The sequence below is a fragment of the Streptomyces sp. 6N223 genome (assembly GCF_052246635.1).
Classification (GTDB): Bacteria; Actinomycetota; Actinomycetes; order Streptomycetales; family Streptomycetaceae; genus Streptomyces.
The window spans coordinates 54423-146111 of record NZ_JBQQCA010000007.1 but is presented as its reverse complement, the minus strand read 5'-3'; the positions used below and the strand labels follow the sequence as shown (position 1 = coordinate 146111).

The window sequence follows — 91689 nt, the reverse complement described above, 5'->3', positions numbered from 1 at the left end:
TGTTTTTTGCTTTTTTCTCCCCCCCCCCACGGCCGTGCCTCTCCCGCGTCGGGCGCAGCGTGCCGTGGTTGGCGACGCCGCCTCCGCCCAGAGCGGGCGGCGGGCTCAGCCGGAGCCGAGCCCCATGCGTTCGGACAGCCCGTCGGCCAGCGCCGCCAGGGTGCGGTGCCGCCACACGAAGTCGCCGGCCAGCCGCACGCCGAGGGCCGGCTCGATGCGTGCCCGTACCTCGGTCGCCAGCAGCGAGTCGAAGCCCAGGCTGCGCAGCGGGGTCTGCGGGTCGAGCGTCGTGGTACCGAGTCGCAGCACCGCGCGGATGTGCTCGGCCAGAAACGCCTCCAGCGCGCGGCGCCTCGCGGGCCCTCGCGGCAGGGACAGCAGCCGGTCCCGGGTCTCCCCGGGAACATCCCCGTCGCCGCTCGGCCGGGCCTCGCCATCGGGCTTGAAAAGGCTGAAGAAGTCCGCGTGCCGGCCCGCACGGGGAATCCAGGTCTCGGCGTCTCCGGGGATGACACCGGTCTGCACACGCCGGTGCGCGAGGAGTTCCTGCAGCGCCCGGAATCCCAGCTCCGTGGGAATGGTCTGGTATCCGCGCCGGGCGAAGTCGGTGGCGGCCCCGGTCTCGCCCCACGGGCCCCAGTTGACCGCCAGCGTGGGCAGCCCACGCGCCGTCCGCCAGGCCGCGAAGGCGTCCAGCCATGCGTTCGCCGCGGCGTACGCCGCCTGGCCGGGGTTCCCCAGCAGCGAGGCCATGGAGGAGTGGACGACGAACCAGTCGAGCTCGTGAGCGGCGGTCGCCCGGTGCAGGTGCCACGCGCCGGTGGCCTTCGGCTCCCATGCCCGCGCGAGCCGCTCCTCGTCGAGCGTGGTGACGGCGGCGTCGGCCAGCACCATCGCGCCGTGCACGACGCCGCGCAGGGGCCACGGGTGTTCCTCGGCTTCCGCCACCAGACGCTCGGCGGTTCCGGGCTCGGCGATGTCGCCCAGCGCGACCGTGATCCTGGTGCCGTCGGCGGCGAGCCCGCGCAGGGCGGCCGCGGCCTCGGCCGAGGGCGGCGTGCGGCCGTTGAGCACCAGATGAGCGGCGCCCTGCTTCGCCAGCCACCGCGCGGTGGCCAGCCCGACGCCGCGCAGCCCGCCGGTGATGATGTACGCCCCGTCGCGCCGCACGGTCACCGGCCCCGCGGGCAGCACGGCGGTGGTCTCGCCCTTCCGGGGCGTGGTCAGCACCAGCTTGCCCAGGTGGCGCGCCCCGGACATGAGCCGGAACGCCTCGGAGGCGGCGGTGAGCGGAAACGTCGTGCAGTACAGCGGCTTGAGGCGGCCCGCCGCGAACTCGCCGAGCACCTCCCGCAGCACCGTGTCGAACGTCTCGGGTCGCGACCGCTGGAGTTCGACCAGGTCCACGGTGCGGAAGGTGATGTTGTGCCGCAGCGGCGACAGCCCGAGCAGGGCGTCGGAGAGGATGTCGCGCACGCCCAGCTCCACGAAGCGCCCGAAGGGGCGCAGCGTCTCCAGACCCGCCCGGATCGCCGCGCCGGAGAGCGAGTTCAGCACCACGTCGACGCCCTCGCCGCCGGTCGCCTCGCGGGCCTGGTCCCGGAAGTCCAGGGAGCGGGAGTCCATCACCCGGGCGATCTTCATGGCCCCCAGGTGGCGGCGTTTCTCCTCGCTGCCCGCGGTGGCCAGCACCTCCGCCCCCAGCAGCCGGGCGACGGCGATGGCGGCGAGCCCCGTGCCGCCGGTGGCCGAGTGGATCAGCACGCGCTCGCCCGGGGACAGCCGTGCCACGTGGCGCAGCGCGTACCAGGCGGTGAGAAACGCGATCGGCAGCCCGGCGGCGGGGACCGCGCCGAGCCCGGGGGGAACCGGGGCGACGGCGTCGGCGGGCAGCGTGACGAACGAGGCGAAGGCACCGCCCCGCAGGTCGACGGCGAGCACCTCGTCGCCGACGCGGAAGCGCTCGACGCCCGGGCCGACGGCCGACACCACACCCGCGCACTCGAAGCCGATCCGGTCGCCGGCGTCCGCCTCCCCGACGGGGCCGGGCAGCATGCCGAGGGCGATCAGGACGTCGCGGAAGTTCATTCCGGTGGCGGCCACGCGCACCTCGACCTCGCCGGGCCCGGGCGCGGTCCGCGCCGACTCGGCCAGCCGCAGGCTCTTCAGGTCGCCGGGGCGGCACACCCGCAGCCGGAAGCCGTCCACGCCGCCGCGCGCGGTGCGCGTGGCGACGGCGGACCTCTCGCCCTTCGTCAGGGGCGCCCGCTCCAGCCGGGCGACGTGCCGTACCCGGCCGCGCAGCGCCACCTCGTCCTCGATGTCCTCGGCCCCCTCGGTCCCGTGTCCCCGGTCCGACAGCAGCTCCCGGGCCAGCTCCCCGAGCCCGGTACGGCCGTCGCCACTCCCCGGATCCGCGTCCGCGTCGACCAGGGTGGCCCGCAGCTCCGGGTGCTCCAGCGCCAGCACGCGCACCACGCCCCGCAGCGCGCCCTGAGCCGGATCGGCCACATCCCCGGGCCGCACCTGGCGCGCGCCCCGCGTCACGGCGTACAGGCGCACCGGCCCGGCCGCGGCGCCCGCGATCGCCTGCGCCGCGGCGAGCAGCAACCTGACCCCTTGCAGGCCCGCCGCCGGGTCCTGACCCGGCGTTCCGTCGCGGCTGCCCTGGCACAGCACCGCGACCGCCCGGGGCGGCTCCTGGCACGCCTCCAGCCGGGCGCCGAGCGAGGCCGTCAGCTCCTGCAGCGGTCGCTCAGCGGGCGGCTCCCACACCTCCGTCTTCCCGCCCGCCGACTCGACGGCGCGGGCCAGCGCGTGGGCACGACCGTCCGGCTCGCCGATGATCACGGTGGTGCCGGGCTGAGGGACCCGGCGCGACGGCGTGCGGCGCGGGGCCTCGTGCCAGCCGATGCCGCTGAACCAGCCGTCCACCGCCTGGGAGTCGGCGGCCGCGCGCCGCGTGAACCGCAGGCCGTCGATGGCCAGCACGGGCCTGCCCGACCGGTCCAGCAGGCGCACGTGCCCGGTGATGGCCTCGTCGGTCGCCTCGGCGACGTGGGAGTGGCAGTACGCCGCTGCGGCGGGATCGCCCAGGACGCGCACGTCCCGCATCCCCACCGGCAGGAGAGGGCCCCCGTCACCCTCCCCGATCAGCCGCGCCACGACGAGCTGAGCACACACGTCCACCAGCACGGGGTGAATCCGCAGCGGCGCGTGCCCGGGCCGCCGGGCCTCCCGGGGCACCTCGACCCTCGCCCAGTAGCTCTCGCCGCCCTCGGTGGCGCGCAGCTCGGTCACGCCCGTGAACGCCGGGCCGTGCGCCAGGCCCCGGGCCCGCAGGCTCTCGTACAGGGAGCCCGGATCGAGCCGCCGGGGATGCCGGGGGGCCAGGGAGCCGGACGGCGGAGGCGAGGGGCGCGGCGGGGTGGTGCGGCGGCGCAGCACGGCGGTGGCCTGCGGCACCCAGGCGCCCTGCTCGCCGCGTGCGAAGATCTCGCACCGGGCGTGGTCGGCGTCGGTCAGCGTGACGGTGGTGCTGATCGGGGTCCGCTCGGCGAGGCGGAGGAGCTCCAGGAACCGCAGGTCGGCGATCTCCACCTCCTGGGGCCCGGCGTCGAACGTCTCGCAGGCGCAGGTGAGCGCGATGGCGCAGTGGACCGCTCCCGGGAGGGCCGGCGAGCCGTACACCTGGTGGTCCGCCAGCCAGGGGAGGCCGGCGGTGCCGGCGTCCGCATGCCAGCACAGGCGTACCGGGGTTCCGGGGATCTCCGTGCGCCTGCCGGGGAGCGGGCAGCCGTCCCCGTCCCCGTCGCCGCCCGCGCCCGCCGGGCCGGTTCCCGAGCGCTGCTTGGGGATCTCGGGCCGCGTGAAGTGGCGCGTGCGGTCGAAGGCGATGGTGGGCACGTCCGCGAGCCGCGCGTCCGCGTAGAGCACGGACCAGTCCACGGTGCCGCCGGCGCAGTGCAACGCCGCCAATTGGGTTCGCAGTGTGGCCAGTTCGTCCTCGGCTCGGCGCAGCGTGGGCAGCACCACCGGTTCGGAGGTGAGGCCGGTCAGGCCGGCGAGGCTGAGGGCGAGGGCGCGGCCGACCACGGGATGCGGTGAGATCTCCACGAAGAGCGGGTGACGGTCGGCGGCCGCGGCGGCCACGGCTGCCGCGAACCGCACCGGGCGGCGCAGGTTGGCGCACCAGTACGCGGCGTCGAACGCCGGCTGCCGCTTCGGGTCGTCGAGCACCGTCGAGTAGAAGGGCAGGCGTGGCTGCCGCGGCGTCAGGCCGTCGAGGGCGGCGCGGAGATCGCCGAGCAGCGGGTCCACCTGAGGCGAGTGCGAGGCAACGTCCACGGCGATGGCGGACGCCGGGACGCCGCGCGCCTCCCAGGCTTCCACCAGCCGGTGCACGCGTGCCGTGTCACCGGCCACCACGGTGGACCCGGGGGCCGCGAGCACCGCCACGGAGACCCGCCCGCTGTGCGGGTCGCCCTCGGTGCCGGCCTCGGCGATCTCCGCCTCGACCGTCGCCGCGTCCAGTTCCACGCTGGCCATGGCGCCGTCTCCGGCGATCCGCTCCAGCAGCGCGGAGCGGCGGCAGATCACCCGCACCCCGTCGGGCAGCGAGAGCGCCCCGGCGACGACGGCGGCGGCCACCTCACCCATCGAGTGGCCGATGACGCCGGCCGGCTCCACGCCGTGGCCGCGCCAGGCGGCGGCGAGCGCGATCTGCAGGGCGAAGAGCACCGGCTGCACCCGCCCGCAGCCGCTCACCGGCCGGCCCTGGCGTACCACCTCCAGCACGGAGAATCCGGCCTCGGCCTTGACGAGCTCGTCCACCTCCGCCAGCGCCGAGGCGAAGTCCGGCACGGCGCCCAGCAGTCCGCTGCCCATCCCCGGCCACTGGGAGCCCTGCCCGGAGAAGACCCACACCGGCCGGCGGGAGATGCCCGAGCCGACCGAGCCCGTCACCACGTGCGGCTGAGCCTGCCCGGCGGCGTACGCCCGCAGCGACTCCGCGAGCCGGTCGTGCGAGTCGGCCACCACACCCAGCCGCCCCCGGCCGGGGCTGTGCCGCAGCGCCAGTGTGTGGGCGATGTCCCGCAGCGGCACGCCCGCGCCGCCTCCCTCCAGCCACTCGGCCAGGCGGAGCGCGGCGGCCGGCAGCACGCCCGTCGAACCGGCCGGGACGAGGAAGACCTCGGGCGCGGGCGGTGGCGCCGGCCGCGGTGCGGACACGGCCGGCGCCGGTCTGGGCCGCGCGGTGCGCGGCCTGGCGGTGGAGGGCTGCTCCAGCACCGCGTGGGCGTTGGTGCCGGCGAATCCGAAGGAGGAGACGGCGGCCAGCCGCGGCCCGGAGCGGACCGGCCAGTCGACGAGCCTGGTGGGCACGAAGAACCGTGTGTCCCGGGGCTCGATCGCCGGGTTCCAGTCGGTGAAGTGGAGGTTGGGGGGAACCAGGCCACGGCCGAGGCAGCCGACGGCCTTGATCAGCCCGGCGATCCCGGCGGCCGGCTCCAGGTGGCCCAGGTTGGTCTTCACCGAGGTCAGCGCGCACCGGTCACGGTCGGCCCGGCGCGCGCCGTACACCGCGGCCAGGCTGGCGAACTCGGCGGGGTCGCCGACCGGCGTTCCCGTGCCGTGCGTCTCGACCATGCCGACGTCGCGCGGGTCGACGCCGGCCGCATCGAGCGCCCTGCGGTACACGGCCCGCTGGGCCTCGGCCGAGGGCGCGGCCAGCCCGTCGGACGCGCCGTCCTGGTTGACCGCCGAGCCGCGCAGCACGGCCAGCACCCGGTCACCGTCGCGCACCGCGTCGGCGAGTCGCTTGAGCACGACCACGCCGCAGCCCTCCCCCCGCACGAAGCCGTCGGCGGCCGCGTCGAAGGCGTGGCAGTGCCCGGCGGCCGACAGCATGCCCATCCGCGCGAACGTCCGCGTGATCCTCGGCTGGAGGATGAGCGACACGCCCCCGGCCAGGGCCAGCTCGCACTCGCCCGCGCTGAGGGACTGGGCGGCGAGATGGAGCGCCACGAGGGAGGAGGAGCAGGCGGTGTCCACCGCCAGCGACGGCCCGTGCAGACCGAGGAGGTAGGAGACCCTGCCCGGAGCGACGCAGTGGCCGTTGGTCAGGACGGAGCCTTCGAGCTCACGTGGGTGGCCGGCGAGCCCGTCCATGTAGTCGTGGTAGCTCATGCCGGTGAAGACGCCCACGGGCGCGCCGTGAAGCGCCTCGGGGCGGAACCCGGCGTGTTCCAGGGCCTCCCAGGCCACCTCGAGGAGCAACCGGTGCTGCGGGTCGAGGACTTCGGCCTCGCGGCCGGAAACGCCGAAGAAGTCGGCGTCGAAGCCGGAGACGTCGCGCAGGAAGCCGCCCCAGGGGCGGAGCCGGGCGTCCTCCCAAGCACCCAGCTCCGCCCGGCCTGGTGGCGGCTCGCCGACGGCGTCGCGCCCGTCCGCCAGCAGCCGCCAGAGGGCGGCGGGGGAATCGGCGTCGCCGGGCAGCCGGCAGCCCGCGCCGAGGACGGCGATCGCCTCGCCGTGCGCGCCCCGCGAGTCGCCGTCGCCGTCGCCGTCGCTGAGCTCGGCCTCCTCGGCGTGTTCGGCGTGCGCGCGGACCGGCGCGTGTGTGTGGTCGTCCATGACTCGCCTTTCCTTCCCTACACCGCGTCCGCGCTGCCCAGGAGCATCGCGTGCTTCACGCCGCCGATCTGGTAGTTGAAGCTCAGCGCGTAGTCGAAGTCGAGCGGCCGGGTCGTCGCGCCCGGCACAGGGTCGAAGGGGAGACCGTCGGCGGGCTCCTCGCAGTTGGCCGTCGGGCACACCTCGCCGTGCTCCAGCATCAGCAGCGTCACGGCGGCGCCGAGACAGCCGGACGGGGAGCCGTTGTGGCCGAAGATGCCCTCCTGCGACGTCATCAGCAGGTCGCAGGATTCGCCGTACAGCTTCCTGATCGCCTCGGCCTCGAACGCGGTCACCACGGCGTTGCCGTCGCTGCCGCCGTGCACGTAGGGGATCTGCGACACCCGCCACTTCTCACCGAGGCAGCGGCGGACGGCGTTCACCAGCTCGGCGCCCGTCTCGTCGGCGGCCAGCGGGTTCGCGAGGCCGTCGCGGGCCATGGCGGTGGCGAGAATCTGGCCGTGGGGCTGCGCGCCGCGCCGGTCGGCGTGGGCGCGGCTCTCCACGATGAGCGTCGCCGAGCCCTCGCCGTGGTTGATGCTGCGGGCGCGGCGGTCGTAGGGGCGCATCAGGGACTCGAAGGAGGGGACGAGCTTCGGCATCCCGTCGGAGCGCAGGGCGTCGTAGGTCCGCTGCGCGCCCCGCAGCAACTGCTGGACGTTCTCGATCAGGCCGATGCTGAAGACGTCGACGCCGGTCACGGCGGCGACCTCCACCTCGCCAAGGGCGATCAGGCGCCTGGCCTGGCCGAGCTGCACGGCGGAGGAGGCGCAGCCGCAGGAGACGGTGAAGCACGGCCCCGTGGAGCAGGTGAGGGCGGCCTGGACGAGGGACACGTCGGAAGGCGTCATGGCCTGCTCGGCCGCGACGAAGAGCTCCATCGCCTCCAGGGGGGTGGTCCCCTCCGGATCGGCGCCCATGACCGACAGGTAGCTGTCGACGTTGGCGTCGATGCCACCGCGCCCCACGAGGATGGCCGCCTCGGCGAGCGCGGCGGAGCGGGGCTCCAGACCGGCGTCGAGGCACGCCTCGGCGAGGGAGACGAGGCCGAACCGGTGGGCCGCCGTGTAGTGCCGGGAGAAGATCTCGGGGATGTCGGGGAATCGTTCGGCGAACATCTCCGGGGTGAGATTCACGAAGCCGTAGTACATCGGCTTGGCTGTCAGGCAGGTGTCGCCGCGTGACGCGACCTGCCACAGGTCGTCGGCGCTGAAGGTGGGTCTGAGATGGCCGGGCAGGCAGAATCCCATTCCGGTGACGACGGCGTCCCTGGCGCTCCTGGCTCGACTCATCGGCGGTCCTTTTCATGGGTGAATGCTTGACTGTGCGACACTATTCCGCGATGAATGTGCGATGGCGCCATCGATAGATCGGGGTGAGAATGCCGCATACCTCGACGTACTCGCCGATGAACTCGAAATGCTCGTAACCGTTCCCCTGCAAGATCTTGACCTTGCTCTGGAAGTCCGTTCTCGCGACGGGCCACAGGCGCGGAACACTGAATGGGCAGTCGATGAGGATGACTAGTGATTGCGACACTGGGCTGCCCTTTCGGTGACATCCTGTCCCGAAAAACTCTACCCAAATTGCTGCCGCCATAGGCTGGATTCCGCGTTGTTCAGAGTGCCCTTAAGGTGGTACAGGATGCGTTTCTCTGATGCTGCTTTTCGGCTGCGCGAAGGGCGCTCCGCGCGAACGCAACAGTGCCCTCCGGAAGGGGGGCACCGCTTGGAAGTGGGGTAATCGGAGTCGGCCGTCAGATCTCCGGCCCGGCGAGCCGGGTGTACGTCAGCGGGGAGGTGGTGCCACCCGGCGTGCTGAGCACGACGCCCACCGGCCCGGGCGCTCCCGGCGGGGCCGTGGCCACGACGTGCGTGTCGGAGACGATCGTGAACGGGGCGGGGAGCGTGCCGAACAGCACCTCGGTGGCCCGGCCCAGGCCGGAGCCGGACAGCGTGACGGAGTTGCCTCCCGTGGCCGGCCCCGCGTCGGGCTGGAGGGCGCTGACCTGGGGGGCGTCGAGGTAGAGGTAGTGCAGCGCGTTGCTCGTCCCGCCCGGCGTGACCACGGTCAGCTCGGCGGCCCCGGGGACTCCCGGCGGGACCGTCGCCGTGATCCGCTCGTCGGAGAGGACCGTGAAGGAGGCGGCCGGCGCGTCGCCGAAGCGCACCTGGCTGGTCTCGATCAGCCCGCTGCCCGTGATGGTGACGGTGTTTCCGCCTCCGGCCGGGCCCGCGCCGGGCAGGACGGCGACCAGCACGGGAGCCGCAACGTAGTAGTAGAGGACCCCGGGGGCGCTGGCTCCGGCCGGGGTGGTGACGATGACGTCGACCGGCCCGGTGCCGTCGGGCGGCACGACGGCGGTGAGCCGCTGGTCCGAGGTCACCGTGAACGAGGACGAGGGGATTCCGCCGAAGGTGACGGCGGTGGCCCCCGACAGCGCGGTGCCGGTGATGGTGACCGTGTTGCCGCCGGAGGAGGGACCCTGGTCCGGGCTGACATGGGTCACCTTTGGAGGCGCCACGGTGACGTACCCGTACGGCAGGCCGTTGCTGGTGCCGGCCGGCGTCGTGACCGTGACCTGGACGGTGCCGCTCCCCTGCGGGGCGATCGCCGTGATCCTCGTCGCCGAGTTGACGGTGAACGCCGGGGACGCCCGCTCTCCGAACCGGACGGCCGTGGCTCCGGTGAAGTTGGTCCCGGTCACCGCCACGGCGTTGCCACCCGTGGTGGGGCCGGAGGCCGGGGAGACCGACTGGACGGTGGGCGGGTCCGGGTCCGGGTGATGCATCACCGCTTGCGGGATGACCGGCGGGTGGGACATGGGCGTCGCTCCTTCGGCGCTCTTCGTCGGGGAGCCCCGGCCGGCCGGGGGGCAGGGGCCGGCCGGGGCCGCTTGGAGGTCGCCCGTCAGATACCCGGGACTGTGAGGTAGGTGAAGGCGCCCGCCAGGGTCACGGTGCCGCCGGTGCCGGTCAGCACGACGTCCACCACGCCCGTCCCGGCGGAGTCACCGCGGCGGCGGTGTCGGAGAGGACGGTGAGCGGCGGTGGCGCCGCCGAAGGTGACCGACTCGGTGGTGCCGAGGCTGGTCCCGGTGATCGTCACGGGGGTGCCGCCGCTCTCCGGCCCCGTGGCGGGGGCGAGGGCGGTGACGGTGGGAGCGTCCACGTAGGTGTAGTAGACACCGTCGTTGACGCCGCCGGCCGTCGTGACGCTGACGGACACGACCCCGGCGGCGGCCGCCGCGGGCACCGTTACGGTGAGCTGGCCGTCGTTGACCACCGTGGGCGTCGCGGCGTTGGCACCGAAGTTCACGGCGGTCGCTGTGCTCAGGCCGCTGCCGAAGACGGTGACGGTGTTGCCGCCCGCCGTCGGGCCGTTCGTTGTGCTCAGGCCGGCCTTGAACGGCGCGGGCACGTAGTAGAACTGCAGCGGATTGCTGGTGCCGCCCGGCGTCGTGACGCGCACGTCCACGACACGTTGCCTGAGGGGGAGAGCACCGAGACCGAGGTCGCGGTGTTGGCGGTGATGGTCGCGGGTTTGGTTCCGAATGTCACGGCCGAGGCGTTGGCGAGGTTGGTCCCCGTGATGGTGACCGCCGTCCCGCCGCCGGTCGATCCCTGATTGGGTGAAATGGGCACGGTCGTCTCCTTGGCTCACGATACGAGTTCGCGTCTCCTGATTCCCTGATAGGGATGCGTGCGAGAGATACGCGCGGCGCCGCACTGGAGTCGAGATCGGCCGATGGGCCAAGAGCCGCACCAGCCGGTGCCTGACGCCGGCACCGGCTGGTGGTCCAATTCCTCTGCGGGGACACCCATATGGCAAGTGGCACTGCCATTCGCCATTTCCCCGGAGAGGATGCGCAGCCCACCGGTTGGACAATTCCAGTACTCCATACGAGGGAGCCAGGCCGCAATAGGCAGCGTGCGAACTCACCCGAAAAGCGGAGCGTGCGGCCCGGAAATGTACCACCGGGCGCGATGATGACGTCCGTGGGCTTCTTCTCGTCGCAGCGACCTCTCGCGCCGAGCCGCAACATGTGCTGCCGCGAACGCATCTTTGCCCCCACTCCGCGCCCTGTTACCGGCATTCAGGTGAGGCCAGTCTGATCGTACTGAACGCGGTACTGATTCCCGGCAGGAAATCGGTGTGGCGCATTCGGTACTCAACAGTGATCCCGCACGATCAGGAGTGAGTGGCAATGAACAAATTGCGAACGGCGCGGCGTTCCGCGCGGTGCCTGGCGGCCGGTGCCGTCGCCGCACTGGCGCTGACGGCCTCGGCCGCTGGCACGGCGGTCGCCGCCCAGCCGGCCCAGGAAGCTCAGCAGACGCCGACGTACGACTGCGATGACGCCTTCGAGACCTTCGGCCTCGTCTCGGCCTTCGACTGCGACTCGTCGCCTGGCGCCCCGCGGCTGGGCACGATCGACGGTCCCTTCGTCATCAACACGCCGACCGACAGCTGGACCTGTGGCACCGGGCTGGCGGTCGTGCCGGTGGTGGTGTTGGCGTTCGGCTGTGAGTGACCGAGCCCGGGTCCGCTGACCCGTGACGTTGGCGGGGACGGCCGCGCGCTGCGGCCGTCCCCGCGGTGAGTCGGGTCCAGCGGGCTGAGCACCCCGTCCGGGGTGCTCCATGCCAAGGCGACGCGGACTGGACCTCCTCAAGGAGATGGTCCAGCCCGCAGCCAGGGCAGCCGCTGGGAGCCCTTCTCGCTCCAATCTCAGCCTGGTGTGACGGCGTAGGTGAAGGTCTGTGTGGCGTCGCTGCCGCCGAGGCCGACGACCGTCACGGTGACCGTGCCGGTACCCTCGGGGGAGGAGGAGATGATCTCGGTGTCGTCGTTGATGAGGAAGACGCCGGGCTCGGTGCCGTAGAGGACGTCGATGACGTCGCTGAGGCCGGTTCCGGTGATGGTGGAGGCGGTGCCGCCGTAGTCGGGCCCGCTGGTGGGGCTCATGCTGGTGACCACCGGGGGCGCGACGTAGGTGTACGTCAGGCCGTTGGTGGTTCCGCCGATGGTGGTGACCCGCACCGGCACGCTGCCCGAGACCGTGGCGGTGGGCACGTTGACGTTGAGGGTGCTGTCGTTGACGACCGTCGGCACCGCGGAGTTGGCCCCGAACGACACCGATGTCGCCGTCGAGAAGTGGGTGCCGCTGATGACGGTGGTGCCGCCGCTGAGCGGGCCGGAAGCGGGGGTCACGGCCGTCTTGTACGGCGGCAGGATGTAGTAGTACCACACGGGCGCGCTGGTGCCGCCCGGGTGTGGTGACCCTGACCTGCTGGGCGCTGGCGTTCGACGGCGCGATCGCCGTGATCTGCGTGTCGCTGTCCACGGTGAAGCCGGCCGACTTGATGCCGAACGTCACGCTCGTCGCGCCCGTGAAACCGCTGCCGGTGATGGTGACCGCGTTGCCGCCCGAGGCCGGTCCCTGATTGGGGTTGAGGGTAACCATGGTGCTCTCATTTCCGAGACGTCTGTGTTCCGGTGCCCCCTCGTGGTGCCCCTTACCGGAAATTGCAGCAGACCCAGGCGCGTTCGTCGATGGAAAGAAAGCATCAGCTGATGCTTATGGGACCATCCGATGTACCCATGTGCGCACACCATTCCCTTCGAATGCGCCACTTGCGCGGCATGGGAACGGGCTGGAACGGTGATGGGAGAGAGCCTCGAGCCATGACAAGGGGGGCGAGAGGAGCGTCTCCCGATGTCCGTGCCCCCTCCTGCTCCCCTCATCGACCGCGCGGTTCCCCCTCACCATCGGCGTGGGACCGGCGCCGACCGGTGTCGCGGTGCGCCCCGACGGGCTGCGCGTCTACGTCTCCAACTCCGGTGACGGCACGCTCAGCGTGCTCGACACCAGCACGCCGACCGGTACGGTCGTCGCCACCGTCGTCGTCGGGTCGACGCCGTGGGGCGTGGCGGTGTCGCCTGCGGGCCAGCGGGTCTACGTCTCCAACGCCGGCTCCGGGACGGTGAGCGTCATCGACACCGCCACCGACACGGTGGCGGCCACGATCACCGGGTTTACCCAGCCGCGCGGGCTGGCCGTGAAGCCCAGCGGAACCGAGCTGTTCGTGGCCAACTCCGGCGCCGGGACGGTCGGCGTCGTCGACACCTCCGCCAACGCTCTCGTCGCCACCATCCCCGTGGGCACCGCCCCCGACACCGTGGCGATCAGACCCGACCTGCTGCGGGTGTATGTCTCCAACGCCGGCTCCGGCACGGTCAGCGTGATCAACACGGCGGCCCGGGCGGTCGCCGCGACGATCGGCGGCTTCAGCCAGCCGCGCGGCGTGGCGGTGAACCCCGCCGGGACCGAGCTGTACGTGGCCGACCCGGGCACCGCGCTGGTCAGCGTGGTCAACACCACGACCAACGCTGTCGACCAGCCCATCGACCTCGCCACCAGCCCGTGGTACCTCGCGGCCTCGCCGGACGGCACGCTCGTCTACGCCACGAAAACCGACGACGGCGCGCTCGCGGCGATCAACACGGCCAGCCGCATGCCGACGCACCACATCGTGGGCTTCGCCGGCCCCTTCCGCGTGGCCACCAGCGTGGCCCGGACGTCGGGCTGATGCTGGTGATGACCGGACCCCCGAGGTAGGTGTACTGGCCGGCGTTGGATACGCCGCCGATGCCATCAGGGTCCGCGTCATCACGCCACCCGGCGCGCCCGGCCCCGCGGCCGTCGTCGTGACCATCACCACCGGCCATACGGCCACCGCCCCCACGCCGTACACCTACACATGAACCGCCGCAGGTGACATCAGGCTGTACGACCGAGGGCGTGGTCGGCTCGTGGCGGGAGGCGCGCGAGGCGCGCCAGCAGAGGCAAGAGGGTACGGGCCGATCCGCACGGGCCAGGTAACAAGGCGCGCTGGAGCGTACGCTCCGCCATTCGGGCCGTCTTCGGGACAGGCTCTGGCGCGGCGGCCGACACGCGGTGCCTACTGGTGATACGAGCCGGCGGGTCACCCATCTCACTGGCGGAAGGCCCCGGCGCCATGCGGCGTCGGCAGTGCCTCCAGATGGGCCCCGCGCGGACGCAAGACTCCGCCCCCGCAGTGACGGTGTGAGGGACTGCGGCGGCCCATTCCGATTCGACATCGCGAGAGGGCCGCACACATCATGGCTGCTTCGACAACGACAATGTCCTCGACACCGAATTCCTCGATCTTCGGTCAGAGCGTCACGTACACCGCAACCGTCGCCTCGGTGCCGCCGGGCGCGTTCACGCCGACCGGCACCGTCACCTTCATCCTGGCGGGCGGTCCCACGCTGACCGCGAGCCTCGACGCCGCTGGGCAGGCCACCGTCACCGACAACTCCCTGGACGCCGGTAGCCACAACGTCAGCGCCACCTATAGCGGTGACGCGAATCTCGACCCCTCCTCGGCCACCATCGTCCAGCAGGTGACCCAGGCGGCCACGACGACATCGGTGACGACGTCTCCGCCGTCGTCGGTGTTCGGCGAGCCGGTGACGCTGACGGCGCCGGGGGCGGGTGTCCCGACGGGGACGGTGACCTTCGCCGTCAGCGGGGGACCGACTCTCACCGGAACGCTCGACGCCACCGGCACGGCGACGGTGTCGACCAGCGCGATTCCCGTCGGTGCGCAGACGGTGACGGCGGCGTACGGCGGTGACGCGGAGTTCACCGGCTCCTCCGGGACCGCGACTCACGTAGTGGCCCAGGCGTCGACCACGACGCCCGTGACGACCTCGCCCAACCCCTCGGCCGCCGGCCAGTCGGTCCTCCTGACCGCGTCGGTCACCGCCGTCGCCCCCGGGGGCCGGTGTGCCCACGGGCACGGTGACGTTCGCCATCAGCGGCGGTCCTACTCTCACCGGAACGCTCGACGCCTCGGGAACCGCGACGACGACCACGGACGCGATTCCCGTCGGCACGCAGACCGTGACGGCGACCTACAGCGGCGACACCAACTTCACCGGTTCGTCCGGCACGGCGAGCCAGACAGTGGCCCAGGCGTCGTCCGCGACGACCGTGACCGTGTCTCCGCCGTCCTCGGTCTTCGGCGAGCCGGTGACGCTGACGGCGTCCGTGGTGGCGGCGGCTCCGGGGGAGGGCGTGCCCACCGGCACGGTGACGTTCACCATCAGCGGCGGCCCGACCCTCACCGGAACGCTCGACGCCTCTGGAACGGCAACGGTGTCGACCGACGCGATCCTCGTCGGCACCCAGACCGTCACCGCGTCCTACAGCGGCGACGCGGAGTTCACGGGCTCCTCCGGCACTACGACCCTCGCCGTGGCCCAGGCGTCCACGGAGACGTCGGTGACCGTCTCTCCCGACCCCTCGGCCGCCGGGCAGCCGGTCCTCCTGACCGCGTCGGTCTCCGCCGTACCCCCGGGTGCGGGCGTGCCCACGGGCACGGTGACGTTCGCCGTCAGCGGCGGCCCGACCCTCACCGCACCGCTCAACGCCGCGGAGCAGGCGAGCGGCAGCACCAGCGCGCTCACCTCGGGCACGCACACGGTGACCGCGACCTACAGCGGTGACGGCTGCTTCAGCGGGTCGTCGGGCACCATCACGCAGGACGTCAGGGGCGCCAACACGTCGCTGACCGCCTCTTCCGCGACCATCCGTTTGCGGGCCAACGGCACCTTCTTCATCCCCACCCTCACCGCGACCCTCACCAACCGGACCACCCGGTCCCCCATCCCCGGCCAGACCATCACCTTCACGGTTGAGACGCTGCTGGGGCAGATCACGCTGGGGACGGCGGTGACCGACAGCAGCGGCAGGGCAACCCTGACCAATGCCACGGTGCCGCCCCTGGCGATCCTCGCCAACTCCTACAAGGCCATGTTCGCCGGTGCTCCCGGGCTGAGCGCGTCGACCGCCACCGGGCGGCTGAGCGCCCAGCTCTTCCCGCCGGTGTTCTGACCCGCGTCCGCCCTGCGGTCCTCGCACGGCCGCGATCCGGGCCCGCGGGCCCGGATCGCGGTGGACCGCCTCCCCGGAGGGGCAGCTGGAGGAAGGTCGCGTTCCCGCACAGGTACGCCTCGATGGGCTCGGCGCCCTGGGCCATCAGCTCCTTGTTGTACTCGGTGCGCGGCCCGGGGCAACTCACCACCGGCAAGCTGACATCGTCAGCCGTTAGTGTGGCGCGTGCGCCTGCACCCCCCACCCCCGGTAGCGACAGGAGCAGGACTGATGACCGGCTACGTGATGGCTGCCACCGATGCCGATGGCAATCGGCTCGGGGAACGTGTCGTCGCCTCGTCGCCCACCCTCGGTGAAGCCGCCACATACGGCAACAGACACCGTGCGAACTATGTGTCGGTCCGCCATGGCCACGACATCACCCTCTACGGGAGAGACGCCACCGGCACCTGGCGGGTCCTGGTCGCCAATGCTCCCGCCCCCGTCGTCGTGGAGATACGCCGCCAGCACGATGCCTCGTGCCGACCGGAGCCGACGGCCAGGGACGGTAGCCCTCAGGTCGGCTTCGAGTACCCGTCCACTCCTGGGGACGATCACGTGTTGACCGCCATCGACGTGGACGGGGAACCGTTCGGGAAGCACATCAGCTCCACGGCGCCCACGCTCACCGCGGCCGCCTCACTCGGCGATCTCCACGGGGCGAACTACGTCATAGCCGGCCGGGACGGCGGCGCCGTGGTCACGCTGTTCGGGCGGGATGCCGGCGGCTCCTGGTCGGTGATCGCGGCCGATGTCGATGTCGAGACCGCCGAGGAGGTGTGCCTCTGGTTCGACCTCACACGGCATTACGGGGGCCCGTTCTCGGCCGGCACCGACCCCGGCGGCCGGGTCGGCCACCCTCTCGACCATGTCTCGCCGCCCGAGGGCGGGCGGATGGCCGCGGCGCGGGCGATCTCACTGGTCGTGGAGTGGATCCGGGCACGCGGCCTGGACCACCCCACACAGGGGCTGGCGGCGGACCGCTTCGAAGCGGGGTGGAGCGTGTACGCGCCGGTGGACGTCGACGACAGCGACCCGATGGCGTTCCTGGAAACCCTGTCGGTGGGCGGGTCGGTGTTCCTGGTGAGCGACCTCGGGCGGGTCAAGGAGATTTCGAGCGCGGTCCCTCCGCAGGAGGCGGAGGAGCTGTTCACCGCCGAAGAGGCGTACGTGCGCCGCGCTCTCGCCGAGGAAGAGTTCATGGCCGACCTCAGGGACGAGGTCATGCGGCTGCAGGGCGAGTCGGAAGGCTCCGCGGGCATCAGCTCGTTCACCATCGACGCCCCCACCCAGGAGGTGGTCGCGGCCAGGGCGTCCCGGCTGCTCGACCCGCTCGCGCAGCAGGTGGCCCTGCTCGGCCCGCCGGGGTGGGACCGCTTCGCGGCGGTCTTCTCCCTCACCGTCTCCGCCGAGGTCGCCCAGCTGCGGTTCTGGTCCGGCAGGCGGAGTACCGATGTTCTGGTACCGGAACAGATAGCGGTGCTGGTCCGCCGGCAGCGACACCTCGCCGCGCGGATGCCGGCCGGGCCGTGGTGGCGCCTGCTGCTTGACGTCAGACGCGGCTCCGGAACGGACGCCCGGATCACCACGGACTACGACTACGGCGACCGGCCCTTCCCCGACGACCACCTGCTGGCCCCCGAGCACTACCGCGATGACCTGGCCGCCTACCCGCGCGCCGACACACCGGCCTGGCTGGCCGCACACGTCGCCAGCGCCGCACCCCGCACCGCACCGCGAGCCACCCGTGCGACGACACGGCCGCCCGACCCCCGGCAGGACTGGCCCGCGCCGCCGCCGACGCGACAGGCCTCGGCCCCGCACTCCGGTGCGGGGGCCCCCGCACCACAGAACCCGTACCACGCACCGAACCCTCCGCAGGGCCCGATGCCCCCCGCGAGACCGGCGCAACCCGGCCCGGTTCCGGTGCTCGATACGCGAGTCGGCCGGAAACGTCTCTACGCCGACCCGCAGGTGATCACCTTCGGCAAAAAATCACTCGCGCTCGACCAGGTGGAGTGGGTCAGCTACCCAGTGACCCGGACCGCCACAAATCACTTCCCGTTCCCGACGACCTACGTGAACGGCTGGGAGTTCCGTGTAGGCCAGTACCCGTACTACGTCGGGCCGGAAATCCTCGTGTACTTCGTCACGGGAGGCCGCGAGGCCGAACAGCCCGCGGAGTGGACGTTTCTGGTGAACCTGGCCAGGCAGTACCTGGAGCCCCGGTTGCTCACCGACCTGGTCGCCCGGGTGCGCCGTGGTGAGACCGTCACGGTCGGCGGCAGCCTGAAGGTGAACCAGGGCGGCATCGCGTGTAAGAGGCCGCGGCTCTCCCTGCCCTGGCAGTCGATCAGCGCTACCCAACTGCACGACGGCACGGCCTGCATCTATCAGGTGGGCGTCGGGACGCCGGTGTTGACCGTGCCGCTGAGCCACCCCAACGCCGTGTTGATCCCGGACCTCTTCGCCGCACTCACGTCGTGAGGCCGGGCTCCCGGTCGCTTCGCTGCTCCGGTAACACCATCGGCGGGGGATCGGACGACCAAAAGGCAAAGGCAAGGAGATCGCACTCCTTGCCACTCTCAACATATAGCGCACCGGGGGGCTTGCGGCAAGACCCGGGTTCTACCGCAGAATCGGCGGCCGAAAGCCGGAACCCGCAGAAATGGGAGTCGCGAAATGCGTGTGCTGTTGACGTCGTGGGGATCGCGCGGAGATGTCGAACCGCTGGCGGGACTGGCGGTGGGGTTGCGGGAACTCGGCGCGGAGGCGCGGGTGTGCGCGCCGCCGGACGAGGAGTTCGCGGCGCTGCTGGCGCGTGTCGGCGTGCCGCTGGTGCCGCTCGGCCCGTCGGTGCACTCGGTGGTCGCCGGCGCGAGGCCGCCGACGGCGGAAGACGCCTTCCGGCTCGCCCGCGAGCTGGTCGCCGCGCGGTTCGACACGCTCACCGCGGCGGCCGAGGGATGTGACGCGCTGCTGGCAACCGGCCTGATGCCGGCCGGCGCCCGGGACGTGGCCGAGAAACTGGGCATCCGCTACGTGCTCGCGTGCTTCCACACCCTCGGGCTGCCGTCACGGCACCTCCCTCCGGGGGCGCGACCGGGCAAGCCGTCCCCGCAGGACGAGACCGACAACCGGGTGCTGTGGGAGCAGGACGCCCAGCGGGTGAACGCGTTGTACGGCGAGGCGCTCAACAGCCATCGGGCGGCCATCGGCCTACCGCCGGTGGACAACGTCCGCGACTACGTCCTCACCGACCAGCCGTGGCTGGCGGCAGACGCGACGCTGTGTCCGTCGCAGGGCATGACGGAGCTCGACGTCGTGCAGACCGGAGCGTGGATCCTGCGCGACGACCGTCCGCTCCCGGAAGAGCTGGAGGCGTTCCTGGACGCCGGCGCACCGCCGGTGTACGTGGGCTTCGGCAGCATGGCCGCGTACGCCCCGAAGGACATCGCCCGGCTGGCCATCGAAGCGAGCCGCGCGCAGGGCCGCCGCGTACTCCTCGCCCGCGGCTGGGCCGGCCTGGCCCCGATCGACGACGCCGACGACTGCTTCGTCACTGGCGAGGTCAACCAGCAGGCACTGTTCCGCCGGGTGGCCGCCGTCATGCACCACGGCGGCGCGGGCACCACGACGACGGCCACCCGGGCCGGCGCGCCCCAGGTGGTGGTCCCCCAGATCGCGGACCAGCCGTACTGGGCCGCCCGAGTGGCCAAGCTGGGCATCGGCTCGGCTCACGACGGACCGACGCCGACCTTCGACTCCCTGTCCGACGCGCTCACCACAGCCCTGACACCCGAGACCCGCGCACGGGCGAGGGCCGTGGCCGGCACGATCCGCACCGACGGGGCGACGGTGGCCGCGAAGCTGCTACTCGGCGCAGCCAGCCAGGAAAGGCCGCCCGTGTCCGGGTGAACCACGCGGAATCGTCGAGGCAGGCACCGACGGGACGGCACCGGATTCCGGGATCACGCCCGCGGCCGCCGCTACCAGCGGTAGCCCGGGTAGGCGGACCCGGTCGGCACCACCTCGCGGCCCAGCGGCATCAGCGACACGGGCACCATCTTGAAATGCGCGAGCCCGAACGGGATACCGATGATGGTGACGCAGAATGCGATGCCCGCGGCGATGTGGCCCAGCGTGATCCAGACGCCCGCGAAGACCAGCCAGATCACGTTGCCGATGCCGGACGCGATGCCCGCGTCCTGGCGCCGGATGATGGTGTTCCCGAAGGGCCACAGCGCGTAGCGGGCGATACGGAAGCACGCGAAGGCCCATGGCAGGGTAACGACGAACACCACGCAGACCAGGCCCGCGACGGCGTAACCGAGAGCCATCCACAGGCCGGAGACGATGAGCCAGAGGATGTTCAGGAGCGTCTTCACCCCGCCAGCATCGCAGGAAAGCTGGACGGAAGAGGACCGTCGTGACCGACACGAGCGGGCTCATGGGAGTGGCGCAGCTTTGGGACTGTCTACGAGGAACCGACGCGGCTCCTCCGGCCGCGGCGCGAGCGTGAACGGCCACGGCCACGGCCACCGGGAGCGGAGCCAGGAGTGGAGGCAGGGGCGGCGGCAGAAGCGGCGGCGGGAGCCGTGATGGTCACCGGCACGCCGGGCGGGACGCGGGCACCGGTGATGCGACTGAGCTCGGTGTCGCCGCAGCGCACCCGGACGCTGCGCGCGGTGATGCCGGCGGCGGCCATCAGACGGGTCATCTCGCGCCGCTGGCCGGGCAGGACGAGGGTGACCACCCTGCCGGACTGCCCGGCCCGTGCGGTGCGGCCGCCGCGGTGCAGATAGTCCTTGTGGTCGGCGGGCGGGTCCACGTTGACCACCAGATCGAGGTTGTCGATGTGGATCCCGCGGGCCGCGACGTTGGTGGCCACCAGCGCGGTGACGTCTCCACTCCGGAACTGGGCCAGGCTGCGGTTGCGCTGGGGCTGGGACTTCCCGCCATGCAACGCCGCGGCGCGCACGCCGCTGGCCAGCAGGCGCCGGGTCAGCCGGTCGACGCCGCGCTTGGTGTCGACGAACATGATCACGCGGCCGTCCCGGGCCGCGATGTGGGTGACGGTGGCGGGCTTGTCCTCGTCCGCGACGTGCAGCAGGTGATGCTCCATCGTCGTCACGGCTCCGGCCGGCGGATCCACCGAGTGGTTGACCGGGTCGGTGAGGAAGCGACGCACGAGGCGCTGGACGGCACCGTCCAGGGTGGCGGAGAACAGCATTCGCTGACCGTCGGGCCGCACCTGTCGCAGCAGAGCGGTGACCTGGGGCAGGAAGCCCATGTCGGACATCTGGTCGGCTTCGTCCAGCACGGTGATCCGTACCTCGCCCAGCCCGCAGTCGCCACGGTCGATCAGGTCCTTCAGCCGCCCGGGAGTGGCCACGACCACCTCGGCGCCCCTGCGCAGCGTGGTCGCCTGCCGCGTGATGGACAGGCCGCCGACCACGGTGGCGAGCCGCAGACCGGACGCCAGGGCGTAGGGGGTGAGCGCGTCGGTGACCTGCTGGGCCAGCTCCCGGGTGGGCACGAGGACCAGGGCGAGGGGGCGGCCGGGGTCGGCGCGTTGTCCGGCGGTGCGCGCGAGCAGGGCCAGACCGAAGGCGAGCGTCTTGCCCGACCCGGTGCGCCCACGGCCCAGCACGTCCCGGCCGGCCAGGGCGTTCGGCAGCGTGGCGGCCTGAATGGGGAACGGCTCGGTCACCCCGTGGCGGGTGAGCGTCGCGAGCAGCGCGGGCGGTATGCCCAGCTCGGCGAAGGACGGCACGGGTCGGGTGCGGTCCCTATGGTTCGTGTGGCTCGTGCGGTTCGTGCGGTCCAAGGACAAGCCTTCCTCGTTTCGGCACGTGTCGAGGAAGACCCGGCGGCAGGAGGCCGCGCGAGGGTCGCAAGAACGAACCGGGAAAATCATGAGCGAAGCGGAGCGGATGGTCCGCGACGGGCCACACGGGTACGGTGGCCCTACCGAGCGTACCTCGCATGCCGTCCTCGCTTCGGCGTCGCCCTCGGCGAACGACGAGCCCGGACGTAGGCGCATGTACTCCCAAGACGCGATCTTCAATCGCAACAGCAACAGCAACGGCGGCAGGGACCGCGGCCGTTCCGAATCGACGGCGGCGAAGACTTCGGGGCTGGCCTGCGTCATCTGCGGCACCGACTTCCGGAAGGCTCCCTCTGCGGACTCGGTGGTGGTCTCCCACCACGACGACAAGCAGTTGCTCGCCTGCCGGGGGTGTGCGCCAGGCTGGCGAGTGGGTCGGCCACGGGCCTGGACGAGACGCCCCTCCCGCTGACCGAGCGCGTACGCGGGCACGAGACCGGCAACGCCTGACCACGGCCCCCTGGAGACAACCGCCTGCCCCGTCGTGGGGGGCTGAGGCGATAACCATCTGGTCACCGAATGGTGACTACGGGCCGTAACAGGGACGGCTGGCGCATACTGGCGGTAATGACAAAGCCAGCCGTCTCCCGGCGCACCCTGCCGTCAAGCCCCTTCAAGGCTCCGGTCACGCGACGACCTGAGCAGTTCTCCGTTGGAGACCGAGTCACGCACGACGAGCATGGCCTCGGCCGGGTCATCGGCGCCGAAGGCGACATCGCGGTGCTCGTCGACTTCGGCACCGCTCAGACGCGGATTACGACTCCCTTCGCCAAGATGACCAAGCTCTGAGGCGGTCTCCGGACGAAGCGCCGTCCGGCTTACAGCCGTTGGATCGCTGCGCGTCAGGGCACCAGCGGCGGCGTCGGACGGCCGTTCACCCTCGTACCGTCCTGTCCCGCGCGAGCACCCACGCACGGTGGGCGGCGTCCCGGTCGCCCATGGCGTGGTGGGCGTCGAGCTCTCCGGCCTGACGGCCACGGCCACCAGCACGTGCGACGCCGCACGCGGCGGTCGGCCTCGTGTGTCGAATTCCGGCGGTCGGCTCCGACGTGTCGGGGAGGGCCGGGGCAGTGGGCTCCGGCGGACACTCGGCAGTCGACCGGGATGGAGTTCGATCATGTTGCTGGAGGGCAAGACCGCCGTGGTGCACGGCGCGGGCGGTGCCATCGGTGGTGCGGCGGCTCGCGCCTTCGCCCGAGAGGGGGCGCGGGTCTACCTCGCCGGGCGCAGCCCCGCACCGCTCGCCGCGCTCGCCGAGGACATCCGCGGCGCGGGCGGCGTGGCCGGGACGGCCGTGGTCGACGCGCTGGACGAGGCGGCGGTGGACGCCTTCGTCGACGACGTCGCCGCGCGGGCGGGGCGAATCGACATCTCCTTCAACGCCATCGGCTACGGCGACGTCCAGCAGCCGCTGATGGAGATCTCGGTGGCGGACTTCCTGCGGCCGATCGCGAACGCGATGCGTTCGCAGTTCCATACCGCCCGGGCGGCGGCCCGGCACATGACGGCCCGCGGCTCGGGCGTGATCCTGTTCTTCGGCGGCGGCGGTCCGCAGACGCTGCCCGGTCTCGGCGGCTTCAAGGTCGCCCTGGACGCGATCGAGGGGCTGCGCCGCCAGTGGGCGATCGAGCTGGGCCCGCATGGCGTCCGCGTGGTCACCCTGAAGTCGGGTGGCGTGCCGGAGTCCGTCCCCGACGGTTTCCCGGCCAAGGAGGCGATCACCGACGGCCTCGTCAAGGAGACGCAGCTCGGCCGCTGCGCGACCCTCGCGGACGTGGGCGAGGTGGCCGCGTTCGTCGCCTCGGACCGCGCCCGCACGCTGACCGCGACGGACGTGAACATCTCCTGCGGAGCCATCGTGGACTGACCCGGCGGCGGCAGGCGGGGCAGCGGAGGAGGGAGGAGGGAGGAGGGAGGAGGGAGGAGGGAGACGCACGTCACATTCGCTCCTGTCACATCGTGCCGAGCCAATCCGTCAGAGATGTGAAACCACCGACAACGGCACAGGAGCACACCGTGGATGCCCGTTTGAACATCGCCGGCGATCCGTCCGTCGGCAAGGTCGTGAAGCACATCGTCTCGGCAGGCAAGGCGCTCTCGGACTCGACGCTGCCGGTCGCCACCCAGGAGCTGGTGAAGATCCGCGCCAGTCAGATCAACGGCTGCGGCTTCTGCCTCGACATGCACACCAAGGAGGCCGCCGCCGCCGGTGAGACCTCCGTGCGCCTCAACCTGGTCGCGACCTGGCGAGAGGCCAAGGTCTTCACCGACGCCGAGCGCGCGGCGCTGGAGCTGGCGGAGCAGGGCACCCGCCTTGCCGACGCGGCCGACGGCGTCACGGACGAGGCCTGGGCCAACGCCGCCAAGCACTACGACGAGGAGCAGCTCGCCGCCCTGGTGTCCGTGATCGCGATCATCAACGCCTTCAACCGGTTCAACGTCATCGTCCGGCAGCCCGCCGGCGACTACCAGCCCGGCCAGTTCGGATAGCCGGCAACCAGGAACTCCCGGGCCCGGACAAGTGGGGGTGCCCGGACCCGGGGCCGCCACGGCGGGAACGTGCCCGCCGTGGCGGTTGGCCGGCGTAACGGGGGAGGGGTGGGGGTCAGGCGGGGTCGGCCTGTCTCGTGAGCGCCGGCCTGGTCTCGGCGGCGTTGTGACGGGCCACCCAGTTCTCCAGCGCCGTGCGGCAGGCATGGTCCAGGTGGCGCACCGCCGTCAGGTCCAGCTCGACGGGCTCGTCCTTCGGCAGCGCCTCCAGCGTCTCCATGATCCGTGGCAGCCGCAGGAACGTCGCGTTGCCGGTGAGGGTCACGACGATCCGGCCGCCGGTGAGCTCCCTGGTCTCGATGTGGACGTGTGAGGTCTCCCAGGCCGACTTCACCACGGCGAGCAGCAGGCCGAGCAGCACGCCCTCGAACATGTTGCTCGCCACGATGGCGATGGCGGTGACGGCGAGGATGACGGCCTCGCCCCGGTGTTCCCGCCACAGCGGCACGATCTCCCGGACCGGGATCAGCTTCCAGCCGGCGTGCACGAGCACCCCCGCGAGGGCGGCCAGCGGGATGACGCCGATCGCGCCCGGCAGCAGCACCGTGAACAGCAGCAGCCACGCCCCGTGGAGGATGCGCGAGAGCGGGGTCTTCGCGCCGGCCTGGACGTTGGCCGAACTCCGCACGATCACCGCGGTCATGGGCAGGGCTCCGAGCGCCCCGCAGACCGAGTTGCCCACGCCCTGGGCGACGAGCTCCTTGTCGTAGTGGGTGCGCGGCCCGTCGTGCATGCGGTCGACCGCCGCCGCGCTGAAGAGGGACTCGGCCGAGGCGATCAGGGTGAACGCCAGCACGGTGCCGAGGACGGCCAGTCCGCCCAGCTCCGACAACTCGCCCAGGCCTGGCGGCTGTACGACCTCCAGCAGCCCCTCCACCCGCACGGTGTCGACGTCCAGCCCGGCGACCTGCACCACGACCGTGGCCAGGGCCACCGCGGCGAGCGCGCCGGGCACCACCCGCACCCGGGCCGGCAGCCGCGGCCACAGCACGAGGACGGCGATCGTGCCGGCTCCGACGCAGAACGAGGCCAGGGCGGTGCCGCTGTCCGAGACGTTCGCGACGTCGGCGGCGAGGCCGGGCAGTTCGGCGATCTTGTCCAGGCCCGACTGGGGCTGCGCCAGCCCGGCCATGGTGTACAGCTGCCCGAAGATGAGGACGAGTCCGATGCCGGCGAGCATCCCCTGCACGACGGAGACGGAGATCGCACGGAACCAGCGGCCGAAGCGGAGCAGCCCGAGCGCGATCTGAAGCAGCCCCGTCGCGAGCACGATGGCGCCCAGCATCCCGAGGCCGAACTCCCGTACCGCCTCGAAGACGAGGACGGTGAGCCCGGCGGCGGGCCCGCTGACCTGCAGGGCGCTGCCGGGCAGGGCACCGACGACGAGACCGCCGACGATGCCGGTGATCAGCCCCAGTTCGGCGGGTACGCCGGAGGCCACGGCCACGCCGACGCACAGCGGCAGGGCCACGAGGAAGACGACGAGTGAGGCGAGGATGTCCTGGCGCAGGACCCCGCGCGAGGCGAGTGGCGAGAAGGCGGAAAGCATGGTGAGGGTCCCTTGTTTCCCTTTGATCCCTTGTTCGGGTTCGTCCGGTGGCCGAATCGGTCGGCGGATCACAGCGCTGAGAACGGTGCGTCGCCGCTCTCGCTCCCGCCCACGGGCCCGTCCCCCTCGTCATGGGCTCTCACCACGCCGGTGTGCACCTCGTAGTACCAGGCGTGCAGGGTCAGGGAGCCGTCCTCGATCCGCTCCCGCACGCAGGGGTAGCCGCGGAGCGTGGCCAACTGGGCGAGGACGTGGCGCTGCACCGCCAGCGCGAGGTCCGGCGTATCCGAAGGGGCCGACCGCACCCCGGCGTCCGGCGGCACGGCGTACTCCAGCCAGCTCCGCACGGCGGGCACGGCGGTGAGATCCTCCCGCCGGACGACGGCGCCCACCGCGCCGCAGTGGGAGTGCCCGCAGACGACGATGTCGGGCACGCCGAGGACCCGGACGGCGTACTCGATGGTGGCGGCCTCACCCGTGGGCCGGCCGCCGTGGGCGGTGGGGTAGGGCGGCACGACGTTCCCGGCCGTCCGCAGCTCGAACAGCTGCCCCGGACGCGCGCCGGTGGTCAGCGCCGGCACGACGCGCGAGTCCGAGCAGGTGATGAACAACGCCAGCGGCCGCTGCCCGGCCGCGAGGGCGCGGAACTCCGCCGCGCGTTGGGCGTGGGCGACGTGGGTGGTCGGAAAGGAACGGACATGGTCGATCAGTGACTTCATGGGCATGCCTCCTGCGCTCATCGGCTCGCTGCCGTGGGGCGCGGTGTGGTAGATGCTCAACCTCGGGACGGTTTTGCCCGGCCGGGCGTCAGCGACTTTACCATCCAATTACTAGCCGATGACCCTTAGTTGGGAAGCGTGATTTCCGCAACAGGCGGTTTCTCGCCACGCCCGAGAGGGAGTTGACCTGGCTCGATGCGGCGATCATGTGATGGTTTCGCGGAAAGCCGGAGTGCGGGAGGCGATTAGTCGGCCGGTCGCCCTTGGGGTCCGACGGCAGAATGAACACCTTTCAGCCTGAAGGCTGCACACGACGTTTGCATAAACTTAATGACCACAAGACCGGGCCCCGAGAACCAGACAGATCCGGCCATCCTCGCGTGGCTCGCCGGCGCCCCCGCCCAGCGGGGCCAGCCCTTCCGGATACCGGGTGCCGCGGGGCGGCGGCCGGATCGGGAGGTGGACTCCGCGGCCGGGAGAGGGGAGGGTTGGGGTGTGACCGACGATGCCTCCCACCCGCCCGTCATCGACACCGACGTGCCGCACTCCGCCCGGATCTGGACGTACTGGCTGGGCGGCAAGGACCACTATCCCGTCGACCGGGAGGCCGGAGAGCGGGTGCGGGAGACGTTTCCCGCCATCGTGGATCTCGCCCGGATCGGGCGCTACTTCCTCGGCCGCGTCGTGCGGTACCTGGCCGGCGAGGCGGGGATACGCCAGTTCCTGGACGTCGGCACCGGGCTGCCCACCGTGGACAACACCCACGAGGTGGCTCAGCGGATCGCGCCCGAGGCACGGATCGTCTACGTGGACAACGATCCGCTGGTGCTCGCCCACGCCGAGGCCCTGCTCACCTCGACCCCGCAGGGCGCCACCGACTACATCAACGCCGACGTGCGCGACCCCGACGCCATACTCGCGCGCGCCGCCCGGACCCTCGACTTCTCCCGGCCCGTCGCCCTGGTCCTGATGGGCGTCCTGGCGCACGTGGCCGACTACGACGAGGCGCGCGCCGTCGTGCGCCGCCTGCTGGCCGCCCTGCCACCCGGCAGCTTCCTGGCCGTGCGGGACGGCGCCGACACCGATCCCGACTACAGCGAGGCGATCCGCGGCTACAACGCCAGCGGCGCCGTCGCCTACCACCTGCGGACCCCGGAGCAGATCGCCGGCTTCCTGGACGGCCTGGACGTCGTCGAACCCGGGGTGGTGCCATGCCCCCTGTGGCGCCCGGACGTCAGCCCGCTGACGTCCGCCAGGGAGGTGGCGCTGCTCGGCGGCGTCGGGCGGAAGCCGTAGCGGCACCGCGGCGCGGCGGCGGCGTCACCCGGCTTCCCCTCGACGCGCGCCGGGCGCCGGCCGGCGGTAGCCTCGCGGTATGGGCGCCGGGGACGCAGCATGACCGCGGCACGCTCGCCCGACGACCTGGTGAGGGCGCTTCGCGAGGCCGGGATCGGCGACGAACGCCTGCTGTCGGCTGTGCGCGCCACGCCCCGTGCCGCGTATGTCCCGCCCGACCTGGCACAGGCCGCCTACGGCGACGCCCCCGTACCGATCGGGCACGGCCAGGTGACCACGCAGCCGTCGCTCTCCGCGCGGATGATCGAAGGGCTCGCCCTCGGCGGGAACGAGCACGTGCTGGAGGTCGGCACGGGCCTGGGCTTCCAGACCGCGCTGCTGGCCCGCCTCGCCGCCGACGTCGTGACCATCGACGTGTGGGAGGACGTCGTCGACCAGGCGCGGGACAACCTCACCCGGCAGGGCGTCGCCAACGTGGAGCTGCGGGTCGGTGACGGCAGCGAGGGCGTGCCGGACCGCGCGCCCTACGACGCCGTGCTCGTGTCGGCGGCGGCCCCGGCCGTGCCGCCGCCGCTGGCCGAGCAGCTGCGCGTCGGTGGGCGGCTGGTCCAGCCGATCGGGCCGGGTGGGCAGGAGGAGGTGTGGGCGTTCGCGCGCACCGCCGAGGGGCGCCTGGAGCGCACGGAGGCCCTCACCCTGGCGCGGTTCGTCAAGCTGCGCGGGCGGTACGGGATACCGGGTCGGTGACAGCGCGTCCGGGTATCCCGTACCGCCCGGGCGCTCCGCAGGCCCTGACAGCGACGGTCTCGCCGCCGGGGCCACCCGTACGTCGAGCCGTACACCGTCAGGACCGAGGGACGGGGGTGAGGGGTCCCGATCCGGCCGCAGTGATGGGTTTCTGCCCGGCCGGCGGGGGCACCCGCCGCGTGGCGACGACCGGAGCACGGCGTTGCGGGAGCTGAAGGCCATGACCTCCAAGGACGCGCTGGCGGAGTACCGCCGGCGACGCGACTTCGCGAAGACCGTGGAGCCCGAGGGCCGCCGGGGCGGCGGCCCCGGCGGGCGGCCCCGCTTCGTGGTGCAGATCCACGACGCCCGCAGGCTGCACTTCGACTTCCGGCTGGAGGTGGAGGGGGTGCTGAAGTCGTGGGCCGTCCCCAAGGGGCCCTCCAGCGATCCCCGGCAGCGGCGTTTCGCCACCCGGACCGAGGACCATCCGCTGGAGTACGGCGACTTCGAGGGCGTCATCCCGAAGGGAGAGTATGGCGGGGGAACCGTCATCATCTGGGACGAGGGGACCTACCGCAGCCTCGCCACCGATCGGAGGGGCCGCGAGATCCCCTTCGCCGAGGCCCTGCGCGACGGCCACGCGTCGTTCTGGATGGACGGCAGCAAGCTGCGCGGCGGCTACGCCCTCACCCGCATCCGGGGTGGCCCGGGCGGGGACGACGAGGGGTGGCTGCTGGTGAAGCGGAACGACGAACGCGCCCACTCCGGCGGGGCTCCCGCCACGCCCGCCCGGGCGCGGTCCGTGCGCACGCGGCGCTCGCTCAGGCAGGTGGCCGCCGAGGAGTCGGCCGGAGACTCCGAGGGCTAGGGCCTAGCGGCGCGGGGGAGCGGTGCTGTCGCGGACGACGAGCTCGGTGGCCAGTTCCACGCGGGTCTGGGCCAGCGGCATGCCCTGGGCCAGCGTGATCACCATGGTCGCGGCGGTGGCGGCCATCTCGGCCAGCGGCTGGTGGACCGTGGTCAGCGGCGGGACGGTCCACTGCGCCGGACGCAGGTCGTCGAATCCGACGACGCTCAGGTCGTCGGGGATGCGCAGCCCGGCCTCGGCGGCGGCGCGGTAGACGCCGAGCGCCAGGGCGTCGTTGCAGGCGAAGACGGCGGTCGGCGGGTCGGTCAGGCGCAGCAGCTTCCGCGCGTGCCGGAGGCCCTCCTCGGCCCGGTAGTCGCCGACGCGGACGAGCGCCGGGTCGACGGGCACTCCCGCGGTGTCCATCGCGGTGCGGTAGCCGTCCAGCCGGGCCCGGCTGGCGAGGGCGCGTTCGGGGCCGGTGATGACGGCGATGCGGCGGTGGCCGAGCTGGAGGAGGTGGCGGGTGGCGGACAGGCCGCCGTTCCAGTTGGTGGCGCCGACGGAGGGGAAGGCGTGGGCGGGTTCCCCGTTGGGGTCGACGAGGACGAAGGGGATGCCGCGGCTGCGCAGCTGACCGCTCTGGGTGTCGGTGAGGACGGAGTACACCTCGATGATGCCGGCCGGGCGGTGGGAGAGGATCTCCTGCACCCAGCCGTGTCCGGGTGTGGGGCGGCCCCGCAGCCCGGAGAGGATCACGGCCATGCGGTGTTCGCTCGCCACGGACTGGACGCCGTTGATGATCTCGATGTGGTACGCGTCCCGCACCTGGCGGAAGACCAGTTCAAGCAGCGGCGCCGGGCGGGCCGGCCGCTTCTGCCGCCGGTAGCCGTGCCGGCGGATGATGTCCTCGACGCGGGCGCGGGTCTCGGGCGAGACGTCCGCCCGACCGTTGATCACCTTGGAGACGGTCGCGACGGAGATTCCCGCGAGTTCGGCTATCTGAGCGGTGGTCAGCGGCTCTGCTGAGGACATACGGGGAGTCTAGAGGAGACGTCGTCGAACGTTTCGAATCCGCGGAAACCTGTGCGCTGCCAGAGGACTTGACGGCTCCGAGGGGCCTCTCCGAAGTTCCGGCTCCACTCGCTTCGACGCTTCGTACGAAACATTCGGCCCCGCGCTCCGGCGCTCCCGCACAGACCTCGCAACAGGGAGAAGAAGCCATGACCCACCTCCCACGCCGCCCGGCGACACTGGCCGGGTGCGCGGCCGCGGCCAACCCCGACCATCCCCCGGGCCATTCCCCGCCTCGTGGACGCCCACGCCCGAGCGGGGCGGCTCACGCGGTGAGGTCGGCGGCCTGGCGCAGTTCGCCCTCCAGCAGGCTCATCAGGAACATGCCGTGCCACCGGCCGTCGCGGCGTCGGTGCCGTACCCCCGGCCCCAGCAGTCCTTCTCACCGAGGTACACGTCGAGTTCGGCCCGCCCGTGCTCCGGCTCGGCATCGCGAAGGGCGATGACGCCGATGGTCCGGCCGGAGTCGAGCGTCTCCACCATGAACGTCACCTTGTCGTAGCCGTTGCGCGGGCGATCGCGCATGCGCTGCCGGATCTGCGCCAGCGACTCGGGAGAGGCGAAGTCGAGCCACCGCACCACCTCCGGGTCGTTGTGCCAGCGCCACAGCACGTCGGCGTCGTCGGGCTCGATCGGGCGCAGGCGGACGAGATCTCCGGTCAGCACGGGTGGCACGGCTCCTCACAGGCTCGTCGGTGCTTCCCGAGCATCGACGGCCGGTCCGCGATCCGCCACCGGTTTTCCCGCGCCAACGTGACGCCCGCGTGGCTCCGGCGAACGGCGACGCCGCCGGAGCCACGACCGCTCGCCACCGTCAGGCTCGTTGTCGTCCGCGATCGGCGGGACGGACAGCAGGGTCCGGTAGTGGCCCGCCGGTGCGGGCTCTCCGATGGGGCTGCCCGCCACCTCGATCCACGCGTGGGCCGCGAAGGGGCCGGTGCGCACTCCCGTGCACCAGGTGGGCCAGACGCCTCGGCTCCGGCACAGCAGGGCCGCCGCGATGGACCGTTGCAGGCAGGCCTGACCGGCGCAGCGCAGGCTCACCGCCACGACCGCCCGGCGGGCGGCGAGCGCCTGGGCGGGTGTGGCGGGCCGGGCGCCGCGGCGCAGGAATGCGAGGATCCGCCGCAGCCGCGCCGGCTTGGCGCGGGCCAGCAGCCGGGCCGCGCCGACGGCGATCAGCGGCACCACGCGCCGGTGAAGCGGCAGGCTGTCCCGTTCCGGCAGGGCGGCGGGGACGCTCATCGGCTCTCCTGAAGGAGCTGGGCGGCGCGCAGGTGCGCCACCAGGCGGGAGACGTCGCGGCGCGCGTCGCCGGGGTCGGCGCCGTGGTGGGTGACCAGGGCGTCCGCCGCCTGCTCGTGCGTGCGGCCGTCGAGCAGGTCGCGCAGGACCCGCACGCCGGTGGGGTTGAGCTGCCAGTAGCGGCCGGTGCGCTGGTGGAGCAGGACGGCGCCGTCGTCGGTCTCGGCCATGGACACGTCGGGGTGCAGGCGCGGGCGCGGGCTCGTCATGGCCTCTCCAGGAGTAGGGGCGGGGGCAGCGGGCGTTGGCGGTGGGCGCCGCGGGCCCAGGCCTCGCAGCCCAGGAGCTGCTCGGCGGCGTTGTCCCGGGAGGTGTCGGCCGACGGCGCCAGCAGGTAGTCGCGCAGCGCGGTGGGCGAGATCATTCCCAGGCGGGCGAGGATCGAGTCGGAGAAGACGTCGAGGATCGCGGCGAGGTTGCGCCGCCGTCCGGCGCGCAGGTCCGCGCTGAAGTCGCCCTTGGTGGTGCGGCCCAGCACCACGTCGGGCACGACACCCCGCATGGACGCGGCGAGCAGCGGCTTGTACCGCAGCGGCGTGGCGCGCTCGGGGAGACGGACCGCCAGCGCCGCCTCCACGACGCGGTCGTCGAGGTAGGGCTGGTGCAGCCGGACGCCCGCGGCGTCGAAGAGGCGCGACAGCTGCCGGTAGGCGGGCGCGGTGGTGCGCAGCGCGACGAGGAACTGGTGCTGTCCCCGGTCCGGCGCGAAGGGGCGTACGTCCTCGGCGGTGGACCGCAACGCCTGCCGTGCGGCGTCGATCGCGTCGGCGGTGGCCCAGGCCGGGGCGCGCAGCGGGGCCAGTCCCCAGCCGAGGGCGGGCGTGCGGCGGCGGGGGGCCGGACGCGTGAGGTCGTCGGCCTGGGTGAGCCACCACCGGGCGACGCCGTCCGTCCGCGCCAGCTGGGCGAGGGTCTCGGGCAGCGGCCAGCGCTCGAGGGCCCGGTGGGCGCGCACGCGCCGCAGGGCGGCGAGAGGGTGGCGGCGCGCCAGCCGGTGCAGGTAGCCGGGGAACCGGCTGAACAGCTCGTCGCCGCCGTGCCCGGCCACATGGCACCGGGAGCCGTGCTCGGCGAGCAGGGCGGCGGTGTGGCGCATCCGCGCCAGCGTGCGCGTGTACGGGTAGGGCCGCTCGGTGTCGGCCGTGGCGCCGGGATCGGTGAAGACCGGGGGCAGCTCGTCCTGGCCGACGACGAGGTGCCGGGCTTCGGGCAGCGAGCGCGCGGACCGCTCGGCGAAGTAGGAGTCGTCGTTGCCGGCGTCCGCCTCGGCCCAGCGGAAGGTCAGCAGCCCGGGGGTGTGACGTGCGGCCAGGAAGCACAGGGAGGTCGAGTCCATGCCGCCGGAGAGGTCCGCGCTGAGCGCGCCCTCCTCGCCGCGCCGGCCGTCCATGGCCGTCACCAGCGCGTTCCTGAGCGCCACGGCGCCTTCGGCCAGCGGGCGTTCGGCGGCGGGCGGGCGCCACCACCGCTCCTGACGGGCGTCGTGGCCCTCCAGCAGCAGGCAGTGGTCCTGCGGCACCGTGGACACCCCCGACCACACGCTCCGGTCGGACAGCGGGGGCGGCAGCATGCCGCCGCAGACGACCCGCGCGGCCAGCGCGAGCTCGTCGATGCCGGCGCCCGTCATCGTGGCCAGGACATCCGCCCGGTCGGCGGCGAGGGGCAGCTCCCCCCGCCGGGCGGAGAAGACCTGGCGCAGGCCGGACAGGCTGCCCTGGACCCGCGTGACGCCGCCGACGGCGGCCACCAGGTGGAAGCTGCCGGGCAACGCGGCGGCCACGGCGTTGACATCGGCGGGGGTGCGGACACGCCGGCACAGCTGGGCCAGGCGTCCGGTGGTGACCGGGCAGAACCCGATCACCACCAGTCGCACCGGACCTGCCTCCGCCTGCCGGACCTCGTCCGGGCCCCATCGCCCCACGATCCAGGGGCGACCCGACGGGTGCGCTATGCGACGCGGGTCGTCGAAGGGGAACACGCCGCCGTCGAGCCGTGTGTGCGGCGCGTCAGGAAGGACGACAAATCCGGCGCGGTATGGCATTTCTCAGAACCATTGCTCGCCGAGGACGTCCTCGTACTTGCTGCCGAAGCCGAGGGTGTCCTCGGAGAATTCACCGACGGCAACCAGAGCCGGCGGCTCGTAGCTCTGGGCCGTGTCCTGCTCGTCGATGGATGTCGGGTTTTCCATTGATTCCTCCTGACGGTTTTGAATGACCTGTCCACTTTCGGCGCGTAGCCATTGCGCACGCAATTGCGGTGGCCGTGGCAGCGCAGGCATACCCGCCGGTCTTGCTTTCAGTCAGGGCTTTCGAGAACGGGCCATCTGTCCCAAGATGCGCGTGCAAACCCTTCACTGGTCTGAGCCACTGTTTCCCCCGCCGGGAAGGATTCCTGAATTCCGTGGTCCGTTTTTTCGGGAACGTGGCACTAATGTACGAGGCGTGACGAGACGTGGGAGAGGTGTCAGCGGCCGGAGCGCCTGGGGATTCCTGTGGTGGCTGGTGGCCTGTCAGAGGCGCCGGGTTGCCGCGGGGGCGGTGCTGGGCACCGCGTGGATGATCGGCCTGACGCTGCCGCCGTACGCGCTGTCGCGCGCCATCGACGACGGCCTGGCGCCGGGGGACTCCGCGGCGCTCGCCGGCTGGGCGGCGGTCCTGCTGAGCGTCGGCGTGGCGAACGCCTGGCTTGCCATCATGCGGCACCGCACCATGACGCGGGTGCGGCTCGACGCCGCCTACCGCACCGTGCGCGTCGTGGTCGGGCACACCACCCGGCTGGGCGCAGCGCTGCCCCGCCGGGTCACGGCCGGGGAGGTCATGACGATCGGGATGAGCGACGTGGGCGTCATCGCGCAGACGCTGACCGTCACCGGACCCGGGGTCGGCGCGGTCCTCGCCTACCTCGCCGTGGCCGCGTGGCTGCTGTCCGTCTCGCCGCCGCTGGCGCTGGTGGTGCTGCTGGGCGTCGCCGTGCTCGCGGTGCTGCTCGGGCCGCTGCTGGGGCGGCTGCAGGGCGTGGAGGCGGCGTACCGCGAGCGGCTGGGCGGGCTCGCCGACCGGGTGGTGGACATCGTCGGAGGGCTGCGCGTGCTGGGCGGGCTCGGCGGCAGGCAGGTGTACGCCGAGCGCTACCGGCGCGACGCGCGGGCGTTGCGGGACGAGGGGTACCGGGTCGGGAGGGTGACGAGCTGGATCCAGGCCCTGGGGGCCGGGCTGCCGACGCTGTTCCTCGCCGCCGTGACGTGGCTGGCCGCCCGGATGGTGGCCCAGGGAAGCCTCACCGTGGGCGAGTTGGTGGCGGTCTACGGCTACGTCGCGGTCCTGGTCGTGCCGGTGAGCTCCTTCATCGAGGGCGGATACGACATCGGCCGCGGGCTCGTCGCGGCGCGGCGGGTGGTGCGTTTCCTGGCGCTGGAGCCCGACGCGGCGACGGGGGAGGAGGAGCCGCCCGGCGAGGGGAAGGGAGAACTGCACGATCCGGCCTCGGGCGTGCGGGTGGCGCCGGGGACGCTGACCGCGCTGGTCAGCGCCCGGACCGCGGAGGCGGTGGCCGTGGTCGACCGGCTGGGCCGCCTCGCCGATCCGGAGGGCGCGACGTGGGGCGGGGTACGGCTCGCGGAGATCGCCCTCTCCTCGGTCCGCGAGCGGGTCCTGGTGGCGGACAACGAGGCCGACCTGTTCGCCGGGACCCTGCGCGAGGTGGTGAGCGGACGCCGCGACCCGGACGAGGAGGCCGTCGGCCGGGCCATCGACGCGGCCATGGCGCGGGACGTCGTCCTCGGCCTGCCGCACGGGCTCGACTCGGCCGTCGAGGCGCAGGGCCGCAACCTCTCCGGCGGCCAGCGGCAACGCCTGCGCCTGGCACGGGCGTTGCTCGCCGAGCCCGAGGTGCTGCTGGCGGTCGAACCCACCTCGGCCCTGGACGCCCACACCGAGGCCGCCGTCGCGGCCCGGCTGCGCGCCGCCAGGGCCGGCCGCACCACCCTGGTCACCGCCACCTCGCCTCTCCTGCTGGATCGGGCGGACACCGTGTACTACCTGGTCGAGGGCCGGGTCGCGGCCATCGGCACCCATCGCGAGCTGCTGCGGGACGAGGCCGGCTACCGCAGGCTCGTCTCGCGCGGGCTGGAGGGCGTCGCATGACCACGCGACAGGAGGCCGCCGCCGGGGCCGCGCTGCCCGTGGCCGGGCCCACCCGGATACGCCGGGCCGCCGCGCGACTGGTCCGCAGGGACGGGCGCGCCTTCGCCGCGGTGCTCCTGCTCAACGTGCTGGCCGCCGCCGCGGGGCTCGCCGGGCCGTGGCTGCTGGGCCGTATCGTCGACGAGGTGCGGGCCGGCGCGGACGCGGGCACCGTGGACCGGCTGTCGCTGGCCATCGTCGTCCTCGCCCTCGCGCAGCTGCTGCTGACGCGCTGCGCCCGGTACGTGGGGCACCGCTTCGGCGAGCGGACCATGGCGCGCATCCGGGAGGAGTTCGTCGACCGGGCGCTGGCGCTGCCCGCGTCGGTCGTGGAGCGCGCCGGCACCGGAGACCTGGCGGCACGCGGCACCAACGACGTGACCACGGTCGGGCATACGCTGCGGGACGCCGCGCCCGACATGCTGATCGCCGGCGTTCAGGCGGCGTTCATCGTGGCGGCGGTCGTGCTGGTCGATCCGCTGCTCGGGGCGTGCGGCGTGGTCGGACTGGCCGGCGTACCGTTCGCCGTGCGCTGGTACCTGCGCCGGGCACGCTCCGCCTACCTCGCCGAGCGGGCCGCCGACTCGGCGCTGGCGGAGCTGCTGGCAGCCACGGCGGCCGGGGCGCGCACGGTGGAGGCGTTCGGGCTGCGGCGGCGCCGCGTCGCGGCGGCCGAGGAGGCCATCGACGCCTGCTACCGCACCCGCAACCGGACGCTGTTCCTGCGCAGCGTCCTCTTCCCGAGCGTGGACATCTCCTACACCCTGCCCGTGGTCGGCGTGCTGCTGCTGGGGGGCGCCATGCACGAGCGGGGCGCGGTGAGCCTGGGCGCGGTGGTCGCCGTGACGCTGTACCTGCGGCAGCTGTCGCAGCCCCTGGACACGATCCTGCTGTGGGTCGAGCAGCTGCAGAGCAGCGGCGCGGCCTTCGCCCGGGTGGAGGGAGTGGCAATCGCCGCGCGGAAACCGCCGAACGGGCCGGCCGCGCCGGTGCCCGGGCGGGTGGTGCCGGCCGACGACCGGATCGAGGTGGCCGGCGTCCGGTACGGCTACGACGGCAGGGGCGACGTGCTGCACGGGATCGACCTGAGCGTGCGGCCCGGCGAGCGGCTGGCCGTCGTCGGCCCCTCCGGCGCGGGCAAGACCACGCTGGGCCGGCTGCTGGCGGGCATCGACGCGCCGCGCGCCGGCACGGTGACGGTGGGGAGGGTCCCCGTCGCCGGCCTAGACCCGGAGCGGCTGCGTCGCCAGGTCGTGATGGTGACGCAGGAACACCACGTGTTCCTCGGCACGGTCCGGGACAACGTCCTGATCGCCGCGCCCTCGGCCACCGACGAGGAACTGCGCGCCGCGCTGAACGCCGTCGGCGCCGGGTGGGTGGCGGAGCTGCCCGGCGGCCTGGACGCCGAACTCGGCCCGGGCGGGCACCGGACGGACGGCTCACAAGCCCAGCAACTCGCCCTGGCCCGGGTCGTGCTGGCCGACCCGCACACGCTGATACTTGACGAGGCCACCGCCCTGCTCGACCCGGCCACCGCACGCCACACGGAACGCGCGCTGGCCGCCGTCCTCCAGGGCCGGACCGTCATCGCCATCGCGCACCGCCTGCACACCGCCCGGGACGCCGATCGCGTGGCCGTGATGGAGGACGGCCGGCTGACCGAACTCGGCACCCACGACGACCTCGTGGCGGCCGGCGGCGCGTACGCCGCGCTCTGGCGCTCCTGGCACGGGTCCTCGTAGGGCGCTGTGCGCGACGATGGGGGCGGGGCGCCCCTCCCGGGACCGGCGGGGCATGCTGGGTGCGCCCCTGTCCCATCGGGTTCTCCGGCGTCTGCGCGGTGCAGACGCCGGTGCTGGAGGTGTGAGACGTGCGCCTGCACACCGCCACCCTGCTGCTGCGCCTGGGCGCGGGCGCCCCGGCGTTCCGGCGGGCGCTGGACACCGTGCTGCGGGGGGCGACCGCGGGCAGGCCTGCTGGGTTACGTGCGGCCCGCCGCGCGCTGGGGTCCTCTGGACCCCTGACCGTGTGGCTGGCGTGGCTGGACCGGTCGGTCTCCGGGCCGCCGCCGGAGCGGTGGGCGTCCCCGCTCGTGACACAGCTGCTGGGTGGCGACGGCGCGACGCCCCCGCCCGCGCCGGTCGTCGACCAGGCCTGGAAGGACTGGCTCGACCACCACCACCCCACGCTGTGGTCGCTGCTGGAGACGTGGGGCCTCGCCGCGACCGGCTCCGATCCCGGGGATTCCGAGCTGGTGTCCCTCAGCCGGTTCGCCCTCGGTGAGGAGGGCGCGGATCCCCAGCCGCGCCCCCTGGCCCGGGCCGCCGCCCGCTTCGACCACCCCCTCGGGGAACGAGCCCGCGCCCGCCTCCTCGCCCTCAACGACCCCGCGACCGTCGACCTCTTCTGCGCGGCGGCCGTGGCGTTCGTCGCCGACCCGGAGGCCGCGGCGTTCTGCGTCACGCACGGCCTTGCCCCCTCCGACGACGTCCAGCGCGCCCTCTTCTTCGTCCGCACCGGACAGCACGGCCAGTACCGGGCGCTGGACCCGGACGGCGCGCTGCTCGCCCTCGGCTACCGGGCCGCCTCCGCCATGGAACGGTCGGCACTCCGGGAGAGAATGGCCGCCCTGGGCGACCTGGACGCACTGCGCGTGCTGGCGGGGCGGCGTTCCGGGGCCGGGGCCGCCGGGGACGCCGGGGACGGGGACGGGGACGGGGACGTCAGCTCCCTCACCGAGGCGGAACGCGCCTACGTCGTGCGGCAGCTGGTCGATCGGGGTGACCGGGAACGCCTGTGGCGGATCACTCCGCTGCTGCCGCTCGCCGAGGCCGTCGAGACCGTCCGCTCCTTCGGCGACTGGCGGCCATCGGGCGAGGACGACCGCCGCCTGTTCGCCCGGCTGCGAGCCTGCGCGACTTCCTCGCCGGGCACTTCGCGATCCCGGAGGAGGCGATGACCTTCCTCGGCACCGAACTGGTCAACGCCCGCACCGATCCCGCCCTCGCCGCCCGCCGCGAGGCCCACGACGCCTCGCGCGCGGCCGCGCTGGCGGCGGCCCGGACGATCGGAGGGGCGCTGTGAGCTGGCTGCTGCTCATCGCCGCGGGGCTGGTCGAGGTCGCCTGGTCGCAGAGCATCAAGCCCACGGCCGGCTTCACCCGCCCGCTGCCCACGCTGATCTGCTTCGCGCTCGCCGCCGTCGCCGTCTACCTGCTGTCGCTGGCGATGAACGGGCTGCCCGTCGGCACGGCGTACGCCGCCTTCACCGGGATCGGCGCGATCGGCGCCATCACCCTCGGCATCGTGATCCACAAGGACCCCGTGACCGTCGGCCGCGTCGCCGCGCTCGCCCTGATCGTCGGCGGCGTGGCCCTGGCCCGCTCGACCGAGCCGGGCGGCTGACGGCGGCAGCGCGGCGGCGTTCGCGCGGGGAGTTCGTTGGGGGTTCGGAAGAACCGAACCCCCAACCCGGGTGCCTCCACCATCGCGCCCCTGGCCTGCGGATTCGTACGGTCGTCAGGACCGTCGGCGCGCACCGGGCGACGCCGGCCCGACCGGAGAAGGCAGGCACCGCGCCCATGGACGCCGTCCTCGAACTGGAGCACGTCACCCGGACCTACGGCCATGGGCCGCACGCCGTACACGCACTGCGCGACCTCGACGCCCGGCTGTACGCCCACTCCCTCACCGCCGTGATGGGCCCCTCCGGCTCCGGCAAGTCGACCTTCCTGCAGTGCGCCGCCGGGCTCGACAGCCCCACCTCCGGCAGCGTGCGGCTGGCCGGCCGGGAGATCAGCACCATGGGGGAGCGCAAGCTCACCCGGCTGCGGCGCGAGCGCATCGGCTTCGTCTTCCAGTCCTTCAACCTCCTGCCCACCCTCACCGCGCAGGAGAACGTCCTGCTCCCGCTGCGCCTCGGCGGCAGGCGCCGCTCCGCCCCGAACACCGACCGGGCCCGCCGGATGCTCGCCCGCGTCGGCCTGGCCGGGCGCGAGGACGCCCGGCCGGGGGAGCTGTCCGGCGGGCAGCAGCAGCGCGTGGCGATCGCCCGCGCGCTCATCACCGAGCCGGACGTCGTCTTCGCTGACGAGCCCACCGGCGCACTCGACCAGGACACGGCGGCCGGCGTGCTGCGGCTGCTGCGGGAGGCCGTCAGCGCGTACGGCGCCACCGTCGTCGTCGTGACGCACGCCCCCGCGGTGGCCGCCCTGGCCGACCGGGTGCTGCGGCTGGCCGACGGCCGGCTCGCCCACGACACGGCGGGCGCGGGCGCCGGGGCGGGGGTGCGCGCATGAGCGTGCTCGCCACCACCGGCCTCGCCACCGCCTCCGTCAAAGCCCGCCCCTCCGCGTTCGCCGGGACGTTCGCCGCCCTCGTCTTCTCCGCGACCGTCGTCACCGCCTGCGTGGCCATCGCCGTCTCCGCCGCCGGCGCCCCCGCCTCGGCCGACCAGGCGGCGCTCTCCGAGATGGGCGTGGCGTTCAGTCTGCTCACCGTCTACATGTCGATCTTCGTCATCGGCCAGGTGACGTCCCTCGCCGTCGCCCAGCGGCGGCGCGAGAGCGCGCTGCTGCGGGCGGTCGGCGCCGGGCCGTGGCAGATCCGCCGCATGGTGGCGACCGAGGCGCTGTGGACGGCGCTGCTGGCGCTGCCGGTCGGCTACGGGCTGGGGGCGCTGCTCGCCCGCGTGTGGTTCGACGGCCTGGCGCGGCAGGGCATGGTCCCGGAGGAGATCGAGCTGCGCGTCGGACTGCCGTCGCTGCTCGCGGCGTTCGGGGTGCTGTTCGTCTCCTCGCAGCTCGGCGGCGCGATCGGGGCCTGGCGGGCGTCCCGCACCCGGCCGTCGGCCGCGCTCGCCGACTCGCAGGTGCAGGGCGGCGAACGCCCGGGCCGGGTGCGCGGCGTCGCCTCGCTGGTCTTCCTCGCCGGCGCGGGCGCGCTCACCGCCGCCGCGGGCGCGCTCTCCGCCGAGGACGCGGCGTCCGAGGTGCCGATCGTGCTGCTGGCGTACCTGGTGGCGATCGGGCTGGCCGGGCCCTGGATAGGGCGGCTGGCGACCGCGCTCGCGGCCCCCCTGCTGCGCGGCCTCGGCGGCGTCGCCGGCGAGCTGGCCGTGGCCGGATGCCGCGCCCGCGCGCGCCGGCTGTCGGCGGCGATCACGCCGATCGCGCTGGTGACGGCGTTCGCGGTGGCCAAGTTCGTGTCGCTGACCGGGGAGGGGAACGCCGACTGGGTGGAGGTCTTCGGGACGCTGCTGTACGCGGGGTTCGCCGGGCTGGTGGCCGCGAACACGCTCGTCATGCTGACGCTGGAGCGGCTGCGGGAGTTCTCTCTGCTGCGTACGGTCGGGGCGCGGAAGCGGCAGGTGGTGGCGGTGGTGGCGGCCGAGTCGGCGGTCACGGCCCTGGCCGGGCTGGGGGCGGGGGTCTGCGCGGCCTGCGCGGTGATGCTGCCGCTGGGCGGCAGGACCGGCACTCCGCTCTCGGGGCTGCCGGGGTGGGCGTGGGCGGCGACGCTGGCCAGCGGCGCCGCGCTCGTGTGGACCGCGTCGAGCGCGCCGCTGGCGCGCATGCTGCGGGTGCGGCCGATCGAGGGCGTGGTGCGGCGGAGCAGCTGAGGCCCGCCGGCTCCGGCTACTCGGCACCATGGGATCACAATGGTCTGCCGGGCGTGCCTCGGGCTTCACCCCGAGGGTGAATCGGCTCCTTGGATCTGCGCGCCAGAGGTGCGGAGCGTCTGTCTGGAAAGCCCTGGACAGCAGCCGTCGCAGGCAGGCCGGTTGAGCAGCCTTAACCGGTAGAATGGTCAGCATGTTTCCGCAGGTGAGAAGGGAGGTGTGTCCTTATGGGGAAGGCTGATATGGGGCGTAGGTATCGGCTGTACCCGGCGCGTGAGGTGGAGGCACGGCTGACGGCGTGGGGGCACACCTGTCGGGCGCTGTGGAACCTGGCGCTGGAGCAGCGTCGGTACCTGTGGCGGCAGCGTGGGGTCACGCTGATGGGCTCGGCGCAGTGCAAGCAACTCGCCCAGGCCCGCGCCGAGATGGACTGGATCGCCGATCTGCCCTCGGAGTGCGGTCAGCGGATCCTGGCGAATCTGGACGCGGCGTTCCTCAACTTCTGGAACCCTGACCACCCGGCAGGGTTCCCGGCGAGGAAGAAGCGCGGGCACCACATGAGCATCCCATTCAAGGGACAGCGAATCGAGGTCCGCAAACTCAGCCGCCACTGGGCCGAAGTCCGGCTCCCCAAGCTGGGATGGGTGCGGTTCAGACTCTCCCGCGCCCTGGGCGGCACTATCCGCAATGCCGTTGTTTCCCGGGACGGTAACGGCTGGCACGTTTCCTTCGGCGTGCACACCGCGCGCAGCCCGGATGCCCCGAACGGCAAGCCCGGCTGCGGGGTGGACTTCGGCGTTGCGGCGTCCGCGTACGTGTCCACCGAGGACACGCCTCGCACCATGCCGCCCATCCTCAAGCCGAACGAGCGCAAGCGGCTCAAAGCGCTGGAGCAGCGTAAGGCCCGGCAGCTCACCTATGCCAAGGATCACGCGGGAGGGACGTACTCGGGCCGACTGCGCCGCACGATTGCCCAGATCGCGAGACTCAAGACCCGGCAGGCCAACCGCCGTCAGGACTTTACGCACAAGCTGACCACCGACCTCGCCAAAAGCCACGGCTTCGTCGGTATCGAGGACCTGCGTGTGAAGAACATGACGAAAACCGCCAAAGGGACCAGGGAGCAGCCAGGGCGCAACGTCCGCCAGAAGGCGGGGCTGAACCGGTCCATCCTGGACAACGCCCCTGGACAGCGCAGACAGCAACTCGCGTACAAGTGCCGGATGTACGGCTCCGCCCTGATCGCTGTGCCCGCGTTACACACCTCGCAGACCTGTGCCGCCTGTGGCGAGGTCGGCCCCGCGCCGGAGGCGGATGCGTGAAGCCCTCCCGGCCACCCACGGGTAGCCGAAGGGAATCTCCCTGCTTCCGCAGGGAGAGGATCGTCAAGAAAGCCAGCCCCGTGACCCACCCGCGCCGCCCCCTCCGCCGCCTCCTCCGCACGCTCCTGGGAACGCCCCGCGACGCCGCCTACGCGCTGCTCGCCCCCGTCCCCGGCATCGTCTGCGGCATCGCGCTGCTGGCCCTGCTCGCCGTCTCCCTCGTCGCCTCCGTCACCCAGGTCGGCCTCGTTCTTCTCGTCGGCGTCCTCGCCGTCGCCCGTGGCACCGGCGCGCTGCACCGGGCGCTGCTGCGCGGCCTGCTCGGCGAGCGGATCCCCCCGCCCCCGGGGCGGGGCAGGGCCCGCGGGCTCGTCGGCTCCCTCCGGGCCGCGCTCACCGACGGCGACGGATGGCGGGCGGCGGCCTTCACCGTCGCGTACGCCCCGCTCGGCGTCCTCCTCCTCGTCGTCTCCGTCGGCGTGCGCCTCTACGGGCTCGCCGGGCTGACCTATCCGCTGTGGTGGCGCGCCGTCGTGGAGGACGGCGAACGCGGCGTCGGCATCGCCAACGACGTCCGCATGGACACCTGGCCCACCGCCCTCCTCACCGCCGTCGCCGGCCTGGCCGTGCTGGCGTTCTCCGCCTGGTCCACGCGCGGGCTGCTCGCCCAGGTCGTACGCCCCATGGCGCGCGCCCTCCTCGGCCGCGGCCGGCTCGACGAGCGGGTGCACGTGCTGGAGGAGACCCGCGCGCTGGCCGTCCAGGACTCCGCCGCGACCCTCCGCCGCATCGAACGCGACCTCCACGACGGCGCCCAGTCCCGGCTCGTCGCCGTGGCCATCGCGCTCGCCCGCGCCAAGGAGCAGCTCGCCCGCGCCCCCGGCGGCGCGCCCGAACTCGCCCGCGGCCGCGAGCTGGTGGACTCCGCGCTCGACGGCTCCCGCACCGCCATCGCCGAGCTGCGCGACCTGGTGCGCGGCATCCACCCGCCCGCCCTCAACGACGGCCTCGACGTGGCCCTGGAGACCCTGGCCGCCCGCGTCGGCCTGCCGGTGACCACCCGCGTCGACCTGCCGGCCCGGCCTCCCGAGGCCATCGAGTCCATCGCCTACTTCTGCGCGGCCGAGCTCCTCGCCAACGCCGCCCGCCACGCCGACGCCACGCGCGCCGAGGTGACGGCGTACGAGGAGGACGGCGTCCTGCGCCTGGTGGTGCGGGACGACGGGCACGGCGGCGCCCGGCCCGGGACGGGACGCGGCGCCGGCGGCACGGGCCTGACGGGACTGTCGGAGCGGGTGAGTACGGTGGACGGACGGCTGCTGATCGACAGTCCCGACGGCGGCCCGACCACCGTCACCGCCGAACTGCCCCTCGGGCGCGAGCCGGACCCGGCGTAGGAGCCCCGCATGCGCATCGTCATCGCCGAGGACGCCGCCGTCGTCCGCGAGGGCCTCGTGCAGCTGCTGCGCGACCGCGGCCTGGAGGTGGTGGCCTCGGTCGGCGACGCGCGGGCGCTGCTGACCGCCGTGGCCGAGCACCGCCCCGACGCCGTCGTCGCCGACATCCGGATGCCGCCGGCCCACCGCGACGACGGCCTGCGCGCGGCGCTGACCCTGCGGGAGCGGTACCCGGATCTGGGCGTGCTGCTCTTCTCGCAGTACGTGGAGACGCGCTACGCCGACCGCCTCGCCACCACCGGCCTGTCCGGCTTCGGATACCTCCTCAAGGAACGGGTCGTCGACGTCGCCGACTTCGTCGACGCCCTGCACCGCGTCGCCGCCGGCGGCACGGCGCTCGACCCCGAGGTGGTCTCCCAGCTGCTGTCCGCCCGGCACCGGCACGCGCGCGACGGCCTGGCGGCGCTGACCGCCCGCGAGCACGAGGTGCTGGCCCTGATGGCCGAGGGCCGGACGAACGCCGCCATCGCCACGGCCCTGGACGTCTCCCAGCGGTCGGTCGAGAAGCACACGGCGGGCATCTTCACCAAGCTCGGGCTGCCGCGTACGGAGGAGGGACACCGCCGGGTGCTGGCCGTGCTGCGCTACCTCGGCGCGTGACCCTCCCGCCCTCGGGGCGGATTGAACGTTTCAACCTTCTGTGGCCCGGGAAGAGCGTCCGGTAAACGGGAGCGCTCCCATTTCACTCCGGAAACACCCCCCGATCTCCGGACGAGGAGTCGCAGTGTTCACTCACGTGCTTCGTCACGAATCCACCGACGCCCGAAGAACGGCGTTCCGCACCATGATCGTGCTGCTGGCCGCGGCCACGCTGCTGATCACCCCCTGGTCCACCCCGAACGCCGACGCCCACGGCTCGGTCGGCACCCCCCTGTCCCGCAACTACGGCTGCTGGCAGCGCTGGGGCAGCGACTTCCAGAACCCGGCCATGGAGCAGCAGGACCCGATGTGCTGGCAGGCCTGGCAGTACGACACCAACGCCATGTGGAACTGGAACGGCCTCTACCGCGAGGGCACCGGCGGCGACTTCCAGGCGTTCATCCCCGACAACCAGCTCTGCAGCGCCGGCCACACGCAGGACGGCCGCTACAACTCGCTGGACAACCCCGGCCCCTGGAAGACCTCCCCGCTGAGCAGCACTTTCACGCTCGACCTCTACGACCAGGCCCTCCACGGCGCCGACTACCTCCAGATCTACGTGACCAAGCAGGGGTACGACGCCCAGACCGACGCCCTGGACTGGGGCGACCTGGAGCTGGTCAAGACCACCGACCGGTACGCCCCCGCCGAGCACTACACGACCCAGGTCAGCGCGCCGGGCCGCAGCGGGCACCACGTCGTCTACACGATCTGGAAGGCCTCGCACGCCGACCAGATCTACTTCCTCTGCAGCGACGTGACCTTCTGACGCCCGGCGCCACGCCGGCGCCCGGTCCCGACCGGTGAGCGGCGCGTTCGGTGTGCGTCCACAACCGAACGCGCCGCTCCTCGCCCGCGCTGCCGCGGCTGCCCGCTAGCGGCCGGCGTAGGTGATGGCGGGCCGCGAGGGCTGGGTCATGCCGTCGCCGACGAAGTAGCTCGTCCACGGCGGCTGGTTGTACGCCACGTTCTGCCAGGCCACGCCCAGCCGGTAGACCGGGTCCTGCATCAGCGTCGGCAGCCGCAGCTCGGTCTCGGCGGTGGTCGTGTAGATGCGCAGCGCCGCGTCGTCCCGCGTGGGGAGCAGGAGCTCCTCACGCCAGTCGCCCAGCAGGTCGGCCTGGAGGGTCGGGTTGCCCTTGGTCCCGTTGTTGCTGTAGACGCCCTCCAGAGGCAGCACGACCTCCTGCTGGCCGCCCTCCGCGTTCCACTTCGCGATGTACGGGTCACCACCCCGCGGGTACTCCTCCTCGTCGAACTCGTGGTCGAAGATCTCCCGCAGCGGGTCGCCGTCCCACCAGATCATGAAGTTCGCCGAGGGAATCGCCGTCCCGAGCAGCGTGCCGTCGGCCGCCCGCAGCTCGCCCTCGCGCGAGTCCCACTCGCCGGTCGCCGTCACCGCCCAGGACTCGGCTCCCGGGTGGGCCGGGTCGATGTCGCCCGCCGCGCCCCGGCCGATGTCGGTGCTCGCGGGCATTCCCCACAGCACCTCACCGGTGGCGGCGTCGCGGAAGGTCGCGCCCCGGTTGCCGGAGGCGGACATGCTCTCGTGGACGGCGAACACCTCAAGGCCAGGCCGCGAGGGGTCGTGGTCGCTCAGGTGCATGGCGTCGCCGTGGCCGAGGCCGGTGTTGTACAGCGGCGTGCCGTCGTCGTCGATGGTCATCGAGCCGTAGACGATCTCGTCGTGGCCGTCGCCGTCCACGTCCGCTACCGACAGGTTGTGGTTGCCCTGGCCCTCGTACTCCGCGCCCGCCTCGTTGGAGTCGAAGGTCCAGCGCCGGTTCAGGCTCTCGCCGTCGAAGTCGTACGCCACCAGCACCGAGCGCGTGTAGTAGCCGCGGGCGAAGACCACCGAGGGACGCTCCCCGTCCAGGTACGCCACGCCCGCCAGGAAGCGGTCACCGCGGTTGCCGGTGCAGTCGCCCCAGTCGCAGATGTTGCCGCGGCCGGGCTCGTAGTCGATCGTGTCGACCGCCGCGCCCGTCTCGCCGTCGAAGACCGTCAGGAACTCGGGGCCCTCGATCACGTGGCCGGAGGTGTTGCGGTAGTCCGCGTCCGGGTCGCCGATCACCTCGCCGGCGCCGTCGACCGTCCCGTCAGCGGTCTTCATCACCACCTCGGAGCGGCCGTCGGCGTTCAGGTCGTACACCATGAACTGCGTGTAATGCGCGCCGGAGCGGATGTTGCGGCCCAGGTCGATGCGCCACAGCTGCTCGCCGTCCATCGTGTAGGCGTCGATGATCGTGTTGCCGGTGTAGCCGGAGTTGGCGTTGTCCTTCGCGTTGCTCGGGTACCACTTCTGCACGATCTCGTACTGGCCGTCGCCGTCCAGGTCGCCGACGGAGGCGTCGTTGAGGTGGTAGGTGTACGCCTCGCCGGAGGGGGTGGTGCCGCCCTCGGGCCGGTTGACGGGGATCTCCTGGTACTGCTGTGCCAGCACGCGGAACCGCTCGGTGCGCGCGGTAATCCGCCCGTCCCGCACCTCCGCGATCCGGTACACCGACTCGGCCGTGCCGTCCGGGTCGGTGAGGCTCGTGGCCCCGCGCAGCGGCTGGCGCGTGATGCGCTCGCCGTCCCGGTAGACGTGGAACGCCGTGTCGCGCGCGTCCAGGCCCAGCAGCCGCCAGCTGACGAACACCCCCTCGTCCGTCGGCACCGCCACGGGCGCGCGGTCGAGGTACTCCAACTCCCGGACCAGGCGTTCGCCCCGGTCGTCCTGGCCATCGGCGGACGAGCCAGCCTGGGCCTGGCCGGTCAGGACGGCGGCACCGGCGGCCAGGGCGAGCATACCGGCGACGGCGGCTTTGCGGCGGGCGCGGGCGCGGCCGTGGGTTCGGGGGTGGGCGTGTGACGTGCCCATCCGTACTCCTTCGTGTCGTGGGCGACGGTGACGAATTGACAGGTGGAGATTGAATCGATTCATAACGCGCGAGCATGGTGGGAAAGCGCTTTCTGAATGGCTGGCAGCATCCCCAACGCCGACGAGCACTGTCAAGACTCGTGCAGGCCCCAACGCGGCGCGCTCAGCCCGCCTCCACGCGCGGCTCGGTGAACCGCAGGCCCAGACCAGGTGGTCGACCTCGGTCAGGCGCCCGGCCGCGAGCCGCGCGATCCGGCGGAAGGGCGTGACGCCGCCGACGCGCACGACGTTCGGCTGGAAGACGTGGGCGGCCCCGGCGCGCATGAACTCCGCGAAGCGGTACTCCGTGTGCAGCTTGTCGCCCGCGGCGATGGGCGCCGCGACCCGCCGGGCGAGCTCCGGCGTGCCGCGCGATGTTGTCGGCCCGCAGCGGCTCCTTGATCCAGGCGGGGGCGTACGCCGACAGCCTGCCGATGGCCTCGGTCGCCCTCCCGAGGTCCCATCGCTGGTTGGCGTCGAGCATGTGTGTGCCGCGCACGGCCCTGTGCGTAGCTGCGGCGCCGACGTGGTCACGGACGTACAGGAACTCGAGGACCAGGGCTGGTTCGTCTTCCGTGACCCGGACGGCAACCTCCCCATGGTCTGCGGCGCCAGTCCCCGGGGCTCGGGACGGTGACGGCCGTCCCGGGAGGCGACTCGACTCGCACCACCGGCGGACGCGACACACGGGCGGGCCGTGGCGGTTGACTCTCGGGCGACCCGAAACCCGATGCTGATGGCGTGAGCAACAGCGATCTCCTGGGCATCGGCGGCTTCGCGCTCCTCAGCGGCCTCTCCCTCCACGCCCTGCGGCACTACGACGAGGTCGGCCTCCTGCGGCCGGCCCACGTCGACCCGGCGACCGGCTACCGGCGCTACCGGCCCGGCCAGCTCCGGCGCGCCCGGCTGATCGGTGCCCTGCGCAGGATCGACCTGCCGCTCGACGCGGTGCGGCAGGTCGTCGACGCGACCGGCCCCGCCGCCGGAGAGGCGGTTCTCGTCCGCCACCGGCAGGAGCTGCGCGAGCGTGCTCACGCCCTGTCGCGCATGGTCCGCACCGTGGACCACTACATCGAGTACGGAGTCGACATGCCCCAGCCCACCAGCCCCCGCATCGCCCAGGTGACCATCAACGTCAGCGATCTGGAGCAGACCAGAGCCTTCTACGAGAGCGTCTTCGAGGCGACGTTCAACGAGGAGATCCACTCCTTCCAGTTCGGCACCTGGCCCAGCGAGGAGTTCTTCCTGCTGACCGTCGCACACCAGCCGGACCACCCCGGCCCGGCGGGCCCCTCGCGGTTCGGCCTGCTGGTCGCCGACGTCGACGCGACGCACCGGCGGGCGCTCGACGCCGGGGCCACCGAGGTCGAGCCGCCCGTCGACCGGCCCTGGAAGCCGCGCTCGTCCTGCGTGACCGACCCCAGCGGCAACCACATCGACCTCTTCCAGCACTAGGCGGCGCGCGCACCCTTCGCGTACGCGGCCGGCCGCCGCACGACGACCTCGCCGTCCACCGCCACGACCACGCAACCGCAGGCGCAGCGGAGGTACTCCACCTCGCCCTGCGACGACGGGTGGCGCGAGAGCAGCGACCAGCGCTGCCCGAACCCGACTCGCCAGCACACGGGGCACCGATCCCTCGTCTCGCTTTCCATGCCCCCAGCGTGATGTCATGGCCATATGCAGTTCAACCATTACGGCGGCGAGGCCACCCGCCTCGCCGCCGACCTGGTCAACGCGCCTGCCGCCCTCGACCCGGACGCCCTGGAGCCGCTGCTCCGCTCCCATGGCATCACCCGCACCCGCCTGACCGCGGCCCAGGCCCGCGCCCTGTGGGACTGGAGCCGCTGCCTGGCCCCCTGCTTCGGCGACCAGCCGCTGGAACGCCGTTGCCAGGCCATCAACGAGCTGCTGGCCGCCTCCTCCACCGCCCCCTACATCTCCACCCACGACGGCCACGCCCCGCACCTGCACTACAACGCCCCGGACGCCGACCCCGTCGGCGTCATCCGCGCGGTCACCGCCGCCGGCCTGGCGTACGTCGTCTGCTTCTCCGGCCCCCACCGCCTCGGCCGCTGCGCCCGCCCCGCCTGCGGCCTGGCGTTCGTCGACGTCTCCCGCAACGGCCGCCGCGCCTACTGCACGGTCCGCTGCGCCAACAACGACGCCGTAGCCCGCCACCGCGCCCGCGCCGCGTCCACGGCCCGGCGCGGCGCCTAGCGCGCCCGGCAGGCCAGCAGCGCGGCGCCGTACAGCGTGGCCAGGTCGCCGAGGGCGGCGCGTGCCAGGGGAGGGGCGGGGCGGAACGCCGGGAGGCGGGCCGCGAGGCGCCGGGTCAGCGGCGCCAGCAGGGCCTCGCCGCTCTCGGCGAGGCCGCCGCCGAGGACGATGAGGCGGGGGTCGAGCATGAGCGTGGCCGTGGCCAGCGCCTCGGCGAGGGCGTCGAGAGCCTCGGCCCACACCGCGGCGGCCCGTGCGTCCCCGGCCGCCGCGCGGGCGATGACCTCGCCGGGCGGGGCGCCGCCGCGGCGGGCGAGGGCGGCGGCCGAGGCGTACGCCTCCACGCAGCCGCGCCGCCCGCAGGCGCAGGGCTCGCCGCCGGGCCTGACGGTCAGGTGCCCCAACTCGCCGCTGTCGCCCGCGACGCCGGGGTACGGGCGGCCGTCGATCACGATCGCCGCCGCTATGCCGGTGCCGACCGGCACGAACAGGAAGTCCCGGCCGCGCCCCGCGCCCAGCGCGGCCTCGGCCAGGCCACCGGCCCGCACGTCGTGGGCGAGGGCGACGGGCAGGTGGAGGCGTTCGGCGGCCAGGCGCCGCAGCGGCACGTCGCGCCAGCCGAGGTTCGCGGCGTAGAGGGCCGTGCCCGACTCCTCGTCCACCAGCCCTGGCACCGCGATCCCGGCGGCGCTGACGTGCCCGTCGGCCTGGTCGCGCAGCTCGGCCGCGAAGTCGAGCAGCGCCGCCACCACCGCCTCGGGCCCGCGCTCCGCGCCCGTCGGCCGCCGCTCAGGAGTGCGGAGCGTGCGGAGAGAGCCGTCGGCGTCCAGCAGGGCGCCCTTCATGAAGGTGCCGCCGACGTCCAGTGCGATCACGGTCATGGTCACGCCGCCGCCAGCGCCCCGATCAGGCGCGTGACCGTCTCGGCCATCGCCTGCCGGCCCACCGTCAGATAGCCGCGGGCGTCGACGGCGTCGGGGTGGGTGTCCAGATGGACGCGGATCGCGCCGGTCATGGCGATGTTGAGCGCCGTGCCGACGTTGACCTTGGCGATGCCGCCCGCGACCGCGCGCGCCAGCTCGCCGTCCGGAACGCCGGAGGAGCCGTGCAGGACGAGGGGCACGCTCAGCGCCTTGTCGAGGCGGGCGAGCAGGGCGTGGTCGAGGGCCGCCGTCCGCGAGGTCATCGCGTGGGCGTTGCCGATGGCGACGGCGAGCGCGTCGACGCCGGACCCGGCCGCGAACAGGCGCGCCTGGTGCGGGTCGGTGCGGGCGCCGGGCGCGTGCGCGGCGCGCGGCGGCCCGCCGTCCTTGCCGCCGACCTGGCCCAGCTCCGCCTCGATCCACAGGCCGTTGGTATGCGCCCAGTCGGCGGCGGCGCGGGTGGCGGCCAGGTTCCGCTCGTACGGCAGGTGGGCCGCGTCGTACATCACGGAGCTGAACCCGGCGTCGGCGGCCTGCCGCAGCAGGGCGTCCCGCGTGACGTGGTCGAGGTGCAGGGCCACCGGCACGGACGCGGCCTCGGCGGCGGCGACGGCGGCGCGGGCGAGCGGCAGGAGGCGCCCGTGGCGGTAGGCGACCGTGTTCTCGCTGACCTGGAGCACCACGGGGGAGGCGGCGGCCTCGGCGCCCGCGATGACGGCCTCGGCGTGCTCCAGGGTGACGATGTTGAACGCCGCGACGGCGCGGCGCCCGGCCGCGGCCTCGGTGACGAGCGGGCCGGTCCGTGCGAGCGGCATCAGGCGTTCCCGCCGAGGATGACCGAGCGGGTCAGGTGGCGCGGCCGGTCAGGGTCCAGGCCCCGGGCGGCGGCGACCGCGACGGCCAGCCGCTGGGCGCGCACCAGCTCGGCGAGCGGGTCGAGGCGGCCGGTGATCCACCGCGCGCCGGTGGCCCGGACCTGCTCGGCGAGCCCGGCCGGCGGCTCGCCGAACATCCAGGTCGCGGTGGTGTGGCTGGAGACGGCGATGGGGCCGTGCCGGTACTCCATCGCCGGGTACGCCTCGGCCCAGGACAGCGACGCCTCGCGCATCTTCAGCGCGGCCTCCTGGGCGAGCCCGCAGGTCCAGCCCCGGCCCAGGAAGGTGAACTGGGTGCTTGCGGCGAGCCCTTCGGGCAGCGGCTCGGCGAGCGCGGTGCGGGCGTCGGCGACGGCCTGGCCGGTGTGCGCGCCGAGGTGGGCGCGCAGCAGGGTCAGGGCGGTGGTGGCGAAGCGGGTCTGGACGACCGACTCCTCGTCGGCGAACGCCAGCACGACGAGGTCGTCGGCCGCCCGCGTCACGGGCGTGTCCGGGTCGGCCGTGATCGCGGTGGTGCGGGCCCGGACCGACGCCAGCAGGTCGAGCACCTCGGTCGTGGTGCCCGAACGGGTCAGGGCGATGACGCGGTCGTACCGGCGCCCCGCGGGGAACTCGGAGGCGGCGAAGGCGTCGGACTCGCCCAGGCCGGCGCCCTCGCGGAGCGCGGCGACGGCCTGCGCCATGAAGGAGGAGGTGCCGCAGCCGACCACGGCGACGCGCTCGCCGGGCGCGGGGAGGGCGTTCTCGTGCCGCGCCGCCAGCTCGGCGGCGCGCGCCCAGCACTCGGGTTGACTGCTCAGCTCGTTCTCGACGTGGCTCATGCCCGCGCTCCCGACCCTGCGCAACCGAAACAATCCGCGCTGCGCCATCGCCTCGATGCTCAATGCTCAATGGCAAACGCTCGATAATGAAAGATAGAGGCAGCTTTCAAGCACAATCAAGCATGGCGGTGGGGCGAGCTAGGGTCATCACGGACGGTGAATGACGGAGTGATGAGGAAGTCGAGTGGAGGGTGCGGATGTCGCGCGACGCCCGCTGGCAGGCGCTCCTTGAACTGCTCGCCGAGCAGGGCCGCCTGGAGGTCGACGCGGCGGCGACGGCGCTCGGCGTCTCGGCCGCGACCATCCGCCGGGACTTCGACCAGCTCGCCGAGCAGCAGATGCTGGTGCGCACCCGGGGCGGCGCGGTCGTCCACGGCGTTTCCTACGAACTCCCGCTGCGCTACAAGACCGCCCGGCGGGCCTCGGAGAAGCAGCGGATCGCGAAGGCGGTGGCGGACCTGATCGCGCCCGGCGAGGCGGTCGGACTGACGGGCGGCACGACGACCACCGAGGTCGCCCGGGCGCTCGCGGTGCGGGCCGACCTGGCCGGCGGATCACGGGCGTTGACGATCGTGACCAACGCGCTCAACATCGCGAACGAGCTGGCGGTGCGGCCGCAGTTCAAGATCGTGGTGACCGGCGGGGTGGCCCGGTCGCAGTCGTACGAGCTCACCGGGCCGTTCGCCGGTGGGGTGCTCGACCAGATCACGATGGACGTGGCGGTCCTCGGCGTCGGCGCCTTCGACGTGGAGCACGGCACGACCACGCAGGACGAGGACGAGGCCGGGATCAACCGGCTGCTGTGCGAGCGGGCCGAGCGGGTCGTGGTCGCGGCCGACTCGACCAAGCTCGGACGGCGCACCTTCGCGCGCATCTGCGCGACGGAGCGGGTGGACACGCTGGTGACGGACGTGGCCGTCGCCGAGGAGACGGCCGCGCGTTTCACCGAGGCGGGCGTGTCGGTGGTGACGGTCTAGCCGGCGAGGGCCTCAGCGCCGCCGCCGGCCGCCCGCTCTCGGCGCCGGGCCCGGGGCCCCGGGCGGCGTTGTCAGTGGCCGCCACTATGTTCAGCCGTGTCCCGCCGATGTGGCGCGGACTTCCCCTGGGCGCATAGGAGATGGCGCGTTGTCCGATTGGGAGAAGTCGAGCACGGCACGGGTGATCCCGCCCGCGCGGCCGCGCAAGCTCGCCAAGGTCCCGTTCGTCGAGCTGGCCGACGGACGCTTGCAGGGCGTGGTGTCCAGCGGCTCCGACATCGAGCGCGTCTACGTCTCGTCGGTGGCGGCCGGCACCTACGCCTTCGCCTGCAGCACGAACAACAACCGGCCCTGCGGCGGCGCGCGGGGCGCGTACTGCAAACACATCCGTGCCCTGATCGGCGAGGCGGTGCTGCAGTACGGCGCCGAGCGCGTGGCCCGCTACCTGCGGGTCGAGACCGCCGACGGCGACGGGGAGCCGACCGCCGAGACCCTCGCCGCCGGCATGAGCGCCGCACATCCGCCGCAGGGCGACACCAAGGCGGCCGCCCCGGTCTTCAGCCGCTTCCTGCGCCACCTGGCGTACCTGGAACTCGCCCCGACCACCGCGCCCCTGCCGGAGATGCAGTGGTTCCCGCCGACCAGGGCGGTGGCCTGATGCGCGCCGCACCGCTCGCCGAGGCCATCGACGGGCTCGACGAGGCCCTGGCGGCCGTCGACGCCTTCGACCGGGCCCTCGCCGGCGGGCTGCTCCGCCCCCAGCCCGCCCAGGCCGCCGGCCTGACCGGCCTCGCCCACGCCGTCGCGGGAACGCCGCTGGCCGCCAGGGCCGCCGAGGCGGCCGAGAAGGCCGCGGCCGGGGCCGCGGGCGAGGACCACTTAGTGGCCCTCGCAGCCGCCCGCGCCGCCCTGCTCGGCTCCGTCCACGACGCGCTGATGACCAGGGTCGAGGAGGCGACCGGCCGCCCCCGCGCCGAGGAGAGCGCCCCGCCGCCCGGCGGGCAGCATGCGGCGAACCTGCTCGCCGCCGCCCGCTCCTGGCTGTCCGACCTGGCGCGCGCCGGGTGGCAGGGCATGGACCACGACGTCGTGTCCGGATCGGCGCAGGTCGTCTCCGCGATGCTCCCGGACCCGGCGCTGCGCCGCCTGGCGACGCTCCTCGACGGCCTCGCCGCCGAACTCGCCGCGTCCTGCCCGGGCGCCGCCCTCGACCGCGTCCCGGCACGCCGCTGGGCCGACCTGTGGTCGCGCGGGATGCTGCTGACGCTGCCCGGCGCGGGCGAGGCGCCCCCGACCGCGGCCGGCACGGCCACCGGCCGCCTCCTGCCCCTCGGCGTCGACCTGCACGAGCACCCGACCGCCGCCCAGGCGCAGGTCCACGCGGTGTTCGAGCCGGCCGACGGCACCGCGCCCCGCCTGGTGCGCGCCAGCGTGGCGGCGCCGAAGCCCGACACGGTCGTCGGGGCGGGCCTGTGGCAGCTGCTGCGCCCGCACATGTCGCTGCTGGCGGCCGTCAGCGAGGGCCGCTCGATGGAGCTGGCCGGCATGCCGATCACCTCCTGGGGAGACCTCGTCTGGAGTGGCGAGCACGCCCGCCCCGGCGAGCCTGCCGACGCCTTCGTCACCGCCCGCGTCGCCCTGCCGACCGCCACCGACGCGGCGACCGCGCCCCTGGACCGGCACCCGGCGCGGATCGCCGTGCCCGTCTTCCTGGAGGGCTACGCCGCCGGGCGGGACGACGACGCGCTGACGTTCAGCGTCGCCGGGCACCCGCTCGCCGTCGACACCGACCGCATCCCGGCCGCAGGGCCCCTCACCCCCGAGGCGGTCGCGGCGTCAGGCGCCTGCATCGGGCTGCTGCGCTGGGACGACGGGGCGTTCCGCCTCCAGCCCCTGGCCGTCGAGACGACCGTGCGGAAGAAGGCCGTCGCCCTCCACGCCGGGGGATGGGCCGGAGGCACGGCCGACAAGGCCGGCGTCAAGGCCGAGAAGGCAGCAGGCGACGCCGTGGCCGCGCTGCGGGAGCGTGCGGGGAGGCTGCTGCGGACATGACGAACGCCCACGACACCCACGACCCTCAGGAGAACCGCCGTCAGGTTCTGTACTGGCGGCTCCTCGCCCGCCTCTTCGACCACCAGGAGCAGGCCACGCTGGAGTCGGCGAGCCTCGCCGTCGTCGAGGACATCGGCCTGCCGGCCGCGCTGCTGGACCCGCAGGCCTCCGTCGACTCGATCGTGCAGCGCCACCCCGAGCTGGCCGCCGAACTCGACGGCCTGATGGTGCCCGACCCCGACCCCGACCCCGACCCCGGCGCGGACGGTGACGGCGACGGGGCGCGCGACCGGGCCGCCGAGGTGCGGCGCGCGGCGCTGGCGTCGAAGGTGCTGCTCAACGTCTTCGCCGCCGCCTCCGGCGCGGTGACCGCCGGACAGCTCGCGCGCTGGCAGTCCGACGCGGCCTGGCTGGAGCGCGCGCTCGGCTGCGGCCCCGGCGAGCTGCGCGGCGGCCGCCCCGGCGGACCGGGCGTCAGCCCGACCGGCACCGGCGGTGGCGGCACGACGCCCGACCTCAGCCGGCTGATTCCCGCGATCGGCCCGGAACTCGGCGCCATCGAGGCCGACCTCGTCAAGCGGATGCACCTGCGCGAGGTGCTGGCCGACTCCAGGCTCGCCGCACAGCTCACCCCGAGCATGTCGCTGATCGAGCAGCTCCTGCGGGACAAGAACAACCTCTCGGGCGTGGCCCTGGCCAACGCCAAGGCCCTCATCCGCCGCTTCGTCGACGACGTCGCCGAGGTGCTGCGCACCCAGGTGGAGAAGGCCACGGCCGGAGCCCTGGACCGCTCCGTCCCGCCGAAGCGGGTGTTCCGCAACCTCGACCTGGACCGCACGATCTGGAAGAACCTCACCAACTGGAGCCCGGAGGAGCAGCGGCTGTACGTCGACCGCCTCTACTACCGGCACACCGCCCGCAAGACGACGCCGCAGCGGCTGATCGTCGTCGTCGACCAGTCGGGCTCGATGGTCGACTCGATGGTCAACTGCACCATCCTGGCGTCGATCTTCGCCGGGCTGCCGAAGGTGGACGTCCACCTGATCGCGTACGACACGCAGGCGCTCGACCTCACGCCCTGGGTGAACGACCCCTTCGAGACCCTGCTGCGCACCCGCCTCGGCGGCGGCACCGACGGCACGGTCGCGATGGCGCTGGCCCAGCCGAAGATAGCCGAGCCCCGTAGCTCCGTCGTGGTCTGGATCTCCGATTTCTACGAGTGGCGGACGGAGCCCCTCTTCGAGAGCATGGCCGCCCTTCACCGCTCGGGAGTCAAGTTCATCCCCGTCGGCTCGGTGACCAGCTCCGGGCGCGGCAGCGTCAACCCCTGGTTCCGGGAGCGCTTCAAGGACCTCGGTACGCCGGTGGTCTCCGGCCACATCCGCAAGCTCGTCCACGAACTCAAGACGTTTCTCACCTGAGACATCTGCGATATCTGCGACATCTGAGACACCTGAGGCGCCTGAACGCCTCACCCGAACGCCTCAACGCCCCCAGACGCCCAAGACGACCGAGAAAGGCCCTGTCGTGTCCGACCTGTTGCGCGCCCCCGCCGAGATCAAGTACGCCGAGGAGCTGGACTGGCTGGAGTCCATCGACGACAACCCCAAGCCCTTCTCCTGGCGGCTGTCCCCGAAGATGGTCCGGCTGTTCATCCTGGGCTCGGAGCGCTCCGACGGACTGGACCGGGAGATCACGCAGAAGTGGTTCGGCGACCGCAGCTTCGTCGAGCGCTCCATCGTCACGCTCGCCTCCGACCGCGGCCTGCTGCTCATCGGCGACCCGGGCACCGGCAAGAGCTGGCTGGCCGAGCTGCTGTCCGCCGCGATCTGCCGCAACTCCACGCTGGTCGTGCAGGGCACGGCCGGCACCACCGAGGACCACATCAAGTACTCCTGGAACGTCTCCATGGTCATCGCCAAGGGCCAGTCGCGGGAGTCGATGATCCCCTCGCCGATCATGACCGCGATGGAGATCGGCTCGATCGGCCGCTTCGAGGAGCTCACCCGATCCACCAGCGACGTGCAGGACGCGCTGATCTCGATCCTGTCCGAGAAGTACATCTCGGTTCCCGAGCTGGACAGCGACAACATCGTCTTCGCCAAGCCCGGCTTCTCGGTCATCGCCACCGCCAACAGCCGCGACCGGGGCGTCAACGACCTGTCCTCCGCTCTCAAGCGCCGCTTCAACTTCGTGCGCATCCCCGTGGTGACGAACAAGAAGAGCGAGGCGGAGATCGTCCGCTTCCGCACCGAGGAGCTGCTGCGCCGCCACCAGATCGAGCTGGACGTGCCGCCGACGCTCCTCGACGTCCTGCTGCAGAGCTTCGCCGACCTGCGCGCCTCGGCGGAAGCGGCCGGCAGCGACGACGAGAGGCTGGAGTCCGCCCTCTCCACCGCCGAGCAGATCGGCGTACTGGAGGACGCCATCCTGCACAGCAACTTCTTCGGCGAACGCGCCCTGACCGCCCACACGCTGGCCTCCTCGCTCGTCGGGTCGCTGGCACGGCGCGAGCCCGAGGACCTGGCCATCCTCAACAAGTACCTGCACGGCGTCGTCGAGCCGCGCAGCAGGGAGGAGGGCGGCTCCTGGCCGGAGTTCCTGGAGGGCGGCCGCGACGCGATCGCCACCCTGTCATGAGCGGCACGGGCACCGTGAGCGGCACCCAGCAGAGCACCTTCGAGGCGCTGCGCGCGCAGCTGCGCGAGGCGGCCGCGGCGTTCGCCGACGGGCCCGGCGCCCTGGAGGGCATCCTGCTGGGCATCGTCGACGACGTCGACCGCGCGATCCGCGAGCCGCTGGAGATCTTCCCCGTCTGCCACCACTCGCCCGCCTCCGCGATCGCGATGGCGCGCCGCCTGCGGGAGAAGCAGCCGAAGGTCGTCTACCTGGAGCTGTGCGAGGACATGGCGCCGCTGCTGACCGAGCTGCGCAACTGCCGCCTCCCGGTGGCCGTCCAGGCGTTCGCGACCGAGGTGGACGGCTTCCCGGCCGACTGGGCGCCGCTGTCGGTGGTCGCGCCGATCACCGAGGCCTCCGCCGAGTACCAGGCGATCGCGTACGCCCTGGACACCCCGGGCGTCGAGCTGGTCCTCGTCGACCGCTCCTCGGACCACGTCTTCCAGTGGGACGACCGCGCGACGCGCACCGACGGGCCCTCCGACCCGGCCGAGTCCGCCGGGGCTGCCGGGTCTGCCGGGACCGCCGGGACCGCCGACGAGGAGGCGGCGCTGCACGGCGACGCGGTCGGCGTGGAGATCGGCGACCTTCGGCCGCGCTTCGCCGAGCTGGAGGAGCACCTGCTGCGCCACGGCAGGGTGCGGCACTGGTCGGAGTGGTGGCACCAGTACGTCGAACTGCCCCTCGGCGACAGCGACCACGACGCCTACCGCCAGGTCATGCTGCTGATCGGCAGCCTCTTCCGCCGCCTCGCGCCCGGCGACCCCCACCGGGTGCGCGTCGACGAGGACCGCGAGCGCTACATGTGGATCCGGATGCGCGAGCACCTGGCCGCGACCGGCACCGATCCCGCCGACTGCCTCTACGTCTGCGGTGCCTTCCACGCGGCCAGCCGCGTCGCGGAGTTCGGCGTCCACGGCGCCGGCACCTTCGAGATCGCCCCGCGCACCGCCACCACCTGGCAGCACGGCCTGATCCCCTCCAGCCACGCCGCGATCGAGGCGCAGTTCGGCCTCGCCCCCGGCTCGGTGTCGATCGCCGCCACGGTCTGGGCGAAGAATCTCCGGCGCACCCGCGTGGAGCCCTACCGCCTGGCCGGACAGGCGGGCGCGAAGAAGCCCAGGCCGAAGGCGAAGACCAAGCCGAAGAAGGCCACCGCCGCCGCGGCCGTCACGACCGACGCGGGCCGCCCCGCGGCGGCGGCCCTGCCCCCGGACAGGCTGAGCGGCTTCCTCCAGCGACCGCCGGTCCTCGACCGGCTCGACGAGGCCGAACTCCTCGGCTGGTCGGTCGACGTGGTGCGCGCCGCCCGCCGCAACGGCTACCTCGCCTCCACCGCCGACGCCATCGCCGTCTTCGAGACCGCGATCCTCCTCGCCGGCATGCGCGACCGTGCCAAGCCCACGCCGTACGACTTCCAGGACGCGGCCGTCACCTGCATCGAGAAGGACGCCGTGCCCGGCCGGCGCGACGTGCGCCGCATCGTGGAGATCATGATGGGCGGCGACCGCATCGGCCAGGTCGGCTACGACTCGCTGCCGCCCCTCGCCCGCGACGTGCACGACCGGCTCGCGCCGCTCAACCTGAGGCTCCAGCAGCGCGGCGTGCAGCGGGCGCTGCTGGACATCGCCGCCCGCCCCGAGCTGGAGCGCTGCTCCGACGTGCTGTGGATGCTGCGGTACCTGATGCCGCAGGGCGCCGCGCGGCCCATCATGGGCGAGCGGAGGCTGGGGGAGCGGCCCATCCAGGAGTCGTGGGACCTGGCGCTGGGCACCCACCAGCGCGCCCTCATCGAGCTCGGCTACGAGGGCGTCAGCCTCGAACAGGTCCTGGAACAGCGCCTGCGCCGCGCGGCGTACGCCCCGCAGGCCACCGCGGCGACCGTCCTGGCGGCCGTCGAGGACGCGACGCTGTACCTGGGCAGCCGCCGCCTCGCCGACGAGCTGGGCACACGCGCCCTCCAGGTGCTGTCGGCCGAACGCGGCGTCGACGGCGCGCCGGAGGTGCTGCGCCGGGTGCGGCGGCTGCTGGCGTACTACCGCACCAGCGAGCCGGTGCTGCCGCCGTGGATCGAGTCCTTCGTCACGACCGGATACGCCCACTACTGCACCCTGCTGCCGACGGCGTTCACCGACGACGACGCGACCGTCCGCCAGGTGGCGGCGATGCTGGGCTTCCTGTTCAGCATGGAGAGCCTGGCGCTGTCGCTGGGCTGCGACCGGACGCAACTGGAGCTGGCGGTGGCCCAGTCGCACCCGGAGGACCCGTCGAAGACGGCGCTGCTGTGGGCCGCGAAGGCGCAGCTCGGGCACCTGGACCGCGCCGAGTTGCGGGCGCGGTGCGACGAGCTGCTCGGCAACCCGCTGGTGCTGCCCGCCTATCCGCGCTACCTCAGCGGCTTCGTCCACGCCCTGGAGCCCGTCCCGGGCCTGGCCGACTTCGTCGTGGAGGCGGTGTCGAATGCCTTCGGGCGGCTGCCGGACCCGGTGCTGCTGCCGTGGCTGCCGACCCTGATCACCACCCTGCGGTCGGGCGGCGCCGAGCTGGCCCCGCTGCTGATACGCGAGGCCGGGCGCGTCTTCCCCGGGCGGCTCGCGGCGCTGGACGAGTGGGTGCCGCCGTGGCGGGCGCGGCCGGAGCCGGTGGCCGCGCGCCCGGCGCGGCCGGCGGACGCCGGCCGGGACGGCGTCCCGCTGCTCGCCGCCCACCCCGCGACCTGCGACGCGGTAGCGGCCCTGCTGGGCTGTGACGGGACGTGGGCGACGCCGGATCCCGGCCGGGCCCCGGCGGCGGGCGCGGCGCTGGCCGGCCGCTACCCAGACACGGCTGCGGCGCTGGGGGTGCTGCTGGGCGGCGACTGACCGGGCTCGGCGGGAGCCCTCGCCGTCTCCGTCACGCCGACCGGGGCGGCCCACCGGCTGCGGCCTCCTCTCCGGCGGCTCCAGCTCCTGCGACTCCTCCGGCCCGTCCACCAGCTACGTCCAGCCGGTCACCGAACCCCTGGCCGCCTTCGGCGTGTCCGTCTCCTGGCGACCGGCGCGCCGGGTGGTGACGGGGAGGGTGCGCAGGCCGCGGATCACGAACTCGGGGCGGCGTTCGGGCTCGGCCGCCAGGCGCAGCCCGGGCAGGCGGTTGACCAGGGCCTGAAGCGCGGCGGCGATCTCGACGCGGGCCAGCGGCGCGCCCACGCAGTAGTGGATGCCGGCGCCGAAGCCGAGGTGCGGGTTGGGCGAGCGGCCGATGTCCAGGGTGTCCGGGGCGTCGAACACCGCCGGGTCGCGCGCCGCCGCGCCGAGCAGCGCCGCGATCCTCTCGCCCGGCGCCAGCGCGTACCCGGCGACGGCGGTTGCCTCGGTGGCGGTGCGCTCGAAGAGCTGGAGCGGCGCGTCGAAGCGGATGAGCTCCTCCACGGCGGTCGGCAGCAGCCCGCCCGGGTCGGCAGCCAGCCGCTCCCACTGGTCGCGGTGGCGCAGCAACGCCAGCACGCCGTTGCCGATCACGTTCACCGTCGCCTCGTGCCCGGCCATCAGCAGCAGCACCGCCGTGCCGACCAGCTCGTCGCCGGTGAGCCGGTCGGTGCCGTCGCGCACCGCCACCAGGTCGCTGATCAGGTCCTCGCCCGGCTCGCGGGCCCGGGCGGCGGCCAGCGCCCGCAGGTAGCCGGCGAACTCCGCCGCCGCCCGCTCGGCCGCCGCCGCACCCTCGGGCGGCAGGCCGTACTCGTACATCTTCACGATGGCGTTCGACCACGGCCGCAGCCGCGGCCGGTCGGGCTCCGGCACGCCGAGCAGCTCGGCGATGACCTCGACCGGCAGCGGCGCCGCCAGGTGCGCGAGCAGGTCGGCCCGCCCGTCGGCGGCGATGGCGGCGGCGAGCCTGTCGACCAGGCGATCGGCCACCGACCGCACCCACGGCTGGAGCCGCGCGGTGTGCCCGCGGCCGAACGCCGCCGCGATCAGCCGCCGCAGCCGCGTGTGGCGCGGCGGCTCGGTCTCCAGCAGCGAATTGCGGTGCAGCAGGTTGAACGCCGGGAACGCCGACGCCGGCTCCTTGTCGACCCAGATCCGCCCGGCCGAGCGGTCGCGCAGCACCTCCGAGCAGGCGGCGTGCGACACGGCCACCGCCAGCCCCAGGCCCTCGTGATGGTGCACCGGGCCTTGCTCGCGCAGCGCGGCGAACGCCGGGTACGGGTCGGCGAGGAAGGCCGGGGCGCGGGGATCGAACAGGTCGGACACCACCCGGCGACCGTACCGCGACGCGCGACGCAGCGACGCCGCGTCAGCCGGCCGCTTCGCCCGCCAGCCATCCCGGCGCGAAGGCGCCCCGCCGCCCCGGCGCGATCAGGCGATGTCGAACGCCGCCGAGTAGCGGAAGGTGCCGCGCAGCGCCGCGTCGTGCGCGGTGAGCGGGCGGACCTGGAAGAAGGCGCCCCACTCGGGGTCGGGGGCGGCGACGCCGTGGTCGACGCGAGGGGCAACGGAGTTCCCCGGGGCGACCGACGACGCGCGTCAGCTCCAGCGCGGAGCGCGCCCAGGACTTCTGACAGGGTGACGTGTCCCGGCCGTCCGCGCGTCCGCTTTGCCCGGAGCCGTGAGGGCTGTTCATCTGGCCTCTCAACGGCAGAAGGCGGAAGGAGATGAGATCGATGGCGGCGGCGTGGACGGACGACGAGCTCGACACGATCGGGTCGGCGGAGGAGCTGATGGTCGCGTCCGTGCGCGGCGACGGCGAGTTGAGCAGGCCGCGGACGATCTGGGTGGTCCGCGTGGACGATGACCTCTACGTCCGTTCGGTGTACGGGTCCACCTCCGACTGGTTCCGCGGCACGCGGGTGCGCCGACAGGGTCACATCCGGGCCGGCGGCGTTCACAAGGACGTCAGCTTCGTCGACGCCGACGAGGGCATCAACGACCGCGTCGACACGGCGTACCACCGCAAATACGCCCGCTACGCCGCGCAGATCATCGACGCCATCACGAGCCCCGAGGCGAGCTCCACGACGATGCGGCTCGTGCCGCGCTGAGCGCCGCGCGCCGCGCGCCGCGAGACGCGAGCCGCAGAGGAAGGGAGGAAGGACAGACGCATGCGTAAGACGACGCTCGGGGACACCGGGCCCGAGATCGGCCGCATCGGCCTGGACTGCATGGGCATGACGTTCGCCTACGACATAGGGACCCCGCGGGACGAGGCGATCTCCTTCGCCGTCATCCGGCAGGCCCTGGACCTCGGCATGTCCCTCCTCGACACGGCCGACGTGTACGGGCCGTACACCAACGAGGAACTGGTGGGCCGGGCGCTGACGGGCGGCTACCGCGAGCGGGCGGTGCTGGCCACCAAGGTCGGCCTGGTGGTGACCGACCCGACGGGCGGCCCCGACGGCTCCCCGCTCATCGGCAACAACGGCCGCCCCGAGCACGTGCGGGCGTCGATCGACGAGAGCCTGCTCCGCCTGGGCACCGACCACGTGGACCTGTACCAGCTGCACCGGGTCGACCCCGAGGTCCCCATCGAGGAGACCTGGGGCGCGATGGCGGAGATCGCGGCGGCGGGCAAGACCCGGTTCCTCGGCCTGTCCGAGGTGACCGTCGACCAGATCCGGCGCGCCCAGGCCGTCCACCCGGTCACCTCCGTCCAGTCCGAGCTGTCGCTGTGGACCCGCGCCCCGCTGGCCGAGGTGCTGCCCTACTGCGAGGAGCGGGGCATCGCCTTCCTGCCCTTCTCGCCGCTGGGGCGCGGCTTCCCCACCGGACGCTTCACCTCCTTCGACGACCTGCCGGAGAACGACTTCCGCCGCAGGCTGCCGCGCTTTCAGCAGGACACCCTGCGCGCCAACCTGGCCATCGCCGGCCGCGTCCGGGAGATCGCCGAGCGCGCCGGCGCCACCCCGGCCCAGGTGGCGCTCGCGTGGGTGGTGGCCCAGGGCCGGTACGTCGTCCCCATCCCCGGCACCAAGACCCCCGCGTACCTGGAGGACAACGCCGGCGCCGGAGACCTGGAGCTGAGCGCGGCGGACCTGGCGGACCTCGACGCCCTGGCCGCGCCGCACGGCGGCCGCGACTGAGGCCTGCTTCCGAATCAGCGTGTCGCCGGCGCGGCGGCGTTCGCGGTCACGGCACCACCAGCACCACCTTTCCCCGCACCCGCCCGCTCTCGCCGCGTTCGTGGGCCTTGGCGGCGTCCGTCAGCGGCAGGGTCTCTCTCCCGCGAACGGGCGCAGCCCGTCCCGGTCCACCAGTTCGGCGAGGGCGGCGAGTTCGCCCGGGGCCCCGGGGGAGCGCACGGCGCGGGGCCGGTTGAAAGATCCGATGTATCCTTCGGGAATGCGGAGCCTCGCTGGGCCGGTGGCCCGGGGAGTGGGAGGAGCGCGATGTCGGTCACCGACGACGCCATCGAGGCGATCAAGCAGATGATCGTGGACGGCGAGCTGCGTCCCGGCGACCGGCTGCCCCGGGAACCGGACCTCGCCGAGCGCCTCGGCCTGTCCCGGAACTCGCTGCGCGAGGCGGTGCGCGCGCTCTCCCTCATCCACGTGCTGGACGTGCGGCGCGGCGACGGCACCTACGTCACCAGCCTGGAGCCGTCGCTGCTCATGGACGCCTTGGGCTTCATGGTCGACTTCCACCGCGACGACACCGTGCTGCAGATCCTGGAGGCGCGGCGCGTCATCGAGCCGATCACCGCCGAGATGGCCGCCGTGAGGATGCCCGCCGAGGACATCGAGGGCCTCACGCCGCTGCTCGACTCGCTCGGCGACAACCCCACCGTCGACCAACTCGTCGAGAACGACCTGGAGTTCCACCGCCGCATCGCGGCCGGGTCCGGCAACGCCGTGCTGGCGTCGCTGGTGGAGAGCCTGTCGGGCCGCACGCAGCGCGCGCGGACGTGGCGCGGCCTCACGCAGGAGGGCGCGGTCGAGCGCACCCTCGCGGAGCACCGCGCCATCCTGCGGGCGCTCGCCGAGCGCCAGCCGGACATCACCCGCGCCCTGGCCACGATGCACGTCGCCGGCGTCGAGCAGTGGCTGCGCCAGGCCCTGGTCGACCACCCGTAGGCCCTGCCCGGGCCATCGTGCCGGCCCGCGACTCCCCCACTCCGCTTCGCTGCGCGGGAGGTACCCCCACCGCTTCGCGCCACGGCCCACGCCGCGGTAGCGGCATATCGGCTGGGGCGCCGCGTTGTCGGGCTCGCCCACCTACTCCCCCCAGGCCCTCGACGGCCTGGGGGAGCACCGCGCCTCGCGCTGCGGGCCGATCCGGCAAGACCGACCGGACAGGGCCTAGCGCTCCTCGCCGGCCAGCCCCGCCGCCGCGAGGTCGTCCCACAGCGCCGCGGGGACGGGGGCGGCGGCGCGGGCGGCGTTCTCGCGCGCCTGCGCGGGGGACTGCGCGCCCACGGCGATGGCGGCGACCGTGGGCGAGCGCAGCGGGAACGCCAGCGCCGCCGTCGGCAGGTCCACGCGGTGCCGCTCGCAGATCGCGCGGATCCGCGTGATGCGCTCGTAGACCTCGGGCGGCATCCGCCCGTACTCGTACGGCAGCGAGGGGTCCGGGGCCGCATGGCTGAGCGCGCCGGAGTTGAAGACGCCGACGGCGACGACGGCGATGCCGCGCGCCGCGCACTCCCTGAGCAGGGCGGCGGCGGGCTGCTCCAGGAGCGTGTACCGGCCGGCGACCATGAGGACGTCGGCCAGGCCGCTGCGCGCGGCGGCGGTCAGCGTCGGCACGGACTTCGAGCCCACGCCGACCGCCCGGACGGCCCCCTGGTCGCGCAGCGCCGCCAGCGCCCGCAGCCCGGCCGTCAGGGCTCCGGCGGGCGAGTCGGGGCCGCCCGGGGCGGCGGCGGCCGGGTCGTACTCGTCCGGGTCGTGCAGGTAGACGACGTCGGCCCGGTCCAGGCCGAGCCGGTCCAGGCTCTCGGCGAGCGACTGCTCGACGCCCGCCCGGGACATGTCCCAGACCCGGCGGTACGTGGCGGGCACGGCGAAGCCGTTGGCGAGGTCGTCGCCGAGGTCGTCTGCGAGGTCGTCGCCCTCCGGGTCCCGGCCGGGCGCGACGGGGCGAAGCAGGCGGCCGACCTTCGTCGAGATCAGGAACTCCTCGCGGGGCCGCCCCGCCAACGCCTCGCCCAGGCGCCGTTCGGCGAGGCCGAGTCCGTAGTGGGGGGCGGTGTCGAAGCCGCGCACGCCCGCCTCCCAGGCGGTGTCGACCGTGGCGCGGGCCGCCGCGTCGCTGATCGGGCGCCCGAGGTTGCCGATCCCGGCGGTGCCCAGCCACCACGGCCCGGCCCGCAGCGTCACGTTGACGCTCGCGTTCACGCGAGGCTCCACACCAGCGGCAGGCCGTCGTCCTCGCCCGAGTAGTCGTCCTCGACCTCCAGCAGCTCGGCCATCCGCGCCTGCCAGGCCAGGTTCACCGGGTCGTTCGCGAGCGCGCGGCGCATCGCCCGGTAGTCCTCCACCTCGATCTCGTGGAAGAGGTCGCGGCCGCTGCGCCAGATGCGCCAGTTGGTGACGCCGGCGGCACGCAGGCGTTCGGCGAGCTCGGGCGGAATGGTGGCGTGCACCCGGTCGTAGTCGGATTCCCGACCCGCCTTCAGCCGGGTGTGGACGGCGATGCGCTGAGTCATGCGGCGATGAGAACATCCGATGTATCAGGCGTCAAGCGGACGGGCGGCGACGGAGCCGCCCCGCGGCCCCCGTCGCCGCCGGTCAGCGGCCTGTCGCTCCGACTCGACACCGAATGGTCGGGTGTCTTTCCGGAAGGCTCGGTGGCATTGCGCGAAATTCCGCTGCTTCACGATCCCTTGACGGTCAAGACATCGGATCTATAGCCTCCGCTGCGATCGTCGTCACCCCCAGCCACCCACGACTTCGAGGACGAGGTGCCGTGATGACCCGACAAGGCGTCCCCAGACGCGTGTTCATGGCCGGCGCGACCGGCGCCGCCGCCGCCCTCGGGCTGCCGCCGCTGACCGACGCGTCGGCCGCCTCCGCCCAGCGGCCCGGCGAGCGCCCCCGGGCCACGCCCACGGCCCTGTGGTACGACGCGCCCGCCACCGACTGGGAGTCGCAGTCGCTCCCGATCGGCAACGGCGCGCTGGGTGCGTGCGTCTTCGGCGACCCGGCGAGGGAGCGGCTGCAGTTCAACGAGAAGACGCTGTGGACCGGCGGCCCGGGCGTGGCGGGCTACACCTTCGGCAACTGGACCGCCCCCCGCCCCGGCGCCATCGAGGAGGTCCAGCGCCGCATCGACGACGAGCTGCGGACCGACCCGGAGTGGGTCGCGGACCAGCTCGGCCAGGCCAGGACGGGCTACGGCGCCCACCAGACCTTCGGCGACGTCTGGATCCAGATGACGCCGGAGCCCGCCGAGCCGGGCGACTACCGGCGTTACCTCGACATCGGGCAGGCCCTTGCGGGCGTCACCTACGCCTCGGGCGGCGTGGCCTACGCCCGCGAGTACTTCGCCTCCGCCCCGGACGGCGTGATCGTCGCCCGCCTGACGGCGGACCGGCCCGGCGCCGTCGGCCTCACCGTCTCGGTCACCACCGAGACCAACCGCTCGGCGAGCGTCACGGCCGGCGGCGGGCGCATCACCCTCGCCGGTGCGCTGAACGAGAACGGGCTGCGGTTCGAGGCGCAGATCCAGGTCCTCGCCGAGGGCGGCAGCCGCTCCGACAACGCCGACGGCTCCGTCACCGTCGCGGACGCCGACGCGGTGACGCTCGTCCTCGCGGCCGGGACCGACTACGCCGCCCGCTACCCGGACTACCGCACCGGCGCCGACCCGCACGGCCCCGTCACCGAGCGGCTCGACGCGGCGGCCGCGAAGGGCTACGCCGCGCTGCGCGAGGCGCACGTGGCCGACTACCGCGCGCTGTTCGACCGAATGCGGCTCACGGTGGGCGAGGAGGACCCCGGCGTTCCCACCGACGCGCTGCTGGGCGCGTACCGGGACGGCACCGCGACCCCGGCCCAGCGCAGGGCCCTCGAAGTGCTGTACGTGCAGTACGGCCGGTACCTGCTGATCTCCTCCTCCCGCCCCGGCTCGCTCCCGGCGAACCTCCAGGGTGTGTGGAACAACTCCACCACCCCGCCGTGGAGCGCCGACTACCACGTCAACATCAATCTCCAGATGAACTACTGGCTCGCCGAGACCACCAACCTCTCCGAGCTGACCGGGCCGCTCTTCGACTACGTCGCCTCGCTGGTGCCGCCCGGCGAGGTCACCGCCCGGGAGATGTTCGGCAGCCGGGGCTGGGTGGTGCACAACGAGACCACCCCCTTCGGCTTCACCGGCGTCCACGACTGGCCCACGGCTTTCTGGTTCCCGGAGGCCGGGGCGTGGGTGGCGCAGCACCTCTACGAGCACTACCTCTTCACCCTCGACGAGGACTTCCTGCGCGAGCGCGCCTACCCGGTGATGAAGGCCCTCGCCCAGTTCTGGATCGACGAGCTCGTCGCCGACCCCAGGGACGAGCTGCTCGTGGTGTCGCCCAGCTTCTCGCCGGAGCAGGGCGAATTCTCCGCCGGGACCTCGATGTCGCAGCAGATCGTGTGGGACCTGCTGACCAGCACGGCGGAGGCGGCCGAGGCGCTCGGCGTCGGGGACGACGGCGGCTTCGTCGCCGAGCTGACCGACACCCTCGCCCGCCTCGACCCCGGCCTGCGCATCGGCTCGTGGGGGCAGCTCCAGGAGTGGAAGGAGGACTGGGACGATCCGGAGAACGACCACCGGCACGTCTCGCACCTCTTCGCCCTCCACCCCGGCCGGCAGATCACCCCCCAGGACCAGCCCGACTACGCCGAGGCCGCCCGCGTCTCCCTGACGGCGCGCGGCGACGGCGGCACCGGCTGGAGCAAGGCGTGGAAGATCAACTTCTGGGCGCGGCTCGGCGACGGCGACCACGCCCACACCATGCTGTCGCAGCAGCTGCGGGACAGCACCCTCGCCAACCTGTGGGACACCCACCCGCCGTTCCAGATCGACGGCAACTTCGGCGCCACGGCCGGCGCCGCGGAGATGCTGGTGCAGAGCCATCGCGGCGTCATCGACCTGCTGCCCGCGCTGCCGGCGTTCTGGGCGTCCGGCTCCGTCAGGGGCCTGCGGGCGCGCGGCGACGTGGATGTGGACATCGACTGGGAGGGCGGAACGCCGACCAGGGCGGCGCTGCGCCCCGGGCGCTCCGGCGCGCTGACCGTCCGCGGCGGCCTGTTCGGCGGCCTGTTCGAGGTGCGGGACGAGGCGAGCGGCCGGACGGTCGAGGTCGCCCGCGACGGCGAGCAGATCACCCTCGCCGCCCGCGAGGGGCGCGGCTACGTGGCCACCGCGCAGGTCAGGTTGGCGCTGTCCGCTCCCGAGGCGGCGGCCGACGGGACGCCCTTCGCCTGCGAGGTCGCCGTCACGGCCGTCGGCAGGACCGTCCCGGCGGGCGAGCTGACCCTGGAGCTCCCCGAGGGCTGGAGCGCCACCGGCGCGGGCCTGAGGACGACGTCGATCCGCGACGGGCAGACGCGCTCCATCGGCTTCGAGGTGACGCCCCGTGCCCGGGCCGGGGGGCGGCCGGAGGCCCGGATCGCGGCCGTGCTGCGCGGCGACGGCTGGCGGACCAGCGCGATCGCCCTCGTGCGCGTCGGGCCGGCCCAGCCCTGAAACGGGGCCGCGGTGGTGCGGCGGTCGCCGCCCGCACCACCGCGGATGCGTCCGCAGGACTCTCTGGGTTATTCGTAGAGCGTGGCCTGGATCTCGGGGTCGTTGATGTTGGCCTTGTCGTACCAGTGGAACGCCGTGTCGATCTCTTCGGGCAGTTCCTGGCCGTCGATGGCCTTCAGCGCGGCGTCGACGAGCTGCCGGCCCATGTCGACCGGGTCCTGGGTGACGGCGCCGAGCATCGCCCCGTTGTTGATGGCGTCGATCTGGGCCTTGCCCGAGTCGAAGCCGACGAGCGTCAGGCCGTCCTTGCCGCTCTCCCGCACGCCGTTGATCATGCCGACCGCCGAGCCCTCGTTCGCGGCGTAGATCCCGTCCAGGTCGGGGTTGGCCTGGATGATCGACTTGGCGATGTCGGCGGACTGCTGCTGGTCGCCGCCGCCGTACTGCGGCTCCAGCACGGTGATGCCGGGCGCGTTCTGCTCCATCCACTCCAGGAAGCCGTCCCGGCGGTCCTTGCCGGACAGGCTCGTCTGGTCGTGCACGATCAGCGCGACCTTGCCCTCGCCGCCCAGCTCCTCGGCCAGGTGCTCGGCCGCCAGCGCGGCGGCGGCCTTGTTGTCCGTGGCCACGGTGGTCACCGGGACGTCGGACTCGACGCCGGAGTCGAAGGCCACCACCGGGATGCCCCGCGAGTCGGCGTCCTGCAGCATCGGCTCGGCGGCCTGCGAATCGAGCGCGGCGAAGCCGAGGGCGTCGGGGTTCTTGGCGAGCTCGTTGGTGAGCATGTTGATCTGCTCCTCCACGTCCGCCTCGGTGGGCGGGCCCACGAACGTGATCCGCGCCCCCCGCTCCTCCGCCTCCTGCTCGGCACCGCTCTTGACGGCCTGCCAGAACTGGTGCTGGAAGCCCTTGGAAACGATCGCGATAAGAGGGCCGTCCCCGCCACCGGCATCGTCCCTGCTGCACGCGGTCAGCATCATCGCCATGGACAACGCCACGGCACAGGCGGCGACCGCCTTCCTCATGCTTCTCATCGCCAGATCTCCTTCGTTCCGGTGGGTGACGGTCTCATGTCGTTTCCTTCTTGCGGACGCGGTCGGTGTAGACGGCGAGGAGGATCACGCAGCCGAGGATCACGCTCTGCCATTCCTGGGGAATCGACATGATCTGCAGGCCGTTGTTGAGCACCCCGATGATGAGGGCGCCGATCAGGGTTCCGGTGATCGTGCCCTTGCCGCCGGACAGCGAGGTGCCGCCGATGACGACGGCGGCGATCGCCTGGAGTTCGTAGCCCAGGCCGGTGGCGGGCTGGGCCGAGCCGAGGCGGGCGGAGATCAGCACCCCGGCCAGGCCGATGAACAGCCCTGCGAAGGCGTAGATCGCGATCTTCCACCGGCGCACGTCGATGCCGGACAGCGCGGTGGCTTCCTCGTTGCTGCCGATCGAGTAGGTGTAGCGGCCCAGCACACTCTTGGTGAGCAGCACGCCCGCGACGGCCGCGATCGCGAGGAGGATGAGCACCGCGTTGGGGATGTCGACCCCCGGAAGGACGTGACCGGTGGAGATGTCGGTGTAGCCGGAGACGTCGTTGAAGTAGATGGGGGTGCTGTCCGACACGACCAGCGCGAGCCCTTCGGCCACCATCATCATCGCCAGCGTCGCGATGAACGGAGGGATCTTCAGCAGCGCGATGGTGACGCCGTTGATGAGCCCCATGAGCCCGCCGAACAGGATCGTCAGCGGCACACCGACGATCAGCGGCAGGTCGGCGTCGACCATGAAGACCCCGGCCATCACGGCGCACAGCGCCATGCCGGTGCCGATCGACAGGTCGATCCCCGCGGAGATGATGACGAACGTCGTCCCGACCGCCAGGGTTCCGATGACCACCGTGGAGTACAGGATCGAGATGAAGTTGTCGTAGGTGAGGAAGTAGGGGCTGGCGATCGCGAAGAAGGTGTAGATCACGATCAGACTCGCGAACGCCAGCAGCTGCTGGAGCCTGCCCCTGACCACGGCCATGACGGCCCGTGCCTCTTTGTCCTTCCGCGGATCCGACGCCGGTGGCTTCACCGTCTTCACCGTTGTCATGGCTGTTCCGCCTCTTCTTCGGGGTCGGCGTTGATGAGGCCGAGCTCGGCGGCGTCGGCCGGGTTCTCGTCGGGCCGCAGCGTCGCGTAGTGCATGATCTGCTCCTGGGTCGCGTCGGCGGCCTCGATCACGCGGGTGACGCGCCCCTCGCTCATCACCACGACGCGGTGTGACATGCGCAGGATCTCCGGCAGCTCGGAGGAGATCATGATGATCGACTTGCCCTGGGCGGCCAGCTCGTTGAGGAGCTGGTAGATCTCCTCCTTGGCGCCGACGTCGATGCCGCGCGTCGGCTCGTCGAAGATGAGGATGTCGCAGTCCTTGACCAGCCACTTGGCGATGACGACCTTCTGCTGGTTGCCGCCGGAGAGGTGCTTGGCCGTCTGGCCGGCGGACGGGGTCTTGATGCGCAGGGTGCCGATCGTCTCCTCGGCCCTGGCCCGCAGCGCCCCGTCGCGCACGAACCCGGCCCTGGTGAACCGGTCGCGCAGCGCGCTGAGCGCGATGTTGGCCTTGACGTCCTGCTCCAGCAGCAGCCCGAACCGCTTGCGGTCCTCCGACAGGTAGCCGATCCCGTGCCGCGCGGCCTCGGCCGGGTTGCGGATGCGTACCTCTTCGCCGCGCACCATGATCCGGCCCGCGGCGATCCGGTCGGCGCCGACGATCGCCCGCGCCACCTCGGTCCTTCCCGCGCCCATCAGCCCGGCGAAGCCGAGGATCTCGCCGGCCCTCAGGTCGAAGGAGACGTCCTTCAGCAGCGACTTCGTGACAAGGCCCCGGACGCCGAGCACGACCTCGCGGCCCGTACGCACGCCCTCGGGCCGGGCGTCGGCGTTCAGGGCCCGGCCCACCATCAGCCCGATGATCTCGGCCGTCTCCGCCGTGGCCACCTGAAGGGTGTCGACGTACTCGCCGTCACGGATCACGGTGACGCGGTCGGCGATCCGCTTGATCTCCGCCATCCGGTGGGAGATGTAGATGACGCCGGTGCCGGGCCTGACGAAGCGGCGTATCAGCTCGTGCAGCGTGGCGACCTCGGCCTCGTTCAGGGCGGCCGTCGGCTCGTCCATGATCAGCACGCGCGGCTCGTAGGACAGGGCCTTGGCGATCTCCACCATCTGCTGGTTGGCGACGGTCAGTTCGCCGACGACCGCGCGCGGGTCCAGCGGCAGGCCCAGGCGATCGAGCAGCGCGGCGGCGTCGGCGTTCAGCTTCCGCTCGTCCAGCCACAGCCGGCCGGCGCGGCGCGGCTCGCGGCCGATGAAGATGTTCTGGGCGACCGTCAGGTGCGGCACCAGGTTGAACTCCTGGTGGATGATGCTGATGCCCAGCTGAAGCGCGTGGCGCGGGCTGGTCGGCTCGTACGGCTTCCCGCCGAGGCTGAACGTTCCGGCGTCGGCGGCGTAGATGCCCGTCAGCAGCTTCATCAGCGTCGACTTGCCGGCGCCGTTCTCCCCGACCAGCGCCAGCACCTCGCCGGAGCGCAGGTCCAGGCGCATCCCGGACAGCGCCCGCACCCCGGGGAAGGACTTGTCGACGCCCTCGACCTCCAGCAGCGCCTCGGTCGCCGGCGCGGCGGAGGCGGTCACGGCCTCAGCCATGCGCGTGCTCCTGGATGGAGGGGGTGAGCATCTGCGTGCCGGCGCCGGGCGCGGTGGGCGCGAAGTAGCGGCCCCGGCGGACGTCGACCGGGGTGACGAAGTGCTCGTGCAGGTGGTCGACGAACTCGATCACGCGGCCGTCGAGGGAGCCGGAGACCGCGAGGTAGTCGAACATCGCCAGGTGCTGCACGGCCTCGCACAGGCCCACGCCGCCCGCGTGCGGGCAGACCCGGACCCCGAACTTGGCGGCCAGCAGCAGGATCGCGATGTTCTCGTTCACGCCGGCGACCCGCGTCGCGTCGAGCTGGAGCACCGACAGCGCCCGGGCCTGGAGGAACTGCTTGAACATCACGCGGTTGGCGGCGTGTTCGCCGGTGGCGACCGGGGTCGGGGCGATGGCCTCGGCGATGGCGGCGTGGCCGAGGACGTCGTCGGGGCTGGTCGGCTCCTCGACCCAGGCCAGGTCGTAGGGCGCGAGCGCCTCGATCCAGCGGATCGCGTCGGCGACGTCCCAGCGCTGGTTGGCGTCGACGGCGATGCGCACGTCAGGCCCGCACACCTCGCGCGCCAGCGCCAGCCTGCGCAGGTCGGCCTCCAGGTCGGCGCCCACCTTGAGCTTGATCTGCGTGAACCCGTCGGCCACCGCCTCCCGGCACAGCCGTGCCAGCTTCTCGTCGTCGTAGCCGAGCCAGCCGGGCGTGGTGGTGTACGCCGGGTAGCCCTCGCGCAGCAGCCGCGCCTCGCGCTCGGCCCGGCCGGGCTCGGCCGCCTTGAGGATGCCGAGCGCCTCCTCGCGGGTCAGGGCGTCGGTGAGGTACCGGAAGTCGACCAGGTCGACGATCTCCTCGGGGCTGAGGAGGGCGAGCAGCCGCCACAGCGGCAGGCCCGCGCGCTTGGCGCGCAGGTCCCACAGCGCGTTGGCGACCGCGCCGATCGCCATGTGCATGATGCCCTTCTCCGGGCCGAGCCAGCGGAGCTGGGAGTCGCCCACCAGCTCCCGCCACACGCCGCCCAGGTCGGACAGGGTCGTCTCCACGTCCCGCCCGACGAGGTGGTTCTCCAGCGCGCGGAGCGCCGCGACCTGGACGTCGTTGCCGCGGCCGATCGTGAAGACGAACCCGTGCCCCTCCAGGTCGTCGCCGGCGTCGGTGAGCAGCCGCAGGTAGGCGGCCGAGTAGTCCGGATCGGGGTTCATCGCGTCGGACCCGTCCAGCGTCCGGGAGGTGGGAAAGCGCACGTCATGCGTGCGTATCTCGGTGAAGCGAGCCACGGGCGCACTCCCTCATATGGTCTGTGTCACGGCGACACTAGACATCCGATGTATCCCGGTCAAGGCTCCCTCGGTCCGGATCCGGACGCGCTCATGTGGCGGTGACGCGTACATACACCCGACCAATGGCGGTGGCGTTGCGGCGCCCGCCCCCGCTTGCGGCCCGGCGCGCCGCGCCGGAGGCTGGAGGTGAGCACGAGAGGGAGGGCAGGTGCGGTCATGACACTCACGCACTACTCCGGCACGTCGTGGCGCGGCCGGGTGCCGAGGCGGTCCCTCCGGAAGGCGCAGCACGACGAGATCATCGGGCTGTTCATGCTGGTCATCGGCGTGACGCTGTTCGTCGCGCCGTGGGTGGTGGGGACGCCGGACGGCGCGAGGGACGCCCACGTCAACGAGACGGCCGTCGGGCTGGTCATGGTCTTCGTCGCGAGCCACCGCCTGTACGCGGGCGGCGGCTGGCTGTCCGACGTGGTGACGCTGGTGGCGGGGGCCTGGCTGGCCAGCTCGCCGTTCCTGCTGGGCCTCGGCGACACGGTGGTGGGCGAGGCGCGCGTCTTCGACGTCGCCGCCGGCTCGGTGCTGGTCGCGCTGGCGCTGCTGTCGCTGGCGCTGCTGCGCGCCGCGCGCGGCGTGCCCCCGCGCGGCGAGCACCCCAGGCAGGAGGGCTTCGCCACGCACTCCGAGCACCCCGAAATCGCCGGGCCGCCGCCCGCCGGAAGCCGGCCGGAGGCCGAGCGCGGCCGCCGCGCGGCGTAACGGCCGGCGCCGCGCCGCGCCCCTCAGCCGCGCGCCGCTTGGCCCGCGAGGCGGCGCCCCCCGGGCCCCGGTGTGGAGCCCGCCGCGCCGAGCAGCTCCTCCACCCGCCGGGCCCGCTCGGCGCGGTGCTGGACGCGGAGCCGGTCCAGGGCCCGGCGCCAGCACAGCCGGGCCAGGGCGTGCCGGCCCAGGGCCTGGTACGCCTCGCCCAGCCGGACCAGCGCGTCGGCCTCCTCGTACCGGTCGCCGAGCGCCCGCCGCAGCCCCAGCGCGCGGCGGTAGTGGCCGACGGCCTCGGCGTGCCGGCCGGTGCGGGTGGCGAGGTAGCCCAGGCTGTCCCACGCGGACGCCTCGCCCTCCCGGTAGCCGAGCTCCTGGCAGACGGCGAGCGACGCCCGGCAGTTGGCGAGCGCCGCGGCGTACCGCCCCAGCCTGGCCTGGAACCAGCCCAGCGTGTTGAGAGCGTTGGCCGTCCACATGACGTCCCCCAGCGGCCGGTACAGCTCCAGGGAACGCGCCGCGTGCCGTAGCGCGCCCTCGTCGTCGCCGGCGTTCTCCTGGACGGCGGCCAGCGCCTGGTGGGTGTGGGCCTGGTTGAGCGCGTCGCCGGTCTCCTCGAACAGCGCCAGCGCCCGCCGCAGGTGGGGGAGCGGCGCCAGCGGGTCCGGGTCGGCCCGCAGGACGGCCAGGCCCAGCCGCCGGTGCGCCACGGCCCGGTCGAGGGTGGCGTCCGGGCCGGGCAGCCGCCGGACGGCGGCGAGCCCCATCCGGCAGCTCGCCACGCTGTCGTGGATGTGCCCGCGCCGCCAGAAGTACATGTCCGTGCACCACGCCAGCCGCCACGCCTCGCGGTGGCGGCCCGTCTCCAGGGCGAGCCGCTGGACGGGCAGCAGGCTGCCGTGCTCGGCGTCGAACCACGCCATGGCCTCGGCCTGGTCCACCGGCCGGTGCGGCTCGAAGCCCTCCGGGTCGTCGAGAGGCGCCGGAACGCCGTGCGGGTCCAGCAGGGCGTGGCCCGCGGCCGAGGTGTGCGTGAAGTAGCCGATCAGCCGCCCCAGCGCGTCCTCGCGCTCCGCGGCCCGCAGGTCGTGAACGCCCCGGTCGGCGGCGTACAGGCGCACCAGGTCGTGCATGCGGAACCGGCCGGGGGCGTGCTGCTGCACGAGGTGGGCGCCCTCCAGCGTGCGCAGCGAGACCCGCGCCTGGCGGGTGGTGAGCGCGGCCAGGGCGGCGGCCGCGCGCAGGCCGGTGTCCTGGCCGGGGGCGAGGCCGAGGAGCAGGAACAGGCGTGCCGCCGTGGGATCCAGCGCGCGGTGGGAGGAGTCGAACGCCGCGCGCAGGCACGTCGCCAGGTCCCCGGTGTCCAGGGCGTCGAGCCGGGTCTCGGTCTCCCGCAGCTCGGCGGCGAGCTGGGCCAGCGGCAACGCCGGGCTGGCGAGCGCGCGGGCGCCGGCGACGGCGAGGGCGAGCGGCAGCCGGGCACAGGAGGCGACGATGTCGCGCACCGCGTCGGGCTCGGCGGCCACCCGGCTCGCGCTCAGGCGGGAGGTGAACAGCCTCCGGGCCTCGTCGGGGCGGAGCGTGCCGAGCGGCAGCGGCCGGGCGTCCTCCGCGGCGAGCAGCCCGCCGAGCCGGTCGCGGCTGGTGATCAGGACCATGGAGCGGGGCGAGCCCGGCAGCAGCGGGCGCACCTGGTCGGCGTCCCTGGCGTTGTCCAGCAGCACCAGCATCCGCTTGTCGGCCATCAGGCTCCGGTAGAGACCGACCTGGGCCACGGGGTCGGCGGGGACGGCCTTGCCGTCCACGCCGAGGGCGACGAGGAACGCGCGGACCACGGCCTCGGGCTCCACCGGCCCCAGGGCCGGGTCGAAGCCGCGGAGGTCGGCGTGGAGCTGGCCGTCGGGGAAGCGGGACAGGCTGTCGTGGCCCCAGCGCAGCGCGAGCGAGGTCTTGCCGATGCCGCCGACGCCGCAGATCACGGTGATCGCCATGCCGGTCCCGGCCGCGGGCAGCGCGTCCGTCAGCGCGGCGAGTTCGGCCTCGCGCCCGATCAGCTGCCGGGGCGGGGGCGGCAGCTGCCGGGGCACCGGCCCGGCGGTGGCGGCGGGTTGCCGGGGCGCCTCGCCGACGGCGGGGGAGCGGACCGCCGCCCCAGACTCCGCCCCGGCCCCGGAGGCGGCGCCGGCGCGGGCCTCGGCGGCCGGCGGTCCGGCGAGCGCAGGGTCGGCGTTCAGGATGCGCCGGTGCAGCCGCCGCAGCTCCGGCGCCGGGTCCGTGCCCAGCTCCTCGGCCAGGTCGCGCCGCACCCGGTCGTAGCAGGCCAGCGCGTCGGCGGCGCGTCCGTCGCGGTAGAGCGCCAGCATCAGCTGCGCGGCCAGGCGCTCGTTCAGCGGGTGCTGCGCGGCGCGCTCCCGCAGCTCCGCGAGCAGCCTGCCCTGCCGCCCCTGGCGCAGCAGCAGGTCGTTGCGGTCCAGCTCCGCGGCGAGCCGCTCCTGGTGCAGGGTGTCGCGCAGGTCGTTCAGCCAGGGCGTGTCGAGCGACGCGAACGCCTCGCCCCGCCACAGCGCGAGCGCCTGCTCCCTCAGGGCCGTGGCCCGCCCGGCGTCGCCGTCGGCACGCCGCGCCTCGGCGATCAGGCCGCGGAACCGGTGCAGATCGACCATCGCCCCCTCGAGGCTCAGGACGTAGCCGCCCGGGCGCCGCGCGATGCGCACCTGCTCGTGGGAGAGCGCGGTGCGCAGGCGGGAGAGGTAGCTGTAGAGCGCCTGGCGCGCGCCGCGCGGCGCGCGCTCGCCCCACACCCGGTCGGCGAGCCGGTCCAGCGGCACCACGCGGTTGGCGTCGACCAGCAGCCCCACCAGCACGCACTGCCGCCGCACGTGCCCCAGATCCACCGGGGAGCCGTCGATCCGCGCCTCGACGTCCCCGAGCACCGTGAACTCAACAGCCATCCGCCTCAGGCTCCGTTTCCCCCGGCATCCCCGTCGTCCCTCAGCGCCGCCGTCGCCCGCGTTTCCGCAGCTCGGCGCCGGATTCAACGTTCGTACAAGGAACTCGCAGACCTGTCACGGGAATGTCATGGCATCACGACGGGGGCGGTCAACCCGGACCCTGCCAGACACCAGACAGGAGAGCGGAGGATGAAGACGATCTCTGTGGAACGCCAGTTCGCCCTCGGGGTCGGTGGGCTGCTCGCGGGCGGCATCGCCCGAGGCGCGTGGACCCGGCGGCGCGGCACCCGGGACCGCCGGGCGGACTACGAGGTGATCGAGCGCCCCGGCGGCGGCCGGGTGGAGGTCGACGCCCACCGCCCCGCGGGGGCCCGGCTGGGCGTCATCTTCTCCAACGGCCTGGGGGCGCCCCACGAGGAGTGGGCGTGGGTGTGCGCGCACCTCCCCGAGGACGTGGCCTACCTGAAGTACCACCGCCCGGGATACGGCCTGAGCAGCCGCGCCAGGCGCACCGGCGCCCCCGGCGGCGGCGCCGCCGAACAGTTCACGCTGATCGACGAGTTGCGGGACCGCTGCCTCGGCAACCTGCCGGTCGTGCTGGCCGGCCACTCCCTCGGCGGCTACCTGGCCGCGGCGTACGCGGCGCGCCGCCCCGGCGAGGGAATCTCCCACGTCGTGCTGGTCGACGCCACCACCATCGAGGACCTGGTGCGCTGCCGTGGCGAACTGTCGGACCGGTGGACCCGCCAGCACCTGGTGATGGAGTGGCTGTGGGCCGGCCTGGGGCTCAACATCGCGCGCCCCATGTCGCGGATGCGCGAGGGTTACCCCGAGGAGATCCGGGACGCCTTCACGGCGTTCCAGGCGCGGCCGGGCAGCTGGGCCACGGCGCTGCGCGAGTACCGGGAGGCGTTCTCCTATCCCGCGGTCGGCAGGCTCGACGTGCCGCTGCACGTGGTGACCGCCGTGAACGGGCTGGCCGACATCCGGGCCCACGCCGAGTCGCAGCGCTCGCTGCTGGAGCTGTCGGACCGGGCCACCCAGCACCTCGTCGACGGCAGCGACCACGTGCAGGTGGTCTCCGAGGAGGTCAACGCCAAGACCATCGCCGAACTCATCGTCACCGGAGGTGATGCCGCATGAAGCGCGACGACCTGGTGCACGCCGCGGTCGGCACCGCGCTGGCCGCCTGGCTCGTCGCCACCGCCGCCAACCAGCTGCCCGACAGCCGCTTCGACCGGAAGCTGCGCGTCCCCACCCCCAACTGGCGCTTCTTCGGGCCGAACCCGGGCGTCAAGGACACCCACCTGCTCTACCGGGACACGGTCGGCGAGCGGCCGACCGACTGGACGGAGATCGAGGTGACGGGCGACCGGCCCTGGTACGCCCTGGCGTGGAACGCGAAGAACCGCGCGCCCAAGGTGCTGTTCGACACGACGCAGGTGATCGTCCGCGCCGCCGGCAGGTGCCAGGGCGACATGGCGGTCATGCGGCACAGCCCGGGATACCTGGTGCTGGAGCGGTACCTGCGCGCACACGTGCCGCACGCGCCGGGAGCCACGAGCACGCAGTTCATGCTGCTCAACTCCAACCCGGTGGACGCGACCGAACAGCGCGCCGTGGAGCCCACCTTCGCCTCCGAGTGGATCCCCCTCCCGCCGCGGTGAACGCGCTCGGCCGGGCGCCGCATCGTCGAAGCCGAAGCACACGGCGTTCGTCCTCGACCATGCCGCCTCCAGCCGAACAGGCGGCCGGCGCCGCCTCGCCGGTGGAGACCCACATCCGACTCTCCGCCCCTCGAAGGAGGTGAAACATGTCTTCTGTTGCGCAGTTCGCCAACCAGTCCCTGTCCGAGGTCACCCCCGGCATGCTGTCCGTCTCGGACGCCGACCGGTCCCCGGTCGGCGGGCCCGAGCTCCCGGTGCTCATCTGCCCGGCGGCGGCGTTCGTCGCGTTCACGGTCGCCACGCTGGAGCTGGCCGACCAGATCCGGGACGCGGTCAACACCGACTACTGATCCCGATCACCGCGCCATCAGCACGGCGGGCCGACCCGTCAAAGCCCCGAGGAGTTGTTGTGATCAGCCCTGAAACCGCCCACGTCGCCGTGCGCCGCGTCGCCTCGCTGGGCACGTTCGTCGCGGCGCTCGAAATGCTCAGCCAGCACCGGCGCTTCGGCAAGGACGACCTGCTGGGACCCCAGTGGGACGCCTTTCGCACGAAGGCCGCCGCCCGCCACCCCCGGCTCGCCCGCGTCCTGAAGTCCAAGGCCGTGCCCGTCGCGGCGTACGCCATGCAGGCCGGCGCGTCGGCGGCGACCTTCCTGTGGCCGCGCAACCGCGCGGTGCAGGCCGTCGGCGGCGCCGCCCTGGCGTCGATGCGCGGCACCCAGCGGCGATGGAGCCCCCTCGGCGGCGACGGCGCCGACGAGATGCAGAACGTCATCAACGTGGTGCTGGCCGCCACCGCGCTGATCGACGACCGTGACAAGGGCGTCGACCTCGCCATGCGGGCGCTGGCGCTGGAGACCACGATGGCCTACGTCGCCTCCGGCGTCGTCAAGGCCGTCTCGCCGGTCTGGCTGAAGGGTGACGCCTTCGCCGGCATCATTCGCACCAGGAACTACGGCGACCAGCGGGTCTACCGCATCGTCGCCAGGCACCCGGCGCTCTCCAAGGCCGTCTCGTGGGGCACCATCGCCGCCGAGCTCGGCTTCCCCCTGGTGTTCGTGCTGCCCCGGCCCGCCGCCCGGCTCTACCTGGCCGCGATGGCCGGCTTCCACCTGGGGATCGGCCAGTTCATGGGCCTCAACAGGTTCGTCCTCGCCTTCTGCGCCACCCACCCCGCGGTGGACTACGTGCTCGCCCGGCGCGCCTCCGCCCCCTCGGCAGGCTCCGCCCGCCGGAAGGAGCTGCCGTGAGCGTCTGGGGCATCGCGCGGCGGCACCTGGCGCTGCTGCTGCTCGGCATCGGGCTCGGCGTGCTCGGCGCCGCCGCCGCCCTGATCCAGCCGCTGGTGATGCGGGAGATGATCCAGGCCGTCTCCGAGAACCGCGCCCTGGCCGGCCCCATCGTGCTGGCCGTCGCCATGTTCGCCGCCGAGGCCGCCCTGACGGCCGCCCGCGCCTACACCATCGGCCGGGCCGGAGAGAACGTCGTCTTCGACATCCGGCAGACCCTCACCCTCCGGCTGCTGCGCGCCCGGCTCCCGGCGTACGAACGCTGGGATCAGGGCGACGTGTTCACCCGCCTGGTCACCGACACCTCGCTGGCCCGGGTCTCCCTCACCCAGGCGCTGGCCCAGATCGTCACCAGCGGCTTCACGGTCGTCGGCGGCATCGTGATGATGGCCTGGCTCGACCCGCTGATGCTCGCCGCCACCCTCGGCTGCCTCGGCACGGCCGCGGCGGTCTCGCTGTTCCTGGGCCGGCGGCTGCGCGCCGCGTCCCTGGTCAACCGGAGGGACAGCAGCGTCCTGGGCTCCGCGATCATCCGCGTCCTGGGGGCCCTGCCGACGGTGAAGGCCTCGCGCGCCGAGGGGCGCGAGAGCGAGCGCATCGACGGACTCGCGCACCGCGCGCGCCGCTCCGGCATCCGCGCGTCGGCGCTGTCGGCGCTGCTGACGCCCGCCATGAACACCGGCAGCCAGGTCGCCATGACCGTCGCCACCGTGTGGGGCATGTCCCGGGTCGCCACCGGCGAGATGTCGCCGGCCGACATGACCTCGTTCATGATGTACCTCTTCTACCTGGTGGCGCCGCTGGTGCAGCTGTTCATGGCGATCGCCCAGTTCCAGCAGGGCCGGGCGTCGATCGACCGCGTCGGCGAGCTCGGCACCATCGAGCAGGAGGACCCCGCCCGCGGCGTCATCGCCGCCTTCCGCGGCCACCACCTCGCCTTCGACCGGGTGACCTTCGCCTACCCGCGCGCCGACGCCCCCGCCCTGAACGAGGTGTCCTTCACCGTCCCCGAACGCGGCCTCACCGCCATCATCGGCCCTTCCGGCGCGGGCAAGAGCACCGTCTGCCAGCTCGTCGAACGCCTCCACGACCCGGACTCGGGCGCCGTCCGCATCGGCGGCGTGGACGTCCGCTGGCTGCGACTCGAGCAGCTGCGCTCGCTGGTCGGCTACGTCGACCAGGACCACACCCTGCTGCGCGGCACCATCCGCGAGAACCTCACCTATGCCAGCCCGCGCGCCAGCGAGCGCGACATCGCCGACGTCCTGGGCCTGGCCCACCTCACCGACGTCGTGCGCGCCCTGCCCCACGGCCTCGACACCGAGCTGGGCGAGCGCGGCGCCGGGCTCTCCGGCGGCCAGCGCCAGCGCCTGGCCGTCGCCCGCGCCCTGCTGCAACGCCCCCGGATCCTGCTGCTGGACGAGGCCACCGCCAACCTCGACGGCGAGTCGGAGGCCGCCCTGCGCGCCACCCTCGCCGCCGTCTCCCGCCGCTGCGCCGTCGTCGCCATCACCCACCGCCTCGCCACCATCGAGCAGGCGCGGAAGATCATCGTCCTCGACCGGGGCACCGTCGCCACCACCGGCGTCCACGCCGACCTCGTGAAGATCAACCGCCTCTACAACCGGCTCGCCGACCGCCGGGAGGCCGCGTGAGCGGCGTGCACCGCGTGCACCGCGCGGCAGCGCCCGACGCCGTCGTCGTCGGCACCGGCCCCAACGGGCTGGCCGCAGCCGTCACACTCGCCCGAGCCGGGCTGCGCGTGGAACTCTTCGAGGCGCGCGACACCATCGGCGGCGGGCTGCGCACCGAGCCCCTCTTCGATGGCGACGTGGTCCACGACATCTGCTCCGCGGTCCACCCGCTGGCCCTGGCCTCGCCGTTCTTCACCGCGTTCGGCCTCGCCGCCCGCGGCGTGGTGTTCATGCGCTCCCCGGCCGCCTACGCCCACCCGCTCGACGGCGCGCCCTCCGCCGTGGCGTACCAGGATCTGGAGCGCACCTGCGCGGGGCTGGGCGCCGACGGGCCCCGCTGGCGCGGCCTCATGCGGCCGCTGCTCGACCACAGCGAACGCCTCGTCGAGCTCCTCATGACCGGCCCCGCGTCCCTGCCGAGGGCCCTGCCGAAAGCCCTGGGATCGCCCGCCGCCGCGCTGACGCTGGCGCACCGCCTGCTTGTCCACGGAACGCCCCTGGCCAGCCGCCGGTTCGGCGGCGAGGCGGCCCGCGCCCTGCTCGCGGGCGTCGCCGCACACGGCGTGGGGCGCCTGCCCAGCCTCCCCTCCGCCGCCGTGGCCCTGCTGCTGGGCCACCTGGCGCACCGGTCCGGCTGGCCCCTCCCGCGCGGCGGCAGCGCCCGCATCGCCGACGCCCTCGCCGCCGACATCGCCGACCACGGAGGCGTCATCCACACCGGGGCCGCCATCACCCGCCTCGACCAGCTGCCGACCGCCAGGGCGATCCTCCTCGACGTCGCGCCCAAGGGGCTCCTCGGGATCGCGGGCGACCGGCTGCCCGCCCGCTACCGCGCCCGCCTCGGCCGCTTCCGCCACGGGCCCGCCGCCGCCAAGGTCGACCTCCTCGTCTCCGAGCCCATCCCGTGGACCGACCCCGAGACGGCGAACGCCACCACGGTCCACCTCGGGGGCACGCAGGCCGAGGTGTACCGCGCGGAGACGCTGGCCGCCCGGTCCATCGCCGCCGACCGGCCGTTCGTCCTGCTCGTCGACCCGGCCGTGGCCGACCCGGGCCGGGCCCGCCCGGGCAAACGCCCGGTGTGGGCGTACGCCCACGTGCCCAACGGCTCCACCGCCGACCCCTACGAGGCGGTCCGGGCCCGCGTGGAGCGCCACGCGCCGGGCTTCACCGACACCGTCATCGCGCACCGGAGCGTGGCCGCGGCCGACTTCGAGCGCTACAACCCCAACTACGTCGGCGGCGACATCGCGGCCGGGGCCATGACCCTCCGCCAGAGCCTCGCCCGGCCCGTCGCCCGCCTCGACCCCCACCGCACGCCGCTGCCGGGCGTCTACCTGTGCTCGGCGTCCACCCCGCCCGGCCCCGGCGTGCACGGCATGTGCGGGCACCTGGCCGCCCTGTCGGCGCTGCGCCGCGAGTTCGGCGTCCGCACCCCGCCCTCGCTGGCGCCGCGGCGGTAGGCGGAACCTCAGCGCCGCCCCGCCAGCGCCGCGAGCCGGTCCACGGTCTCGGTCACCGGCCGCCGGGTGTCGATCTCCACGGTGGCCGAAGCGCGCAGCAGGGGCTCGACCCCGGCCGTGTCCGCCACGATCCTGGCGCGTTCCTCGGCGGACTTCCCGAAGGGATTCGCGGCGCGGGTGGCGATGCGTTCGAGCGTCACCTCCAGGGGAGCGCTGAGGAGAACGATCTCGTCGAAGCGGGAGTGGAACGCCACCTGGTTCCGCACCGTGCCCGCGATGAACAGCGGCTCGCCGGAGCGCTCGTGCTCCGCGATCAGCGCGTCGATCAGCTCCTCGCGCCACAGCGTCTCGACCCCGCCGCCGTCGGGGAAGGGGATCTCCCGCATCCAGCCCCCGACGTCGGTGTCCACCACCCGGTACCCGCGCCGCGCCAGGCCGTCCAGCGCCGTCGACTTCCCGGTGCCGGACATGCCCGTCACCAGGATCACCGCCACACGCTCAGCATAGCCGTCATTGGTATGGACATGACGACCACGGCGCCGGTACCGTCGAGGGTGGTCTAGACCGCAGCTCGTTCTCTCTCAACCCCCACACCCTCCGGGAGCGAAGCATGCGCAAGAAGATCGCCGCCGCCGTCGGCACGGGACTGGCCCTGGCCTCGGTTCTCGCGACGAGCGGCCCGGCTCAGGCACACGGCTACACCACCACACCCACCAGCCGCCAGTCGTTCTGCGCCCAGGGCGCGGTGAGCGGCTGCGGCGAGATCGTCTACGAGCCGCAGAGCGTCGAAGGCCCGAAGGGATTCCCGCAGGCGGGCCCGCCGGACGGCCAGATCTGCTCGGCCGGCAACACGCGGTTCGCGCAACTCGACGACCCGCGCGGCGGCTCCTGGCCGGCCACGGACCTCACCGCGGGCGGCACCTACTCCTTCGACTGGACGTTCACGGTCGGGCACAGCACCAGCGACTTCCAGTACTTCCTCACCAACGACTCCTACGACCCCGGCCAGCCGCTCACCCGCGCCGACCTGCGGCCGGAGCCGTTCCTGACCGTGCCGATGGATGGCGCGCAGCCCGGCCAGACCGAGAGCCACGAGGGCACCCTGCCCGGCGGCCTGTCCGGACGCCACCTCATCCTGGCCGTCTGGAACGTGGCCGACACCGGCAACGCCTTCTACGCCTGCTCGGACGTGCAGTTCTGAGCCGCGGCGCCGTGTGATCGTCGTCGGTACCCGTGTGCGGAGCGGCGAACCAGCGTGCGTACTCGGCGATCTCCGGCCGCCGTCCGGCTCAGCCCACCCGCGCCGTCGACATGTAGGCGTCCTCGACGGCGGCGCGCAGGGTCTCGTCGGCCGGGGTGCCGCAGTGGGCCCAGCTCACGCCGACCAGGGCGGTCACCGGCACGTCCCGGCCGTCGAGCGCCATGGGCGCCGCCAGCAGCCTGCCCAGGCGGTCGGCCAGATCTGCGGCCCCGGCCCGGCTCACGCCCTCGACGAGGATGACGAACTCGTCGCTCCCGAGTCGGGCGAGGGTGTCGTCGTCCCGGACCCCGTCGGCGAGCCGCCGCGCGACCTCGATCAGCACCGCGTCGCCGACACGGTGTCCGTGCTGGATGTTGATCGACTTCAGGCCGACCACGTCGCAGAAGATGACGGCAAGGCCCGTGCCGTCGCCGAACTCGGCCTCCGGAAGCTGGACGTGCTCGTGGCGTTCGTCCGGCGGGGCGTCGTACGGCGCGTCGCAGATCCGGCCGCCGAGGCGGGCGCGCAGCTCGGTGCCGTTGAGGAGGCTGGTGAGCGGGTCCTCGCTGAGGCGGCGGGCCAGCCACAGCTCGCGCTGCTTGCGCTCCTCGATGTCCTCGACGTACGTCAGCAGCATGTGCGGGCCGTTGGCGGCGTCGGCGACGACCGAGTTGCGTAGCGAGACCCACACGTAGGAGCCGTCGCGGCGCTTCAGCCGCAGCTCGGCGCGCCCGCCCTCGGCGGCGGTCCGCAGCAGCACGGGCGCGTCGTCGGGGTGCACGAGGTCGGCGAAGCTGTACCGCCGCAGCAGCGCCGCCGAACGCCCCAGCAGCCTGCACAGCGCGTCGTTGACGCGGAAGAGGCGGCCGTGGCTCTCGCCGCCGACCTCCGCGATGGCGATGGCGCCCGGGGCGTACTCGAACGCCTGCCGAAAGTCCTCCTCGCTGGCGCGCAGGGCCTGCTGCTCCTGCTCCAGCCTGATCAGAGCGCGCTGCATGTTGCCGCGCAGACGGGTGTTGGTGATGGCCGTCGCGGCCTGCGAGGCGTAGAGCCGTAACGCCGCGCGCTCCCAGTCTCCCGGGCGGCGGCCGTCGCGGGGCGCGTCCAGTTCCAGCACCGCCAGCAGCTCGCCGTCGGAGGCATGCATCGGGGCGTAGAGCCGGTCACCGGCACGCCACGGGCCGCCGGAGCGTCGCGCGTCCTCCTGGACGCCGTGGGACCGTCGGCTGACGGCCGGGACGAAGCGCAGCTCGCGCCAGTGTTCGCCCTTCGACATCTGGCGTTCCCAGGACTCGCGGGAACTGGTGCGTCCGGCCAGCGTCGCCTCGGCGTCCTCGCCGCCCGCCACCGCCGCGACCATCAGGTTCGCGTCCGGCCTGACGAGATGGACCACCGCGAGGCCGTAGCCCAGGGCACCGACCGCGCCGTCCGCGATCGCCTGCAACGTGTCCGCCATGCTGCGCGGCGCACCGAGCTGCGCGACGGCGTCGTGCACCTCCGCCAGGCTCGCCAGCCGGACGTACGGCACCGTCCCCGCCCCGCCGTCGGCCGGGCGGACGTCCCGCGCCCGGGCCGGCGAGCCGGGGCCGGCCACCTTGCCGGCCGCCACGGGCGGCGTGTACGCCCGGTTCGGGGCGAACGGGAAGCTGCCGAGCCGGTCGCGGCACAGCCGGTGCGGCGCGGGGCGTCCCTTCGCGCTGAGCTCGACGCGCAACTGCTTGAAGATGGTGTCCAGGTCGAGAAACTCGTCGTCCTCGCTGGGAACGCCGTACTCCAGCAGCCGCACCAGCTCGCCGGTGAAGGCGGTGAACGGCTCCTCCGGCGGGGACAGCGCGGCGGCGTTCTCCGCGCTCGCGGCCAGCAGGAAGGTGCCCTGGACCGCCAGGTCGGCCTCGGCGGACTGCACCCCGAACGCCCTGGCGCTGTAACAGCAGTCGAGGACGACGACCTTCCGCGCGGCGCGGCTGGACTCGACGGCCCAGCGGATCCACTCGTACGGCGCCGCCGTGTCGTGCACGGACTCGCCGTCGCTGTCCGCGACCGCCAGGTGCAGCTGCCCGGTCTTCGGCTCGATCAGGCCGTGCCCGGCGTAGTAGATGAGCAGCGTGTCCGTGGCGTCGTGGGCCGCCTCCCAGACCGGCTTGCTCAGCTCCCGAGGCGTGACCGGATTGCGCACCACGGTGCAGTGTCCGTCCGGGAGTTGCCATGTCTTGCCGGTGAAAAGCCCGCTGAGGGCGGACAGGTTGTTCTCCACGGCGGGCAGGGCGGCCAGCGACGCGAAGTCGTGCGTACCGGTGAACACGGCCCGCGACGCCCGCGGGTCCGGCAGTCCTGTCACTCCGTCTCCCGATCTCACCGCCGGGCCGCGAGGCGTGACCCGAGGGCGTATCAGCATAGAACGCCAGTGCGGCGTGACGGGGATGCGGCGGGACGCGGACAGCTCACCTCGAGCCGGCCGCCCGCGGCATGCCCTCGACCTCGACGAGCACCACGGAGTCGGCGGCGTCGGGCGCCTCGGCCGGGACCGTGACGTTCAGGGTGCCGCCGGCGGTGGCGTGGTCCAGCGGCGTGCCGGGGGCGGACAGCAGCGAGACGCGGCGGACGGCGTTGGCGGGCTGCGGGATGCGCAGCACGCCGTCGGCCGGCCAGGCGAAGACGTGGGCGAAGAGCTTGCCGTCCTTGGCCGTGAGGCGGCCCCACTCGGGCTCGGAGGCGAAGGGGCTGCCGAGCGTGCCGTGGACGCTGTCGGCGTTGGCGGCCATCCAGGCGGCGAAGCCGTCGAGGACGGCGACCGAGCCCTCGGGGACGGCGCCGTCGCCGCGCGGGCCGATGTTGAGCAGGTAGTTGCCGTCGCGGGAGACGACGGTGACCAGCTCCTGGACGAGGGTGGGCACGGAGCGGTAGTTGCTCTCGGCCCAGTCGGTGTAGCCCCAGGTGCCGTTCATGGTGGCGCAGGTCTCCCATGGCCGCTCCAGCGGCGCCGCGGGCACGGTCTGCTCCGGGCAGTCGAAGTCGCCGAGGCCGAAGCCGCGCTTGACGCGCTCGTTGACGACGATGTCGGGGCTGCGGGACAGCAACCAGTCGTAGAGGTCGCGGCCGTCGGCCTCGATCCACCACTCGTCCAGGGTGGGGGAGGAGGGGCTGCCGCACCAGTCGCCGTCGAACCACAGGATCGCCGGGTCGTACCGGTCGATCAGCTCCCGCAGCTGCGCCTTCATGTCCGTGATGTACGCCGCGCGAGCCTGAAGCGACGCCATGCGGGAGAAGCTGCCCTGCATGGTCTGCGAGGGGTGGCACCAGTCGAGGATCGAGTAGTAGAGGCCGAAGGCGACGCCGCGCTGCTCGCACTCGGCCTTCAGCCGGCCGAGCAGGTCGCCGCCGGCGTAGCCGCTGTAGGCGTACAGGTTGTACAGGCTGCCGCCGGTGGTGTCGGTGAAGCTGGGGACCCGGGAATCCCACATGGCGTAGCCCTCGTGGTGCTTGGCGGTGATGACCAGGTACTTCATCCCGGCGTTGGCGGCGAGCTCGGCGATGGCGGCGGGGTCGTAGGCGGTGGGGTTGAAGGGCCGGGAGACCTCGGTCTGGTAGTCGGCCTTGGTCCAGCCCTCCTGGTTGAAGGCCCATTCGCCGTGGCCCAGGTGGGAGTAGGAGCCGAAGTGGATGAACATGCCGAACCGGGCCTCGTACCACCACCGCTGGCGGGCGGGCACCTCGTACGCGGCGGAGGCGGTGGCGGGCCACAGCGCCTGCGGTACGCCGAAGGCGGCGGCCGCGCCGGCGAGGGTGGCGGCGCCGAGGAGGGAGCGCCGGGTGGGGGTGTGGGTGGGGCGCGAGGGGGGTGTGGGGGAGGACATGGGTTTGGGTGTAACGCCGCTTCCGAGGGCTGTCCAGGGGGCGCGTCGGTCGCCGTCGCGGGTTCCGGGCAGGCCCCTTGCCCGGGGTGGGTGGTGCTGTCCGGCCGGTCAGCCGGGGGCGCGGCCCCCGCCCGAGCCGCTGCGCGTGCCGGGAGACCGGAAAACCTCCGGAGGATGCCGGAAAGCGTCGGACGGCGACAACCCGTCAGCCACCTGCGGCGACTGCGATGCGAAGGAAGTCGTCGCGTGGGGCGGAAGGCGGCCGCTGCAGCAGGAGTGGAGCCCGCCCGGTGCCGCGCGGCCGGCGCGCTCACGTCAACGCCGTCGCCGCCTCGGCCAGCGCGCGGCCCAGCATCTCCGCGCCCTCCTCGGCCTCGGCGGCCGTCAGCGTCAGCGGCGGCGCGATGCGCAGCGCGGTGCCGCCCGGGCCCGCGCCCTTCCCGATGAGCAGCCCCTGCTCGCGGGCGGCCTCCAGCACCAGCGAGGCCGCCTCGGCGCTGGGCTCGCCGCTGCCCGGCCGGACCACCTCCACCCCGATCATCAGGCCCCGGCCGCGCACCTCGCGGACGATGTCCACGCCCGCGGCCGCCTCCCGGACGCGATCCCTCAGCAGCGCGCCGACGCGCCGGGCGTTGCCCTGGAGGTCGTGTTCGAGGAGATAGCCGAGGTTGGCGAGCCCGGCAGCCATGGTGACGGGGCTGCCGCCGAAGGTGGACACGGAGTTGACATCCAGGCAGTTCATGACCTCGGCGCGGGCCACGACGCCGCCCACGGACATGCCGTTGCCGATGCCCTTGGCGAAGGTCAGCATGTCCGGCGGGCCCGCGGCGGCGTGCGCCTGCCAGCCCCAGAAGTGGTCGCCGGTGCGGCCCCAGCCGGTCTGCACCTCGTCGCTGATCCACAGGATGCCGTGCTCGGCGAGCACCTCGCGGAAGGCGGCGAACAGCCCGTCGGGTCCCGAGGTGAAGCCGCCGACGCCCTGGACCGGCTCGGCGATCAGCGCGGCGACGTTGCCCCGGGTCTGCGCCAGCGTGTCCCGCAGGTCCGCGACGCAGGCGGCGATGAACTCCTCGTCCCCCAGGCCCGCGAACGGGCCGCGGTGGCGTACGCCGCCGTGCAGGTAGAACGTGCGCAGCGGGGACAGGCTCGTCGCCGCCCAGGAGGCGTTCCCCGTGATGCCGATGGCGGCGAAGGACCGGCCGTGGTAGCTGTTGCGCATCGCCAGCACCTGGTTGGAGCCGCGGTGCGCCGTGGCCAGCAGCAGCGCCGTGTCGTTCGCCTCGGTGCCGGAGGTGGTGAAGAAGACCCGGCCGTCGGGGATGCCGGACAGCGCGGCGATCCGCTCGGCCAGCTCGGTCATCGGGCGGTTGAGGTAGAGGGTGGAGGTGTGCAGGATCCGCCCGGCCTGCTCGGCGACCGCCTTCGTCACCTCCGGCAGGGCGTGGGCGGTCATGGTGGTGAGGATGCCGCCGAAGAAGTCCAGGTAACGCCGCCCCTCGGCGTCCCAGACGTGGCGGCCCTCGCCGTGGGTGATCTCGATGGGCCGGTCGTAGTAGAGCGCGAGCCAGTCCGGCAGCACCACCCGCTGGCGGGCGAGCAGCTCCTCGTGCGGACCCTGGGGCCCGGGCCCGGGCCCGGGCCCGGGCGCGGCGTTCACGGCCGCACCAGCGCGTCGTAGGCGTCCGGCCGGCGGTCGCGGCCGTAGAAGTCGTTGTCTCCGTACGGCTCGGAGCCGACGCGGCAGATGTACACGCCGGTCCGGCCCGCGGCGGTGTCGGAGACCGGCCAGCCCAGGTTGGCCAGGGCCTGGACGAGCGCGGCCCGCACCACGTCGGTCTGTGCATCCGGCATGAGCTGCTCCCTGACACGCGTAGACGTGCTGTGACCGTAG

The 91689-nt window shown here is 73.5% G+C and carries 77 protein-coding genes and 6 pseudogenes; 43 read left to right on the top strand and 40 right to left on the bottom strand.

The features are described 5' to 3' along the window. Nucleotides 1–105: 105 nt before the first annotated feature. The 6 genes from ACTWQH_RS07680 to ACTWQH_RS07655 all read right to left on the bottom strand — a co-directional run bounded on the left by ACTWQH_RS07680 (nt 106) and on the right by ACTWQH_RS07655 (nt 10319). Complete coding sequence (locus ACTWQH_RS07680; RefSeq protein ID WP_443285595.1) at nt 106–6636, bottom strand: type I polyketide synthase; 6531 nt, start codon at nt 6634–6636, stop codon at nt 106–108. Between the two features lie 17 nt (nt 6637–6653). Further along, a complete protein-coding gene (locus ACTWQH_RS07675; protein WP_443285594.1) occupies nt 6654–7967 on the bottom strand; it encodes a beta-ketoacyl synthase N-terminal-like domain-containing protein in 1314 nt (437 codons plus the stop codon). Between the two features lie 40 nt (nt 7968–8007). Then, entirely contained in the window at nt 8008–8274 is a 267-nt protein-coding gene (locus tag ACTWQH_RS07670) for a DUF5988 family protein (RefSeq protein WP_443285593.1), read from the bottom strand. 157 nt (nt 8275–8431) lie between these two features. Next, the gene (locus ACTWQH_RS07665) at nt 8432–9499 is read right to left on the bottom strand and encodes an IPT/TIG domain-containing protein (RefSeq protein ID WP_443285592.1); all 1068 of its coding nucleotides are present in this window, start codon (nt 9497–9499) and stop codon (nt 8432–8434) included. A gap of 86 nt (nt 9500–9585) precedes the next feature. Continuing rightward, complete coding sequence (locus ACTWQH_RS07660) at nt 9586–10152, bottom strand: IPT/TIG domain-containing protein (protein WP_443285591.1); 567 nt, start codon at nt 10150–10152, stop codon at nt 9586–9588. Further along, entirely contained in the window at nt 10068–10319 is a 252-nt protein-coding gene (locus ACTWQH_RS07655) for an IPT/TIG domain-containing protein (protein ID WP_443285590.1), read from the bottom strand. Before ACTWQH_RS07655 ends, ACTWQH_RS07660 begins: the two co-directional genes overlap by 85 nt. Before the next feature lie 563 nt (nt 10320–10882). On the opposite strand from ACTWQH_RS07655, the gene ACTWQH_RS07650 reads away from it, so the two are divergent. Then, entirely contained in the window at nt 10883–11209 is a 327-nt protein-coding gene (locus ACTWQH_RS07650) for a hypothetical protein (RefSeq protein WP_443285589.1), read from the top strand. A 197-nt stretch (nt 11210–11406) separates the two neighbouring features. Here the strand turns inward: ACTWQH_RS07650 and ACTWQH_RS07645 are convergent, their stop codons facing one another. Beyond that, nucleotides 11407–11928 carry an IPT/TIG domain-containing protein gene (locus ACTWQH_RS07645; RefSeq protein ID WP_443285588.1) on the bottom strand — a complete coding sequence of 174 codons (522 nt, stop codon included), beginning with the start codon at nt 11926–11928 and terminating at the stop codon, nt 11407–11409. Between the two features lie 85 nt (nt 11929–12013). Then, nucleotides 12014–12142, bottom strand: a pseudogene (locus ACTWQH_RS07640) (IPT/TIG domain-containing protein); the annotation flags it as partial. Nucleotides 12143–12452: 310 nt separating this feature from the next. On the opposite strand from ACTWQH_RS07640, the gene ACTWQH_RS07635 reads away from it, so the two are divergent. The 5 genes and pseudogenes from ACTWQH_RS07635 (at nt 12453) to ACTWQH_RS07615 (ending at nt 19558) form a co-directional block, all read left to right on the top strand. Then, complete coding sequence (locus ACTWQH_RS07635) at nt 12453–13268, top strand: beta-propeller fold lactonase family protein (RefSeq protein WP_443285587.1); 816 nt, start codon at nt 12453–12455, stop codon at nt 13266–13268. Nucleotides 13269–13821: 553 nt separating this feature from the next. After that, nucleotides 13822–14319: pseudogene (locus tag ACTWQH_RS07630) on the top strand (Ig-like domain-containing protein); the annotation flags it as partial. A 172-nt stretch (nt 14320–14491) separates the two neighbouring features. Then, nucleotides 14492–15601 (top strand): Ig-like domain-containing protein, encoded by a 1110-nt coding sequence (locus tag ACTWQH_RS07625; RefSeq protein ID WP_443285586.1) that lies wholly within the window; start codon nt 14492–14494, stop codon nt 15599–15601. 393 nt (nt 15602–15994) lie between these two features. After that, nucleotides 15995–18127, top strand: coding sequence for a hypothetical protein (locus tag ACTWQH_RS07620; RefSeq protein WP_443285585.1), 2133 nt, complete (start codon nt 15995–15997; stop codon nt 18125–18127). 195 nt (nt 18128–18322) lie between these two features. Then, complete coding sequence (locus ACTWQH_RS07615; protein ID WP_443285584.1) at nt 18323–19558, top strand: glycosyltransferase; 1236 nt, start codon at nt 18323–18325, stop codon at nt 19556–19558. A 71-nt stretch (nt 19559–19629) separates the two neighbouring features. Here the strand turns inward: ACTWQH_RS07615 and ACTWQH_RS07610 are convergent, their stop codons facing one another. Next, nucleotides 19630–20028: a YccF domain-containing protein gene (locus tag ACTWQH_RS07610; RefSeq protein ID WP_443285583.1), complete on the bottom strand. Its 399-nt coding sequence runs from the start codon at nt 20026–20028 to the stop codon at nt 19630–19632. A gap of 89 nt (nt 20029–20117) precedes the next feature. After that, nucleotides 20118–21416: pseudogene (locus ACTWQH_RS07605) on the bottom strand (DEAD/DEAH box helicase); the annotation flags it as partial. A 681-nt stretch (nt 21417–22097) separates the two neighbouring features. Here ACTWQH_RS07605 and ACTWQH_RS07600 point away from each other — a divergent pair. The 3 genes from ACTWQH_RS07600 (at nt 22098) to ACTWQH_RS07590 (ending at nt 24020) form a co-directional block, all read left to right on the top strand. Then, nucleotides 22098–22319 (top strand): hypothetical protein, encoded by a 222-nt coding sequence (locus ACTWQH_RS07600; RefSeq protein WP_443285582.1) that lies wholly within the window; start codon nt 22098–22100, stop codon nt 22317–22319. Between the two features lie 328 nt (nt 22320–22647). Then, nucleotides 22648–23397, top strand: coding sequence for an SDR family NAD(P)-dependent oxidoreductase (locus ACTWQH_RS07595; protein ID WP_443285581.1), 750 nt, complete (start codon nt 22648–22650; stop codon nt 23395–23397). A 149-nt stretch (nt 23398–23546) separates the two neighbouring features. After that, entirely contained in the window at nt 23547–24020 is a 474-nt protein-coding gene (locus tag ACTWQH_RS07590; protein WP_443285580.1) for a carboxymuconolactone decarboxylase family protein, read from the top strand. A 115-nt stretch (nt 24021–24135) separates the two neighbouring features. Here ACTWQH_RS07590 and ACTWQH_RS07585 read toward each other — a convergent pair whose 3' ends face one another. Together ACTWQH_RS07585 and ACTWQH_RS07580 are read right to left on the bottom strand one after the other, a co-directional pair. After that, nucleotides 24136–25629 carry a SulP family inorganic anion transporter gene (locus ACTWQH_RS07585; RefSeq protein ID WP_443285579.1) on the bottom strand — a complete coding sequence of 498 codons (1494 nt, stop codon included), beginning with the start codon at nt 25627–25629 and terminating at the stop codon, nt 24136–24138. 68 nt (nt 25630–25697) lie between these two features. Continuing rightward, on the bottom strand, nt 25698–26348 hold the full coding sequence (locus tag ACTWQH_RS07580; RefSeq protein WP_443285578.1) for a carbonic anhydrase: 651 nt from the start codon (nt 26346–26348) through the stop codon (nt 25698–25700). 495 nt (nt 26349–26843) lie between these two features. On the opposite strand from ACTWQH_RS07580, the gene ACTWQH_RS07575 reads away from it, so the two are divergent. From ACTWQH_RS07575 to ACTWQH_RS07565, 3 genes are all read left to right on the top strand, one after another. Beyond that, the gene (locus tag ACTWQH_RS07575) at nt 26844–27644 is read left to right on the top strand and encodes an SAM-dependent methyltransferase (RefSeq protein ID WP_443285577.1); all 801 of its coding nucleotides are present in this window, start codon (nt 26844–26846) and stop codon (nt 27642–27644) included. Between the two features lie 99 nt (nt 27645–27743). Further along, nucleotides 27744–28391 carry a protein-L-isoaspartate(D-aspartate) O-methyltransferase gene (locus tag ACTWQH_RS07570; RefSeq protein WP_443285576.1) on the top strand — a complete coding sequence of 216 codons (648 nt, stop codon included), beginning with the start codon at nt 27744–27746 and terminating at the stop codon, nt 28389–28391. Nucleotides 28392–28611: 220 nt separating this feature from the next. After that, nucleotides 28612–29241 carry a DNA polymerase ligase N-terminal domain-containing protein gene (locus tag ACTWQH_RS07565; protein WP_443285575.1) on the top strand — a complete coding sequence of 210 codons (630 nt, stop codon included), beginning with the start codon at nt 28612–28614 and terminating at the stop codon, nt 29239–29241. A 3-nt stretch (nt 29242–29244) separates the two neighbouring features. Here ACTWQH_RS07565 and ACTWQH_RS07560 read toward each other — a convergent pair whose 3' ends face one another. From ACTWQH_RS07560 to ACTWQH_RS07535, 6 genes are all read right to left on the bottom strand, one after another. Beyond that, on the bottom strand, nt 29245–30255 hold the full coding sequence (locus ACTWQH_RS07560; protein ID WP_443285574.1) for a LacI family DNA-binding transcriptional regulator: 1011 nt from the start codon (nt 30253–30255) through the stop codon (nt 29245–29247). A 354-nt stretch (nt 30256–30609) separates the two neighbouring features. Next, a complete protein-coding gene (locus ACTWQH_RS07555; RefSeq protein WP_443285573.1) occupies nt 30610–30960 on the bottom strand; it encodes a GNAT family N-acetyltransferase in 351 nt (116 codons plus the stop codon). 15 nt (nt 30961–30975) lie between these two features. Beyond that, complete coding sequence (locus tag ACTWQH_RS07550; RefSeq protein WP_443285572.1) at nt 30976–31539, bottom strand: lasso peptide biosynthesis B2 protein; 564 nt, start codon at nt 31537–31539, stop codon at nt 30976–30978. Further along, nucleotides 31536–31808 carry a lasso peptide biosynthesis PqqD family chaperone gene (locus ACTWQH_RS07545; RefSeq protein ID WP_443285571.1) on the bottom strand — a complete coding sequence of 91 codons (273 nt, stop codon included), beginning with the start codon at nt 31806–31808 and terminating at the stop codon, nt 31536–31538. Before ACTWQH_RS07545 ends, ACTWQH_RS07550 begins: the two co-directional genes overlap by 4 nt. After that, on the bottom strand, nt 31805–33472 hold the full coding sequence (locus ACTWQH_RS07540; RefSeq protein WP_443285570.1) for an asparagine synthase-related protein: 1668 nt from the start codon (nt 33470–33472) through the stop codon (nt 31805–31807). The genes ACTWQH_RS07545 and ACTWQH_RS07540 overlap by 4 nt, the downstream gene beginning before the upstream one ends. 171 nt (nt 33473–33643) lie before the next feature. Continuing rightward, a complete protein-coding gene (locus tag ACTWQH_RS07535; protein WP_443285569.1) occupies nt 33644–33787 on the bottom strand; it encodes a lasso RiPP family leader peptide-containing protein in 144 nt (47 codons plus the stop codon). 253 nt (nt 33788–34040) lie between these two features. Here ACTWQH_RS07535 and ACTWQH_RS07530 point away from each other — a divergent pair, with 253 nt between their 5' ends. From ACTWQH_RS07530 to ACTWQH_RS07480, 11 genes are all read left to right on the top strand, one after another. Next, nucleotides 34041–35741 carry an ABC transporter transmembrane domain-containing protein gene (locus ACTWQH_RS07530; RefSeq protein WP_443285568.1) on the top strand — a complete coding sequence of 567 codons (1701 nt, stop codon included), beginning with the start codon at nt 34041–34043 and terminating at the stop codon, nt 35739–35741. Beyond that, the gene (locus ACTWQH_RS07525) at nt 35738–37522 is read left to right on the top strand and encodes an ABC transporter ATP-binding protein (RefSeq protein WP_443285567.1); all 1785 of its coding nucleotides are present in this window, start codon (nt 35738–35740) and stop codon (nt 37520–37522) included. The genes ACTWQH_RS07530 and ACTWQH_RS07525 overlap by 4 nt, the downstream gene beginning before the upstream one ends. A 128-nt stretch (nt 37523–37650) precedes the next feature. Continuing rightward, nucleotides 37651–38739 (top strand): hypothetical protein, encoded by a 1089-nt coding sequence (locus ACTWQH_RS07520; protein WP_443285566.1) that lies wholly within the window; start codon nt 37651–37653, stop codon nt 38737–38739. Continuing rightward, nucleotides 38736–38864: a hypothetical protein gene (locus tag ACTWQH_RS07515; protein ID WP_443285565.1), complete on the top strand. Its 129-nt coding sequence runs from the start codon at nt 38736–38738 to the stop codon at nt 38862–38864. The genes ACTWQH_RS07520 and ACTWQH_RS07515 overlap by 4 nt, the downstream gene beginning before the upstream one ends. Continuing rightward, nucleotides 38861–39184 carry a DMT family transporter gene (locus tag ACTWQH_RS07510; RefSeq protein ID WP_443285564.1) on the top strand — a complete coding sequence of 108 codons (324 nt, stop codon included), beginning with the start codon at nt 38861–38863 and terminating at the stop codon, nt 39182–39184. Before ACTWQH_RS07515 ends, ACTWQH_RS07510 begins: the two co-directional genes overlap by 4 nt. 176 nt (nt 39185–39360) lie before the next feature. Then, a complete protein-coding gene (locus tag ACTWQH_RS07505) occupies nt 39361–40077 on the top strand; it encodes an ABC transporter ATP-binding protein (protein WP_443285563.1) in 717 nt (238 codons plus the stop codon). Beyond that, on the top strand, nt 40074–41399 hold the full coding sequence (locus tag ACTWQH_RS07500; RefSeq protein ID WP_443285562.1) for an FtsX-like permease family protein: 1326 nt from the start codon (nt 40074–40076) through the stop codon (nt 41397–41399). The genes ACTWQH_RS07505 and ACTWQH_RS07500 overlap by 4 nt, the downstream gene beginning before the upstream one ends. Nucleotides 41400–41626: 227 nt before the next feature. Then, nucleotides 41627–42721, top strand: coding sequence for an RNA-guided endonuclease InsQ/TnpB family protein (locus ACTWQH_RS07495; protein ID WP_443285561.1), 1095 nt, complete (start codon nt 41627–41629; stop codon nt 42719–42721). 80 nt (nt 42722–42801) lie between these two features. Further along, a complete protein-coding gene (locus ACTWQH_RS07490; RefSeq protein ID WP_443285560.1) occupies nt 42802–44118 on the top strand; it encodes a sensor histidine kinase in 1317 nt (438 codons plus the stop codon). 9 nt (nt 44119–44127) lie between these two features. Next, nucleotides 44128–44778: a response regulator transcription factor gene (locus ACTWQH_RS07485; RefSeq protein WP_443285559.1), complete on the top strand. Its 651-nt coding sequence runs from the start codon at nt 44128–44130 to the stop codon at nt 44776–44778. Nucleotides 44779–44962: 184 nt separating this feature from the next. Further along, nucleotides 44963–45586, top strand: a complete 624-nt coding sequence (locus ACTWQH_RS07480) for a lytic polysaccharide monooxygenase auxiliary activity family 9 protein (RefSeq protein WP_443285605.1) — start codon at nt 44963–44965, stop codon at nt 45584–45586. Nucleotides 45587–45691: 105 nt separating this feature from the next. Here ACTWQH_RS07480 and ACTWQH_RS07475 read toward each other — a convergent pair whose 3' ends face one another. The 3 genes and pseudogenes from ACTWQH_RS07475 to ACTWQH_RS07465 all read right to left on the bottom strand — a co-directional run. Then, a complete protein-coding gene (locus ACTWQH_RS07475; RefSeq protein ID WP_443285604.1) occupies nt 45692–47680 on the bottom strand; it encodes a rhamnogalacturonan lyase in 1989 nt (662 codons plus the stop codon). A gap of 240 nt (nt 47681–47920) precedes the next feature. Next, nucleotides 47921–48079, bottom strand: a pseudogene (locus tag ACTWQH_RS07470) (enolase C-terminal domain-like protein); the annotation flags it as partial. 25 nt (nt 48080–48104) lie between these two features. Continuing rightward, nucleotides 48105–48407 (bottom strand): annotated as a pseudogene (locus ACTWQH_RS07465) (hypothetical protein); the annotation flags it as partial. A 53-nt stretch (nt 48408–48460) separates the two neighbouring features. Between ACTWQH_RS07465 and ACTWQH_RS07460 the strand changes: the two are divergent. Continuing rightward, complete coding sequence (locus tag ACTWQH_RS07460) at nt 48461–49174, top strand: VOC family protein (RefSeq protein ID WP_443285558.1); 714 nt, start codon at nt 48461–48463, stop codon at nt 49172–49174. Here the strand turns inward: ACTWQH_RS07460 and ACTWQH_RS07455 are convergent. After that, entirely contained in the window at nt 49171–49344 is a 174-nt protein-coding gene (locus tag ACTWQH_RS07455; RefSeq protein ID WP_443285557.1) for a hypothetical protein, read from the bottom strand. The two genes, ACTWQH_RS07460 and ACTWQH_RS07455, sit on opposite strands and share 4 nt — an antisense overlap. A gap of 55 nt (nt 49345–49399) precedes the next feature. Between ACTWQH_RS07455 and ACTWQH_RS07450 the strand changes: the two genes are divergently transcribed. Beyond that, a complete protein-coding gene (locus ACTWQH_RS07450) occupies nt 49400–49939 on the top strand; it encodes a CGNR zinc finger domain-containing protein (RefSeq protein ID WP_443285556.1) in 540 nt (179 codons plus the stop codon). Here ACTWQH_RS07450 and ACTWQH_RS07445 read toward each other — a convergent pair. From ACTWQH_RS07445 to ACTWQH_RS07435, 3 genes are read right to left on the bottom strand one after another with little or no spacing between them, the layout of a single operon-like run. Continuing rightward, nucleotides 49936–50820 carry an ROK family protein gene (locus tag ACTWQH_RS07445; protein WP_443285555.1) on the bottom strand — a complete coding sequence of 295 codons (885 nt, stop codon included), beginning with the start codon at nt 50818–50820 and terminating at the stop codon, nt 49936–49938. The two genes, ACTWQH_RS07450 and ACTWQH_RS07445, sit on opposite strands and share 4 nt — an antisense overlap. 2 nt (nt 50821–50822) lie before the next feature. Further along, nucleotides 50823–51677, bottom strand: a complete 855-nt coding sequence (locus tag ACTWQH_RS07440) for a class II fructose-bisphosphate aldolase (RefSeq protein ID WP_443285554.1) — start codon at nt 51675–51677, stop codon at nt 50823–50825. Then, nucleotides 51677–52558: an SIS domain-containing protein gene (locus ACTWQH_RS07435; RefSeq protein ID WP_443285553.1), complete on the bottom strand. Its 882-nt coding sequence runs from the start codon at nt 52556–52558 to the stop codon at nt 51677–51679. Before ACTWQH_RS07435 ends, ACTWQH_RS07440 begins: the two co-directional genes overlap by 1 nt. Nucleotides 52559–52755: 197 nt before the next feature. Between ACTWQH_RS07435 and ACTWQH_RS07430 the strand changes: the two genes are divergently transcribed. The 6 genes from ACTWQH_RS07430 (at nt 52756) to ACTWQH_RS07405 (ending at nt 61127) form a co-directional block, all read left to right on the top strand. Next, entirely contained in the window at nt 52756–53535 is a 780-nt protein-coding gene (locus ACTWQH_RS07430) for a DeoR/GlpR family DNA-binding transcription regulator (protein ID WP_443285552.1), read from the top strand. Nucleotides 53536–53683: 148 nt separating this feature from the next. Then, a complete protein-coding gene (locus ACTWQH_RS07425; RefSeq protein ID WP_443285551.1) occupies nt 53684–54193 on the top strand; it encodes a hypothetical protein in 510 nt (169 codons plus the stop codon). Beyond that, complete coding sequence (locus ACTWQH_RS07420; RefSeq protein WP_443285550.1) at nt 54193–55587, top strand: hypothetical protein; 1395 nt, start codon at nt 54193–54195, stop codon at nt 55585–55587. The genes ACTWQH_RS07425 and ACTWQH_RS07420 overlap by 1 nt, the downstream gene beginning before the upstream one ends. After that, nucleotides 55584–57008 (top strand): VWA domain-containing protein, encoded by a 1425-nt coding sequence (locus tag ACTWQH_RS07415; RefSeq protein WP_443285549.1) that lies wholly within the window; start codon nt 55584–55586, stop codon nt 57006–57008. The genes ACTWQH_RS07420 and ACTWQH_RS07415 overlap by 4 nt, the downstream gene beginning before the upstream one ends. A gap of 106 nt (nt 57009–57114) precedes the next feature. Continuing rightward, nucleotides 57115–58227, top strand: coding sequence for an ATP-binding protein (locus ACTWQH_RS07410; RefSeq protein WP_443285548.1), 1113 nt, complete (start codon nt 57115–57117; stop codon nt 58225–58227). After that, nucleotides 58224–61127 (top strand): hypothetical protein, encoded by a 2904-nt coding sequence (locus tag ACTWQH_RS07405; RefSeq protein WP_443285547.1) that lies wholly within the window; start codon nt 58224–58226, stop codon nt 61125–61127. Before ACTWQH_RS07410 ends, ACTWQH_RS07405 begins: the two co-directional genes overlap by 4 nt. A 114-nt stretch (nt 61128–61241) precedes the next feature. On the opposite strand, the gene ACTWQH_RS07400 is transcribed toward ACTWQH_RS07405, so the two are convergent. Next, nucleotides 61242–62504, bottom strand: a complete 1263-nt coding sequence (locus ACTWQH_RS07400) for a cytochrome P450 (RefSeq protein ID WP_443285546.1) — start codon at nt 62502–62504, stop codon at nt 61242–61244. Between the two features lie 398 nt (nt 62505–62902). Here ACTWQH_RS07400 and ACTWQH_RS07395 point away from each other — a divergent pair, with 398 nt between their 5' ends. Then, nucleotides 62903–63289 (top strand): DUF2255 family protein, encoded by a 387-nt coding sequence (locus ACTWQH_RS07395; protein ID WP_443285545.1) that lies wholly within the window; start codon nt 62903–62905, stop codon nt 63287–63289. A gap of 60 nt (nt 63290–63349) precedes the next feature. Continuing rightward, a complete protein-coding gene (locus ACTWQH_RS07390) occupies nt 63350–64327 on the top strand; it encodes an aldo/keto reductase (protein ID WP_443285544.1) in 978 nt (325 codons plus the stop codon). A 46-nt stretch (nt 64328–64373) separates the two neighbouring features. Here the strand turns inward: ACTWQH_RS07390 and ACTWQH_RS07385 are convergent, their stop codons facing one another. Further along, entirely contained in the window at nt 64374–64451 is a 78-nt protein-coding gene (locus tag ACTWQH_RS07385; protein WP_443285603.1) for a hypothetical protein, read from the bottom strand. A gap of 182 nt (nt 64452–64633) precedes the next feature. Here ACTWQH_RS07385 and ACTWQH_RS07380 point away from each other — a divergent pair, with 182 nt between their 5' ends. Further along, a complete protein-coding gene (locus tag ACTWQH_RS07380; RefSeq protein WP_443285543.1) occupies nt 64634–65317 on the top strand; it encodes a FadR/GntR family transcriptional regulator in 684 nt (227 codons plus the stop codon). A 225-nt stretch (nt 65318–65542) separates the two neighbouring features. On the opposite strand, the gene ACTWQH_RS07375 is transcribed toward ACTWQH_RS07380, so the two are convergent. Both ACTWQH_RS07375 and ACTWQH_RS07370 read right to left on the bottom strand, forming a co-directional pair. Next, entirely contained in the window at nt 65543–66580 is a 1038-nt protein-coding gene (locus ACTWQH_RS07375) for an aldo/keto reductase (RefSeq protein WP_443285542.1), read from the bottom strand. After that, complete coding sequence (locus tag ACTWQH_RS07370) at nt 66577–66891, bottom strand: L-rhamnose mutarotase (protein WP_443285541.1); 315 nt, start codon at nt 66889–66891, stop codon at nt 66577–66579. Before ACTWQH_RS07370 ends, ACTWQH_RS07375 begins: the two co-directional genes overlap by 4 nt. Before the next feature lie 296 nt (nt 66892–67187). On the opposite strand from ACTWQH_RS07370, the gene ACTWQH_RS07365 reads away from it, so the two are divergent. Then, a complete protein-coding gene (locus ACTWQH_RS07365) occupies nt 67188–69917 on the top strand; it encodes a glycoside hydrolase family 95 protein (protein WP_443285540.1) in 2730 nt (909 codons plus the stop codon). A 68-nt stretch (nt 69918–69985) separates the two neighbouring features. Here ACTWQH_RS07365 and ACTWQH_RS07360 read toward each other — a convergent pair whose 3' ends face one another. The 4 genes from ACTWQH_RS07360 to ACTWQH_RS07345 all read right to left on the bottom strand — a co-directional run bounded on the left by ACTWQH_RS07360 (nt 69986) and on the right by ACTWQH_RS07345 (nt 74879). Then, nucleotides 69986–70951: an ABC transporter substrate-binding protein gene (locus ACTWQH_RS07360; protein WP_443285539.1), complete on the bottom strand. Its 966-nt coding sequence runs from the start codon at nt 70949–70951 to the stop codon at nt 69986–69988. 34 nt (nt 70952–70985) lie between these two features. Then, nucleotides 70986–71939, bottom strand: a complete 954-nt coding sequence (locus tag ACTWQH_RS07355) for an ABC transporter permease (protein WP_443285538.1) — start codon at nt 71937–71939, stop codon at nt 70986–70988. Between the two features lie 65 nt (nt 71940–72004). Then, nucleotides 72005–73609 carry a sugar ABC transporter ATP-binding protein gene (locus ACTWQH_RS07350; protein ID WP_443285537.1) on the bottom strand — a complete coding sequence of 535 codons (1605 nt, stop codon included), beginning with the start codon at nt 73607–73609 and terminating at the stop codon, nt 72005–72007. Then, entirely contained in the window at nt 73602–74879 is a 1278-nt protein-coding gene (locus tag ACTWQH_RS07345; RefSeq protein WP_443285536.1) for an enolase C-terminal domain-like protein, read from the bottom strand. Before ACTWQH_RS07345 ends, ACTWQH_RS07350 begins: the two co-directional genes overlap by 8 nt. Before the next feature lie 219 nt (nt 74880–75098). On the opposite strand from ACTWQH_RS07345, the gene ACTWQH_RS07340 reads away from it, so the two are divergent. Continuing rightward, nucleotides 75099–75638: an SPW repeat domain-containing protein gene (locus ACTWQH_RS07340; RefSeq protein WP_443285535.1), complete on the top strand. Its 540-nt coding sequence runs from the start codon at nt 75099–75101 to the stop codon at nt 75636–75638. A 23-nt stretch (nt 75639–75661) separates the two neighbouring features. Here the strand turns inward: ACTWQH_RS07340 and ACTWQH_RS07335 are convergent, their stop codons facing one another. Continuing rightward, nucleotides 75662–78589 carry an AfsR/SARP family transcriptional regulator gene (locus tag ACTWQH_RS07335; protein ID WP_443285534.1) on the bottom strand — a complete coding sequence of 976 codons (2928 nt, stop codon included), beginning with the start codon at nt 78587–78589 and terminating at the stop codon, nt 75662–75664. Between the two features lie 189 nt (nt 78590–78778). Here ACTWQH_RS07335 and ACTWQH_RS07330 point away from each other — a divergent pair, with 189 nt between their 5' ends. The 6 genes from ACTWQH_RS07330 (at nt 78779) to ACTWQH_RS07305 (ending at nt 84704) form a co-directional block, all read left to right on the top strand. Beyond that, nucleotides 78779–79732 (top strand): alpha/beta fold hydrolase, encoded by a 954-nt coding sequence (locus ACTWQH_RS07330; protein ID WP_443285533.1) that lies wholly within the window; start codon nt 78779–78781, stop codon nt 79730–79732. Continuing rightward, nucleotides 79729–80256 (top strand): hypothetical protein, encoded by a 528-nt coding sequence (locus ACTWQH_RS07325; RefSeq protein ID WP_443285532.1) that lies wholly within the window; start codon nt 79729–79731, stop codon nt 80254–80256. The genes ACTWQH_RS07330 and ACTWQH_RS07325 overlap by 4 nt, the downstream gene beginning before the upstream one ends. Nucleotides 80257–80402: 146 nt before the next feature. Continuing rightward, nucleotides 80403–80606, top strand: a complete 204-nt coding sequence (locus ACTWQH_RS07320; RefSeq protein WP_443285531.1) for a hypothetical protein — start codon at nt 80403–80405, stop codon at nt 80604–80606. A gap of 59 nt (nt 80607–80665) precedes the next feature. After that, on the top strand, nt 80666–81508 hold the full coding sequence (locus ACTWQH_RS07315) for a hypothetical protein (RefSeq protein WP_443285530.1): 843 nt from the start codon (nt 80666–80668) through the stop codon (nt 81506–81508). Beyond that, a complete protein-coding gene (locus tag ACTWQH_RS07310) occupies nt 81505–83202 on the top strand; it encodes an ABC transporter ATP-binding protein (RefSeq protein ID WP_443285529.1) in 1698 nt (565 codons plus the stop codon). Before ACTWQH_RS07315 ends, ACTWQH_RS07310 begins: the two co-directional genes overlap by 4 nt. Next, a complete protein-coding gene (locus tag ACTWQH_RS07305; RefSeq protein ID WP_443285528.1) occupies nt 83199–84704 on the top strand; it encodes a phytoene desaturase family protein in 1506 nt (501 codons plus the stop codon). Before ACTWQH_RS07310 ends, ACTWQH_RS07305 begins: the two co-directional genes overlap by 4 nt. Nucleotides 84705–84712: 8 nt before the next feature. Here the strand turns inward: ACTWQH_RS07305 and ACTWQH_RS07300 are convergent, their stop codons facing one another. Further along, nucleotides 84713–85198, bottom strand: coding sequence for an AAA family ATPase (locus ACTWQH_RS07300; RefSeq protein ID WP_443285527.1), 486 nt, complete (start codon nt 85196–85198; stop codon nt 84713–84715). A 116-nt stretch (nt 85199–85314) separates the two neighbouring features. Here ACTWQH_RS07300 and ACTWQH_RS07295 point away from each other — a divergent pair, with 116 nt between their 5' ends. Continuing rightward, nucleotides 85315–85905, top strand: coding sequence for a lytic polysaccharide monooxygenase auxiliary activity family 9 protein (locus ACTWQH_RS07295; protein WP_443285526.1), 591 nt, complete (start codon nt 85315–85317; stop codon nt 85903–85905). Between the two features lie 88 nt (nt 85906–85993). On the opposite strand, the gene ACTWQH_RS07290 is transcribed toward ACTWQH_RS07295, so the two are convergent. From ACTWQH_RS07290 to ACTWQH_RS07270, 5 genes and pseudogenes are all read right to left on the bottom strand, one after another. Next, the gene (locus ACTWQH_RS07290; protein ID WP_443285602.1) at nt 85994–87472 is read right to left on the bottom strand and encodes a diguanylate cyclase domain-containing protein; all 1479 of its coding nucleotides are present in this window, start codon (nt 87470–87472) and stop codon (nt 85994–85996) included. Nucleotides 87473–87649: 177 nt separating this feature from the next. Continuing rightward, nucleotides 87650–88339: pseudogene (locus ACTWQH_RS07285) on the bottom strand (caspase, EACC1-associated type); the annotation flags it as partial. A 46-nt stretch (nt 88340–88385) separates the two neighbouring features. Then, on the bottom strand, nt 88386–89798 hold the full coding sequence (locus ACTWQH_RS07280; RefSeq protein WP_443285525.1) for an alpha-L-fucosidase: 1413 nt from the start codon (nt 89796–89798) through the stop codon (nt 88386–88388). A gap of 310 nt (nt 89799–90108) precedes the next feature. Next, nucleotides 90109–91398, bottom strand: coding sequence for an aspartate aminotransferase family protein (locus tag ACTWQH_RS07275; RefSeq protein WP_443285601.1), 1290 nt, complete (start codon nt 91396–91398; stop codon nt 90109–90111). A 53-nt stretch (nt 91399–91451) separates the two neighbouring features. Next, nucleotides 91452–91649: a hypothetical protein gene (locus tag ACTWQH_RS07270; protein ID WP_443285606.1), complete on the bottom strand. Its 198-nt coding sequence runs from the start codon at nt 91647–91649 to the stop codon at nt 91452–91454. Between the last annotated feature and the right edge of the window lie 40 nt (nt 91650–91689).

Coding starts and splice junctions, on each gene's coding strand:
- ACTWQH_RS07570 (WP_443285576.1), top strand. CDS start 27,744: ATGACCGCGGCACGCTCGCCCGACGACCTGGTGAGGGCGCTTCGCGAG.
- ACTWQH_RS07430 (WP_443285552.1), top strand. CDS start 52,756: ATGTCGCGCGACGCCCGCTGGCAGGCGCTCCTTGAACTGCTCGCCGAG.
- ACTWQH_RS07485 (WP_443285559.1), top strand. CDS start 44,128: ATGCGCATCGTCATCGCCGAGGACGCCGCCGTCGTCCGCGAGGGCCTC.
- ACTWQH_RS07330 (WP_443285533.1), top strand. CDS start 78,779: ATGAAGACGATCTCTGTGGAACGCCAGTTCGCCCTCGGGGTCGGTGGG.
- ACTWQH_RS07680 (WP_443285595.1), bottom strand. CDS start 6,636: ATGGACGACCACACACACGCGCCGGTCCGCGCGCACGCCGAACACGCC.
- ACTWQH_RS07405 (WP_443285547.1), top strand. CDS start 58,224: ATGAGCGGCACGGGCACCGTGAGCGGCACCCAGCAGAGCACCTTCGAG.
- ACTWQH_RS07560 (WP_443285574.1), bottom strand. CDS start 30,255: ATGTCCTCAGCAGAGCCGCTGACCACCGCTCAGATAGCCGAACTCGCG.
- ACTWQH_RS07350 (WP_443285537.1), bottom strand. CDS start 73,609: ATGGCTGAGGCCGTGACCGCCTCCGCCGCGCCGGCGACCGAGGCGCTG.
- ACTWQH_RS07615 (WP_443285584.1), top strand. CDS start 18,323: ATGCGTGTGCTGTTGACGTCGTGGGGATCGCGCGGAGATGTCGAACCG.
- ACTWQH_RS07585 (WP_443285579.1), bottom strand. CDS start 25,629: ATGCTTTCCGCCTTCTCGCCACTCGCCTCGCGCGGGGTCCTGCGCCAG.
- ACTWQH_RS07480 (WP_443285605.1), top strand. CDS start 44,963: ATGATCGTGCTGCTGGCCGCGGCCACGCTGCTGATCACCCCCTGGTCC.
- ACTWQH_RS07435 (WP_443285553.1), bottom strand. CDS start 52,558: ATGAGCCACGTCGAGAACGAGCTGAGCAGTCAACCCGAGTGCTGGGCG.
- ACTWQH_RS07565 (WP_443285575.1), top strand. CDS start 28,612: ATGACCTCCAAGGACGCGCTGGCGGAGTACCGCCGGCGACGCGACTTC.
- ACTWQH_RS07445 (WP_443285555.1), bottom strand. CDS start 50,820: ATGACCGTGATCGCACTGGACGTCGGCGGCACCTTCATGAAGGGCGCC.
- ACTWQH_RS07550 (WP_443285572.1), bottom strand. CDS start 31,539: ATGAGCGTCCCCGCCGCCCTGCCGGAACGGGACAGCCTGCCGCTTCAC.
- ACTWQH_RS07495 (WP_443285561.1), top strand. CDS start 41,627: ATGGGGAAGGCTGATATGGGGCGTAGGTATCGGCTGTACCCGGCGCGT.
- ACTWQH_RS07580 (WP_443285578.1), bottom strand. CDS start 26,348: ATGAAGTCACTGATCGACCATGTCCGTTCCTTTCCGACCACCCACGTC.
- ACTWQH_RS07595 (WP_443285581.1), top strand. CDS start 22,648: ATGTTGCTGGAGGGCAAGACCGCCGTGGTGCACGGCGCGGGCGGTGCC.
- ACTWQH_RS07420 (WP_443285550.1), top strand. CDS start 54,193: ATGCGCGCCGCACCGCTCGCCGAGGCCATCGACGGGCTCGACGAGGCC.
- ACTWQH_RS07535 (WP_443285569.1), bottom strand. CDS start 33,787: ATGGAAAACCCGACATCCATCGACGAGCAGGACACGGCCCAGAGCTAC.
- ACTWQH_RS07475 (WP_443285604.1), bottom strand. CDS start 47,680: ATGGGCACGTCACACGCCCACCCCCGAACCCACGGCCGCGCCCGCGCC.
- ACTWQH_RS07395 (WP_443285545.1), top strand. CDS start 62,903: ATGAGATCGATGGCGGCGGCGTGGACGGACGACGAGCTCGACACGATC.
- ACTWQH_RS07365 (WP_443285540.1), top strand. CDS start 67,188: ATGGCCGGCGCGACCGGCGCCGCCGCCGCCCTCGGGCTGCCGCCGCTG.
- ACTWQH_RS07335 (WP_443285534.1), bottom strand. CDS start 78,589: ATGGCTGTTGAGTTCACGGTGCTCGGGGACGTCGAGGCGCGGATCGAC.
- ACTWQH_RS07675 (WP_443285594.1), bottom strand. CDS start 7,967: ATGAGTCGAGCCAGGAGCGCCAGGGACGCCGTCGTCACCGGAATGGGA.
- ACTWQH_RS07355 (WP_443285538.1), bottom strand. CDS start 71,939: ATGGCCGTGGTCAGGGGCAGGCTCCAGCAGCTGCTGGCGTTCGCGAGT.
- ACTWQH_RS07450 (WP_443285556.1), top strand. CDS start 49,400: ATGCAGTTCAACCATTACGGCGGCGAGGCCACCCGCCTCGCCGCCGAC.
- ACTWQH_RS07325 (WP_443285532.1), top strand. CDS start 79,729: ATGAAGCGCGACGACCTGGTGCACGCCGCGGTCGGCACCGCGCTGGCC.
- ACTWQH_RS07370 (WP_443285541.1), bottom strand. CDS start 66,891: ATGACTCAGCGCATCGCCGTCCACACCCGGCTGAAGGCGGGTCGGGAA.
- ACTWQH_RS07505 (WP_443285563.1), top strand. CDS start 39,361: ATGGACGCCGTCCTCGAACTGGAGCACGTCACCCGGACCTACGGCCAT.
- ACTWQH_RS07600 (WP_443285582.1), top strand. CDS start 22,098: ATGACAAAGCCAGCCGTCTCCCGGCGCACCCTGCCGTCAAGCCCCTTC.
- ACTWQH_RS07295 (WP_443285526.1), top strand. CDS start 85,315: ATGCGCAAGAAGATCGCCGCCGCCGTCGGCACGGGACTGGCCCTGGCC.
- ACTWQH_RS07670 (WP_443285593.1), bottom strand. CDS start 8,274: ATGGCGGCAGCAATTTGGGTAGAGTTTTTCGGGACAGGATGTCACCGA.
- ACTWQH_RS07280 (WP_443285525.1), bottom strand. CDS start 89,798: ATGTCCTCCCCCACACCCCCCTCGCGCCCCACCCACACCCCCACCCGG.
- ACTWQH_RS07525 (WP_443285567.1), top strand. CDS start 35,738: ATGACCACGCGACAGGAGGCCGCCGCCGGGGCCGCGCTGCCCGTGGCC.
- ACTWQH_RS07380 (WP_443285543.1), top strand. CDS start 64,634: ATGTCGGTCACCGACGACGCCATCGAGGCGATCAAGCAGATGATCGTG.
- ACTWQH_RS07500 (WP_443285562.1), top strand. CDS start 40,074: ATGAGCGTGCTCGCCACCACCGGCCTCGCCACCGCCTCCGTCAAAGCC.
- ACTWQH_RS07390 (WP_443285544.1), top strand. CDS start 63,350: ATGCGTAAGACGACGCTCGGGGACACCGGGCCCGAGATCGGCCGCATC.
- ACTWQH_RS07515 (WP_443285565.1), top strand. CDS start 38,736: ATGACCTTCCTCGGCACCGAACTGGTCAACGCCCGCACCGATCCCGCC.
- ACTWQH_RS07320 (WP_443285531.1), top strand. CDS start 80,403: ATGTCTTCTGTTGCGCAGTTCGCCAACCAGTCCCTGTCCGAGGTCACC.
- ACTWQH_RS07340 (WP_443285535.1), top strand. CDS start 75,099: ATGACACTCACGCACTACTCCGGCACGTCGTGGCGCGGCCGGGTGCCG.
- ACTWQH_RS07665 (WP_443285592.1), bottom strand. CDS start 9,499: ATGTCCCACCCGCCGGTCATCCCGCAAGCGGTGATGCATCACCCGGAC.
- ACTWQH_RS07650 (WP_443285589.1), top strand. CDS start 10,883: ATGAACAAATTGCGAACGGCGCGGCGTTCCGCGCGGTGCCTGGCGGCC.
- ACTWQH_RS07545 (WP_443285571.1), bottom strand. CDS start 31,808: ATGACGAGCCCGCGCCCGCGCCTGCACCCCGACGTGTCCATGGCCGAG.
- ACTWQH_RS07270 (WP_443285606.1), bottom strand. CDS start 91,649: ATGCCGGATGCACAGACCGACGTGGTGCGGGCCGCGCTCGTCCAGGCC.
- ACTWQH_RS07440 (WP_443285554.1), bottom strand. CDS start 51,677: ATGCCGCTCGCACGGACCGGCCCGCTCGTCACCGAGGCCGCGGCCGGG.
- ACTWQH_RS07415 (WP_443285549.1), top strand. CDS start 55,584: ATGACGAACGCCCACGACACCCACGACCCTCAGGAGAACCGCCGTCAG.
- ACTWQH_RS07360 (WP_443285539.1), bottom strand. CDS start 70,951: ATGAGAAGCATGAGGAAGGCGGTCGCCGCCTGTGCCGTGGCGTTGTCC.